At 65.4% G+C, this 84511-nt stretch carries 73 protein-coding genes, 1 tRNA gene and 1 pseudogene; 26 read left to right on the forward strand and 49 right to left on the reverse strand.

Annotation, left to right across the window (positions count from 1 at the left end):
* Positions 1–127: 127 nt before the first annotated feature.
* Positions 128–200 (forward strand) — tRNA-Asn (locus HYG95_RS17085).
* Positions 201–293: 93 nt separating this feature from the next.
* Here the strand turns inward: HYG95_RS17085 and HYG95_RS17090 are convergent.
* On the reverse strand, positions 294–1493 hold the full coding sequence (locus HYG95_RS17090) for a tyrosine-type recombinase/integrase (RefSeq protein ID WP_181698932.1): 1200 nt from the start codon (positions 1491–1493) through the stop codon (positions 294–296).
* Complete coding sequence (locus HYG95_RS17095) at positions 1486–2079, reverse strand: helix-turn-helix domain-containing protein (protein WP_181698933.1); 594 nt, start codon at positions 2077–2079, stop codon at positions 1486–1488. The genes HYG95_RS17090 and HYG95_RS17095 overlap by 8 nt, the downstream gene beginning before the upstream one ends.
* Before the next feature lie 101 nt (positions 2080–2180).
* On the opposite strand from HYG95_RS17095, the gene HYG95_RS17100 reads away from it, so the two are divergent.
* The 7 genes from HYG95_RS17100 to HYG95_RS17130 all read left to right on the forward strand — a co-directional run bounded on the left by HYG95_RS17100 (position 2181) and on the right by HYG95_RS17130 (position 7169).
* On the forward strand, positions 2181–2369 hold the full coding sequence (locus HYG95_RS17100; protein ID WP_181698934.1) for a helix-turn-helix domain-containing protein: 189 nt from the start codon (positions 2181–2183) through the stop codon (positions 2367–2369).
* Positions 2370–2464: 95 nt separating this feature from the next.
* Positions 2465–2881, forward strand: coding sequence for a hypothetical protein (locus tag HYG95_RS17105; protein WP_181698935.1), 417 nt, complete (start codon positions 2465–2467; stop codon positions 2879–2881).
* Positions 2878–3231, forward strand: a complete 354-nt coding sequence (locus tag HYG95_RS17110) for a hypothetical protein (RefSeq protein ID WP_181698936.1) — start codon at positions 2878–2880, stop codon at positions 3229–3231. The genes HYG95_RS17105 and HYG95_RS17110 overlap by 4 nt, the downstream gene beginning before the upstream one ends.
* Before the next feature lie 272 nt (positions 3232–3503).
* A complete protein-coding gene (locus HYG95_RS17115; RefSeq protein ID WP_181698937.1) occupies positions 3504–4496 on the forward strand; it encodes an AAA family ATPase in 993 nt (330 codons plus the stop codon).
* Complete coding sequence (locus tag HYG95_RS17120; RefSeq protein WP_181698938.1) at positions 4493–4783, forward strand: WhiB family transcriptional regulator; 291 nt, start codon at positions 4493–4495, stop codon at positions 4781–4783. The genes HYG95_RS17115 and HYG95_RS17120 overlap by 4 nt, the downstream gene beginning before the upstream one ends.
* A gap of 219 nt (positions 4784–5002) precedes the next feature.
* The gene (locus HYG95_RS17125; RefSeq protein ID WP_181698939.1) at positions 5003–5239 is read left to right on the forward strand and encodes a hypothetical protein; all 237 of its coding nucleotides are present in this window, start codon (positions 5003–5005) and stop codon (positions 5237–5239) included.
* 178 nt (positions 5240–5417) lie between these two features.
* Positions 5418–7169, forward strand: coding sequence for an HK97 family phage prohead protease (locus HYG95_RS17130; RefSeq protein ID WP_181698940.1), 1752 nt, complete (start codon positions 5418–5420; stop codon positions 7167–7169).
* A gap of 31 nt (positions 7170–7200) precedes the next feature.
* Here HYG95_RS17130 and HYG95_RS17135 read toward each other — a convergent pair whose 3' ends face one another.
* Both HYG95_RS17135 and HYG95_RS17140 read right to left on the reverse strand, forming a co-directional pair.
* Positions 7201–7344, reverse strand: a complete 144-nt coding sequence (locus tag HYG95_RS17135) for a hypothetical protein (RefSeq protein ID WP_181698941.1) — start codon at positions 7342–7344, stop codon at positions 7201–7203.
* A 23-nt stretch (positions 7345–7367) separates the two neighbouring features.
* Complete coding sequence (locus tag HYG95_RS17140) at positions 7368–7616, reverse strand: hypothetical protein (RefSeq protein WP_181698942.1); 249 nt, start codon at positions 7614–7616, stop codon at positions 7368–7370.
* A 67-nt stretch (positions 7617–7683) separates the two neighbouring features.
* Here HYG95_RS17140 and HYG95_RS17145 point away from each other — a divergent pair, with 67 nt between their 5' ends.
* Entirely contained in the window at positions 7684–9006 is a 1323-nt protein-coding gene (locus tag HYG95_RS17145) for a helix-turn-helix domain-containing protein (protein ID WP_181698943.1), read from the forward strand.
* Positions 9007–9288: 282 nt separating this feature from the next.
* Here the strand turns inward: HYG95_RS17145 and HYG95_RS17150 are convergent, their stop codons facing one another.
* The 3 genes from HYG95_RS17150 to HYG95_RS17160 form a co-directional block, all read right to left on the reverse strand.
* Positions 9289–10503: a site-specific integrase gene (locus HYG95_RS17150; RefSeq protein ID WP_181698944.1), complete on the reverse strand. Its 1215-nt coding sequence runs from the start codon at positions 10501–10503 to the stop codon at positions 9289–9291.
* A gap of 134 nt (positions 10504–10637) precedes the next feature.
* Entirely contained in the window at positions 10638–10853 is a 216-nt protein-coding gene (locus HYG95_RS17155; RefSeq protein ID WP_181698945.1) for a helix-turn-helix domain-containing protein, read from the reverse strand.
* A 465-nt stretch (positions 10854–11318) separates the two neighbouring features.
* Complete coding sequence (locus tag HYG95_RS17160) at positions 11319–11669, reverse strand: Lsr2 family protein (RefSeq protein WP_181698946.1); 351 nt, start codon at positions 11667–11669, stop codon at positions 11319–11321.
* 191 nt (positions 11670–11860) lie between these two features.
* Between HYG95_RS17160 and HYG95_RS17165 the strand changes: the two genes are divergently transcribed.
* A complete protein-coding gene (locus HYG95_RS17165; protein ID WP_181698947.1) occupies positions 11861–12436 on the forward strand; it encodes a TetR/AcrR family transcriptional regulator in 576 nt (191 codons plus the stop codon).
* A 28-nt stretch (positions 12437–12464) separates the two neighbouring features.
* Here HYG95_RS17165 and HYG95_RS17170 read toward each other — a convergent pair whose 3' ends face one another.
* The 3 genes from HYG95_RS17170 to HYG95_RS17180 are packed head-to-tail and all read right to left on the reverse strand — an operon-like array spanning position 12465 to position 15914.
* Positions 12465–14951, reverse strand: a complete 2487-nt coding sequence (locus tag HYG95_RS17170; protein WP_181698948.1) for an FtsX-like permease family protein — start codon at positions 14949–14951, stop codon at positions 12465–12467.
* Entirely contained in the window at positions 14948–15655 is a 708-nt protein-coding gene (locus HYG95_RS17175) for an ABC transporter ATP-binding protein (RefSeq protein ID WP_181698949.1), read from the reverse strand. The genes HYG95_RS17170 and HYG95_RS17175 overlap by 4 nt, the downstream gene beginning before the upstream one ends.
* A 34-nt stretch (positions 15656–15689) precedes the next feature.
* Positions 15690–15914 carry a hypothetical protein gene (locus tag HYG95_RS17180; protein WP_181698950.1) on the reverse strand — a complete coding sequence of 75 codons (225 nt, stop codon included), beginning with the start codon at positions 15912–15914 and terminating at the stop codon, positions 15690–15692.
* Positions 15915–16021: 107 nt separating this feature from the next.
* Between HYG95_RS17180 and HYG95_RS17185 the strand changes: the two genes are divergently transcribed.
* Positions 16022–16618, forward strand: a complete 597-nt coding sequence (locus HYG95_RS17185) for a TetR/AcrR family transcriptional regulator (protein WP_181698951.1) — start codon at positions 16022–16024, stop codon at positions 16616–16618.
* Here the strand turns inward: HYG95_RS17185 and HYG95_RS17190 are convergent.
* The gene (locus tag HYG95_RS17190; RefSeq protein ID WP_370465829.1) at positions 16593–17276 is read right to left on the reverse strand and encodes a DUF2218 domain-containing protein; all 684 of its coding nucleotides are present in this window, start codon (positions 17274–17276) and stop codon (positions 16593–16595) included. The two genes, HYG95_RS17185 and HYG95_RS17190, sit on opposite strands and share 26 nt — an antisense overlap.
* A gap of 1311 nt (positions 17277–18587) precedes the next feature.
* On the opposite strand from HYG95_RS17190, the gene HYG95_RS17195 reads away from it, so the two are divergent.
* Together HYG95_RS17195 and HYG95_RS17200 are read left to right on the forward strand one after the other, a co-directional pair.
* Complete coding sequence (locus tag HYG95_RS17195) at positions 18588–19559, forward strand: AraC family transcriptional regulator ligand-binding domain-containing protein (protein WP_181698953.1); 972 nt, start codon at positions 18588–18590, stop codon at positions 19557–19559.
* A gap of 100 nt (positions 19560–19659) precedes the next feature.
* Positions 19660–20286 carry a DUF305 domain-containing protein gene (locus tag HYG95_RS17200; protein WP_181698954.1) on the forward strand — a complete coding sequence of 209 codons (627 nt, stop codon included), beginning with the start codon at positions 19660–19662 and terminating at the stop codon, positions 20284–20286.
* Positions 20287–20571: 285 nt separating this feature from the next.
* Here HYG95_RS17200 and HYG95_RS17205 read toward each other — a convergent pair whose 3' ends face one another.
* The 4 genes from HYG95_RS17205 to HYG95_RS17220 all read right to left on the reverse strand — a co-directional run bounded on the left by HYG95_RS17205 (position 20572) and on the right by HYG95_RS17220 (position 25756).
* Positions 20572–22827, reverse strand: a complete 2256-nt coding sequence (locus tag HYG95_RS17205; RefSeq protein WP_181698955.1) for a cation-translocating P-type ATPase — start codon at positions 22825–22827, stop codon at positions 20572–20574.
* A gap of 221 nt (positions 22828–23048) precedes the next feature.
* Positions 23049–23996, reverse strand: coding sequence for a hypothetical protein (locus tag HYG95_RS17210; RefSeq protein ID WP_181698956.1), 948 nt, complete (start codon positions 23994–23996; stop codon positions 23049–23051).
* Between the two features lie 26 nt (positions 23997–24022).
* Positions 24023–25393, reverse strand: coding sequence for an MFS transporter (locus HYG95_RS17215; protein WP_220139531.1), 1371 nt, complete (start codon positions 25391–25393; stop codon positions 24023–24025).
* 141 nt (positions 25394–25534) lie between these two features.
* Positions 25535–25756 (reverse strand): heavy-metal-associated domain-containing protein, encoded by a 222-nt coding sequence (locus HYG95_RS17220; protein ID WP_181698957.1) that lies wholly within the window; start codon positions 25754–25756, stop codon positions 25535–25537.
* 132 nt (positions 25757–25888) lie between these two features.
* Here HYG95_RS17220 and HYG95_RS17225 point away from each other — a divergent pair, with 132 nt between their 5' ends.
* Complete coding sequence (locus tag HYG95_RS17225) at positions 25889–27070, forward strand: NAD(P)/FAD-dependent oxidoreductase (RefSeq protein ID WP_181698958.1); 1182 nt, start codon at positions 25889–25891, stop codon at positions 27068–27070.
* 68 nt (positions 27071–27138) lie between these two features.
* On the opposite strand, the gene HYG95_RS17230 is transcribed toward HYG95_RS17225, so the two are convergent.
* The 4 genes from HYG95_RS17230 to HYG95_RS17245 all read right to left on the reverse strand — a co-directional run bounded on the left by HYG95_RS17230 (position 27139) and on the right by HYG95_RS17245 (position 32532).
* Positions 27139–27795, reverse strand: coding sequence for a YcnI family protein (locus HYG95_RS17230; RefSeq protein ID WP_181698959.1), 657 nt, complete (start codon positions 27793–27795; stop codon positions 27139–27141).
* A gap of 110 nt (positions 27796–27905) precedes the next feature.
* Positions 27906–29183 carry an MFS transporter gene (locus HYG95_RS17235; RefSeq protein WP_181698960.1) on the reverse strand — a complete coding sequence of 426 codons (1278 nt, stop codon included), beginning with the start codon at positions 29181–29183 and terminating at the stop codon, positions 27906–27908.
* Positions 29180–30292 carry a PLP-dependent cysteine synthase family protein gene (locus HYG95_RS17240; protein ID WP_181699050.1) on the reverse strand — a complete coding sequence of 371 codons (1113 nt, stop codon included), beginning with the start codon at positions 30290–30292 and terminating at the stop codon, positions 29180–29182. The genes HYG95_RS17235 and HYG95_RS17240 overlap by 4 nt, the downstream gene beginning before the upstream one ends.
* Before the next feature lie 1430 nt (positions 30293–31722).
* Positions 31723–32532, reverse strand: coding sequence for a helix-turn-helix domain-containing protein (locus tag HYG95_RS17245; protein ID WP_370465830.1), 810 nt, complete (start codon positions 32530–32532; stop codon positions 31723–31725).
* A gap of 106 nt (positions 32533–32638) precedes the next feature.
* Here HYG95_RS17245 and HYG95_RS17250 point away from each other — a divergent pair, with 106 nt between their 5' ends.
* Entirely contained in the window at positions 32639–33259 is a 621-nt protein-coding gene (locus HYG95_RS17250) for a hypothetical protein (RefSeq protein ID WP_181698962.1), read from the forward strand.
* Positions 33260–33590: 331 nt separating this feature from the next.
* Here the strand turns inward: HYG95_RS17250 and HYG95_RS17255 are convergent, their stop codons facing one another.
* The 6 genes from HYG95_RS17255 to HYG95_RS17280 form a co-directional block, all read right to left on the reverse strand.
* Positions 33591–34001, reverse strand: a complete 411-nt coding sequence (locus HYG95_RS17255; RefSeq protein ID WP_181698963.1) for an arsenate reductase ArsC — start codon at positions 33999–34001, stop codon at positions 33591–33593.
* 15 nt (positions 34002–34016) lie between these two features.
* Entirely contained in the window at positions 34017–34685 is a 669-nt protein-coding gene (locus tag HYG95_RS17260; protein WP_181698964.1) for an arsenate reductase ArsC, read from the reverse strand.
* Positions 34682–35116: a low molecular weight phosphatase family protein gene (locus HYG95_RS17265; protein ID WP_181698965.1), complete on the reverse strand. Its 435-nt coding sequence runs from the start codon at positions 35114–35116 to the stop codon at positions 34682–34684. The genes HYG95_RS17260 and HYG95_RS17265 overlap by 4 nt, the downstream gene beginning before the upstream one ends.
* On the reverse strand, positions 35113–36219 hold the full coding sequence (gene arsB, locus HYG95_RS17270) for an ACR3 family arsenite efflux transporter (protein ID WP_181698966.1): 1107 nt from the start codon (positions 36217–36219) through the stop codon (positions 35113–35115). Before arsB ends, HYG95_RS17265 begins: the two co-directional genes overlap by 4 nt.
* Positions 36216–36593 (reverse strand): helix-turn-helix transcriptional regulator, encoded by a 378-nt coding sequence (locus HYG95_RS17275; RefSeq protein WP_086843861.1) that lies wholly within the window; start codon positions 36591–36593, stop codon positions 36216–36218. Before HYG95_RS17275 ends, arsB begins: the two co-directional genes overlap by 4 nt.
* A 67-nt stretch (positions 36594–36660) precedes the next feature.
* Positions 36661–37500, reverse strand: a complete 840-nt coding sequence (locus HYG95_RS17280) for a GNAT family N-acetyltransferase (protein ID WP_255495443.1) — start codon at positions 37498–37500, stop codon at positions 36661–36663.
* A 101-nt stretch (positions 37501–37601) separates the two neighbouring features.
* On the opposite strand from HYG95_RS17280, the gene HYG95_RS17285 reads away from it, so the two are divergent.
* From HYG95_RS17285 to HYG95_RS17295, 3 genes are read left to right on the forward strand one after another with little or no spacing between them, the layout of a single operon-like run.
* Positions 37602–38972, forward strand: coding sequence for an NAD(P)-binding domain-containing protein (locus HYG95_RS17285; protein WP_181698969.1), 1371 nt, complete (start codon positions 37602–37604; stop codon positions 38970–38972).
* Between the two features lie 9 nt (positions 38973–38981).
* Positions 38982–40205 carry an MFS transporter gene (locus HYG95_RS17290; RefSeq protein WP_181698971.1) on the forward strand — a complete coding sequence of 408 codons (1224 nt, stop codon included), beginning with the start codon at positions 38982–38984 and terminating at the stop codon, positions 40203–40205.
* A complete protein-coding gene (locus tag HYG95_RS17295; protein ID WP_181698973.1) occupies positions 40202–41269 on the forward strand; it encodes an NAD(P)/FAD-dependent oxidoreductase in 1068 nt (355 codons plus the stop codon). The genes HYG95_RS17290 and HYG95_RS17295 overlap by 4 nt, the downstream gene beginning before the upstream one ends.
* A 59-nt stretch (positions 41270–41328) precedes the next feature.
* Here HYG95_RS17295 and HYG95_RS17300 read toward each other — a convergent pair whose 3' ends face one another.
* From HYG95_RS17300 to HYG95_RS17355, 11 genes and pseudogenes are all read right to left on the reverse strand, one after another.
* Positions 41329–41850, reverse strand: coding sequence for a hypothetical protein (locus HYG95_RS17300; protein WP_220139532.1), 522 nt, complete (start codon positions 41848–41850; stop codon positions 41329–41331).
* 196 nt (positions 41851–42046) lie between these two features.
* Positions 42047–44653, reverse strand: coding sequence for a valine--tRNA ligase (locus HYG95_RS17305; protein WP_370465831.1), 2607 nt, complete (start codon positions 44651–44653; stop codon positions 42047–42049).
* A gap of 74 nt (positions 44654–44727) precedes the next feature.
* Complete coding sequence (locus tag HYG95_RS17310) at positions 44728–45651, reverse strand: glycosyltransferase family A protein (RefSeq protein ID WP_181698983.1); 924 nt, start codon at positions 45649–45651, stop codon at positions 44728–44730.
* The gene (locus tag HYG95_RS17315; RefSeq protein ID WP_181698985.1) at positions 45648–46337 is read right to left on the reverse strand and encodes a trans-aconitate 2-methyltransferase; all 690 of its coding nucleotides are present in this window, start codon (positions 46335–46337) and stop codon (positions 45648–45650) included. Before HYG95_RS17315 ends, HYG95_RS17310 begins: the two co-directional genes overlap by 4 nt.
* A gap of 9 nt (positions 46338–46346) precedes the next feature.
* On the reverse strand, positions 46347–47702 hold the full coding sequence (locus tag HYG95_RS17320; RefSeq protein WP_181698987.1) for a hypothetical protein: 1356 nt from the start codon (positions 47700–47702) through the stop codon (positions 46347–46349).
* A gap of 135 nt (positions 47703–47837) precedes the next feature.
* Entirely contained in the window at positions 47838–48632 is a 795-nt protein-coding gene (locus tag HYG95_RS17325) for an SAM-dependent methyltransferase (protein WP_220139534.1), read from the reverse strand.
* Positions 48629–49344 (reverse strand): annotated as a pseudogene (locus tag HYG95_RS25195) (DUF5753 domain-containing protein). Before HYG95_RS25195 ends, HYG95_RS17325 begins: the two are co-directional and overlap by 4 nt.
* A gap of 206 nt (positions 49345–49550) precedes the next feature.
* Positions 49551–50069, reverse strand: a complete 519-nt coding sequence (locus HYG95_RS17340; RefSeq protein ID WP_181698995.1) for a hypothetical protein — start codon at positions 50067–50069, stop codon at positions 49551–49553.
* A 173-nt stretch (positions 50070–50242) separates the two neighbouring features.
* Positions 50243–50386, reverse strand: a complete 144-nt coding sequence (locus HYG95_RS17345; protein ID WP_181698997.1) for a hypothetical protein — start codon at positions 50384–50386, stop codon at positions 50243–50245.
* 74 nt (positions 50387–50460) lie between these two features.
* On the reverse strand, positions 50461–50940 hold the full coding sequence (locus tag HYG95_RS17350) for a DNA-directed RNA polymerase subunit beta (protein WP_181698999.1): 480 nt from the start codon (positions 50938–50940) through the stop codon (positions 50461–50463).
* On the reverse strand, positions 50937–51185 hold the full coding sequence (locus tag HYG95_RS17355) for a hypothetical protein (RefSeq protein WP_181699001.1): 249 nt from the start codon (positions 51183–51185) through the stop codon (positions 50937–50939). Before HYG95_RS17355 ends, HYG95_RS17350 begins: the two co-directional genes overlap by 4 nt.
* A 422-nt stretch (positions 51186–51607) precedes the next feature.
* On the opposite strand from HYG95_RS17355, the gene HYG95_RS17360 reads away from it, so the two are divergent.
* From HYG95_RS17360 to HYG95_RS17370, 3 genes are all read left to right on the forward strand, one after another.
* Positions 51608–53020, forward strand: a complete 1413-nt coding sequence (locus HYG95_RS17360) for a hypothetical protein (RefSeq protein WP_181699002.1) — start codon at positions 51608–51610, stop codon at positions 53018–53020.
* Between the two features lie 8 nt (positions 53021–53028).
* Positions 53029–53499 (forward strand): hypothetical protein, encoded by a 471-nt coding sequence (locus HYG95_RS17365; protein ID WP_181699004.1) that lies wholly within the window; start codon positions 53029–53031, stop codon positions 53497–53499.
* Positions 53500–53561: 62 nt separating this feature from the next.
* Entirely contained in the window at positions 53562–54290 is a 729-nt protein-coding gene (locus HYG95_RS17370; protein WP_181699006.1) for an HAD family hydrolase, read from the forward strand.
* On the opposite strand, the gene HYG95_RS17375 is transcribed toward HYG95_RS17370, so the two are convergent.
* From HYG95_RS17375 to HYG95_RS17430, 12 genes are all read right to left on the reverse strand, one after another.
* Positions 54284–55552 (reverse strand): hypothetical protein, encoded by a 1269-nt coding sequence (locus HYG95_RS17375; RefSeq protein ID WP_181699009.1) that lies wholly within the window; start codon positions 55550–55552, stop codon positions 54284–54286. The two genes, HYG95_RS17370 and HYG95_RS17375, sit on opposite strands and share 7 nt — an antisense overlap.
* A gap of 355 nt (positions 55553–55907) precedes the next feature.
* Positions 55908–60668 carry an AAA family ATPase gene (locus tag HYG95_RS17380; RefSeq protein WP_181699011.1) on the reverse strand — a complete coding sequence of 1587 codons (4761 nt, stop codon included), beginning with the start codon at positions 60666–60668 and terminating at the stop codon, positions 55908–55910.
* A complete protein-coding gene (gene mobF / locus HYG95_RS17385) occupies positions 60640–61803 on the reverse strand; it encodes a MobF family relaxase (RefSeq protein ID WP_181699012.1) in 1164 nt (387 codons plus the stop codon). Before mobF ends, HYG95_RS17380 begins: the two co-directional genes overlap by 29 nt.
* 383 nt (positions 61804–62186) lie before the next feature.
* Positions 62187–62450: a hypothetical protein gene (locus tag HYG95_RS17390; protein ID WP_181699014.1), complete on the reverse strand. Its 264-nt coding sequence runs from the start codon at positions 62448–62450 to the stop codon at positions 62187–62189.
* A gap of 194 nt (positions 62451–62644) precedes the next feature.
* The gene (locus HYG95_RS17395) at positions 62645–64231 is read right to left on the reverse strand and encodes a hypothetical protein (RefSeq protein ID WP_181699016.1); all 1587 of its coding nucleotides are present in this window, start codon (positions 64229–64231) and stop codon (positions 62645–62647) included.
* Between the two features lie 370 nt (positions 64232–64601).
* Positions 64602–65177, reverse strand: a complete 576-nt coding sequence (locus HYG95_RS17400) for a single-stranded DNA-binding protein (protein WP_181699019.1) — start codon at positions 65175–65177, stop codon at positions 64602–64604.
* 157 nt (positions 65178–65334) lie between these two features.
* Entirely contained in the window at positions 65335–66435 is a 1101-nt protein-coding gene (locus HYG95_RS17405) for a DUF4192 domain-containing protein (protein ID WP_181699020.1), read from the reverse strand.
* A gap of 87 nt (positions 66436–66522) precedes the next feature.
* The gene (locus tag HYG95_RS17410; RefSeq protein WP_181699023.1) at positions 66523–68310 is read right to left on the reverse strand and encodes a ParB/RepB/Spo0J family partition protein; all 1788 of its coding nucleotides are present in this window, start codon (positions 68308–68310) and stop codon (positions 66523–66525) included.
* A gap of 99 nt (positions 68311–68409) precedes the next feature.
* Positions 68410–68625, reverse strand: a complete 216-nt coding sequence (locus HYG95_RS17415; protein ID WP_181699025.1) for a hypothetical protein — start codon at positions 68623–68625, stop codon at positions 68410–68412.
* 97 nt (positions 68626–68722) lie between these two features.
* Complete coding sequence (locus tag HYG95_RS17420) at positions 68723–69961, reverse strand: hypothetical protein (protein WP_181699027.1); 1239 nt, start codon at positions 69959–69961, stop codon at positions 68723–68725.
* A gap of 190 nt (positions 69962–70151) precedes the next feature.
* Entirely contained in the window at positions 70152–70394 is a 243-nt protein-coding gene (locus HYG95_RS17425; RefSeq protein WP_181699029.1) for a hypothetical protein, read from the reverse strand.
* A complete protein-coding gene (locus HYG95_RS17430) occupies positions 70391–71008 on the reverse strand; it encodes a hypothetical protein (RefSeq protein WP_181699032.1) in 618 nt (205 codons plus the stop codon). The genes HYG95_RS17425 and HYG95_RS17430 overlap by 4 nt, the downstream gene beginning before the upstream one ends.
* Before the next feature lie 652 nt (positions 71009–71660).
* Here HYG95_RS17430 and HYG95_RS17435 point away from each other — a divergent pair.
* From HYG95_RS17435 to HYG95_RS17450, 4 genes are all read left to right on the forward strand, one after another.
* The gene (locus HYG95_RS17435) at positions 71661–74840 is read left to right on the forward strand and encodes a helicase-related protein (RefSeq protein ID WP_370465832.1); all 3180 of its coding nucleotides are present in this window, start codon (positions 71661–71663) and stop codon (positions 74838–74840) included.
* Complete coding sequence (locus HYG95_RS17440) at positions 74837–77557, forward strand: DUF1156 domain-containing protein (RefSeq protein ID WP_181699037.1); 2721 nt, start codon at positions 74837–74839, stop codon at positions 77555–77557. The genes HYG95_RS17435 and HYG95_RS17440 overlap by 4 nt, the downstream gene beginning before the upstream one ends.
* Before the next feature lie 47 nt (positions 77558–77604).
* Positions 77605–80598 carry a DUF499 domain-containing protein gene (locus HYG95_RS17445; protein WP_181699039.1) on the forward strand — a complete coding sequence of 998 codons (2994 nt, stop codon included), beginning with the start codon at positions 77605–77607 and terminating at the stop codon, positions 80596–80598.
* A 1524-nt stretch (positions 80599–82122) separates the two neighbouring features.
* Complete coding sequence (locus HYG95_RS17450; RefSeq protein WP_181699041.1) at positions 82123–83028, forward strand: hypothetical protein; 906 nt, start codon at positions 82123–82125, stop codon at positions 83026–83028.
* 194 nt (positions 83029–83222) lie between these two features.
* On the opposite strand, the gene HYG95_RS17455 is transcribed toward HYG95_RS17450, so the two are convergent.
* Positions 83223–83405, reverse strand: coding sequence for a hypothetical protein (locus HYG95_RS17455; RefSeq protein ID WP_181699043.1), 183 nt, complete (start codon positions 83403–83405; stop codon positions 83223–83225).
* 673 nt (positions 83406–84078) lie between these two features.
* On the opposite strand from HYG95_RS17455, the gene HYG95_RS17460 reads away from it, so the two are divergent.
* On the forward strand, positions 84079–84336 hold the full coding sequence (locus HYG95_RS17460) for a hypothetical protein (protein ID WP_181699045.1): 258 nt from the start codon (positions 84079–84081) through the stop codon (positions 84334–84336).
* Positions 84337–84511: the final 175 nt, after the last annotated feature.

An 84511-nucleotide genomic window follows, 5' to 3' on the forward strand; every position in this document is an offset into this window, starting at 1 on the left:
GCCCCACCCCCCAACCGCCCCACATGTCCGCAGGTAGCAGCCCGATTTGGGAACCCACGACCCCATACGCTAAAGTTTCATCTCGTTCAGCCAGCCAAGCTGACCCGAGCCCAACAGCTCAGGATATTCCCCTATAGCTCAATTGGCAGAGCAGCCGACTGTTAATCGGCAGGTTTCTGGTTCGAGTCCAGATGGGGGAGCACGAAAACAACCCCCTACCAGCGCAAGCCGGTAGGGGGTTGACCTTTTCTAGGGTATGTGCGTGCCGATTTCCCCGGATTTTCCCCTGATTTTCAATCCCGTACTTTCCCGGATGCGAACCGGTCGAGCGCCGCGCGCACGTCCGGGCCAACCGTCCGGCGCTCGACGTAGTGCTGTTCGGTAGTCGACTGCCGAGCGTGCGAGAGCTGATGCTGTGCGGCGGCTAGACCGAGTTCGGCATCGACGACCGTGCCGACTGTTCGCCGGAATGCGTACGGCGTGACCCAGCTCAGTTCCTCGGGCAGTGCGGCCCGCAGCGCGCGCCGGAGATTCGCGAGACTCACCCATCCGCCGTCGCGGTTGGCGAACACCTGGCCGTACTCGCCCGCTTGGCCGACCATCTCGGTAAGGGCCGCGACAGCCTGCGCGGGCAGGATGAGCGTGTGGGGAGGCGCGCCGCCCTTGCGCTTGTCCTGGCGATGCACGGGCAGGGGATTGCCCTCGGCGTCCTCCTCCTGGCCGTGGTCGATGACCGTCCCGGTGAGCGTCAACGTCGGTGGGTCGCTGAGTAGGTCGACCTCGTGCCAGTAGACCGCGAGCAGTTCGTTCGGACGGCAACCGGTCGCGCCGAGCACATCGACGACGACGGGCAGCAACCGGCCGGGCTTCGGTCCGTTTCGCCGAGGGCGGCCGCAGTACTCCCGGACCGCCGCGCGAATCGCCTTGTACTCGGCGGGGGTTGCCGCGCGTGCCTCGGACTTCGTGACCTGTACGGTTGCCGTCTCCCGAATCGGGTTCACCTTCAGCACGTCGTAGCGCACCGCCAAGGCGAACATGCCGACGAGGATGGTTCGCAGCTGCTTTCCGGCCGACGCGCTGCGCTCGGTAATCTGCTTGAGGTGAGCCTCGGCGCGACTCGTTGGGAACTCCCGGACCCGTAGCGCGCCAATCTGCTTGTCGGCGTTGCGTTTCCAGCCACGTCGGTACTGCGTTGCCGACTGTCCCATGATCTTGGTCTTGGTGGTGAGCCAGACCTCGAACAGCTCAGACAAGGTTGTCTTATCGGTGACGAGCGCTGTAGCTGGCACCGGGGTAGGGCGAGATTGCAACTCTCGCAACACTTTTCGACGAGCATCCTCCCAACTCTTAGAGCTGGACTTCTCGACCTCGCGGCGCCGTCCGTCGAGGTCGCGCACGTAACAGTGCGCGATATGTAGCCCCTCCTGTCCCTTGCGCGGTTTCTTCGGTTTGATCTCGCCCCACTCGCCGGGCGCCATGCGCTGTCTAGGCATCGTCGACCACACCACCGGCCGCAAGTACCTTGTCGCGCGCCTGTGCAAGGTTCGCCTGTATGCGTGAAAGATCTTGCCGCAGAGCCTCTTCCGAGGTGTCGTCGTAGGGGTGCATCTCTGGATTGTCCAGTCGCGAATGAGCAGCGGCGAACGCCTGGAGGGCATTCGCGTACGTTCGGGTCGCCTGCGCCAGCTCGGGCACGGTTACCGGGATCGACTTCTTTCGAACGCCGACGCTCATCCGTTCCCCGGCGAACCACAGCATCGCATCTGAGCTCGGCACCTCAACGCCGGGCAGGATTTCGACCGGCCCCGTAGGCATTGCCGGAAAGATCAGCTCGACAGGGGGAACGCCGAGCGCTGCTGCAAGCACAACGAGCTCGGACACGTCCAACTTTCCTGAGCGACTTCCGTTCTCAATTTTGGTGATGGCCGTGCGATGGATCGGGTATCCGAGGTCTCTCGTGCGCTCGGCAAGTTTGGCCGCCGTGAGGTCGAGCCGCTCCCGAGCTTCTGCGACGGCTTTGCCGATTCGCTTCGCGGTGGCGATCTGCCAGTCCTTCGCAGGTTCGTCAATGTGTGGCATTGCGACATGATTGCACACGTCTCTGCACATCTGCTAGTGTCCGCAAGTGTCCGTGCGGTAATACCGCAACAAATGTCGCATCTCGGAACATTGGAGAAAGAATGTCCGCCCAGCAGAAGCGCATGTACCCGATTCCGGCCGCCGCCGAGCTGCTCGGGGTGAGTCGGGCGACGCTGTACGTCCTCATTCGGGATGGCGCGGTGAGGTCCGTCAAGGTCGGCGGGCGTCGCCTGATTTCTTCCGACGCCATCGCCGAGTTCGTCGAGCGCGTCGACCAGGGCGCCGCGTGATGTCGGCAACCGCCTGCCAGCACGAGAGCGGCCCGGGAGCGGGTGCAACCGCTCACCGGGCCAGTGAACCCCAACCCTTGCGAAAGAAGGAATTCATGTCCGAGTCTATCCGCCGCACAGCGAGCGGGCCCGCGCTCGTCTACGCCTTCCGCGCGCTGGGGTTGATCCTCGCCGCGGTGGTCGACGAGTCCGGCCGCACGCTCGACGAGATCGCGCAGATTCTCGGCGTCGACGCCGGGCGGTTGCGTGCCGGTATCGCGGACCCGTACCGGATGCCCGCCGCGTACTTGATGCTGCTCTCGCGCATGGCCGATGTCGACGTGTCGACGTGGTGGGCCGAAGCGCAGGACGGCGCACGGTTCATCGCCGCGCAGGTGCGCGACGGCGTTGCCTGCCATCGGTGCGGCCGTGCGTTCCGGGTCGGGTCGACCTCGAGGCCGGACGGCTTTGGCGTGCACGGGCAGCTGTTCCGCTGCTCTGGTGGATTCGGGTGCACGGAGTCGAACCGGTGACCGCGCAGCAGGCCGCCGCGGGCTCGGGGCGGTTCACCGCCCCGGCGCGGGCTCGGCGTCGAGCTCGCCGCCGCGCGAGTGCCGAGCTGGATTGGCGCCTGGCCGCCGAGTACGGCGAGGGGCGGGTGTACGCGCCCGGCGAGTATTACCCGGCCGCAGCGCCGCGGATGCTTGACGCGATCGACGCCGAACATGTTGCGCTGGAACGTATTCGGAACTTCGCGGCCGGTGTCGCGTGGGCGGTTGATCGGGGGGATTCGTTGGCCGAGGTGCGCGCCCGGATCGAGCGGGCCGCGGCCGTGGTTCTGGGGTGCGCGTTGGTCCCCATCGACAGAAGGGATACCGCGTGAAGCCGTTCCTATCGCCGACGGCGTTGGAGATTCGCCAGCAGTTGAACGGGAGCGCTCAGGACCACTCTCAGGACCAGCCGGGCGCCGGTGGTCCTGGTCCTGAGCCCCTAGGGGGTGAGGACCAGGGACCACGGACCCGGAAACGCCCGCGAGCTGCGAAAACAACGCCGAAACGTGGTCCTGGCACCCCAGAGCCCGAGGACGGTTCGCAGGACCGCGCCGAACAGTGGTCCGGGACCACTCAGGACCGTTCTCAGGACCACGCCGAACAGGTGGACTACGGCCGGTATTTCGACGTGGCCGCGCTGCTCGCCGGTGGCCTGCCGGAACCACCCGCCCCGACCTACGGGATTCGCGACGATCAACGCGCGCTGTTCTACGCCGGTGAGGTCAACCTCGTATTCGGTGACCCGGAATCGGGCAAGACGTGGCTTGCGCTCGTCGCCGCGCGGGAACTGCTCGGCGAACACGGCGACGGCCGGGTGTTGGTGATCGACCTCGACCACAACGGGCCCGCGCCCACGGTCGGCCGCCTGCTCGCACTCGGTGCCGACGTGGCCGCACTCAGCAACCCTGAGCGGTTTCTCTACGTCGAGCCCGAGGACCGGCTACACCTGGCCGCCATCGTCGCCGACATGCGAACCTGGGCGCCGGGCGTGGTCGTGCTCGACTCACTCGGCGAACTGCTACCGCTGTTCGGTTCGTCGTCGAACTCCGCCGACGAGTACACCAACGCGCACCGGTCGGTGCTCAAGCCACTTGCGAAGTCCGGCGCCGCGGTGCTGGTCATCGACCATCTCGCCAAGGGCACCGAGTCGCGCACGCTCGGGCCGGGCGGTACCGCGGCCAAGCGGCGAACCATCGGCGGTGTCTCGCTGCGCGTCACGATCAACGAACCGTTCGCCCCCGGCAAGGGCGGCTCGGCATGGCTCACGGTGAACAAGGACAGGCACGGCGGCCTACGCCAGCACTGCCCCGGCTCGGGCAAGGAACCGGCGGCCGGGCTGCTGCGCCTCGATCCACACGCCGCCGTCGACGGGCTGCTCGAGCCGGTCATCCGTGCGCCGACCAAGGACGACAAGGCGCCGACGAGCTGGGGAATCAGCGTCACGGACTCGGCGCGCGTGGCCGACGACGTGGCCGCGCTCGATGCTCTCGACCCGCCGCCGAAGTCCAAGCGTGACGTACAGGACCGGATGGGATGGGGCAGCGACCGGGCGAACTCGGCACTACGGACGTGGCGCGAGGAACGGGGCGAGTCGTGAGCTGGCCGAAGGTGCGCGAGCTCGCCGCCGACCTCGCCGACGAGCGGCTCGTCGGGGCCGCGTGCGCGGGCCGGGCACCGCTGTTCGATGCCGAGGTGTCCGGCGAGGACGACGACGACCGGCGATACCGACTCGACGCCGCGGCGCGGGTCTGCGAATCCTGTCCGGTGCTCGCCGAGTGCAACGGCGTCGCCCGTGAGCTGGGCCGCCTCGCCGCCGGCGTGTGGGCCGGGCGAGGCCGGCACCTGCCCGCACCCGTCGGCCGGCCACGGGACGGCGCAGCGTGACCGGGGTAGGGGGGTGCAAATCTCTGGCACCCGCACGACGGACACCGGGGGTGCAGCTCTCTTTTTCCGCGCTCAACAAATGGACCTAGGGGGGTACCTCGCGCCGGGAATTTCCTACCCATCCTGAGCAGGGAAAACGGCGGCTAACCGCCCGGTGTCCGGCCGTTCGGCGTTAGCGAATATCACCCCCTCGCCCCACCAAACAAGGAGGAACCCGGGATGAACCCAACCGATCAACGCCGCGCCGCCGCTCTGATGGTCGCCTGCTTCGACGGCGACGAGAACGGCATGAACCGCGTTCTCGACGAGGCCGCCGCGGCCCCCGGTGGTATTCAGGGCGTCATGGCCGCGTTGGCCGCGTGGCTCATGCAATGCCTGATCGTCACGACCGGCGGCGAAGCGCAGGCGCGGCGCGTGCTCGAGGGCACGCTTCTCGACGCCAGCCTCGCCGAATAGTCCCTACCGCCTGTTATCTTCGTTGGTGGAGCGTCGCCACTGACGCGGCCGGTCAGCCCAGCGGGCGACCCGCCAGCGTCACCGCGAACATTCCGCCGGAGTCCCGCTAGCGCAGCGCGCGGCCAGTGACCGCGGATTCTCTGTCTCCGATTCTGTCGACCCCGGGGAGGGGTAATTCATGCACCGAAAAACAGTGCCTCTCGCAGGCATCAAGACCGCTGGCCTCGCCGACGGCGAGTTCATCGGATACGCGAGCGTGTTCGGCAATGTCGACGCACACGGCGACATCGTGCAGCGCGGCGCGTTCTCCAAAGCGCTCAGCTCCGGCGCCACGGTTCCCCTGATCTGGGAGCACAAGGCCGACGACCCCCGCAACTTCGTCGGCGAGGTAGTCACCGCCGAGGAAACCGCCGAGGGATTGCAGATCAAGGGCCGGTTCGACCTCGAATCCGACTTCGGCGCCGCGGCCTACCGGCAAGTCAAGGGCCGCCGGGTCAACGGGTTGTCGATCGGCTACTACGTGCGCCGTGCCGAAAAGTCCGCGGCGGGCGCGAATCTGTTGCTCGACGTCGACCTCGTCGAGGTCTCCGTCGTTGCCCGCGGCGCGAACGACCGGGCGTTGATCGGCGCCGTCAAGACCGCCGCCGACCGCTCGACTACCGGGTTCCGGGCTGCGCTGGCTCGCGACGCCCTCACTCGCTACCACACCGAAACCAAAGGAAATGTCATGTACGGCAATCGAATTCAGACCTTGACCAAGGAACGCGACGCCCACCTCGCCACCGCGAAGAGCATCCTCGACGCCGCCGACAGCGACGGGCGCGAACTGACCGCCGACGAGGTTCAGCGGGTCGAGCATGCGACCGCGCAGGCGAAAGCGCTCGACGAGCCGATCCAGAACGCGCAGCGAGACGCCGAGGTGTACAACACCGCGAAGTCGCTCGCCGCCGAGATCGGCGAACCGCTCAACGGGCGCGACGAGCGTCCGGCCGACGGTACCGGCGCACACCTGGCGCTCACCGGTGCCGCGGCGAAGACCCTCGCGCGCCGCATCGCAACCCAGATGACACCGCAGGACGCGAAGGGGCGTAAGGCGCTGCTGCCCAGCGGTTCGACGGTGACCGATGTTCCGATGGTCGCCGAATCGCCGTTCGCGCTGGGCCGGGTCGCGCTGTCGGTGCTCGACGTGCTCACGGTCACGGCGCAGTCGCCGAAGTACAGCTACCTGCGGCAGACCCTGCGCACCAACAACGCCGCCCCGGTCGCCGACGGCGCGACCAAGCCGACTTCGGTGCTCGGTCTGATCGAGGTCGAGGCTGCGTTGCACGTCATCGCGCACATGTCCGAGCCGATCCCGAAGTACTGGCTCGCCGACGCCGCGGGGCTCGAGCGGTTCGTCGCCGACGAACTGCTCTACGGGCTGCGGCAGGCACTCGAGGCGCAGGTGCTCAACGGCGACGGCACCGGCGAGAACCTGACCGGCATCGCCAACGTCACCGGGATTCAGACGCAGGCGTTCGCGACCGATCTGCTTACCACCACCCGCGCCGCAATCACCAAGGTCGAGGTGCAGGGCCACACGCCGGGCACGTTCGTCCTGTCGCCCGCCGATTGGGAAAAGCTCGAGCTCGCCCGCACCGACACGGCCGGACAGCTCGAGCTCGGCGGACCGATCGACCGCGCCGCCCGCAAGCTGTGGGGCGTGCCGGTCACGCTCTCGCTCGGATTGCCTGCCAGCACTGGCCTACTGCTCGACCTGTCGGCCGCCGACATCTCGACCGATCACGCCGGGATCGAAACCATCTGGCAGGACAGCCACGCCGACGACTTCGCCAAGAACCAGCTTCGCGCCCGCGTCGAAGGCCGGTTCGAGGTCAACGTCACGAATCCGCTCGGCGTGGTGAAGATCGCCACCGTCGCCACCCCGTAGGCGCACGGTGCACGATGAGGGCGACGGGTATCTACTCGTCGCCCTCGTCGTCTGTCTGCACGGCCGCAAGCGCGGCCTCGACATCGGCGTGCAGTTCGGCCAGCTCGCGCGTCAATGGGTCGCCGACCACGCCGTCGGCGTACACCGGTCGCCACTGTCCCGCGCTATCCACCATCCACCCCACGCGATGCCACGCGCTCACATCGACCCGTTGGCCGGTCGCGGCACGATGCGCCCAGCGTCGACGAGTACGTTCCACGCCGCCGCCTTGCGCGGGCACTGCCAGCGCTCACACGCCCGGTGCGTCTGCAACACCGTGTGCGCCTGCTCGGGCGTCGGGAGTTCGGGCGGTGCGCTGTGATCGAGCACCGGCGACGGCCGCCCGTCCTGCTCCGCCTCGCTCGCCAACCGCGCGATGATGTCCCACACGGTCGGCTGTTCCGGCACAGATGATTTCGGCCCCCACATGGCGCGCCCTCTCTGTCGAGTTGAGGTGCCCCGCCGCCGGGGATTCATGGTCGACCCGGCGGCGCGGCCTACGCACAGATTCGCGCGGGCGTGGCGCCGGGAGTGCCAGTCGAGTAACAGAACTCAGGTGAGCGGGAGTGAGTCTGTACGCTCGGGCGTGAACCAACGTGAACTCCCCAGCTACGGAGGTCCCGCGGTGACTACGACCGGTGACCGTATCGCCAGCCTGCGCAAGCTCGCCGGGCTGAAACAGATTCAGCTCGCGCAGCGCGCCAAGTACAGCCTGTCCATGGTGCGCGCCGTCGAGCAGAACCGCGAACCGGCCTCGCCGGGATTCGTAGCCGCGGTCGCGTCGGCGCTCGGTGTCGAGCCCGAGCACCTGACCGGCGCGCCGTTCTATGAACTCATCGAGGAAGACGGGCCGCTCGACGGCATCGCCGAACTACGCGCTGTCATCGCCGAAGGGCCGTATGTGCGCGCCGTCGAGCCGCCGTCGCTCGCCGAGTTGGCCGCCGAAATGGCCGCGATCGACCTCGCGTACCGCAACGACAAGGGCCGCGTCGCGCTCGCCCGAATCCCGGTGCTGATTCGCCAGCTGTACGGCGCGCTGCACGCCGCCACCGACGCCGACCGCGGCAAGGTGTTCTCGCTGCTGTGCGCGGCCCATGTGACCGCCGAGCGACTGTGCCGCCGGTTCGGGTTCACCACCCTTGCGCCGTCCGTGCTCGATCGCCTCGAATGGGCCGCCACTGGCGCCGACGACCCGCTCTATGCCGCGCAAGCGAAGATCAAGCGCGCGCGAATCCTCATGTACCACAACGCAAATGACGTTGGCCTACAGCTCGTCGACCAAGGGCTCGACATGATCGAGGGCGACACCGAAGCGGCGAACGCCGTCCGCGGCTACGGGCACCTGTGCGGCGCGATCGTGGCAGCCCGCGGCATCCGCCCCGACACCGCGGCCGACCACATCGAGGCCGCCCGCGCCCTGGCGCCGAAGATGCCGCACGAGTCCGACCTGTACGGCACGCTGTTCGGGCCTGGCAACGTCGGCATTCACGCCGCGGCCGTCGCGCTCGAGGCGGGCGACCCGGACCGCGCCGCCCGGGAAGGCTCGGCGCTCGTGCTGCCGCCGGAGATCGCCCCGCCGCGCGCCGGGCATCACTGGCAGGACGTAGCGCGGGCGTGGGTGCTCGTCGGCCAACCTGACAAGGCGCTGCGGGCGCTCGGTGCCGCTCGAGCGGTCGCACCACAACAGACCCGCTTGCACCCGTCCGTGCGCGAAACGCTGTACGCCGTCGCGTCGGCCGAGCGGCGCCGGACGGATAGCCTGTCCAACTTCGCATCCTGGGTCGGCGTCTCGCTGTAGCGGGCCGCGACCGAATCGACTCCCGTACTTTCCCCGGATAAACACACCCGGATTCGCGTGGATTCGCATGGACACTCGCGACGAGGCGAATCACGAAAGTTGTTGTGGCACTGGACAACTTAGGACGAATGCGGACGATCGTCCGCGCGGGAAGTGTCCGAAAATTCACCGGCAGGTTTCTGGTTCGAGTCCAGATGGGGGAGCACCTACCAGGGCAAACGTCATCGTTTGACCCTGGTTTTCTGCTTTTCGGGGTCATCATGACACGGAAACGTCACACTTTCAGCGTTTCAGCTGCTCCAAAGTCTCCGTGAAGTCGGGTGCCTGAGTCGGTTGATCGATGTAGTGGCGGCGGGTCACCGCGTCGCCTGAGTGGCCGAGCTGGCGGGCCGCGTCCTCGGGGCTGTGTGCGGCTGCGATCATCGTGGCAACAGTCTTACGGAAGGTCTTGGCGGTGATCCAGGCGAACTTCTCGCCCCGGGCCTGCTTCCACAAGCGGTTGAAGTTGTGCGGGTCCCAGATGCCACCGTCGCGGTTGGGAAACACCAAGTCGAGATCGTTGGGAACTGCTTCGGATCGAACACGGCGCAGGGTGTCCACGACGAACGGCGGGATCAAGACGGTCCTATAGCCCGAGTCGGTTTTGGTACGCGGTTGGCGGATCAGACCCTTGCCTTTGAGACGAACGATAGTGCCGGCGAAAGTGATTCGCGGGGGCTGTGAGTCAAGGTCGACGTCGGACCAGCGGAGCGCCAGGGTCTCCCCTGGACGTGGACCGGTTCCGAGTTCGACGTCGATGACATCGAGGACTCTTTGATTGCGCTTGGGGCCGTACGTGTAGCCCGCTGATCCGTCGAGCGGAGCGCCATTGACCCAGTCGGTGAGTTGGGCCCGCAGTTGGGCGAGGGTCGCCATGTCGGCAGAACGGGGCTTGGTGTGTTTTCGCGGCAGGTCGGCGACTTCGCGGACGGGGTTGCGGTCGATCGCGGCGTGCCGGACTGCCATCCCCATCATTTCTGACAGGATGACTCGCTGCCGACGCGCCTTCTCGCGGTGGCCGTTGAGCGCGATGCGCTTGATATGGGCGTCCAGGCGCGAGGTCGAGGCTTCCCAGATACGCAGGCCACCGAGCGCTGATTTGATCTTGATGGCGTCGGGTTTGGCGCGTTTGTCGGTCGAGACATCGATTTCTCGACGGTAGAGATCCAGGGTCTGGGGCGTAACACCCTCTTGAAGTGCCTTCTCTGCGAGCCAGAGGTCGGCGAGTTCGCTGAGCTTCGTTTCGCGGGTGATCAGCGTGCCGCGCGCTCCGGTGCGTTCTGCCAGTGCGCGGCGAAGCGCATCCTCGGCGAGGCCTTTCGTTGGGCCGAAACGGTGCACAAGACGAGTTGCCCCGTCCTCGTCGCGGTAGCGGGTCGCTGACCGCCAGCTGCCATTGGATTGCCGCTTGGAGCTGATCTTGCCGTATGTGCCGATCGGCAGGGCGTGGCGAGGCATCGGTAACAAGACCTCCTTTCTGAGGCGTGGGACAAGGAGAGGGTTGACCGATCGCCCGTGGCAGCGACACCGACTGGGCATGCGTCACCCACGGACAGGCGCAACCGAGAGTGGTCGAACGGTGGTCCGTGCGGTCAGTGGCCGACGGCGGGCGGTGACTCGGGACGGTTAGCGTCGAGCTGCGCCTGCTCCCATCGCTGGACATCACGCAGTAGGTAGCGGCGGTACCGGCCGATCTTGGCGAATCGTGGTCCGCGGTGGGCGGATGCCCACGTAGCCAATGTCTTTGGCGGGATCTTCAGTCTCGCGGCGACTTCGTCGGTGGTCAGCCAGACCTCTTCGCCGGTCATTGGATCGCACCTCGCGCCTGTCCGATCGGAATGGCGCGGTGCAGCCGGGACCGCTTCGGGGTCTCAGGTGGGTAGCCCGCACAACACAGGCGGCGGGTGGAATCGAAAGAGTTTTTCTGTTGATCGTTGTGCATTATTTAGCCTTAAGTAGGCCCGATCAGCGACTCTTCCCCCTTCATGAAACCTCAAAAGACGAGCTTTCGCCACTAGAATGCCCTGGCGTAGACTCACGTATCGGCACGTCGGATCGAAAACTGTTAGCGTGCAACCACTTTCAGCAGCCGCGCTGAAACGGAATTATCCGCCATCCCTCACGGAACGGATGCATCCAGCCGCGCGAAGTCCGAGCCGCGCCGTGGATGACCTCCCGGACGGACCATGCTCAGCAAGTTTTGCTTTCAGCCTGGGCCGGGAAGACGGCGGAAGACGCCGCGTCAGACGCGCGTCGACCGACGATTGCCTGGCCTACTTGGACGCTGCGTCGTAGGCGGCGATGAGATCTGCGGAAACCCGGCCCCGGTCGGACACGGTGTGGCCGTTCTTGCGTGCCCAATCCCGGATCGCGGCCAGGTCGTTGCGACGACTGGAGGCGGCTGCGGTGCCGGGTGTCGAAGCCCGGCCGGCGGAGGTTTTGATGCGTCCAACGCGGCGGGCGTACGGCAGCCACTGGTCGAAGGTTTCCCGCAGCTTGGTTGCGTTGGTGCTCGACAGGTCGATTTCGTAAGCTGCGCCGTCGAGTTCGAAGTTGACGGTTTCCTCGGCGGAGGAGGTGCCGTCGAAGTCGTCGATGAGGGTGACGACCACTTTGCGCGCCATGGCTTTGCGTCCTGTTCGTTGTATTCGGAAACCTGTCAGCGATCGTAAGTGGCGCTGAAAGAGTGGGTGACAGCGGAGCCGCTGGATGGTGGTGAGGGGCCCTGCCGACAGAGGTACTTAACGCTGTACCACTTGGTGGGGGCATCAGGCGGTGGCACGGAGTGCGTCGGGGCCCGTGAAATACTGCGGTCGTGCCCAAGCTGTGGAATGACACCATCACCGCGCATCGTCAAGCTGTGCGGGACGCCTTGCTGGACACGACGGCCTCGCTGGTCGCGGAGAACGGTCTTGCCTCGGTCACCATGACTCAGATCGCGGAGCAGGCGGGTATCGGGCGGGCCACGCTGTACAAGTACTTCCCCGATGTGGAGTCGATCATGCGGGCCTGGCATGAGCGTCGTGTCGGTGGGCACCTGCAGCAGTTGGCCGAGATCGTCGAGCGGGGTGGCGGCGTCGAGCAGCGGCTGGAGAAGGTGCTCAGCACTTACGCGATGATCGATCACGAGCATCACGCCGGCGAATTGGTCGCGGTGCTGCATCACGGTGGCCACGCCGGTCATGCCCAAGCGCATCTGCATCAGCTGGTGCGGGAGTTGTTGGTGGAAGGTGTCGACGCGGGCGTGGTGCGCGGGGACGTTCCTGCCGACGAACTCGCGCGGTACTGCTTGTCAGCGTTATCGGCCGCGAGCAGTTTGCGGTCCAAGGCAGCGGTGCGCCGCCTGATCACGGTCACTATGTCCGGTCTACGAGCACAGACCGAGGGGTAGACGGGAAACTGACCAGGCGGCGGTCGGGCTACAGGTAGGCGAGTGCTTCGCGAACGGTGATCCGCGATGCCCTGCTGGCTGCTGCTTCAGTCGCCAAGGCTGCGCCGAGGACGGCGAGCACGATCCAGATGATCACCGCGGGCAGCGAGACCCGGAACGGTAGCGGCGCGGAGAAGAACAACGTGCCGAGGCCATTGCCGAGCAGCGCGGTGAGTGCCAGAGCCGGGAGTGCAGCGACCAGGCAGCTCGCCAGCGCCAGGAAGACGCCTTCAGCCACGACGATCCGGCGGACCGAGCTCGGCTGAGCGCCGATGGCATGCATGACTCCGAACTCGCGGGTGCGGTCGATGATGTTGGCACTCATCGTCGAAGCAAGACCGATCGCCCCGACGACACCCATGGCGATGGCGATCGCCATGATCACCGCCACCAGCGGACCCATATGACCCGCGCTGGAGGCATTGGCTCGGCTGACCGATTCCGACTTCTCGACGGTGACACCGCCGTCGGTCAAGGCCGCGCCTACGGCCATCGCGACCGCGCCGCGGGTGTCTTCGCTGTGATCGGTGGTAGCGATCCGTAGCGTGTTCACCAGCTGTGAGGTACCCATCGCTGCGGCAAATCCTTCGGCCGTGGCATAGACACCGCTGCCGTGCCCGGTTTCCTCGGCAATGCCGACGACCTGCCAGGTCGTGTACTTGCCGCCAACCGACAGTTGCACGGTGTCGCCCGCACGGACACCGGGCAGGGTGTTGTTGCGGGTGATCTGATTCAGCACGATCGAGCCGGTTTCGCCCGGCTCGAGCCAACGCCCATCGATGATCTTCTTCGGCAAGGTGAGCAGGGTGGCGTCGGCCGGAGCGGCGCGCACCGAGACGCTGCCGTGCCCCTGGTCGGGGTAGGTGCGGGTGAGGGGGACGCCGTCGGATCCCGCGACCCCCGTCTTCGCGTTCGCCATGCCTTCGAGGTGGGTGATGTCGGCTACCGGCCGCAGCAAATCGCGAACCCGGTCCATCGAGGTCGGTTGCGCGAGCTGGATCTCGACGTCCCAGATGCGTTCGGCTGAGGCCTGCTCGGTCACCGCGTTCACACCGGAACTCAATGACATCCCCGCGACGAACACCATGCCTGCAGCGGCGAGCAGGCCGACCGACAGCGCGAACCGCGCGGGTCGGCGGAACGTGTTGCGCAGCGCCATGATCAGGCCACGGTTCAAGCCGGGAATGCGGCCGAGTCCGGCCAGCAAGCCGGTCGCCCGGCTGGGTTGGTTGGTGCCGCCGTGGTGGTCGATGGCAGCACGCACCGTGATCCGGCTCGCCCGGAGCAAGGGGATCAGCGCGATCAGCAAGGGCAGGGCGAGGCCGACGAGGATGATCACCGCGTATGTCCAGGCGGGTGCGGCCAGACTGGCCGCCTCGATACCGAGCATCTCGAGCAGGTTGGTGACCAGCTTCTTGCCGATCAGAGCAGAGACAGGCAACGCTACCGCCGTCGCGGCCGCCGCGACGATGAGCACCATCACCAGATAGGCCCGACCGATGCGGGCAGAGCTCGCGCCGATGGCCTTCATGATGCCGATCTGCGGGATCTGCTGTGTGAAGAGGTTGTTCAGCATCGAGGCCACCAGAATGGTGCTCAGCAGCAGAGCGGCGCCCCCTCCCGCGAGCAGCGACAGCAGGAGCGAATCGGCTTGCCACTGGTGCGGGTGTGCGTACGGCGGTGGGACCTGGACCTCGCGGATGGTCACGCCGTAGTCACGTTGCAGCGCGATCGACAGTCTGCTCGCCACCGCGGTGATGGCGTCGCGGCTACGGCTCGGTTCGGTCTGACCTGGCTCGGTAACGACCACTTTCACTTGGTCGAATAGGACCGGACTCCCGGTCACCGCAGCAGCGGAGACGTAGCCGCGTCCGCGTTGTTCCTGCGGTGACGGTGAAAGGCTCGGGTCGTACACGGTGTCGGCGACGCGCAGCTTGACCGGCGTGCCGCCGGTGGGTTCGCCGCCGTCGGCGCGGTGCTCGCCGGATGGCCAGGTGACCGTCACGGTGTCGCCGATCGCGGCGCCCATCAGCTCTAGTGCGTCTTTGCCGAGGTAGATCTCGTCTGCTGCGGGCGGCCAGTTTCCTTGCTGTGGAAAGGATTTCGCCATCCGCATCGGGTCGTCGGGCGCGGCAACGAACACCTGGATCGGGATGTCGCGGTACTGGTCGTTGATCCGGAATTCGCTGTCGAACTGCGTGCGCCCGACCGCTTCGCTGATGCCCGGTTCGGTGCGGGCTCGGTCCACCAGCGCCGCCATGGCTTCGGAGCTCACGCCCTTGTCGAGCAGGATCGTCGCCGAAGCGGGCTCGGTACTCATATAGGCGGCGCTGGTTTCTCGACCGGTGGTGGCCCAACCGCACAGCACCCCGCCGAAGACCATGAGACTGACAGCGATCGCGACAACCATCAGGATCAGGCGAGACCAGTTCGCACGCAGATCACGGCGAACTTTGACCGCCATCAGGTTGCTCATGGGCGCACCGCCGCTACGGAGTCGGTGGACAGAATCCGACCGTCCTGCAGGGTGATCTGAGTTTTGGTGACCGCTTGGATGTCCCGTTCATGGGTGACCACCACGATGGTTCTGCCCTCGTTGTTCAGTTCGGTGAACAACGACAGCACGGCGTCGGCGGTGTGGGAATCGAGGTTGCCGGTCGGCTCGTCGGCCAGGATCAGCGGGGGATCGTTGGCCAGCGCACGGGCGATAGCCGCGCGCTGCTGCTGACCACCGGAGAGGGTCGACGGCAGCTTGTCGGCCTGGGCGCCGATGCCGACCCGGTCGAGCAGGCTGTGGGCCCGATCGAGACGGTCGGGCGCAGGGATCTTCTTGACGAAATCCATCGCAAGCAAAACGTTTTCGACCACCGTCAAGGTGGGCAGCAGCTGGAAGAACTGGAATACCAGCCCTACATTGTCCCCACGCCACGCCGCGAGCCCGGACTCGGACAGCGAACCCAGGTCGGCGCCCGCCGCGCGGATCGTTCCCGAGGTAGGGCGGTCGATTCCGGCGAGCATGTTGAGCAGGGTCGTCTTGCCGCTGCCAGAACGGCCGACGATCGCCACGAAGTCTCCTTCGGGGATATCGAGGCTCAGGTGATCGACGGCGACGAACTCGCCCGCCGCCACCGGGTAGGTCTTGACCACGTCGTCGACGTGGATAGCGCTTTTCATCGTCATGTCCTGTCTCCCAGGCTGATCGGTGGAATGGCGATCAGCCGTGTGCGCCCGAGGGCGGCACATGACCGGTCGATGGGGCATGGGTGACGCTCGTGTGCGGGTGGTCCGAACCGCCGTGCCGTCCGGGCCCGTGTTCCCCGCCGCTGACGAGCATCATCACCACCACCACGATCACGAGCACGGCGACGCCGATCGCCGACAGGACCACCCAGCGCGGGACGCGAGGACGGTTGGACGGTTCCGAAGTCTGGTAGGTCATTTCATCTCCCGGGTATGACGGCTCCGCTGTCGCTGACCAGTCTTTGCTAGACAAAGTGTCTCTGTCAATACGGTTCGTCATTGCCGAGTCGATACGTACACTTGGGTATGCCGAAACTCTGGAACGACACCATCGCCGAACATCGGCGCGGCGTCCGCGAGGCCATCCTCGATGCGACGTGGGAGCTGGTGAACGAGCGCGGTCCGACTGCGGCGAAGATGTCGGAGATCGCCGAGCGAGCCGGAATCGGCCGGGCGACGCTCTACAAGTACTTCCCGGATGTCGAGGCGATCCTCGCGGCTTGGCATCTGCGCCAGGTCACCAGGCATGTCGCGCTTCTCACCGAAATTCGCGACGGTACGGCGGGTTCGATGGCCCGCCTGCGAGCGGTATTCGCCGCATATACCCACCACCAGCGGCACCGGGCGCATCATCATCGCCACCAGCCTCATGGCAGCGAGCTGGCGATCCTGCTGCATCGGTCCGATGCGGAGGTGCAGGCGGCGCAACGGCGGCTGCACACGCTGGTTGCCGATCTGCTGGCCGACGCGATCCGAGACGGTGGGATCCGCTCCGATGTATCGGTTGGCGAGCTGGCGACGTACTGTCTGCACGCCCTGACGGCGGCCGACGAAATGGCCGACGATCAGGCGGTCGATCGGTTGGTCGAAGTCGTTCTCAGAGGTCTACGGCCCGCGGCCTGACGGAACGGCCGTGAGCCCGGAAACCTCTCTGTGCCGTTCTGCCGAGGAGCCCGTGATGTCGGCTGCGGGCGAGGGCGATCACGCCACGCCTGGCCAGCACGATAGTCGCCAGCTTCAGGCCTGCCAGCGTGAGAAAGAGTAGAACGGCGGCGCTGGTCAGACGCTGATCGGTGATCAGGCTCCCGCCGAGCATCAGGTGAGCGGTGACAGCGAGTGCCGCGATGACGGTGATCGCCGCAAGGCGGAGCTTCGGCCGCCGCCCGTCCTTGGTGGCAGTCGGCGACCCCGAATTCGGCAACACGTCGACTTCGGCCCACTCCACCGTCAAAGGGGTTCGGTGACTCATGCGTTCGAGGTTTCTGCCGATGACCGTCTGTATCTGCTCTAGGTAGCCGGTGTTGGGAGCCTCGACGTGCGCGATGAGCGCATCCGTGGTGGCGGTGAGATCGCAGCGCCCCCAGGGGGCAAAGGTGATCGTTCCCGCTGTACCCGACCACTCGGCGGTCACCGTGACATCGCGGCGCGGTGCTGTTTCGCTGTGGGCCGCGTTCGGCCCGGAACCGATCATCGAGGCGTGTCGGCACAACTGGGCGAGGAAACGCTCGGCGCGATCTGTGGGGATGCGAGCCTCCGACGTCGCCATACGCGCGCCCTCCATTGTAGTCGCCGACAGTAGGTCGGTCCTGCTTCGGTTCCAGGATTATCAGTACATTATGTCTCTGTCAAGGACGGTATGTATAGAACACGGAGTGGCGAACCGGGTCTCGCAGGGTCGCTCCAGGTGCTCATGAGTAGAGCCTGCTGTGTCGCGGATGTCGATCTGGGCCCAGCGCATGCGCTGGCCACGCACGCTCGGTGGCGTCGGGTCGGGCTGTGGGCGTAGGGCGGTCATCGTGATCACGTTCCGGGTCGCCTGAGGCCACTTTCATTTTACAATACATTATGTATTGTTTGCGTCGAAGTGTCTAGCTGTTCTAGGCCGTCCGGATGATGGCGAAGCAGGCGGGGTGCAGAGTTGTTGCTATGTTGATCTAGTGAGACTGATCGGTCGGGTATTGAGAGGGTGGAACCCGGCCGCATTCGTTGTCTTGCTTCTCGTTCTCACCTGCAGCGAGATCGAATCATCCACGGAGCACCAGCATTACGACCTTGCCGGATGGTCGCCACCCGGGGAGCAGCGGCTGCTACCTGAGCACCCGCACTACACCGTTGACCCGGCCGACTGGTCAGTATCGGTAGTTCATCGTGCGCACGACGAATGGTGGACGCAGGCAACCGGTCACTCGGCAATCTATCCGCCGTCGGACACCCAGGCACACAACGAGACTCCGAAGGGCGTGGCTTCGGTGCGCGGCCCACCCGGGTACGTTCGGTCCGGCTGCGGCCGTGACCTTCTTCTTCGCTGCTGTATAGATCGGCGCTGACCGAGATCACGCTCCGTGCGCGGTCAGGCATGAACTGCGGCGCCAGCCGCCGATTCGCTGCCGGTGCATGACCGGCACGCTGAGCTCGGCCGAGAGCGTGCGACCGTCGACGGCAAACGTCAGGCGCATCCGACACCCGGCCGGGAACCGCGTGGCGAGCCGAAACCGCAAGGGTGACAGGGTCCCTGGGCGAACGCTTGTCAGTATCGGCTCGGTGTCCACCGGCGTATCGCCGTGATGGACCGTCAGTTGCACTGGGCTGTGGAATGCCGCGACCGGCCTTCCGGCGCGAGCCACCGTGAACTCGAGGATCGAGTCCGTCCGCTCGCGCACTACGGCCAGGTCGACTGCGTAGTCGTCGACTTCTACCGAACAGCAGATCTCCATGTCAGCGCGTCCTCCGTGAATACCTTCGCCTCTGCTGGGTGCAGGTATTCACCGTAGAGATCCGCTGGCCGCGTCGGAGGGCGCAAAAAGTGTCAGATACAGGACAGATCACGACATGGCATCGGCCTCGAGCGCCTCGGAACACCGTGTCCACGTCGATGATTCGGCTGCTGCTCAGCGCGGCTCGGGACGCGGGATTGGGAAGCGGCGGCATTGTCACCCTGCCCGGTTTGACGGAGGAAGTCCTGGCCGATGATCGCAACCGCGTCAACACCTTGTGCGCCAACGCCCTGTGGGGCTATCTCGTCCAATCCGCCTGTACATCCCACGTCGGAACGGACCTCGCCGATCGTGCGACCCCTGGGTCCCTCGGCGTGTGGGATCACCTCTTCACAGCAGGCTCGACTGTATTGGAAGGGCTGCGAGACGCCACCACGTATCTCGGTACCGTTGCCGATACCGATCGGGAGCATCTCGACGTTCGATGCGACGGCGACCTGATCGTCCTACGCCATCGTTCGGTCGATCTGGAAGACGACGTGGCCGCTGCGGTGGGCGACTTCGTCGTCGCGACTCTGGTTCAGCGCATGTCGGAGGTAGCCCAACGTCGTGTCGTCCCGGTTCGAGTAGGCCTTGCGCACCGGGCGCCCCGAGGTTCAGCGCACCGTCTTCTCGCAGAACGCCTCGGAACTTCCCGTATCGACTACGGCCAGCGCGAGGACGCCATCGTCATCCTGGCTGAAGATGGTCTAACGCCGGCACCGCACCCTCGACCGGGCCTTACCGCGATCTTGCGTGACCACGCCGATCTGCTCTTGGACAGCGCACGCGTGGTCGGTGACTGGCGCACCATGCTGCATGCCTTGGTTGTCGAAATCATGCCGGAGGGGTCTCCTACCCTTCCGGTGGTCGCCGCCAAACTGGGGATGAGCCCTAGAACTCTGCAACGAAGACTCGACGAAGCCGGCACGAGCTGGCGCACCGAGGTCGACTCCGTTCGGGCTGAACAGGTGCGGCTTCTGGGAAGCGAATTGTCCCAGCGAGCAGTCGCTACTCGGCTCGGTTACCGGGATGAGCGAAGTCTGCGCCGGGCGAGGCAGAGGTGGGCCAACCCCGGCAATCGCCCATGATCGCCGAGCATATTCCCGGCGTTGGTTGATCGGGGCTAGCCTTGGGTGTTCGTCCGATGCGCTACGTGAGGTCATGTTTCCAACTCTGAGGAGTTCCATCATGTCTCTGCGTTCCACGATGCTTCGATGCCTTCTGCCCGTAGTCGCTGTGGTTGTGCTTGCGGCGGCGGGGTGTGGTGACGACGATGCCGGAAACGGCGATGCGCTCTCGTCGACCGCCACCGGGATTTCGGCGACTTCTGTGACCACTACTTCTCCGCCGTCCAGCAATTACAACGACGCCGATGTGACGTTTTTGCAAATGATGTACTCGCACCACGCGCAGGCGATCGAAATGTCGGACCTGGTGCCCTCTCGGTCGCAGGATACGGAAGTGATAGATCTTGCTGCGAAGATCAAGGCTGCTCAACAGCCTGAAATGACGCAAATGCAGTCATTGCTCGAGGGGTTCGGGAAGCCGGTGCCGTCGGGAGACGGCATGATGGGGCATGACATGCCGGGAATGATGTCTCCGGAGCAGATGTCCTCGTTGGAGGGTATGTCTGGTCCGGATTTCGACAGAATGTGGCTCGAGATGATGATCAGCCATCATGAGGGAGCGGTCGAAATGGCCCAGACCGAGATCGCCACGGGGGCCAATGACCAGGCCAAGCAACTTGCGCAGTCTGTGGTGTCGGCTCAGCAGGCTGAGATCGATCAGATGAAGGGAATGCTCGCCCAGCGGTAACTCGATTTCCGACACACGGAATGACTGGGACATCTAACGGTGCCACGCCGAAATATCGGGGGACTATCGGCTGCGTTGGTCCGGCTTGTGTCGCGTCTCCGTCGCGCCGGCCTCGAGAGCTACTCGGGCTGCCGCAGCGACACATCCGACCGCGCATCGCGCGATGGTCCTGACTGTGGGGTGCCTGGCGATTCGAACGATCGCCGTTGAAGAGGACATGAGTCGAGGGTCCTTTCCCTGTGTAGGAGTGGGCGGCAGTCTCCTGCCGCCCACTCCTACGATCGGTTACTGCGCGGTCGACTTGAATCGTCGCAGGCGCAGGCTGTTGCTCACCACGAAGACTGAGCTGAATGCCATCGCGGCACCGGCAAGCATCGGGTTGAGCAGGCCGGCCATGGCCAGCGGGATCGCGGCCACGTTGTAGGCGAAGGCCCAGAACAGGTTGCCCTTGATCGTGGCCAGGGTGCGCCGGGACAGCCGGATCGCGTCGGCGGCGGCGCGCAGGTCGCCGCGGACCAGGGTCAGGTCGCTGGCCTCGATGGCGACATCGGTGCCGGTGCCCATCGACAGCCCGAGATCGGCCTGGGCGAGGGCGGCCGCGTCGTTGACGCCGTCACCGACCATCGCGACGACCTTGCCCTCGGCCTGCAGCCGCTTGACGGTGTCGACCTTGTCCTGTGGCAGCACCTCCGCGATCACCTCGTCGATGCCCACCTCGTCGCCGATGGTGCGGGCCGCGCGCGCGTTGTCACCGGTCAGCAGGATCGGGGTCAGGCCGAGTTCGCGGAACTGCGCGATGGCCTGGGCCGAGGTCGGCTTCACCGCGTCGGCGACGACGAGGACGCCGCGCGCCTTACCGTCCCAGCCGACGGCGACGGCGGTCTTGCCCGCCGACTCCGCCTCCGTCATCGCGGTTTCCAGGTGCTCCGGCAGCGGCTGCGACCAGTCGGCCAGCAGACGCGCCCTGCCCACGATCACCGCGGACCCGTTCACCACGCCCTGCACGCCGAGACCCTCGACATTGGCGAAGCCCTCCACCGGCAGCAGCGTGCCGAACTCGTCCTGCGCGCCCTTGGCGATCGCCTGCGCGATCGGGTGCTCCGAGGAATCCTCCAGCGCCCCGGCCAGTTCCAGCACCCGGCCGCGCTCCTCGCCTTCGGCGGGGATCACGTCGAGCAGGGTCATCTTGCCGGTGGTGACGGTGCCGGTCTTGTCCAGCACGATGGTGTCGACCTTGCGGGTCGATTCCAGCACCTCGGGGCCCTTGATCAGGATGCCGAGCTGGGCGCCGCGCCCGGTGCCGACCATCAGCGCGGTCGGGGTGGCCAGGCCGAGGGCGCACGGGCAGGCGATGATCAGCACCGCGACACCGGCGGTGAAGGCCGACGCGATCGCGCCGCCGGTACCGAGCCAGAAGCCGAGCGTTGCCACGGCCAGCGCGATGACGATCGGCACGAAGATCCCGGAGATCTTGTCGGCCAGGCGCTGGGCTTGGGCCTTGCCGGTCTGCGCGTCCTCGACCAGCTGCGCCATCTGGGCGAGCTGAGTGTCGGAGCCGATCCTGTTGGCGCGCACCAGGAGTCGTCCACCGACGTTGACGGTCGCGCCGGTGACGGTGTCGCCCGCGCCGACCTCCACCGGCACCGACTCGCCGGTCAGCATCGACGCGTCGACCGCCGAGCTGCCCTCGCTCACCACGCCGTCGGTGGCGATCTTCTCGCCGGGCCGCACCACGAACTCGTCACCGACGGCCAACTGCTCCACCGGGATTCGCGTCTCGACACCGTCGCGCAGCACCGCGACGTCCTTGGCGCCCAGCTCCAGCAGCGCCTTGAGCGCCGCGCCCGCCCGGCGCTTGGACCTGGCCTCGAAGTAGCGCCCGGCCAGGATGAACGTGGTGACGCCCGCCGCAGCCTCCAGGTAGATGCTGCCGGTGCCGTCCATCCGCGCGATGGTGAACTCGAACGGGTGCTTCATCCCCGGCGTGCCCGCGGTGCCCCAGAACAGGGCGTACAGCGACCAGCCGAACGCGGCGAGCGTGCCCATCGACACCAGGGTGTCCATGGTGGCGGTGCCGTGCTTCAGGTTGGTCCAGGCAGCCTTGTGGAAGGGGAGCGCGCCCCACACCACGACCGGCGCGGCCAGCGTCAGCGAGAGCCACTGCCAGTTGGTGAACTGCAGAGCGGGGATCATCGCCATCGCGATCACCGGGACGGTGAGCACCAGCGAGACCAGCAACCGGGTCCGCAGCGAGGCGGTCGGATCGGGTTCGGCGGCGGCCTCCTCGGTGCGCTCCGGCTGCTTCGGGGCGGGGAGTGCCGCGGTATAGCCGGCCTGCTCGACGGTGGCGATCAGCTCCTCGGCGGAGATGTCACCGGAGAAGTCGACGCGCGCCTTCTCGGTCGCGTAGTTGACCGTGGCGGTGACCCCGTCGAGCTTGTTGAGCTTCTTCTCGATCCGGTTCGCGCAGGAAGCGCAGGTCATGCCACCGATCACCAGTTCTACCTGGCCGGTGCCCGGTGGGTGTGTCACGGCGGTCATGGGGTGCTCCATTCTCATTTCGGTGAGGTTCCGAGTGCGGTCTGGTTGTCAGATTCGGTGGCGCGGTCGAAGTGGTGGCGGGACCGGTCGCCGGAATTGCGTGGTGGACTGGGGGCCGTCATGTCGAGTCGTGGGGAGGGTCGAGTGGGTCGGTGGTAGGGAATGGGCCAGGCGCGCGTTGCCCGTGTTATTCCCTCGAAATTGGCTGTGGCACAGTTCTTTCAGTGGCCATGACCGGGGGCGCCGTGATCTGCGGGCGCAGGGGCCGGTGCCACGGTTGCCTTCGCTTCCTGACTTGTGCCCGTCACGCGCAGGGTGAACTCGGCGGTGCGGACCACGCCCTGGTGCTGGAAGTCGAGGAACAGGCGGTAGTCGCCCGCGCTCGGCGCGTTCACCACGAAGTCGATGCCGGGACCGGCCGGTGTCACGCCGTCGCCGGGTGTGCCTTCGGGGTGAACGTGCAGGTAGGCGAGGTCGGCGGCGCGCAGGGCGACCAGGTGGCCGTAGGCGCCGAGGTAGGGCTGCAGGTCGGTGACCGGGGTGCCGTTGCGGCTCACCGACAGCGTGACCTTCGAGGACTCGCCCGGCTTCACCGTGCCGTTCAGGGCGACGGTGTACTCGCCGACCTTCGCGGTGGTCGCCGGGGCGGGCAGCGCCTGCACGTCGTAGTTGCCTGCCACGCGCAGGTCGGCGCCGAGGGTCAGGTTCGACCCGCCCGCCGGGGTGAAGTCGGCGAACACCCGGTAGTCGCCCGCCCGGCTCAGGTTCAGCGGCACCGACCAGGTGCCCGCGGCGTCGAGCACCGGGTGGACGTGCTGGAAGGCGGCCATGTCGCGGCGGACCACGATCAGGTGCAGGTCTTTGTCGTGGCTGGTCTTGTACTCGGTGAGCGGTGCGCCGGTCGCGTCGAGGATGCGGAACGAGACGGGCATCTGCGCCGCGCTCTTCACCACCGTTGTGTCCAGGGCCAGTGTGTAGCCCTGGTCGGTGACCAACAGCCCGCCGGGCAGGTCGTCGGTCGACGGTGCCGCGGCCGAGTGCTCGCCGTGCCCGGCCGGTCCGGCGGTCTCGTCCGGTTCTGGACCGACCAGGGCGCCGACGCCGAGAGCGATCCCGAAGACCGCCGCGAGGCTGAGGGTGAATCCGGCGAACTTGGTTGTCGCGTTCATCGAGTTTCCTTTCTTTCTGTGTCCGACTAGGCGACGAGGGCCAACTGGCGCGTTGCGCGCGGCCACTGCCGGTGATCGGCGTCGATGACGTAGGGGTGGGTGTGCTGGTAGAGGCGCTCGCTGATGCGGATCGCGTCGGTCAGGCGGGCGGGGTCGATGGTGCCCACCTCGTGTAGGTGGGTGATCTGCTCGGGATCGTGACGCGGCCAGGACCGCACCGCGACCGTGGTACCGACGGCTGCGAGGACGGCCAACACGATCCAGGTGGTAGTGAATCCGGCCGCACTGGTGAGCCACCCGGCGATCGGGTAGGTGAGCAGCCAGGCCAGGTGTGACAGGGAGAACTGAGCGGCGAACAGCGCGGCGCGATCGGCGGGCTGCGAAGACTTACGCAGGATCTGTCCGGTGGGAGTGAGGATGGCGGCGGTGCCGGCGCCGATCACGGCCCATGTCGCCATCGCGGCGCTCCAACGCCATTGGCCCGCATCGGCAGTCGACAACGTGATGGCCGACCCGAGTCCGAAGATCAACGTCGCGGCGCCGACCAGCATCACGGGCCGAGCGCCGATCCTGTCGAGGACGCGTGGCAGGGCCAGCGCGACGATCATTGTTCCGAAGCCATTGGCGGCCAGCAGAATCGCGACTCCGGTTTGTGTTCCGCCGAGCGTGTCGCGGACGTAGTTGACAGTGTTGACCATGATCACCGACCCGGCTGCCGCCACGACGAGGTTCAGGCCGAGCAGGCCGCGCAGCCGTGGAGTGGCGGCGAAGATCCGCATTCCGACCGTGATTCGTTCACGGAAGCTGCCCGGGGTGGTGGCGCCCGCGTTGGGGATACGTGTCGAGATCACGAGGACGGCTGAGACCGCGAAGCCGATGGCGGTGCCGACGAACAGCCAGTGGAAGCTGATGAGGGTGAGCGCTGCTGCGGCCAGCATCGGGCTGAGCAGCGTCTCCATGGTGGCGGCGAGCTGGGCCGCCGACAGTGCGCGGGTGTAGTCGCGTTCGTCGGGCAGGATGTCGGGGATCACGGCCTGGTAGGTGGGGGTGAAGGCGGCCGAGGCGGTCTGTAGGACCGCGATCAACACGTAGATGTGCCAGATCTGGTCGATGAACGGTAGAGCGAGCACGACTCCCGCGCGAATCGCGTTGAGCGAGACGAGGAAGAGTCTGCGCGGGAACCGGTCGGCGTAGGCGGCGACGATCGGGGCGACCGTCACATAGACGAGCATCTTGATGGTCAGTGCGGTGCCGAGGACCGCGCCGGCGTCGGCGCCGGCGAGTTCGTAGGCGAGTAGGCCGAGCGCGACGGTGGTGAGGCCGGTCCCGAACAGGGCCGTCATCTGGGCGGTGAAAAGTCGCAGATAGTCGCGGTTGGCGAACAGCGAGGTAATCATCGGGGTTGTCCTTCTACTGCTGTATCGGTGCTGTGCACCTGATGAAGCTGAGCGCGGCCACCCGTACAGAGGCACTGACTTCCCCGACGCTCTGCCTCCATGTCACCGAGTCGAGGGCGGTGACATGGAGGCGACGGGGCATCAGTTCTGGACGAGCTCGTAGCCGAGGTTCTCGACGGTGTCCTGAATCAGCGCGTCGTCGACCGCGCCTGCGCCGATGACGGTCATCCGGCCGGTGGCGAGTTCGATGTCGACACCGTTGATGCCGTCGAGCTTGCCGATCTCGGCCTTGACCTTGCCGACGCAGCTGCCACACGACATACCCGAAACGACGTAGGTGCTGGTGCTGGTGTTGGCGCTCATGACCATTTTCTCCTTGTGCTTCTGGGGCTTTCCGAGAACGAACGATACGACGTAGCGGCTCGTTTGTAAACCCCTAGGGGGTATACGTATGAAACTTTACCGGTACCCCCAAGGGGTATGTATGGTGTCGGTATGACAAAGCTGAATCGGATAGTCGTGGTCGGAGCTTCTCTCGCGGGTCTACGCGCGATACAGGCACTGCGAGCGGAGAACTTCGCCGGTGACATCACCTTGATCGGCGCGGAGAACCACGCGCCTTACAACCGACCGCCCCTGTCGAAAAGCGTCCTCGACGGCGACGACGACATCACCCTGCCCGGCGCGGAACTGCTCGACAGTGACTGGCTGCGTGGCAGGCGGGCCACAGCACTGAGTACCGTCGATCGAGCAGTCGTACTCGACGATGGTTCGGACGTTCGGTTCGACGGGCTCGTCATTGCAACCGGTGCGCGACCTCGTGGTTTCACGACGCCACCGGGCGGCGTGCACAGCCTGCGCACGGTCGACGACGCGCTCGCGCTGCGTGCCGAGTTGGCCGCAGGCCCATCGCACCTGACCGTGATCGGTGGCGGCTTCGTCGGCAGCGAAGTGGCATCGACGGCCCGGCGGCAGGGTATCGCTGTCACCCTCATCGACGCCGGGATCCATCCGATGGCTGCGACGGTGGGGGAGCGGGCCGCGCGGTGGCTCGCTCGCCACCACGAGCGCCACGGCGTCGAGCTGGTATCCGGCGTCCGTGCGAGTGGTTTCGACGGTGAAAGCCGGGTCACCGCAGTGCGTTTGAACAACGGAAGCGCAATCCCGACGAGCCTGGTCGTCGCGGGTACCGGTGTGGAACCGAACACCGACTGGCTGCGCGAGAGCGGCCTGAAGCTCGACAACGGGGTCGTGTGCACCAGTTCGCTGTTCGCTGCAGGCGAATCGGCGATCGTCGCCGCGGGGGATGTGGCGAGGTGGTCGCACCCGCTCTACGGTGGTGCGCTGGTGCGCGTCGAGCACTGGGCCAACGCCAACGAACAGGGCGCCGTAGCGGCCCGCAACCTGCTCGCGGGCCCCGAGGCAGCGGAAGATTACTCCGCAGTTCCGTCCTTCGCGACCAACGTGCACGGTGCCCGCATCCAGATCGCCGGCCTCCCCGCACTCGGCGACGCCGAGCGTGTCCTGATCGACGACCCGGCTGAGGATCGACTGGTGGTCGCGTTCACCGCCCGCGATGTCATCGTCGGCGCCGTTGCGGTGAACGCACCCAAGGAACTGATCAGGCTCAAACGTGCGATCAGTGCACGGGCTGCGGCAGCAGAGATCGCGGCTTGACGGTAGTGAGCGGCGCCGGGCGGTGAATCATGCCCGGCGCCGCATCGACCTGTGCTCGGCTGCCTTGGTCAGCGGTGAGTTCGGGCCAGCGCGGCGAGTCCCGCCGCCGCGCCGACTCCACCGAGGATCAGACCGCCGATTCCGAACCAGAGCGCGGCATCGGTATCGGTCTCAGGATGACCCGCTTGGACGGATTCGTCCTCAGTGCCGTGCGAGTGACCGTCGCCGGGGTCGGCGGCCGCGAGGGTCAACACAGGCAGCGGAAATTCCGGTTCGTCCGCACCGGCAGGGGTTGGCTGATCCCAGGTGTCGACCCGACCGTCGCTATAGGTCTGCACGGCTTTGAACTCCACTGTGTCCTGCTTCGGCATAGGGCCGGCGTAGAGAACGAAACGTTGGAATCGGCCGGGACCGACACCGGTGCCGGGGGCTGCGGTCCAGGTCACCGAGGTCGCCAAGTTGTTCGAGTCGCGGTGCACGACCGCGTCCCAGCCGGGCATGGTCTCGGTCCGTGCGGTTTTCAGACCCGGGAGCTCGACTGTCAACACAGTGGTCGAGGCTTGGTCTGACTCGTTGGAGATGCGGAACGACAGGACCGAGGAGACCCCTTGTTTCGCTCCGGGGGCTTCGACGGCCAGATGTGCGGAAGCGACGCCGCCGGTCAACACAGTCGCGGTCGCGACGGCGCCGGTGATGACGGCGATGCGCCGCAGGATGGTGTTCATGTCATGTGTCCTTCTCATAGTCCGGAATGTCGGGGTGGCCGAGGGCTCCGCTGGGGGTCCTCGGCGTTCGACTCCGGTGGTGGTGTTCCTGACTCCGTAGCGGGCGCGGCTCAACGCCGGGCCGTCGGCGAACCGGTGGCAAGCCGGTGCTGTGCCGGTTCCGAGGGCGCGGGGTCGGTGCGTTCCAGCCGCACCAGGGCAAGGGCCGCGATAGCACCGATAGCGGTCAGCCCTGCCCACACCGCCCAATCGGCTCCCGCGTCGCGGGCAGCGCCGACGATGGCTCCGGTGGCGAGGTTGCCGATGAGGATGCCGACCCCGACGACGGTGTTGTAGAACCCGTAGTGCGTCGCGACGAGCCTGTCGCCCGACAAGGACACAACGGTGTCCATCTCGAAGGGGAAGACCGCGGCGGTGCCGATCGCCAGCAAGGTCGTCGTGACCAGGAGTGCCACGACGGCGGTGATCGTCCCGAACGGGCTCGGTCCCGACACCACGATCAACGGGACGAACGATGCAGCGAGGACTGTCATACCGGCGACAAGACTTCGGCCCGCACCCCATCTGGCGCGCAGCCATGCGGTGATGCGCAACTGGCCCGCGACCGCGACAACACCGGACACGACGAACAACGCCGAAACCAACGTTTGAGCCTGAGCCCCTGCGATGAACTCGGCTTGAAGCGGCAGCGCCAGGTAGACCTGGAAAGACAACACGTAGGAGCCGATCATGGCTACGGAGAACGCGAGGAACCGCCGATTGGACATCACGGTGCGCCAATCCTCGAGTACTGAGGTCTTCTCCGTCGAGGGCTTGCCTCTGCGGGCAGGCAGTGCGAACAGTTGCGCGACGGTCAGTGCGGCGAACACCGTCGCGGCAACGGCCGCGGTGGCTCGGAAATCGACCGCCATCAACGCCAATCCCACCAGAGGGCCTGCGAGGATGCCCGCTTGGTAGAACATGTTGAACACGGCGAAGGCCTCGACGCGACGTTCACCGGCATCGGCGGCGAGATACGCGCGGACAGCTGGGTTGAACAAGGCCCCGGCGAATCCGGTCGCCGCCGAGGCGATCAGGACGGTCGGTAGTGAGTTCGCCACGATCAACAGGGCGAATCCGCCGGTGCGCAACAGGCAGCCGGCGACGATGAGCGGTTTGTAGCCGAGCCGGTCGGCCAGTGTTCCGCCGATAAGGAACATGCCCTGCTGGGAGAAGTTGCGAACACCGAGGACGAGCCCGACCGCCCATGCCGCCAGCCCCAGTGGGCCGGCCAGGTAGCCGGCCAGATAGGGCATCAGCATGTAGAAGCCGAGGTTGATGCCGAACTGGTTGATCATCAGCAGTTGTGCGGGCCGGTCGAAACTGGCGAATTTGGTGAACACGCTCATGAGGTGAACTCCCTGGCCGGCCACGACAGCGGGGAACGGACTGAGGAGCACTTGGTCCAGCTCTGGACGACCCGATCCCCTGGATGTGCGATCGTGTCGGGTTCAACCGGCGGGGCCGCGTCCAACAGCCCGTGTTCGGCGCAATAGGCGTCGTTGTAGATCGTGTCGAAGTAGCGCAGCGGGCCGTCCGGAAAGACGGCCGCGATATTGGTATCCGGGTCGCTCACCCGGGCGAGCCAACCCGCGACCAAGGCAACCGCGCCGACACTCCAGCCGCCGGTCGCGTGATGGGTAGAGGCCAAGGTCCGCGCGGCCCACACCGCTTCGGCGGGGGCGATCCAGTGGACTTCGTCGAAGGCGTCGTAGTCCACGTTGGCGGGAAAGATGCTCGAGCCCAGGCCGCGCATAAGCCGCGGTCCGGCGGGCTGGCCGAAGATCGTCGAGGCGACAGTGTCGACCCCGACCAGTTTCATCGCCGGGTTGAACCGGCGCAGCACTCGCGCGACGCCTGCGGAGTGGCCGCCCGTTCCGACCGCGCAGACCAACGTGTCGACGGTGCCGAGCTGTTCGATCAGCTCGAGCGCAAGAGATTCGTACCCGTCGACGTTGTCGGGGTTGCTGTATTGGTCGGGGCACCAGGCGTCAGGGTCTCGGGCCAGTAGTTGGGCCACGCGCTCACGACGGGCCTGCTGCCAGCCGCCGCTGGGATGCGGCTCGGCCACCAGTTCGACCCTCGCCCCGTAGGCGGCCAGCATCTTGGCCACGATCGGTTCCAGGCCGGGATCGGTCACGACGGTTACTGGATGCTGGTAGACCATGCCCGCCAGAGCGAGGCCCAGACCCAGCGTGCCGCTCGTCGACTCGACGACGCGAGCGCCAGGGCGCAGATCTCCGCGCTCGCGGGCGCGGCGCACCATGTGGAGCGCTGGTCGGTCTTTCATCCCACCGGGATTGAAGCCTTCGAGCTTGGCCCAGAATCCACGTCCCGACTCTGCGAACGGTTCCCCGATCCACAACACAGGCGTGTTGCCGACCAATCCGCGCGGAGCGTGGGTGGCGTCAGGGGCGCCGAGCAGACGAGGGTAGTGGTCGAGCTTCTTGGTGAGCATGACCTTGTTCACGTATTTGTCTCTTCCTGCAATCGCGCTCGCGATGGGCGGCGCGTCACGACGACGGACAGCGGTCCCCGGCCGACATGTCGAGTCGGCCTGGCGCTGACCGGTCAGCGTCGGGCGATGCAGTGCAGAGACAGGATTGTGCGACCACAGGGGGATCGCGGCCGCCCAGGCGGGCCACGAATACCGACTCCACCCGCCGGTGGAAGCGGAGTCGCAGCGAATACCGCGGTGATCGCGGCGAGCATCAGCAAAGAGAAGACGAGCGTCACGATCCCCGGCGGGATCGCTTTGACTGTGCAGTGGAGAGCGTCGACGTCACAGTGTGCAGCTGTGGTGATCCCGTTCAGAAAGTCGTGAGCGTCGAGCATCGGGCTCGCGGCGGCGGGAGCGTGATGGCCGTCGAGGTGAGAGTGTTCGCGGACCAGCGAGCAGTCGACAGCGGGCACCACAAGCAGCGCTGCCAGGAACAGCGCTGTCGGCCATCCGGCCCGTCGTGATGGAACCAGAAGTCGCATTATGACCCAATGGTAACGAATGGGTAACATGGCCGGCAATCGGGACACGCTCACCGATCGGCCCCGATCGAATGGGCGGGGGCGAGTGTTGGACGCTTGCGCGAGAGGCGCGCCGAGGTGCGCAGGCGGTCCGAACGCGACGTGCACCTTCAGACCTCCATAGTCGAATTTCTCGGGTGTCGACAACTCGATGTATATCCGCGAAGAGGGGCCGACAAGTCGGCACCGCACGCCAAATTTACTGTCCCGCTGCGCGACTGTCGCGGTGGTGTGATCAGGGGCACCTAGCTCGGGGTTTGATTGCTGGGCGCGTTCGCGTATCGCGGTATCGCGATGAAGACCGCTAGAAGCCCACCCCTGGACTGCCTCCATCTTCATAGCCGCCGTGCTGCTTGTTGCCGGGGCGTTCACGGTGGTGTGAAAAATGGGACCCAGGCGCCGATACCTTGAGCGGACCGAGCGGCAACAATGGGAAAATGAGTACCAGTTGGCAGGACGGATGGATGGAGGTCCTGCTTCCGCAATCGCTGGACCAGGCAGCGCTCGACTCCGTCTTGCGTCTACATGTCGAGGTAGCCCTGTCGAAAAACGGGCAACGACTCATTGGCTTTGCACATGGACCTGGCCTGGCGCATTCGCCTGGCGTCACCTGCTGGCCGGTCACTTACACCAGCAGCGCCGATGAGAACGCGGCCTCCTAGCCCGTTCGGTCGACGGCTGTGGTCCGGCCGTCGAGATTGCTGGGCTGTGCCGTGGATGGTCTTATGTCTCAGCCGACGGCCGGTTGTCGCTTGGGCATGGACTGATCCAGTTCGCAATTCAGATGGCCGGGTGCTTGGTGCACGAGTTGTCGGATGAGTTTCGCCAGCGGGCGAGTGTCGCCCCGAGGTGCGTGACCGAGCGAAACTAGTCGCGCGTAGTCGCTGATGGGCAGGGGTCGACCAACCTGGGCAGTAGTGCTCGTGTCGCCTCGTCCGCGGGGAAGAAGGTCTCGATCGCGAGTTCGTCCATCGTGATGTCGCGGGGCGAGCCGAATACTGTCACCGCGTAGATCAGGGACAGTTCGCCGAGGTCGGTGGTCAAGCGCATCGGGATGACGAGGTCGTCGAGGGGATCGGGGTTCGTGTCCGCGGTGGCAGCGATCGGGTAGGACTCGATCTCGGTGATCAGGGTGGCGAGTTGGGGGTCGGCGGTGCGTTCGTACTGGCGGCGGGCCCGGCGAAGCGCGTTGTCGCGCCAGCGCGCTGGGTCGCGCAACTGCGGTGCCAGGCCTTCGGGGTGCAAGGTTGCGCGCAGCATGTTGAGTGGAGGACCGGTGAGCGTGGTCGGCACCGCCGACAGCATGGCCGACATAGCCCGGTTGGCGGCCAGGACCTCCCAGCGCGCGTTGACCGCGACAGCGGGGTTGGGATCGTGTCCGGCGAGTACTGCCTGGATAGCGTGGCGGGCCGTACCGAGATCATCCAGGGGATGTTCGGGATACTCCGGTGCCAGCCCGGCAGCGAGGAACAATGTGTTGCGATCCCGAAGCGGGACTTCGAGTTCATCGCACAGCCGGGTGATCATCGTCCGGCTCGGCACCGCCCGCCCGGTCTCGAGGAAGCTCAGATGCCGCGTGGAGATGTCGGCTGCAAGTGCCACATCGAGCTGGGAGCGTCGGCGTCGCGTGCGCCATTGCCGGAGCAGGGTGCCTGCCGGAGCGGATGCCGTGGTCACCCCTAGATTGTGCCGACCGGTCCGTGCATGCTCCATTACCCACGACGTAATCGACGGCGCGCGGTCGCGGCGTGATCCTGAACTGACCCGAGCGAAGGAGACAGACATGATCCTGATCGAGATAGCGAGTCCTGCCGGTCGTTTCGACGAGGCCGACCGGCAATCGATTGCCGAGCACATCTGGTCGGTGGTGCTCTCCAGCGATCACGCACCGGCTGAGACGATGTATCGGGCCCGCCAGATGGCCCATCTGGGTTTCCGCGACCTGAGCTATTGGCACACTGGTGACGGCCCTGCGAGCCCCGACGTCGCCCCGCCCGTAGTCGCATCGGTCACCGTGCCCAAGGAATGGCAGGACGAGACCGCGCGGCACATGATCGGCGTGATCAAGGCCGCGATCCGCCAGGTCGACAACGCGCACGGCCGACGGCGTGAGCCCGGCACCATGTGGGTCCTGGTGAACGGCGTCGCCGACGGCAGTATCGGCATGGACGGCAAGGCCTCCACCGCCGCCGACGTCCTGCATGCGCTGACCGCCGATTATCAGGCCGCGGTCAAGGCAGGCAGAGGTATGCCGGTCCCGGAAGGACGCCTCGTCGACCCGATCTGTGGGATGCTCGTGCGCCACGGAGCGGGAGCGATCACGGTCGAGGACAACGGAGAAATCATCGGTTTCTGCGCACCGGGATGCCGAGATGCCTACCTCGCCCAGCAAGCACCCGCGTGAGCTCGTCCGCAACACCATGTTCGGGGCGGGCTGGTTGCACGCACCGCGGTCACCGACATCGGCGTCTGCCGTGGGCCGCAAGGGATAAGGTGTCCGTCACCGGGTCTGGGTATTGCGCCGCAGATGACGGATCCCCCAAGGCCGCAACCGATCTCGTTGAGCGCTCCCACCCGCTTGCAGATTGCCGGCCCCTCGAGCGCACCGGACGTACACCAGTGGCGACATCCGGTGTGCGGCAGTGGTCAGCCACGTCAGGGCCGCGAACGCATCGAGCGTCGCACCAACTATGTCGTAGGCGTGACGCTCGCTGCGGTATGCGTGCCGGGCAGGTTCAGGCTCGGGTCGACAACAACTCTGTGACGAGGGCTTCAACTCGTGTCTTGATTTCATCGCGGATCGGGCGGACCGAGTCCACGCCCTTGCCTGCGGGGTCTTCCAGGACCCAGTCGCGGTAGCTGACACCGGGGAACGACGGGCAGGTGTCGCCGCAACCCATGGTGATGACGATGTCGGAGGTTTCCACGGCGTCGTAGGTGAGGATCTTCGGTTTCTGGTCGGAGATGTCGATGCCGAGTTCGGCCATCGCCGCGACTGCGGAGGGGTTGATCGTGTCGGCGGGTGCGCTTCCGGCGGAGCGGACCTCGATGGCGTCGCTGGCGAGGTGGGTGAGGAATCCGGCGGCCATCTGGGAGCGTCCGGCGTTGTGGACGCAGACGAACAGCACGCTGGGCTTGGTGGTCATGGGGGGCGGTGCCTTTCAGTTGGCGGGGAGGTCGAGTTCGGTGAGCAGGAGCCGGACGCGGGTTTCGATCTCGTCGCGGACGGGCCGGATGGCGGTGATGTCGAGGTCGGCGGGGTCGTCGAGGTCCCATTCCTCGTAGCGGCGTCCGGGGTAGAGAGGGCAGGCGTCGCCGCAGCCCATGGTGATGACGACGTCGGCGGCTTGGATGATTTCCTCGGTCCAGGGCTTGGGGAACTCGGTGGTGATGTCGATGCCGACCTCGGCCATCGCGGCGATGGCGGCGGGGTTGATCTCGTCGCCGGGTTCGCTGCCGCCGGACCAGGCCACCGCGCGGTCTCCGGCGAGGTGGGCGAAGAACCCGAGGGCCATTTGGGAGCGTCCGGCGTTGTGGGTGCACAGGAACAGCACTGTTGGGGTGCCGGTATGGGCTTTGCCTTCGACGCGGGCCAGGGCGTGCAGGCGTTGGCGGGCGAAGCGTTCGGCCAGTAGCGGCAGGTAGTTGATGACGGTCGCGCGTCCGGCGAACTGGTCGTAGGAGGAGTGCAGGAACCGTTCGATGGTCTCGATTCCGAAGGTTCCGTCGAACTCGCGTTGCAGGTGCGTGGCGGCGGTTTTGAGGGCGAGTTGCTGGTCGATGGTCAGGTCGTGGCGGGTGTGAGTGGGCGCGAGTGGGCTGTCGCTCATGGGTGTGTCCGTTGCTCGACGGGTGTGGTGAGTTCGGTGAGCAGGTTGTTGACGCGGGCGGCGATGTCGTCGCGAACCAAGCGCATGCGCTCGATGCCGTCGATGCCGCGTACGGAGGGTTCGTCGGTGTCCCAGTTGACGATCCGCACCCCGTCGACCGGGTCGATATGTGCTTCCCGCCCGAGCGTGACGACCACGTCGACCGAGCGCAGTAGGGCCGGGTCGATCGGTTTCGGGATCTCGGCGCTGATGTCGACATCGACTTCGCGCAGCGTTTCGGCGGAGAGAGCGTTGACGGTGGTGCCGGGTGCGGTTCCGGCGGAATGGACCTGCACGCGGTTACCGGCGACGGCTCGCATCAGCCCGGCCGCCATTTGCGATTTGCCACCGTTCTTCACACAGACGAACAGCACGGACGGGGTGGTGCTCACCGCGGTGTCACCTCATCGGTCGTCGCGACACCGGTGTGTGGGGTTGGCTGGAATCGTTTCCGCAGGGCGAGGGACACATAGACCAAGGCCACGAGCACGGGGACCTCGATGAGCGGGCCGACGACTCCGGCCAGGGCTTGACCGGAGGTGGCGCCGTAGGTGGCGATCGCGACGGCGATGGCGAGTTCGAAGTTGTTGCCCGCAGCGGTGAACGCGAGGGTGGTGGTGCGTTCGTAGCCCAGGCCCAGGGCCGCGCCCATCGCGTAGCCGCCGCCCCACATGATCGCGAAGTAGGCCAACAGAGGGATCGCGATGCGGACGACGTCGAGGGGGTGGGAGGTGATCTGCTCACCTTGCAGGGCGAACAGGATCACGATGGTGAACAGCAGCCCGTACAGCGCCCACGGCCCGATCTTGGGCAGGAAGCTGGATTCGTACCATTCGCGGCCCTTGGCGCGCTCGCCGAAGCGGCGGGTCAGGAATCCGGCCAACAGCGGAATGCCAAGGAAGATCAGCACCGATTTCGCGATCTGCCACGGTGAGGTGTCGATGGTGGTCTGTTCCAGGCCGAGCCAACCCGGCAGGACCGAGAGGTAGAACCAGCCCAGGACTGCGAACATGATCACCTGGAACACCGAGTTCAACGCGACCAGCACGGCAGCGGCCTCACGGTCACCGCAGGCGAGGTCGTTCCAGATGATGACCATCGCGATGCAACGGGCCAGACCGACGATGATCAGTCCCGTCCGGTACTCGGGCAGATCCGGCAGCAACAGCCACGCCAGGGCGAACATCAAGGCCGGGCCGAGGATCCAGTTCAGCACCAGGGAGCTGATCAGGAGTTTGCGGTCGCCGGTGACGGTGTCGAGTCGGTCGTAGCGGACCTTCGCCAGCACCGGGTACATCATGATGAGAAGGCCGATGGCGATCGGCAGCGAGATGCCGTCGATCTCCACGGCCGAGAGGGTGTCACCGAGACCGGGAATCATCCGGCCCAGCAACAGCCCGGCGATCATGGCGACGCCGATCCAGACCGGCAGAAACCGGTCGAGAGTCGACAGCTTGCCGACGACGGCGGGGTGCTCGGTGGTGGTCGTGCTCATGCGGTGACTCCGATCGCGGTGCCGCTCTCGACGAGCAGAACTTCCGACAGTCGTTGCAGGGCTTCGGGGACGACCCGGTAGTACACCCAGGAGGCGCGGCGTTCGCTGTCGAGCAGCCCGGCTTCGCGCAGCACCTTGAGGTGATGGGAGATCGTGGGCTGGGTCAACTCGATCCCGGCCGACAGGTCGCACACGCAGGCTTCCTGGCCCTCACGGGAGGCAATCGTGCTCAGCAGGCGCAGCCGGACCGGATCCGACAGTGCTTTGAACACGCTCGCCAGCTCGACGGCGTGAGGCTCGGACAGGGGCTCACGCACCAGTGGCGCGGCGGAGCACGCCTGCACAGGCGTCACCACCAACTTCGACTTCGACATACGCCAATATTGACCGATATCAATATGGCGAGGCAAGCAAACAGCCGGTGAACGCCAGGGGCTAGCCCTATCGCACAGGTGAGCGGCGTTCGAGCAGGACGGTGTCGTGCCAGACGCCGTCGCGTTGGGCGATGCGTTCGCGGACGCCTACGGTGCGGTATCCGGCGCTGTGGTGTAAGGCCAGCGAGGCGCGGTTGTCGGTGAAGATCGAGGTCTGCAACGTCCACAAGCCATCGTCGTCCGCGGCGAGGACCTGCTTGTGCAGCAGCGCCTTGCCGACGCCGCGTCCACGGTGGGAGTCGGCGACATAGACCGAGGTCTCGGCGACCCCGGCGTAGCAGTCGCGGCTCGATACCGGGCTGGCGGCGGTCCAGCCGACGACGCGGCCGTCGATCTCGGCGACCCATCGGTGGGCGGGCAGCCAATGCTTGTCGAGGTGGGCGCGGGTGGGGACCTCGGTCTCGAAGGTCGCGATCCCCGTGGCGATGCCCTCGGCGTAGATGCGGCGCACCTCGGCCCAGTCGCCGGGTTCGAGGGCGCGGATGGTGACGTCGGTGGGCAGGTCGGCGGGGCAGCACGGGCGCGGGGCGAGCAGGCCCATCACCGCGTCGGCGGCGTGCGGCAGTCCGGCGCAGCATGCCTCGTTGACGGTGACGATGGTCGCGGCACCTTCCTTGTGCAGGCGCACGAATCCCACGTCGGCGAGCTTGCGGACGTGATGGGAGGTCGTGGACTGACTGGTGCCCAGGATCTCGGTCAACGCGCCGACCGTGATGCCTTTCGGGGTCGTGGCCACCGCGTGCAGCAGCCGCACTCGCACTGGTTCGGCCAGGCAGGCGAACCACTCGGCGTAGGTGGTGGCTTCGCCGGTCGGCAGGACCTGGGCTTGGGGCAGAGCGATGGGCATGCGGCCAGTATATCGACGTAGATCGATGGTTGCTTTCATCGATGCCAGTCGATACTCTCGGCCGTAGTTAATCGATCTGCATCGATGAAAGAAGGTTCGTTATGAACTCCCTGCCTGTCGTAGTTATCGGAGCTGGGCCGGTCGGCCTGGCCGCCGCTGCCGAGCTGACCCGCCGTGAGCTGCCGTTCCTGCTGCTCGAACGCGGCGAGCACGCCGGTGCTGCCGTCGCGCAATGGCATCACGTGCGGGTGTTCTCGCGCTGGGCCGAGCTGATCGCCCCGGCCGCACGCCCGCTGCTCGACGCTGCGGGCTGGACCGAACCCGACCTCGAGGGCTACCCGACCGGCGCGGAGTGGGTCGAGCACTACCTGCGCCCGCTCGGCGCAGCACTCGGCGATTCGGCCCGGTTCAACACCGAGGTGACCGGTGTCGCGCGTCGAGGCCGCGACCGGGTCGTGGACGCCGGACGCGACAGCGAACCGTTGACCGTGCACGTGCGTAGCGCCCACGGGCGCGAGGAACGAATCATCGCCCGCGCGGTTATCGACACCTCCGGCACCTGGACGACACCGAACCCGCTCGGCGGAGACGGGCTGCCCGCCATCGGCGAAGCCGCTGCGGCGCAACGTATTTCCTACCGTGTGCCAGACCTCACCGACCCTGATATCGCGGCCCGCCACGCTGGCCGTCACGTGGTCGTCGCCGGAAGTGGGCACTCTGCGCTCACCGCGTTGATCGTGCTCGCCGAATTGGCCGGCGAGCACCCGGGCACTCGCATCACGTGGCTGCTGCGTCGGGGCACGATCGGATCGACCTTCGGTGGCGGGCAAGCCGACGAACTGCCCGCTCGTGGCGCCCTCGGGCTGCGCGCTCAGGCAGCGGTCGAGGCCGGACACATCAACGTGGTCACCGGATTCCGCACCGAGACCGTCGAACATACCGACCACGGCCAGCTCACGCTCATCCCCGCCGAAGGCGACCCTGTCACCGATGTCGATGAAGTGATCGTGCTGACCGGGTTCCGCCCGGACCTGTCCTGGCTCTCGGAAATCCGTCTCGACCTCGACGCCACCTTGCAGGCTCCGACGAAGCTGGCGCCGTTGATCGACCCGAACGCGCATTCCTGTGGCACGGTCTACCCGCACGGAGTCACCGAACTGTCCCACCCCGAACCCGGCGTGTTCCTGGCCGGGATGAAGAGCTACGGCCGCGCACCGACGTTCTTGGCGATGACCGGCTACGAGCAGGTCCGCTCCATCGTCGCCGCCCTCGCCGGAGACCACGAAGCCGCGCAACGAGTCGAACTCACCCTGCCCGACACCGGGGTCTGCGGCGGATCCGGCCTGTTCGACGCCCCCGCCGAAGAATCCACAGGCGGATGCTGCGGGGCCCCGACCGCCGTGCAGGAGCTGACCCTCAGCGTCCCGACCGCGATCCAGGAACTGCCCCTGACCTCCTCGCCCGCGCGCTGATCCACTGCGATGCAGGCTGTTTCGACACCGACGGCACCCGCCGCGACCGGGTTGCGGCGGGTGCTGGTGGTCTTGTGCGTCACCGAGATCACCAGCTGGGGAATCCTGTTCTACGCCTTCCCCGTCCTGCTCGGATCCATCGCCACCGACACCAGTTGGTCACCCACCGCGCTGACAGCGGTGTTCTCCGCCGGACAACTCCTCACCGCCCTCACCGGAATACTCGTCGGCCGTCGCCTGGACCGCCACGGACCACGAGTAGTGATGACCGCGGGCTCTGTGCTCGCGGTCGCCGCGCTGATCATCGTGGCCACCGCGCAGACCCTCATGGTGTTTCTGCTCGGCTGGGTATTGGTCGGGGTGGCGATGGGTGCGGTGCTGTATCCACCGGCGTTCGCCGCGCTGACCCGCTGGTACGGACCCGACCGGGTGAAAGCGCTGACCGTGCTGACCCTCTCAGGTGGACTTGCCTCCACCGTGTTCGCACCCCTGACCGCCGCACTGGTCTCCCGCATGGACTGGCGTGCAACCTATCTCGTGCTCGCGGTGATTCTTGCGATCGTGACCGTTCCCGGGCACTGGTTCGGGTTGCGACTGCCCTGGCCCGACCGCCCCGAACCCGAAGTCGAGCACATCCATCAAGCTGACCCCGGCACGATCGCCCGCAGCCGAGCCTTCCTCGCACTGGCGATCGCCCTGAGTGTCACCGGGTTCGCTTCGTTCGCGGTCGTGGTGACCCTCGTGCCGTTGATGACCGAACGCGGAATCTCCACCACGACCGCCGCGATCGCCCTGGGCCTCGGCGGGGTCGGGCAAGTCGCCAGCCGCATCGGCTACAGCGCCTTCGCCGACCGCACCACCGTACGAGCCCGCACCACAATCATCCTGGTCGCGATCGCGGCCACCACGATGCTGCTCGGAATCTTCACCACAGCAGCAGCATTGACTACCGCCGCCGTGCTCTCCGGGATGGCACGCGGCGTATTCACCCTCCTACAGGCCACCGCGATCACCGACCGGTGGGGCACCGCCCACTACGGGCAACTCACCGGCTGGCTGTCGGCACCCATGACCATCGCCCTGGCCTCGGCCCCCTTCGCCGCCACAGCCCTGGCCACCGGGCTGGGCGGCTACCCCACCACCTTCGTGATCCTCGGCATCGCCGCCGCAGCGGCTGCCGCGCTATCGCTATCCACCATTCCGAAACACTCACCGAAAGAACAACACTCATGATCGACGCACTCGTCATCGGCGCCGGACAATCCGGTCTCACCGCCGCCCGCGCCCTCACCGACAACCACCTGACCCCGGTCGTCCTCGAGGCCGGGCCCGAGGCCGTCGGGTCCTGGCCGCACTACTACGACAGCCTGACTTTGTTCTCACCCGCCCAGCACAGCACCATGCCCGGCCTGGAATTTCCCGCCGATCCCGACCACTACCCGCATCGCGACGAAGTCGTCGACTACCTGCGCCGTTACGCCAAAACCCTAGACGCCGACATCCGCACCAACACCACAGTCACCACCGTCGAGGCCCACCCCGATCTAGGATTCGTCGTCCACACCGCTGATGGACAACAGCTCCACACCGCCGGGATCGTCGCCGCCACCGGCTCTTTCGGCAACCCGTATCTGCCTGAACTTCCCGGGCAAGGCCAGTTCGGCGGGAACCTCCTGCATGTCGCCGACTACCGCCGCCCCCAGGACTACACCGGTCAGCGGGTGATCGTTGTCGGTGCGGGCAACTCCGCGGTGCAGGTCGCTTACGAACTCGCCGACCACGCCACGGTCACTTTGGCCACTCACAACCCGATCAACTTCTTGCCCCAACACCGCGACGGACACGACATCCACCACTGGCTCGTCTCCACCGGTTTCGACCAACTCCCACCCGAATGGCTCATCCGCTACGTCGGCGGCACCCTCGTCATGGACACCGGCGACTACCACCATGCCCTCACTACCGGACACCTGGACCGGCAACCGATGTTCACCAGCTTCGACACCGACGCCATCGTCTGGGCCGACGGCACCCGCGAAGCCGTCGATACCGTGCTCTTCGCCACCGGATACCGACCCAACCTCGGCTACCTCACCGAACTCGGCGCACTCACCGACGGATACCCACTCCACAGCGCCGGGGTATCGACCACCCATCCGGGGTTGGTCTACGTCGGGCTGGAGTTCCAGCGGTCGTTCTCCTCCAACACTCTGCGCGGGGTTCACCGCGACGCTGAACTCGTCATCACCGCGCTGGCCGCCCATATCAACCGGGCACCGGCCAAGGTCGGGCTGTAGGTCCTCACGGGCATTACCTTCGCGGTGGAAGTACGGTTCGCCTCTGAAAGGTTTCGGTGTCAGCTGGTGGCGGGAGTTTGAGCGCGCAGGCGGGTGAGGTAGCGCGTGGCTTGGCGGCGACTGGTCAGCGTGATCAGCTCGACCTGGTCGCCGTGTTCGGCAATCAGCTCGCGCACGCGGGGGCGCATCTGGGCGCGGTAGGTCCAGATGTAGCGCAGGAATCCCCATGTGATGCGGTCGTAGACGCCGTCGCGGTGTTGACCGCCCAGGTAGCGCCAGCGTCGTTGCAGCACGCCAGAGATGCAGGTGATGGCGGGTAGGTCGAGGAATACGACGGTGTCGGCCGCGGCGAGTCGAATCGGCAACGTGCCCGCGTAGTTGCCCTCGATCAGCCAGCGCGGTCCGGCGACAAGGCGCTGTTGGATGGCCTGGAATTCTTCGGCTGGGAGCGGGTTCCAGTCGTCGTAGTAGTAGATGGCATCGAGGTGGGTCAGCGGGAGTCCGAGTAGGCCGCCGAGCTGGTTGGCGAGATGAGTCTTGCCGCTGCCGCCGCAACCGACGATCACCATTCGCTGGTCCACGCCCGGCCACGATACCCGCCGCTGGTTGGCTGCCAATTCTTGTAGGCGTCGAGGAGAGACAACTGTGCGTTCCGTGGACCTCATAGTGCCGTCTGCTCGAATTGGCTCTGAAGAGATCCTTGCTCTTCTGGACCAATGTTGTATGACTCAGGCACCCGACAGCCCTCGGATGCGACGAAGGCTGTCGGGGCAAGGGCTATCCCAGCAGCGCGGCGAGTTGTTCGCGGATTCGTTGGGCCGCGGTCTCAGCGTTTTGGTGTCGGTTGCGGATTCCAGCGACGATGTCGTCGGGCGCCTTTGACAAGAAGGCGTCGTTGTTCAGCTTCTTCTCGGCGGCCTCGATCTCCTTGAGGGCGCCGGTGAGATCCTTCTCGAGGCGACGCTTCTCGGCCTCGACGTCGATTGCCTGCGACAAGTCGAGGCTGATGCGCGAATCGCCGACTGGCAGCGTGGCGGTCGGGTCGAAGTCGGTGGCCGGGGGATCGAGTCGCAGCAGTTGCCGGATGGCTGCCTCGTGGTCGGACAGTGCCGGGGTGAGGTCGAGTTCGGCGGGGACCCGTTGGCTTGAGCGCACACCTTGCTCGGATCGGAACCGGCGAACATCGGTTACGAGCTGCTGGAGCTGCGCCACCGTGGCCTCGGCGTCGGGGTCACGGAAGCCGGAGTCTTGCGGCCAGGAGGCGATGACGACCGATTCTTCGCCGGTGAGGGTTGTCCACAGTTTCTCGGTGACAAACGGCACGAGCGGGTGCAGCAACCGCAGCAGCGTGTCGAGCACGTGCCCGAGGGCCCGGCGCGATGCCTCTGCGGGTGAACCGCCTTGGGCGAAGACGGCTTTGGACAGTTCCAGGTACCAGTCGAAGGTTTCGTCCCAGGCGAAGTGGTACAGCAGGTCGGACAGTTTCGCGAATTGGTAGTCCTCGAAGTAGTTGTCGACTTCGGCGATCACGGTGTTCAGTCGCGAGAGAATCCACCGGTCGGTGACTGAGAGTTCCTCGGTCGGGGGCAGCGGCCCGGTGGTTGTGGCGCCGTTGAGGAGGGCGAATCGGCTCGCGTTCCACAGTTTGGTGGTGAAGTTGCGGCTGCCCGCGACGGTCTCTTCGGCGATGGGTGCGTCGGTGCCGGGGTTGGCGGCGCGGGCGAGAGCGAAGCGGAGCGCGTCGGTGCCGTAGGCGTCCATCCAGTCGATCGGGTCGACCACGTTACCGAAGCTCTTGGACATCTTCTTGCCGTGTTTGTCGCGCACCATGCCGTGCAAGGCGATCTCGGCGAACGGAGGTTGCCCGGTGGCGTAGAGCCCGAACATCATCATGCGGGCGATCCAGAAGAACAGCAGGTCATACCCGGTGAAAAGGACAGTGTTCGGGTAGAACTTGGCAAGGCTGTCGGTTTGGTCAGGCCAGCCCATGGTCGAGAACGGCCACAGGGCCGAGGAGAACCAGGTGTCGAGGACATCGGGGTCCTGGGTCCAGCCCTCGGGGGCGGTGTCGTCGGGTCCGACGCAGATGGTCTCGCCGGTGGGGCTGTACCAGATGGGGACGCGGTGCCCCCACCACAGCTGGCGGGAGATGTTCCAGTCGCGCAGGTTGTCGACCCAGTCGAAGTAGCGACCGGCCAGCTCGGGCGGGTGGATGGCGACGCGGCCGTCGCGGACGGCGTCACCGGCGGCTTTGGCCAGCGGTGCGACCTTGACCCACCACTGCATCGACAGGCGCGGTTCGATGACGGTGCCGCAGCGCGAGCAGTGCCCGACAGCGTGGGTGTAGGGCCGTTTCTCCGCGACGATGCGTCCCTCGGCGCGCAGGGCGGCGACGACGGCGCTGCGGGCTTCGAGCCGGTCGAGCCCTTGGAACGGGCCGGGGGCGGTGATGATCGCGTGCTCGTCCATCACCGTCAGCGAGGGAAGGTGGTGGCGTTGGCCGATCTCGAAGTCGTTCGGGTCGTGGGCGGGGGTGACTTTGACCGCGCCGGTGCCGAATTCGGGATCGACGTGCTCGTCGGCGACGACGGGGATGCGGCGACCGGTCAAGGGGAGTTCGATCTCGCGGCCGACAAGGTCGCGGTAGCGGGGTTCGTCGGGGTGCACGGCTACAGCGGTGTCGCCGAGCATCGTTTCCGCGCGGGTGGTCGCGACGACGATCTCGTCGGCACCGTCGCCGTAGCGGATCGAGACGAGTTCGCCGTCGAGGTCTTTATGGTCGACTTCGATGTCGGAGATCGCGGTGGCGCAGCGCGGGCACCAGTTGATGATGCGTTCGGCCCGGTAGATGAGCCCGTCGTCGTAGAGGCGTTTGAAGATCGTCTGGACCGCGCGGGAGAGGCCCTCGTCCATCGTGAACCGTTCACGGTCCCAGTCGACGCCGTCGCCGAGGCGACGCATCTGGTCGGAGATCGCGCCACCGGATTCGGCTTTCCACTGCCAGACCCGTGCCTCGAACGCTTCGCGGCCGAGGTCGTGGCGGGACAGGCCCTCTTTGGCGAGTTCGCGTTCGACAACGTTCTGGGTAGCGATTCCGGCGTGGTCCATGCCGGGCTGCCACAGCGTTTCGTAGCCCTGCATGCGTTTGCGGCGGGTGATGGCGTCGATCTGGGTGTGTTCGTAGGCGTGGCCCATGTGCAGGCGGCCGGTGACGTTCGGCGGCGGGATAACGACGGCGTAGGCGGGTTTGTCGCTGGTCGCGTCGGCTGTGAAGTAGCCGTTGTCTACCCACCGTACGTACAGCTCGCCCTCTAGCTCTACCGGTACGAAAGTCGTCGGCAGGGTCGTGGGGTCGATGCTGTCTGTGTGGTGGGTTTCGGTCACAGTCGCCCAGCTTATTGCCTGCTCGTCTCGGGTCTGTCGACCGCCGGTCGAAGGTGGTGTTGGGCTCGGCTCGTTCATGGAACCCCCAGGACGTCGGTGGGGCAGGACATGGTGGCGACGCGCCCTCGGGCCACCGCCAGGGCTTGGTCGAGGTTGACGGCCGCCATATGCAGCAGGTCGGTGAGCCGGTCGGGTTTGCTCGCGCAGACGAACGCCGCCACCTCGGCGGCCGGACGATTCTCGCCGAGGACCGCATGGAAATAGGCGAGGTTCTTCTCGACCACCAGGTGCACCGATTCCAGTTCATCGACCTGGGCGGCGGAGAGGCGGGCGAAGCGGCTGTGGACGCGGTACTCGTGAAACGGGCCCGGTATGCAGCCGATGGTGTTGGGTTTGCCGCGCCGGTGCCGGGTGGCGAGCAGGTCGATGGCGAACGCCCAGTCCTGCCACTTGCGGACGCGCGGGTCGTAACCACCCGCGGCGAGGGCGTCGGCGCGGCCGTAGACGATCGACATCGGCGCGTGATGCTTGCGGACAAGCAGTTCCTCGCGGCAGGGGTAGGCCGAGATCGTCAGTCCGTGGAACGCGCCGAACATCTGGGAGTAAGTGTGGACGAACGCCAGGTTCGGTGAGGAGGCCAGGAGCTGGACCGCTCGTTCGGGGTAGCTCCCGGCGGCGAGCAGGTCGGGGTCGGTGGCCAGCCGGTCATCGGAGTCCAACGGGAGGACGTAGGGGTATCGGGCGTAATGGAGCGCGGCGGTTCGGGCCCCTTGTGCGCCACAGTTGTCGCTTCGCCGAATCGCGCGGACGTTCGGCAACTCCTCGCAGGCGACGATGCTGGCCAGCGTGTCGGGGTCGTCGCTGCCGTCATCGACTACGAGAACTTCGTGGGGAAATGACATCGGCTGGCGAACAGCGGATTCGACGGCCTCCAGAACGAAGTTCCCGCTGTTGTAGCAGGGCACGATCACCGTGAGCCCGAGTTTTCGGTCGATCATCGGTGGGTCTCGACGTCGATGGTGCGGTAGGCACGCAGGGTGATCCTGTTGGCTTCGAAGTAGTTGTGCGCCGAGTCGGTATTGCGTTCGCAGTGGGGGGTCAGACTCATGTGGCGGTCCCATCCGGTGTAAAGGCGTTCGATCGTGGTGCGGAAGGTGTCGGCGGCGTAGGCGGCTTCGTCCTCAATCAACACCCGACGCCCTCGCCGGTCGGTGCGGGTGATATCGGTGAACACCTCGAGGAAATGCCCTGTGCCAGCCGGGGCGCGCTGGATGCAGCGGGTCAGGATCTCGCGGACCTGATCTTGGCGAAGATAGTGCAGGACATCCTTTGCGACGACGAGGCCGAATCGCCTTGTGATCGAGAAGTTTTCGATTCGCTGTTGAACGGCCTCGATCCGCCCGGCCCAGTCAGGGAGCCCCATCAGGCGTGCCTGCAGGATGTGGGTCGGGACCTGGTCGACGGCGACGACCTGGAAACCGGCGCGGGCCAATGCCAGCGTGTAGGTTCCTCTGCCGTATCCGAGGTCGAGGGCAGTTCGAGGAGCTCGTCGGTCAACAGCGTTCACAAACGAGGCGAACCTGTCCGAGACCGGTGCGCTCAGTCGTTCCGCTGTCGGCTCACCACTGGCCAAGGCGGTGAGGTAGAAGGCGGTGACGTCTTGTTGAGATCGAACAACGCACATGGGACCCTCCTAGAATCCGTCGACTTCCACGATTTGGCCGGGGATGCGCAGCGACAGGGCGAGGGCCTCGGTCACCCGCATCGGCAGGTAGTGGTCTTGCAGACGGCTGCGGATTTCGGTACCGCGCAACCAGTTCTGCATCAGGGCACGGTTGCTGTCACTGTGGAAGAGTCCGTCGAAAGTCTCGCGGGTGACGTAGGCGTCGTCGGTGAGCAGCGAGGCATTGGCCCGGGTGAGGATCTCAGCGACCGCGCCGATCTTGTCGGCGTCGGGTCCGCGAGGCACGTCGTAGCAGTGCACGTGCACCGAGTACAGCGTCGACAACTGCGCTTCCAGATCGACGCTGCTGGTCCGGCCGTTCTTGTTGTACACCCCGTCCGGGAAGGTCGACCAGCTCCGAATTGATGGTGTCGTCTGCTCGAAAGACAGTGTGCCCAGGGTGATGGTGGCCTCTGTGTCGGCGTCGATCAGCCGGAATGTGGCGGTGATGTCCGTCTCGCCAAAGCGGCGCGGTTCACGCCGCAGCACAGCGCATTTCGCGTGACCACCGAGCAACTTCGTCGCCCGCGAGGACATCCGGTGGCCTTGGTCAGCGGGAAACGCCCCGAACGAGCACACCTGCAACCTCAACCGCCGGCCCGTGAACAGCAGCTTGTTGAGCGCGAGGACTTGCACCGCGAGGTCGATGTAGTGGTAGCTGCCGTGCATCAGCATCCCGTACCCGTACCGGTAGGGGTGATCGTCGCGGGTGACGAACTCGTGCTCGAGATTCCACACACCACCGGCGGCCCGCAGATGAAACGAGGTCACCGGCGCCCGCCACGTGAGCATCCGCTCCCGCAGGGGTGCGATGAGCCGGTCGTTGTAGATGCTGTGATAGCGGCTCAACGTCATCACCGAGTGTCGCGATCTCTTGGCCGAGGCGCTAGCGATCAGTTCGGACATGGTCGCCGAGATCTGTGTGGGATCGAACGCGCCCGCGCTCATCGGAGCCAGGACCGGCTTCTCCACCAGCGAGGCGATGCCCTCTTCGACACAGCGGCGCAGGTAGGGCTCGTGCGAACCGACCTCGGTGGCGATATAAGCCAACATCGGCAGGCCAGGCAACCGCAGGAAACGCAGCGCGGTGAGCGCGGTGTCCATCGCCAGCGCGCGATCGCCTCGGTCGGCCTGGACGAAGAACTTCGCCCGTGGTTGCGGGTCCGCGCCGACGAGGCGGGCCTCGATGACCTCGCGCTCGGATTCGAGATCTATCAACGACCAGGAATCGAGGTGCCCCTCGTCGATCGCGTCACGGATGACGGGCATGTACTTGTTGCGGACGATCTCGTCATAGCCGATAACGACCAGCTGGTGGATGCTCATGGGGTCCTCCGTTGTCACGTGCCGGATCGCGGTGTCTGTCGCGTCCGCGCCGTTGAGATGCCGACCCCGTGAAACCACGCGGGCGCCAGCGAAAAATGTTGTGCTGCACCAAAGACGGTGTGTTCAAAGCCGCTATCAGGACAGTTGTCCGACGGCGGCGTAGGCACTCAGATCCCAGTTCTCGGGATGCTGAGGCCACAGGGCGCTGTGTTCGGTCTCGAAAGGCCGCCACCGGTGCGGTGCGACCAACCCGGGTTCGGCAAGCCGGTACGGGGCCAGCATCGTGGTGATCGTGTCGAGGTCGCGAGGATGAAACGCGATGCCCACCCCGTCCAAAGCCCGGACGGCGGAACCGATGTCGTCGTCGGCGAGCTCGCCCGTGATGTGGCTGAACACGATCCAGGTCCCAGGTGGGAGCTGGCGGGCTAGCGCGCCGAGCACGTCCGGTGCATCGCTGAGGAACTCAGCGGTGCCCGACAGGCAGATCGTCAACGGCACGGTCGAGTCCATGACCGCAGTGATATGTGCGAGGACAGCGGTGATGTCAGTGAGGTCGACTTCGCCAACGAAACCGTTCGGGTCTTTCAATAGGGCGTGGGCGTGGGTTGCGACGAGCAGGTCGTTGTCGATGTAGAGGGTGCGGGCGTTGCTGTTCGCCCGGGCAGCGACATCTCCGATATCCGGTGCCAGCGGGAGACCGCAACCGAGCTCGACCACCTGGGTCACCCCGTGCGCAATGCTCAGGTACTCGACTGCGCGGCGGGCGAATCGGCGCGCTTCCGCCATCGCGATCGCAAGCTGGCCGGCGAGCAGGGGCTCAGCGACCACGCGATCGACATCGTAGTGATCCTTTCCGCCCATTAGCGCGTTGCACACTCGTGCGGGATTGGGATTGCGGGCGTCGAGCACCGGAATGTCGGAGGTTTTCACGTCCTCACCTCTTCGAGGTTGCCGCGAGGACCCGGACGTCTACTGACCACCGCGACGAGGGATGCGGGGGTGAGGGTGTCCGGGCCTCGCGGCCGGTCGGATGGATCAGATGCCGGACTCGCCGTGGGCGGCCAGCGCCCGGGCCAGGATGGAGTGGGCTTCTCGCCATAGACGGCTGTGGCGGCGAGCAACTCGAAGGTTCGTTCGACCAACTCGACCTCGCGGGAATCGGTGTACTCGGCCGGCCCCGCGATGCCCTCACTGTCGACACTGGTGGTGTTGCTGATGACGAAATTGATTGCCGGGGCGACGAAGTCGGCGTTGAGCGGGATGATGCCGATTCGGACGTGGTCACGGGCGGTCAGGATGTCGATCAGGTGCCGGATCTGGGTGACCATCACCTCGGGGCTGCGACCGTCAGGCGCAGCGCACGCTCGTCGATGAGCATGTGGAATTCGTGGCCGGGCTGGTCGAGCATGCTCTTGCGTTCCAGGCGGGCGAGCGCGGTTGCTTCGCTGTCGTCGGCCAGTCCGAGTACGGCCGAGCACTTGGTGAGGATCGCGCGGGCGTAGTCGTGGGTCTGCACCAGTCCAGGAAGGATGGTGGGGCTGTAGCTGCGCTGGCTCTTGGTGTCGGCCTCGCGGGGAATCAGGCTGCGCTGCAACGTTTTCAGTCCGCCATCGGTGACGTTGTACCAGGTCGTATTCGCCATCTTCTAACCCTTCTACGATATTTCAATGGACATGATTGGTGGAAAGGGATCCACCGGTGTAGTCAGGTGAAGTCGGGGTAGGCGCCCCCGGAGGTCGGGGCTGTGGACGGCCTCCGGGAGCGTTTCCCCACCCTCGGGCACGGCCGGGCTCGGGGGTCGCCGGGTGTTGGTCCGAGGTATTCAGGTGGTCGGTGTGGTTGGCCGGTTCAGGCCAGGGTGATCTCGCTGATCAAGGTGGCCCCGTCGACGCTGCGGGTGGTCACGGATTGGCGGGCAATCCAGGGTTCGATGGTGGGCCGGTATTCGGTGACGGTCACCGCCCACCGGTCCGAGCCACCGGTCAACGGGGAGATGCTCACGCAGTGGCGGACGTCGGCGGGTACGGCATTGATCCCGGCCTGCAACTGGTCACCGGTGGCCAGCACCGAGTCGACTGTCAGGAACCGGCGCGCCGCCTCGGCGGATCGGTCCACGTAGTAGGCGTGATTGAAGCCCAGGATCGCGGCCGGGCCGCTGCTGGCATCACCGGCACCGGACCCAGTGACGGTGTCGGCGAAAGTGGCTTCCTCGCACTCGGATTCGGTGGGACGCGCGCTGCCGTTCGGGGCCGTCGCGACCGCTGCCGCTGCCAGTGCGGCGAGCGCGGCGAGAACGGCCGCCGCGATCCATCGGTGGCGGTGTGGGCGGCGGTTCGGGGATTTCGGGGTGTCGAACTGCGCATACATCGTGTTGCGTCCTTCGGCGAGAGTTCACGGGTTCGGGGTGGCCCCGGAGTCGCCGGGAAGCGACCCGGGGCCGCCTTCGCACGGGGCCGGGTCCGGGCGAGGTGTCGTGTGGGTCTCGCCGGGTCGTCGTGCCAAGGCCATTCGGGTAGTCGAAAAGGGTTGTGTTGTAGGGGTCAGGGTTGGAGGAACAGCCGCTCGTTGGGTAGGCGGGGTAATCCGGTGCAGCGACCGGGGTAGACGGCGACGGTTCCGGGGCGGTAGGCGGCGACGTCGCAGACGAAGACCAGGGCGGCGGTCAAGCAGGCGGCGAAATCCATTCGGACACTGGATATTCGGACCGTGAGACGAACATCTGGTTCGTCTGGGCGTGGTGACTGCCTGCCGCTGTGGTTCATCGCGGGACCGGGCCTGATAGGCATGCTCGGGCGCATTCGAGCACGACCGCACCGGAGGGGCGGAACACACCGGTGGCCGGAGACACCCAGATGCGTGTCATCAGCGGGTCCGGGGTCGGAGACGGCAACGCGATGTCGCCCTCGCGGATGACGACCACCCGCGCCCGCCACAGTTCCGCGATCACGGCGGGGTCACCGATGGGCCGCGTATCGGCTCGGACCAGGAAGGTCCACATGTCCGCGCGAGGGTGGCCGATGACCGTCAGTGGTGCGACACCGCGCATGTCGAGGCTGGTTTTCACGCGCTGGGCGAGTGGGGTCGGCATCATGATGGCGCCGATCAGCCCGGCCCGCATCGTGATCCGGCCGGTCGTCGGGTCGACCACGGTCGGCAGCGAACAGATGTGCCGGTAGAACTCGCACCGCGAGCGGGGTGTCTCGGTGAACGGATGAGCGGGTGTGCTGGTCTGTGTCATTGGAGTCCCCCGGATGGTCCGGTCTCGATGCTGGCGCCGGTCGTGTTCGGCGTGGAGCCCGCAGGTGTACCGGTCGGCCACCCGGCGGCTGTCATCGCGTCGAGTTGTCTCATGAGCGTGGACAGCGATCGGTCGAAGGTGTGGGGGACCTCGGCATCGGGGAAGTGGTCGGTCGAAGTGCCGCCGCCGGTCTGGTGGTGCCTCGCCGCGGGCGGGTGCGAGTTCAGCTCGTTGAGATCTCTCATGTGCGGGCCTCCCTGATGACGCTTCCTGGCAACGTGGGGCACCCGTTGAGCGTTTTCGCCTCGGATTCCCTGGAACGGGTTCCGATTTCAATCGTGGCCGCCGACCGCATCTGCGGGAACCGCGTAGTGGTGGCGTACCGGTCGCGTACTGGTGGCGTTTTCCGAGCGGATCCTGGAAAGTGGGGGGCGGCGTGACACGAGGGGTGCGTGTATTCGCCTGAAATGGGTCTGGCCAGCATTGGATCACCCGCCTACGGTTGGATCGCTGGAAGTTTGATTCCGCCCAGTACCGGGCGCACAACCAACCTTGCTGCCCGACAATTCATCTCGGAAGTCCATGCAGGTACACGCGGTATATGCGGTGGTACACGCTCGGTACACGCTGGTACACAACCTCTTTCCCGAGGGACCAGGAGTCGACTATGAAGAAATGGACAGGAGCGGACGCGGCGGACTTGCGCGAAGCACTGGACCTGTCACACGAACGCTTCGCGGTCCGCGCGAGCATCCACATCAACACGATCAAGAAGTGGTGCAAGCGCCAGGAAACGATCACGCTCCGCGCCGAGCACGCCGACCGGATGCAGGCCGTGCTCGCCGCGGCAACCCCAGGGCAGCGAACGAAGTTCGACCAACTCCAAACCCGGCGGGCCCTCGCGCCCGGCACCCTCGAGGTCGACCCTGATCCGGCGATCTGGAAGGCGTCGTGCGAGGACGTCGCCGACGACCTCGCACGGAAGGACCTTCTCGTGGATCGCCGCGAAGCCGGGACAACCCTCATCGGGGTCGTCGTCGGCGCGTATCTGCTCGAACCGCTCGAACGGTGGCTGCGCCAACCGCGCGGCACCACCCGCCCGGCCCCGGTCATCACCGGCAGCGGCACTCAGGAGCTCGACGAACTCGAACACGCCGCCCAGCTGTTTCGCGCATGGGATGACAAGTTCGGCGGCGGATTGCGGCGCAAAGCCGTCGTCGGCCAGCTGTCGGAGGTGAACGACATGGTGGCCGCCGAAACCAACCCCGGTCGACGCCAACGCCTCGGCCACATCCGCGCTCTACTCGCTGAAACAGCCGCCACCATGTCCTGGGACAGCGGCGAACAGCACACCGCGCAGGGCTACTACATGCTCTCGGCACGCTCGGCACGTGAAGCCGACGACCCGGGGCTGTTCGCCAACGCACTCGCCGGCCTCGCGCGCCAGATGCTGACCCTGCAACCGCAGAGCGAGGGTCTCGACCGGATCGTCTACTCCCGCGACCGCGCCAACGATGCCCTCGAACTCGTGCGCCTCGCTCACGATGTCGTCGGACGGTCGATCACCCCGACCACCCGTGCTCTTCTGCACACCCGCGAAGCGTGGGCATACGCCAAACTCGGGCGGCCCGCTGCCTTCCACCGGGCCGCCGACAAAGCCCAGTCCGCCTTCGCTGACGCCTGCCCGGCCGACGATCCTTACTGGTTGCACTACTTCGACGCGGCGGAATTGTCCGGCACACTCGGTGGCCGCCTGCTCGAACTCGCCCGCACCGAGCCCGGGTTCGCCGACGCCGCCGCCGAGGCGATCACCTCGGCCATCGCGTTGCGTCGGCCCGAACGCTGGCGATCCAGCGCGCTGGATCGGCTCGGAATCGCCGAGGCCAGACTCATCCAGGGCGAATACGACGAAGCTCTCCGCCTCGGCGAAGCCGCCATCGAGGACGTCAGCAAGACCAACTCCCATCGTGTCCAAGCGAAAGCCCTCGAGGTGTACCAGCGCACCGGCGAATGCGGCACCAGCCGACCGGTCATCGAGCTGCGGGACATGCTGCACCCACTGGTTCGCTCCCCGGCATGATGGGCGGCATGAGGATCAGCGTCACCGGACACATGAACATCACCGCCGCGACAGCCGACCTGGTGCGCAAAGCGATCATCGAACTGCTCGCCGGTACCCCGGACCTGGTGGGGATCTCCTGTATCGCCCGGGGTGCTGACAGTGTGTTCGCCGAAGCCGTCCTCGATATCGGGGGCCAGCTGGAGGTGGTGCTGCCCTCAACCAACTACCGTGAGGCGAAGGTGAAGCCGGACCATCTCGCCCAGTTCGACGCGTTGGTCGCCCGCGCCACGACGGTGCGGGTCATGGACTTCGACAATGCGGGCCGCGAAGCCTACGAAGCCGCGAACGAGGCCCTCGTCCGGGGCGTGGATCGGATGATCGCGGTCTGGGACGGCCAGGACGGGCAACGCGCGGGCACCGGGACCGTGGTCGAACTGGCGCGCCAACGCGGTATCCCGGTCGACATCGTATGGCCCCAAGGCGCAGCGAGAGACTGACAACGTCAACGGCCAGTGCACCTCCACAGGCCGTACACCGCCCATTGAAAGAAGTGGTGAACATGGTTGAGACACAGGCGGGACTGATCGTCTGGGATGTTGACGGCACGCTGATCCCTGCGGACTTGCGTTGGCTACGACGGGCCGTGGCGCGCACTTACAACATCGAGGAGTCTGCTGTCGTCTTCCCCGAATCGCGTGTGCACGGCTACACAGACGAATCGATCGTCGTAGACACCGCCATAGCCTCCGGGGTCACCAGCGAAGCAGCTGAGGAAGGCTTCAGCAGGTACTCCGAAGTATTGATGGAGGTCATGTCCAGCGGTGCGGCGGAACTTGCTCGCGACCAGGCTGCCTACCCAGGAGCTGCTCGTACGATTACCGCCTTGGCTGAACAGGGTTATGTCCAGACGGCCCTCACGGGCAACTTGCGGGTTTCGGCTGAGTTCAAGCTCGCGGTTGCGGGCCTCGACTCACACCTGGACTTGGATATCGGTGCTTTCGGCTCCGATGCGCGGGAGCGGTTCGATCTGCCCGCGTTCGTTGCGGACCGGTTTCTAGCAAAGTACGGGCACCCGATCGATCGTGCGCGAACTGTCATCATCGGCGACGCGCCGAACGATATCGCGACTGCTCGCCACGCCGGGTTCGGTGTTGTTGCCGTAGCTCACAGATTGACTCGCGAAGAGTTGTCGGAGCATTCGCCGGATGCGATCGTCAACGAGTTGAACCCGGAGGCGATGTTGCACGCGATCCGCTCAGCGCAAGCGACCGTTGGGATAGATCAGTAGCCGGAAATGCTGTCTATCCGCTCGACCAACGCGAGAACCGGCCTTTCGTCTTGCCAGGGAGCCATTCTTTCGATGGCTCGTTGTGCACGCTCGATGCCTCGATGGTTGCCCATAGTCGCCAGCGCGGCGTAGGTTTCGCCGAGGACTCTGCAACCTTCTTCGAGCTCGCCGGACAGAGCGTACGCGCTGGCTAGGTCCACGTGGGCGGCGAGGGCAACGTTGGGGCTGTCCATCCCCGGCGTCGCCAAGGCTTCGTTGAGCGCGGCGATCGCTCGTTTCGGTCGACCCAGGAGAAGTTGGCACGTGCCGACATAGACTTGGATACGGGTGGTGTTCCAGTCGCTGAATAGTCCGGCGCGGTCATTGTCACCGATCTCGTCGGCCGCGCGCTGTGCTCTGGTGAGTGCTTGCTCGCATTCGTCGCGCAGTTCCAGCACTGCGTACGCTTGCGCTTGCTCGGCTCCGATTCGTGCTCGCGCGGCAGGTGGCAGGTGATCGGAGAAGTCGGCAGCCTCCCTGAGTGTTCGGAGGCCGATCACGACATCGCCATCCTTGCCGATCAACGTCGCAGCGTCGGATCGAAGGTTGCTCTCGAATATCCGCGCGATGCCGCTCATCGTCTTGTCTTGGAGTTCGTCCGCAAGTTTCCGGGCGAATGCGCAATGGGTGTGTGCCATCGGTCGTTCACCGATCGCACTCCACACCCGGCTCGCCACAACGGATGCCTCGCCCAGTAACGCTCCAGCGTGCTGCCTTACACGCTCGTCGGTTGCAGTGCGAAACAACGCGGCGATGGCGTCTCGGTGAGCTTCGATCGGTCCAATCAGCGCGTCGGGTGCGATGCTTTGTCGCTGACCAGCCAACAGGCTCGTGATGGCGGCGAAACTACCCAGGGATCGTTCAGAAGCTGCTCGCGACCGTATCGTCGGCGAAGTCGAATTGAAATCGACCGCTGGGACGGCATCCTGGTCACTCTTCACCGGCGAGCAGTCCGTGATCTGAGAGGTGGCATGATCCTCCATTGCACGTGTGGTCTCCCCGCGTGAGCCAGGGTGTCGGCTCTTCCACGCGGCTTCACCTTCTGCCACGATCTGATCGAAGCGTGCTCTGTCCGCTGGCGTCGCATGTTGTGCGTAGGTTGTATCCAGGATCTCTTGCGTCCCTGAGCGTGGTGTGACCATGCTCAGGCCCGAGCGCCAATTGTTGATCGTCGTCGTCTCGACTCCCAGCAGGGCCGCGAACTCCCGGTTCGACTTGCGCATCGACTCTTGTAGCGCGACCGCTTCGAAGCCGGTCCATCCCCGCCCTCGTATCATCGCCGCCCCTACTTTCCAGCCTCTGACCTGGGAAATTCAAACGATATGGTCACGGTACCCGACCGCTGTGCGGTCCACGCCGATGTTGCTGAACGGCCGGCGGACCTATGGCGTCAGCGTCAGTACCGCGGCGGGTATCAGCAACGTGACGAAGATGAGAATCCAGGCCAGACCCGCAAGCTGGCTGCGCGCGCCGTCACCTCTTTCATTCGGTCGCTGAACTTCGCTCGGAAAGGAGTCGGAGTGAGGATCAGATGGAGTGCGTACGTATGTAACCGAAATTTCTGACTCTACTTTGGGGTTACAGGCCGTGGCCCGTTCGGGGACTCGGCGCCTGCTCGTGCATATAGGAGTTCCCGATTGGGCTGAAATCCTCTGCTTTTGAGTTGAGTTCGGCTCGGGCGCGTTCCTCGCGTCGTCGTTGCGGGTGTGACAGCCCGTGACGTCGCTGTTGTTCTGCACGGTGGTCGGCGAGTTCGGAGCCCAGGCCGGTGTGTAGTGCCGCGGTTGCTTGTTCGCGTTCGTTGGCCGCGCTGTCGGCTGCGCGTGTTTGTTCTGCGAGCCGGCGGCTTTCGTCTTCGGTGGCGGTGCGTTCGGCGCGGGCGAGTAGTTCGTTGGCGTGACGGTTTGCTGCTCGCGCGGCGTTTCGGATCTGCTCGTGCGTTTCGCTGCGCTCGCGGTATTCGCGGACCAAGGTGTTGATGTGCTCCTGTAGGGTCTTGCGCTGGCGACGGCGCGTCACTGGCAGGGCGTCGAGTTCTTCTCGTGCGGTGTCGAGTGCGTCTGCGGTGGCGTGGAGTTCTTGGATAGCGGTGTCGAGTTCATGGGCGTGCTGGCGTGCGACGAGTTGTGCGTTCTCCGCTGTTCGCCGGTGCTCGGCCACGGTCGGGTCAGGCATGGTGGCGAAGTCGTCATGCCGGATAGGGCTGAAGAATTCGGCTTCGGTGGCGATGTTGCTGAGCCGCTGGGTAAGTCCGTCGATCGCCTCGGCGAGCTCGCGATCGGAGAGACGTTGAAGCGGGGCGAGGGCCGGAAGTGGTTGTTGGGTGAGCGGGTTGTCGGTCAGCCATTGCTCGATGAGTCTGCGTCCGAACTGATCGAGTGTGCGCCAGTCGCGGCGCAGGATCGCTAATGCCGCAGGTGCAGGGTGGGTTTCGGCGATGTGGGCGCATCGTGCGGTGAGATGTTCTGCGGGGTTGTGTTCGGGGATGCCTGGCCGTTCGTTGTCGCGGCAGTCGTGGCACAGGCCGTCGTCGGAGATTCTTGGGGGCACGGGGGAGCTGGCATTGGTGGGGCGTTCGATGCTGCAATCCACACATGGCAGGCCAACGATGGCGGGTATCGCGGCCAGGTCGTAGTCGATCGGGAATCCACCCGCTGCTGACCGGGGGCCGCTCATCGGCGCCAGATTGGGGCTGTCGACAGTGTCGGCATCGTCGAGGTAGGTGTCGAGCATGTCGTTGCCTGCGGCCTGGATCGGGTCGAAAGCCGCTGGTGTGATCGTAGGGTCGAAGCGTTCGCGGTGGTCGTAGACGGGCCGTGGTCGGTCGTGGTCGGGTTCGGTCTCACGGCGGAAGGTGTGCGGATCTGTCGTGGGTGTGCATGCCTGGATCAGTGCTTGGTTTTGTGGGAACTGTTGTGCGGCCCAGCGGAGTCGGGCTTGCGCGACGGGGAAGCTGTACTGGTAGAGGGTTTCCGAGACAGCGGTGAGAACTGCCTGTTCGTCGTCGGATAGTCCGGTGTTGAAGGTTCGGAACGCAGCGACAGCGTCGGCGACTCGGCCGGTCGCGAACAGTGTGGCGATGCGGTCGATGCCGGTGGGGAGGTCGTCCTCGGCGGGTTCAATGATAGCGGCGGCGACAGGAGCGTCCTCGGCTTGGTACTTGGTCGGCTCGGCTTTAGCGGCGGTGGCTGTGGGTTCGCTGTCGACGTCCGGTGTGCTCGGCTCAGGCGCTGCCTGTTCAGCGTGTTGGGCAGGTGGTGTCGGTGTGTGGTGGTGCAGTGTGTCGATGCGCCAGGCCAGTGCTGCGGCGAGTTGGTCGGGCCGCAATGGTGCGGCGTCGTCGGGTTGGGCGCCTTGGAGCAGTTCGTAGGCGGTGAAGAGCAGATCGCGAGGAGACCAGGTCTTGGTAGCGCGTTCGACGGCGGCGACGACCCGAGGCCAGGCCGGTTCGGTGGTGAGCTGCTCGGCCGTGTCGGCGCCGAGGACGGCTTCGAGGTCGGGTAGCCAGGCAGGGCGCAGAGGGTCGGTGCCGGAGGTGTCGAGGGCGGATGGTTCCAGTTCAAGGCGTGCCCACAGTGCCGCGGCGGGCATCTCGTCGGGTAGTGGTCGTTGGGCCGCGGCGTCGGTGAGCAGGGGAGTGATGTCGAGTCCGGCGCGGTCGGCCAGATCGATCTTGTCGGCCACGACCGGCCACAAGGTGTCTGTGCTGATTCGAGCATCGATCTCGTCGACAATGTCGGCCCACCGATTGCGTGGCGGAGTCGGGTCACCGTAGGCATCGATGACGCGTTGTTGCAGATGCTTCTGGTGCAGGCGTTCGAGGTCGGTGTAGCGGTCCGGCCCGGTGGGGCGGGTGTCGGTGTCGGGCATACCGAGCCCTGCCCGCCACACCGCGAGTTCGCCGAGCAACGCGGGATCGGTCCCGAGAAGTGGGCGCGCCCACGCGGGTGCGGTGGCTGGTGTCCACCGTCGCGAGGTGTCCCGGATTTGTTCGGCGAGGGCGGTCACGATCCGTTCGCGGGCCCGAACAGGTTCGGTGAGAGAGTCATCGGTGACACCGTGGGGTAGTCCAGGTGTCCAGGCCAATGGCCCGGTGCCGGCGGAATGGGCGCCGGTCGGGTCGAGTCGCCAGTCCAGCACCGCCGCGGGATCATCGGCGGTATCGAGCTCCCGTTTACCTGCGGCGGTTCGGAGTGCGGCGACGGGGTCGGCGCCGGTGAGCGCGATCAGGGCCAGGTGTTGACGCAGGACCGGGTAAGCGGGGCTCTCGGTCAGGTCGGGATGAATGGCGTCGGCGGCGCGGTCGAGTTCGGTGAGACGGTCGCTGCCGAGGGCCTGTTCGGCGGCCAGGCCGAGGGTGTCGAGGTAGATATCGACCGCCCGTCCGACGCGCAAGGCAGGGTCGAGGGCGTCACGAAGTTCGGTGTGTGCGGATTTCTGTGCCCCGTCGCGAGCCAAGACGCGCTGTAGAACTTCCACCGCGGTGCGGGGGTAGACGGCGGGTTCGGTGTAGATCGAGCCTTCGGCGCCGTCGAGTGCGGTCACGAGGTAGGCGTGGTTGGCGTGGATCCCGCGGGTCATCGCGACGTAGAACTGTTGGCGGGATTCGCGCCCGGACAACGCGACATGGCAGGTGTCGGCGGTGATTCCCTGCGCGGAATCGATCGTCGCGGCGTACCCGAGCTGCACATGGTCGCGCACGTACTCGGCCGGAAGCCGGACGGTTGTGTCGCTGTCGGTGCCGCCGCGTCGATGCGACACCGTCACTGAACCGTCCTCGTGGACGGCGTTGATGGTCCAGGAGTAGCCGTTGCGGACCCAATCGGTGTCGCCGAAACGCAGCTTCGGGTTGTTGCGTCGGGTGCGCACGGTGTCACCGACAGAGCCGCAAAGTCCGTCCGCGAGGACCACTTCCGCCTCTGGTTTCGTGTCGGTTCGGGTGAGTCTGTCGGCGCGGGCGCGTGCGTTGAGCGCGGTCACGACCTCGTGTGTGGGTGCCAGCATGACCGCGTCGCGACCGGCGTTGTGGTCGGTGGCCCAGGCGGTGTAGGTGTCGTCGTAGACCGATCCGGTGTGCCCGGCGTGGATGCGGTTGTTGTCCAGATACCAGGCCAGCGCGGCTGGGTCGCCCTCGCGCAGCCCGATCGACGCGGTTGCTTCGCCGGTGGAGGCGAACCGGACGACGTGTGACAGCGTCAGGGTTTGTTCGGGGGAGGCGGCGTTCATGTCGGCGTCGGCGCCACCGGCGTCGATCGCGGGCAGTTGCTTGTCGTCGCCGATGCAGCGCACGGTGGCGCCGCGTCGGGAGAGGAACTGCAGCAGTTTCAGGCGTTTGGTGTTGCCGAGTTTGACGTGCTCGTCGACGATCACCAGCGTCGTGTTGTCGATATCGAGGACCCACTGCGGCAACGACGGCGGATGATCCTGCACGATCGTCGGTGAATCCGCACCAACGGTATGGCGATTGATGACGTCGAGGAGCTTGTCGACGGTCTCGGCGCGGGTGCCGATCGACTCCCCGAGAACCGCGGCCGCCGCAGCGGTGGGGGCCATGCCGAGGACGGTGCCGCCGCTGGAATGCCATGCGTTGGTGAGGACTTGCATGGCGGTGGTCTTGCCGGTGCCGGCCGGAGCGTTCGCAGTATGCACGCGCAACCCGGACGTGGCGAAGGACGAGATCACACCGACCTGGCCGGCATTGAGCGGCCGATCAAAATGCGTGGTGTTGTAGTACGCGACCGCTTTGGCCACCAACTCGGCGTCGAGGACCCGGGCGCCGGGCTCGATAGACAGCTCAATCAACGCTGCTTCGACATCCAGGGTGGATTCGGTGGCGTAGACCTGCGAGTTCGCGCGCGTGTGGACCGACGTGGTGTCGCTGCGGCGCAACCATCCGGGTACGGCCCGCAATACCGGTTGTTCGGTGAGGTCGGGGTCACCACGCGCAACAGTCGACGGCGGTGACAGTGCCTCGGCGACGACCCTTTCCGGAATCCAATTCCAATCGGCGGAGGCAATCTGGCCGCGGAGTTGGCGTTCGACCTCGGCGCGCAGATTGAATACCCCCCAGGTCGAACGCCTGGCTGACACCCCGGCCAGTGCACGTTCCGCAGCCGAGGAGATGAACGCGGCATCGGGATCCGGGCGCGGTGTCGGCTGCACCGACACCGCTTGAGCCACGATGTCTTCGACACCGTCACGGCCTCCGAATAGTTGCCTGGCCTGTGCCGCCCAGGTGTCGCGTTGCTCGGCGAGTGAGGTCGAGAGGTGTTTGGTCGGGCGGGTTTCCAGCGTCGCGCGATCGGAGAGGTCATAGATCTCCTTTCGGTGATGGTTCACGCCCGAAGGTCGTCTGGAATGCCGCGGTGAGCTGGTCTAGGCGGGCGACGATGGCGGCGCCCCGCTGTGACCAGGCTTCGATCAGTTCCAGGGGAATGCCGACGATTTCACGGATCTGGACTTGGTCGGGGGTGCGTCCGGGCCGGGCTTCGAACTGCAGATTGAGGTCGGTTTCGAGGTGGTGCTCGATGCGAGAGTCGAAGATTTCCGAAGCGGTGACGACGGCTTCGTGCAAAGTTCTGGAGTCGATGGTGCGCCATTTGCCGTCGAGGGTGCGGACACGGTTGGCGATCAGGACATGGGTGTGCAGATCGGGATCCCCAGCGCGGCTTTCTCGGTGAGTGAACCCCGCAGCGACAACCCCTTCGACGTCGACCTGCCGGATCCCGTTGCGGCCCAGGCGAGTGAATACCGCGTTGTGCTCCAACCAGGACAACGCGTCCTCGATCGCGCGTCGATGTGCGGCCTCGATCCGCTGCGAAACTTCAGGTGACGCGAGAGCCCATAGGACTGAGACGCTCTTGACAGGGCTGAAGGTGATGTCGAAACCAGCGACGGCTGCGTGTTTCGGGCGCGAGTTCTTCGCCACCCATCCCGACAACTCGCGGGCATTCAATGGTGCCCGTTCGTACTCGGTAGTGAACATTTCTGTCGCGACTTGCGTACGGATCTGTGCGCGCTCGTCATCGGGGATTGCGGTAGCGGGTGGGAGGCTTTGTTGGGAATTGTGTGCGCGAAAGGCATCTGAGCACTGTTGCCGGTACTGCGAGTGGGCTTCGTAGACGGCGAACTTGTTCCCCAGTTTCGATGCCTTCTCCGCTGCCCGAGTGGCTTCGCGGTCGTTGGCGCCGAGGGTGATCTGGTACGCGTAGACCTGCTCTTCGATCTGTTCTGCGTTCGGGTGGATGCCCAGTCCGAACAGTGACTTCATCTGCGACTCTGTCACTTCCGCGCCCGGAAGGATGTCGAGCGCGGCGAGTCCGCTGCCCTGCCAGCGCCCGGGTGCTTCGCCGTGTGCTGAGTAGTAGTCGGCCAGCGAGGAGCGTCCACGTGCGGTGGTGTCGTTGGCGGCGATATTGCGCAAGTAGTAGAGGTATCCGTTGCCTGCAGTGACTCGATGAATTGTTGCGACCATGTCCTCATTTGTCGCCGACGAAATCGCTTGTGGCAAGGAGCGAATTTCGCTGTGGTAAGTGATGGGAAATATTGAGAAGCATTGGGGGGGCAACGTAATCGAATCGTAATTCCGTGATGCCAGACGTCTGCAGGTGAAAAGGTGCGGAGAAGAGAAGTGTGGGAGTGATGGGGAAGGTGGGGGTCGGGGCGTCAGTGTGCGGAGCGTGGAGCGCGAGGTGCAGGTGCGTTGGAGAGATGACGTGAGCAAGGAGTAGCAGCGGGGACGCGGAAGCAGAGAAGTGAAGACGAGCGACCCGCCAAACACCGGGGGACGCGCCAGCCGCCGTCGGGGCGGGGGCCGGCCCAAAGCCGGGCACGGCCCGGTCGTCATAACGCGTTCGATCAGTCGGCTGGGAGCGCATCCCATGACCAGGGTGTGCAGGCGTAGCGGGGGTGGTCGACGGTGACGATGTCGCCGACCGACAGGGATCGGTGGCAGTGTTGGTACCAGCGGCGGGTGTGCTCGACGTCGGCGGGGTGGGGGTGGTCGTTGAGTGCCGCGAGGACCCGGTCGAGGACCGCGAAGTCGTCGACATCGCCGCGACGGTCGAGCAGGAACCGATCGGCCAACAGGTAGGGGTCACCAGGTCGGTGACCGTGGAGCATCGAGCGAGGATCGGCCGCCAGATGGACGGTGATCATCACCTGCGTGAGGCGGCGCCGGCGTTGACGGAGGAACCGGCGGCGAGCGCGGGTGTGACGGGCGCGGTGAAACACAGGGCCTCCTCGGGGTGAAGCGCAGTGGCTGGGGCACCGCGGATCTGGCGGTGCCCCAGCCGACTACGTGCTGTGGGAGTGGGTCAGGCGGCGACGAGTTGACGCTCGCGTGGTGTGGGGATGTGTAGGCCGAGGTGGACCCGGCACTGTGTGCAGAACCCGTCGTCGTGGACGGGGGTGTAGCGGGTGCAGCCCTCGCACCGGCCGGGCCGCTGTCCGGGCGGCACCACCGGCCCGCGGCGGCGCGTGGACATCGTGGGCATCGGTACGGATTCAGCATCGGCGTCGACCGGTGCCGGGGTGCCGGGCAGGTCGGGGTGGGCAGCAAGGAACCCGTCGATCGCGGTGATCAACCATTCGGGTGCGCGACGGCGGACCTCGGTGATGAGTCCGTAGGCGGCGTCGCGGTAGTGCTCGACGAAATACGTGCAGTAGGTGGCGGCGAGGTCGGCGAGGGTGAGCCCGGTGGGCAACGCGGGCAGCCCGGCGCGGTTCTCGCACCGGCAGTAGTCACACAGTCCGTCGTCGCTGCGCAACGCCCCGTCGCGGAGGTGGACGGGTCGTTGGTCGGTGGTGGGGCGTTCGATGAAGCAGGACACGCACCGCCATCCGGCGACTGGGGTCATCGCGGTGGCGAAGTCGTCGAGCCCGTTGCCCTGGAACACGAACCCCTCTCGTCGGTCGGCGCGCGAGCGCAGCCCGGTCCGTTCAGCGGCCCAGGCGTGGGAGTGTTCGGGGGACTTGGTCGATTCACCGGCCAGGGCGCGGTCGTGGTCGCGTTGGTCGGCGACATGCACGCAGTACTGGTGATCCCACATCGCCTCAGCAAGGTCAGCGGGCAGCGGCGCCCGTTCACCGGGTCGGCGCGGTGTCCACCCCCGGGGCGCCCCGGTGGTGAGGGTGACTCCGCGCGCGATCAGCTCGGCCCATCGTTGGCGCAGGCGGGCTTGGTCGACGACTTCGGTATCGACGAACAAGCTTTCGCGCACATACGCGGTGACCTCGACAGGTTCCGGCTCGGCGGGGCGCCGCTTGCCCCGTGCGAGGACACGGGCACGGATCTGCTCGGGGTCCAGGCGGGCGGCATCGATGCGGCGGGAGGCGGGCATGGTCAGCCGTGGCAGCGGGTTGCGCCAGGTGCGGATCGATTGGCGGGGCATCTCGGCGGCGGCGAGCTGGACCTGGAAGGCCGCGAACTCTTCGGCCACGCTGGTGCCGTTCGTTCTGGCTCGGGTCTCGATGAGCTGGGCAAGGGCGTGGTTGTCGTGGGAGTGCAGGCCGGGGTCGGTGTCGGGCACCAACCGCACCAACCGTTTCCGCTCCAATTCGTCACCGGCGGCCCAGCGGGCCCGCAGACGCAGCAGCGCCGACTCACGCGGGTAGAGGGTGAAGCACTCGACCATGAAATCCAGGACGTCCCAGTCGGCATCGGTCGCCAAGTCCAGCGCCGGACGGAACATCGCGATCGCGGCTTTGCGATCGATGGTGAAAGCGAGCTCGATCGCCGAGATCGCATCCAGGAACGACCGCGTATCCGGCTCGCCGGATGGCGGCTCGGCGCCGACGATATCGGCGGCAGACAGAGTGAGATCGTGCCGGTCGAACCCGGGCTCGACACTGTATGTGGTGAGGGTGGTCGTGGGGGAGACGGTGGGTGCGTGAACGGACACAGCTGTTCTCCTGACTGTGGATGGCGAGAAGGGGTCGGCACCTGGGCGCGCTGGAACTGCCACGCTTTTCGCGAAATAGGGGTGCCGGGCTGGGGTGGGCCCAGCCGAGGGCTGTTCACCAGGACAGCGGGCGACACGACGGCGGGAACGCGCCATCTGCGTGCGGGGGCGAATTCCCCGCGCGCACAACCCGACCGCCGGCTGGGGCTGGGTCGGGCGCGGGGGATTCGTTTCCGCCGGGCGCGGGCCCGACGGCGTGGCGCACGATGGCCTGGTAGCCCTCGAGCGGCTGGGCCCACCTCAGCACGGTGCCCCGACCCACCGCCTGACCTCTCACCCGATCAGGCGGACCACAAGCAACCGATCCTGGTCAGAAGCCGGGATCGTCTCCGGATGAGACAGCAGCTGCACCCGCGAATACCGATGTCGCCCACGGTTCGTCGGCTTCGTCCTTGTCCAGGTGTGCCGGTGATTGGCTCGGTGTGCCCCACGGATCGTCGCGCCCATTTCCGTCGGTAGCGGCGGCCTGGCTGGCGCGAGTGGGTGAATGACCGAATTCGGCGCCAGTGTTGTTGTGGCGGACGGTGGTTCGAACGAGCGTTGCGCGGGCGAACCGCAGGCTGGGGCCGATTTCGTCGACATCGAGTTCGATGACGGTGCGTTGTTCGCCGTCGCGGGTAGTGAAGCTGCGCTGTTTGAGCTTGCCCACGACGATGACGCGTGCACCTTTCGGCAGCGTCTCGGCCGCGTTCTCGGCGGGTTCGCGCCACAGGCTGCAGCGCAGGAACAACGCTTCCTTGTCGCGCCATTCGCCGGTTCGGGAGTCGCGGTAACGCGGTGTGGAGGCAACAGTGAAGTTCGCGACCGGAACACCGGCCGGGGTGTGGGTCAACTCGATGTCGGAGCAGATGTTCCCGATGAGGTGTAAGGGCGTATCACCAACCATGACAAAGCCTTTCAGAGAGGTATACGAGCCGTGAGGACGGATGTGGGCATGGCGCACTCAGGCCGTTTGCCGGTATGAGCGCATCGAGGGGGTGTGGGGACGGTCCTGGCCACCGGCAGGAGACGGCTGTGTCGTCGTCGCTCAGGGGAGGAGCGAGTCAGTCGGCAGGGTTGATGGTGATGCCGAGGTCCGCGGCGACCTCGCGGCCGGCTTCGGCGATTCGGCGGACCTGGTCCGGTCGAACACCGTCTCGTAGTGCGACGTCGAGTAAGACGGCCATCGTGTGGTGGGGATCTGCGCGCAGGGCCTCGGTGACGGCGATCCCGGCAACTACGGTGTTTGCGTTGCTGTAGGCGCTGTAGGCGAAGAGGGTGGAGGCCTCAGCGCGGTCGGAGCCGCTGGTCACGGTTGCGACCGTCTGCCACACTGCCTGTGCGGCAAGGTGATCTTCGGTGTCGGCGAGCGCGAACATGACGTCGCGAATAGTTCTGTCGCGCAGGGCAACGACGATGGTGGCGAGGTCGTGGGCGGTGACCGGTGTGTGTTCTGCGGTTCGGATCCGCGCGACCAGTGTTCTGGCGGTTTCGTGCCGGACGGTATTGCCGTTGTCCGTTGCGGTGGAGAGGTTGTGGCGGTAGCGCAGTGCTGCGGGCCCGATGTGGGGGCGGACTCGCGCGGCGAGGTCCGGGTTTGGGGCGAGCAGGTCGACGAGTTCGTGGCGGGAGTTGCGGATCTGGTTGCCTTCGAGCACGTGTGCGAGGGCAACAGTGGAGGTGCGTGGGTCGTCGATGGTGCCCTCGCGACCGGTTAGCAGGTCCTGGTACCGGGCTCCGGTGGTGATCGTGGGCACCAACCAGGCTGCGACCGTGTCGGTGTCGGCTTGTGCAAGGTTGCGCAGGAGCGCGTGGGCGGTGGTCAGTGCCGTGGGGCGGTTGTCGACGACGATGACCATTATCGAGGTCATGTCTTCTCGGCGGCGAACTGAGTTGATCGAAGTTGTCAGGTGCCGTGCCCCGATAGGGTCGGTGACGGAGCCGATGTCGGTCCGTATCAGGGCTCGGATCGTTCGGCGGGCGCCCGACGCGCGGTCGGTGCTGAGCATGGCGATGACGATCGATTGGGTGGGAACGAACCCGAGCATCGCGGGCACGGCGGCGATCAGCGCGCCGACATCGTCGACATGCAGAAGCGCCCGGTGCGTCGGATCGTCGGCTGGTTCATCGGCTGTCGCGGGATCGGTTTCGTCACTGGCTTCCACAGCAGCACGTACCTTTCAGATTCGGGAGGCAGACCGCACCGCACCGAGGCCCGAAGGGAGACGGGTCTCGGCGCGGATCGCCGGGGGTCAGGCGGCGGCTGTCTCGGGCTCGCGGGCCGGGGTGTCGATGTCGATGTCGATGTGCTCGTAGTCGAGTTCTGCGATGGCGGCGAGTTCGACGGGGACGAGTTCGTGGCCGATGTGTCGGAGGAACCGTAGGTAGCGGTTGACGCCGGCGTCGCTGTAGCGCCAGCAGTCCTTGCCGGTGCGCTTCTCGATCGCGCCGAGAACGAGTCCGAGGACGATGACGTGACAGCGTGCGGGCTTGGCGGCCTCCACCAGTTGCTGCAGGTCGTGGCGGCGACTACCGGAACCGGCGAGGAGCTCGGCGGCGGTCTGTGCGGCGTTGTATTCACCGAGCAGGTTCGGTTCGGCGATCAACGCGTCGGCGACGAACTTCGCCGACTCCGGTGGCGGAGTCTTGCGGGCGAGGAGGTCGGTGACGAACTGTCGGCGCACATCCATCGCGGCCAGGCCCTGCTTGTTGAGCTCACGGACCCGCCGCATCGCCAACCGTTCCTGCTCGCGTCGCGCGGTGGTCTCAGCTTCGGCACGAGTACGCCGCTGGGCCGACTCCTGTTCGGCCACAACGTCATCGACGGATGATTCATCGCTGTCCGGGTTGTCGATGTGTGCAGGCTGCGGTTCGGGCAGATTGCTACGCAGCTGCAGACCCTGAGTATCAAGCAGGTGGGCGGGCAGGAAGTAGTCTGCCTGCCACTGCTCGCGCTGAAAAACGTCGCGGGCATGACGCAAACCTTGCGCGGGCTCGCGGTCGGGTTCTCGCTCGGTCTCCCAGTCCACGGTGGTGGGGTCGACGATGTTCCCGGAGTCGCGGTCGACGGTCGTTAGGGTGTTGGATCGTTCGATCCACACCAGCCACCCGCCCTCGGCTGAGAGGTTCCCGGAATCGAGGGCGTTGCCGTCGGCATCAGCTAGGTCGTCGACGTGAACCAGCTCCGGCCCTGGTGCGTGGTCGCCGGGATATTCGAGCAGCACACCGAAACCTGCCTCGGCCCACGGCAAGGCGGCGGCGAAGTAGGCGCGGCGTTCGGCACGGTCGTTGGCGACAAGGCGCGCTTCGTAGGAGAAGTGGGTCCGGTGCGCGGCGAGGAGTTGGCGAACAGCGTCGGTGTCGCCGATGGTTTCGTACTCGGCCAGGATCGCGGCCTGTTCCAGATCGAGCTGCCCGTCGTCGACAGCTGTGCGAGCGGTAAGGGAGGCGCCGATCTTGCCTGCCTGTTTGATGTCGTCGCGTGTGGACTGCAACGCTTTGCCGACGCGGGTGACCGAGGCCCCGAGGTCGAGGACGAGCGCGATACCCGCGGCACGGTCACCGTCGGTGAGCGCGACTCGGCGGTCGTTGACGGTGATCTGCTCGAGAACCCGGGAGATCTCGGCTTCCTTGCCGTCCACGGCGGGGTCGGGGGCGATCAACCACACCGGGACCTGATCGAGTCCGACGGCGATCGCGGTCAACGTGCGCAGCTGCCCGTCACGCACCATCGCACCCGGTGAGTCGGGGTGACCGTAGGCGATGATCGGTGTCAGCACTCCGTGTTCGGCGATCGAGTCGACCAGCTCGGGGTGGTCCTCGAGACGAAACGTTTCACGCACGTTGTTGTCGATGATGAGACTGTTCGGATTCCGTGTCACGGCAACGGCATTCGCCAGAACACCAGTGGTTCCCGCGGCGCCGTTCTGCTCGACGCTCGCGTTCTCGGCCACCGTGTGGTCGATGGGGTCATGGCTCGGAGCAGCGTGGTCGTCGCCAGTTGCGGCGTCGGCGCTGTGGTCGTCGGTGTCGGCAGTCATCGAAATGGTTCTCCTGTCGCGAAATCAGGCAGGCACCCGACGATTCGTGCCGCCGGGTGCCTGCCTGGAAAAAAGGGAGTGGGGGAATCGAGCGGGTGGTCAGCTTTGGACGTTGGTGCGGTTGGTGAGGTTGACCGGGTGGAGGCGGCGAGCGCCGAGGTCATCGGGTTCGGTGTAAGCCCAGTGCTTGCCTTTCCAGCCCGGGTCGGCCTCCCGCCATCGCTCGACGGTGGCCGGAGCCAGAGCGGTCGCCACGCCGGCGACCCCGAGGTGCGCTGCCAGTTCGAATTCCGGGCGAGTCATCGTGTCGGCCATCGGAAACCTCCTGAGTTGGGCTCCGGGCCGCGGCAATCCGCGCGGACGTCCGGAGCAGGTTGGGGGGAAGTGTCGTTGATGCTGGGGGACTGGTCGGTCAGACGAGGGTCATGGCCTGTAGGGCGAGGTCGTCGAGGGCGTCGGCGCGGTCGGCATCGGGAATGGTCTGGGAGTAGCTGGTGACTGCGTTCGCGATCCCGGCGGCGGTGAGCTGACCGGCGGCGATGAAATGCGACAACACCCCGGCACGTTCGTCCTCGCTGAACCCCAACTTCTTCCCCAGTACCTCGATGGTCGTGTCCGGCCGGTTCACCGGCGTGCCGGCATGGCGCTCGAGCTCTCCGACTCGCGCGGCCAAGAATTCCGGTGACAACCATTCGGCGACCTTGTCGCGGGTTTCGGCGGTGATCACCGCGAGCCGTTTGCGGTAGGTGTCCTGCGACCAGGCGCCCACGGTGCCGACATCGAGTTTGTCGCCGAGATGACGCTTGGTGAACGCGAACAACGGCACCGTGAGCCCGTTACCGCACACCTGCACGACCAGCTCCGGCTTCAACGTCACCGCATGGTGACCGATTTCGGAATTGGAGAACCGAAGCCCGGCGAACACCACCGGCTCACTCCCCGCCCGGAAACCCTGACCATGGCGGGCGGCGACACCGCGCCACCGATCCAGATCCCCCGCGACACGTCGGCGCTCGGCCTCGATCTCCACATTGGCGAACGGATTACGGTAGTTGCGCAGAAACGTCGGCGCCATCGCCGACACCGACGGTGAATACACCTTGCAGTGCATCGAAGATTCCGTCAGATCACACGATCGCACCTCGACATCGGCATCGGCGGCCGTGATGCCGTCGAGCACCGCGGTGAGCACATCGAGGTTGTCGATGATCCCGTACCGGTCCGACAGAAACGCCCGCAACACCCCAGGCTCGCCCGGCCCACCGGAGGTGAACAACCGCAACAGAAACGACCGATCCTCGCACTGGTCGGGCAGACGCGGGTCCTCAGGACCGTGGAGCAAACCATTGACGTTGCCGTCGTAGAGGTCGGTGCGTTCCTGCTCACGTAACCACCGCAGGTACCCGACCGGGATCTTCAGCTTTGTGCCCAGCTGCGAATCCGCTGCGGCTGTCGGCCGATAGGCGCCGTCGACGAGGGTCACACCACGCTCGTCGACGACCGGACCGACGTCCGACAACTCGATGAAACCGTCGCGGGCACGCAGCGCTGAGGCCGGCGCGACCACATCGACCTTGGCGGCCTGCTGATGACTCAACAACCTCACCAAGTCACTCAACTCGGCATGACGAACAGAAGAAACGAACGACATCACTGACTCCTTCGGATCGGGGGAATGGTGGGGACACCGCCGGTAACCGCGCGAATGGATCTGCGCGCTATGGCTATGGGGTGTCATGCGGAATACGCGCGGGCGCGGGCGTGCGGCGAGTCGCGCAATCGACCTCGGGCAGCAGACCGCGGCCCTCGACGGTCGTCGCAGATTGCGGTTCAGGCGCTGGTCAATCGCCGGGCGTCGTGGTCAGCCACTGAGCGAGCGTGCGCAACTGCTGGAAGATGTGGTTGGGCTGCTCGCCCTCGCCGGCCTCGTACTCGGTGTTCCACAGATGACTGACCACGATCTGCGCGGCACTCTCGACATCGTCATCAGCGGCGACAGGAGCCTCCGAACGAGGTTGGTGTTCAGTGGTTTCCGGGTGCTGCTGGGTAGGTGGTCCGGTGCCGGCGGGGTCAACGACGTTCATCGGTGAGACCAGCCCCCACCGCGTGGCTTCAGGTGACGCCGATTCGCCCGTTGCCAAGCCGCAGCGTTCGGATCCCCGGCATATCGAGCACCATCGGGATAGACAGTGACGGCCAGCTGATGCGCGCGGACCAGAGCCTTGCTCGCGCTGTTGAGACCATCGCGATCCAGGATATGGAAGGTAACCGGGCTGATCGACAACGCAACGTAGCTGATCGAACGCCGCATCCCCTCGTGATACATCCGTTCCACCGAGGCCGCGCCGGACGGTGTATGGGTCCATGTAATCGCAGCGAGGACCGCGACCTCCGAAATCGGAGCCTCCACCACTGGCATCGGTACCCGCTGGTCCACCCCGACCATCGCCTGACGAGCCAATCCGAACAGGCCGACCATGCGCTGGACCTGTTCAGCCGAGGTGAACGTCATCACCACCCGCCCCCACCGCACAACGATCCTCGCATCACCGCTATGCGCCCCGACGACGTCGACGAAGATCTGTTGCTCCCCGGCCAACATCGCCGTGACGGCTGTGACCAACCCTGCTCGACGATCCAGTGGCGGTTTGCGGACTTGGTCGACCAATTGACGTGCAGAAACCTGAGAAGTTGCCATAGGGAAGTCCAATCTGACTGTTACAGAAGGGTTAGATCGCAAGCGCGAGGACACGGGAGGTGGGACATGTCGAAGCGGTTCGGGCAGAGAATGTGTCCGCAAGGAGCAAGCCCGCGCGGCATAATGAGAGGTGGGAGACTGGCGGGGCATGGAGGTTGCAACGCCTAGCAGAAGAAGCGGCGCGCGGCGAAGGCGCCAAGGACTCAGTTCGTGCCCCACGTCGAACGTGCCGGGATCGGCGCCGCCGCGCCGATCAGAGGATCCGTGACCGCCACGTCAGCGCGGCGGTGATGGAGTCGCCTTGGTGTGTCGGCTGCGGCGACAGTATGTGAGAGATGCCGGGACTCCCGGATTGCCGAGCTACAGCAGTAGATTCAGCGCACTCGCGCCGCCGCCCCCATTTTGGGTGATTTTGTTGCGGCATGCCCAACGATGACGTTGGATCATTCTGTGCGGCAGGGGATCTCGACAGACGCGATCTTGCCCCACTAAGCGTCCGATCGACTGTTGTTCGTCTCATGTGACAGTGGTGCTGGCGGTATCTTCAGATGGAAGTGGTTGTTGTTAGAGCTATTTGGTGTGGTCGAGCATCTACTGAGGTACCACCAGGCTAGGCGAGGTTTCTGTGTTCGAACGCGGTCAACGTGTCCGGGTGAGCGTTGCAGGTGTTCCTGACTTCGCGACTGTCCGGCGCGCAGTACCCGACGATGAAACCGGCGGCCTCGATCTGTTCCTGGCTGACGATGATGGAGTCCGACATGAGGTGAATCTTGTTGCGGGCGACACTCACTCGGTCCGTGTCCTCACAAGCGACGGCCAAGCTGATTCCGCTCGTGTACTGGCTGGCATGTGGACGCGTTGGATGCACGCAGCGGCGACCAACGCAGAAACCAGTGCGATGGCTTCGACTCCGCTCAAGCCGTACGCGCACCAGACGACGGCGGTCTACGGTGCGATGCTTCCGCAGCCGCAGCTGCGGTTTCTGCTGGCAGATGAGCCTGGCACCGGCAAGACGATCATGGCTGGTCTCTATATCCGGGAGATGCTGCGGTTGGGACTTGTCCACCGGGCGATCATTGTGTGCCCTGCGAACTTGGCCACCAAGTGGGTTGACGACTTCGGCCGCTTGCTCGGCGGTGGTCTCAAGCACCTCACAGCTGAAACAATCCGTCAGGAGGCGTTGAAAACTGGAGACCTGTGGGTTGTGAGCCTGGAGCTCGCTGCGGTCAACCCTGCGGTTCAGGAAGCAATTCGCCCCGACAAGGCCGGCTGGGACCTCGTGGTGTTCGATGAGGCGCATCGGTTGACCCCTACCGCAGCTGGTTTCCATCAAGTCGGTCGCCTGCTGGCGAAGAACACTCCGCGCGCGTTGTTGATGACAGCGACCCCACACCGGGGTAAAGAGTGGCTGTTCCGGCATTTACTGCATTTGGTCGACCCGGACATCTATCCGGACCCTGGCCCTGACCAGAGCGCACACCTCGATGCGTTGAAGCCCGGGCCGATCCACTTCCTGCGCCGCATGAAGGAAGACTTGGTCGACTACGACGGCAAAACCCGGCTGTTCAAGGGCCGCAGCGCCGCCAACCACAGTGTTCCGCTTTCGAAGGCCGAATACGGCTTCTACATCGAAGCGATCGATATGGTCGGCAACTACTTTCCGCGCACCGCGCAACCTCTGGCCCGGATGGTATACGGCAAGCGTGCCGCGTCGAACCTGTACTCGCTGGCCGAAACGTTGCGCCGCCGATACCGGCATATGGGTGAGCTGAGCGAGGCCGAGGCAGCGTTCAACGCTGATCGTAATGATGTCGGTGATGAAGCCGAGGTCGACGAGGCGAAAGTGGTCAACGCGCCATCCACGGCATCGCGGGCGGAACGATCAGCGATCAAGTCGTTCCTTGAACGGCTCGACGCCACGATCGAGGCGGAAAGCTGGCAACCGTCGAAATGGCTCCGGTTGGTCGATGGCTGCCTCACGGTTCACGGGATCAACGCCGGTACTAGGCAGCAGGCCGTCATCTTCACCGAGTTCGCTGACACGGCGTATTGGATCGCCAACCGTCTTCGCCAGGACGGCTACACCGCGAAAATGTACTCGGGCCGCCAGTCCAAGCACGAGCGTGACGAGGTCCGCCGTGAGTTCATGCGCGGAGAGTTCCAGGTCATCGTCACCACCGACGCCGGCAACGAAGGGATCGACCTACAGGCTGCGCATGTCCTGGTCAACTATGACATCCCCTGGTCGCTGGTTCGGCTTGAGCAGCGCATGGGCCGCATTCACCGGGTCGGTCAGACCCGGGATGTGTTCTTGTACAACTTGGTCGCGACCGACACCCGCGAGGGTGAGACATTGATGCGGTTGCTCGACAACTTCGTCACCGCGGCGAACGAGCTTCGGGGTCAGATGTTCGACAGCCTGTCTGCAGTCGCGGAGATCACCGGTGTCGACTACGAAAAGTGGCTGACCGCCCTGTACGGCAACGACGAGGTAAAGAAGCACGCCGCGGTGGAGGCTGCGCAGGCGATCCAGACGCAAGAACTGGTCCGCAAGGCCCGCGAGGTTCGCGATACTGAACGCAAACTGGCTAGCCAGGTAGACGCAGTCGCCGCACTGACGCTGCTGCAGCGCGACCTGTTCGCCCGTATCAACCCGGCGATAGTCGAAGCCTATTTGGACCGGTTGGACGCGGCGGGGTTGATCACAGTGGCCCGTACGACCGCTGGTGAGGGATTCCGGCAGATCACCATCGCTGCAGGCACTTTGCCAGCCAGTCTCGGTGGATCCACGAGTGCTCTGCTAGCCACCAGCGGTGAAGCCTTACGGGCCGCCGCCAGCCATATCGACGTAGCCGACACGATCACGCTCGGCCCAGGCGAACCCGGATTCACTGACTTGATCAGCCTCGCTGACACCGAGATGGCCGAGGCGATGTTCCAGTCTGGTGCGGCGCAGGATCCCAGCAGCCTGACTTCCTACGACCTATACGCGTTCGAAGCCGTGATGACCGAGAGCGGCGGGCAATCCCGAAGTATTTGGGCCACTCTTATCAAGGTCGATGACGCTGGAAACGCGCGCGCAGTCCGGTGGGAAGCTCTGGCAAACCTCATACCTACTTCATTGCCCGGCACGGCGGAACATCCTGCCCGTCTGGACCACGCCAACCAGGCTGCTCACCTAGTCGCCGAGGAATCGGTTCTTGCGCGACAGAAGGTCCGGGCCGACTGGTTCGCCCAGGCTCGTAAAGACCTGCAGAACCTCCCGATCACGCTCACCGAAGGCATCCTCGATCGGAATGACCGAGTGGCCATGCGCAAGCACCTGAAGGCACAAACCGACTTACGCCTCGATGACCTCAAACGGCTAACCCATGTCCAGCTTTCGGATCCAAGACTTGTCGGACGGATTCGCGTTCACGCGGCAGCTGACCCCAGCACACAATCCGAGATCGACTCGGAGCTCGTATCGATGAAGCTTGTCGCGAAGTTCCTCACCGGCGACGGCTGGCACGTCGATGATGTCCACACCGAGAACCGTGGCTACGACCTCGATGCCCGCCGCAACAGCCAGATCCGGCACATCGAGGTCAAGGGAGTCGCCGGTAGCGCTGCTTCTGACGGAGTCCGTATGACTGGCAACGAGGTACTCATCGCCACCCAGCACCGTAAGCAGTATTGGCTCTATGTCGTCGACAACTGTGCGGACGGCACCGGCCGGCTGTTCGGTGCCTACGAAGACCCCGCCACCCTGTTCGCCACAGACATGATCGGAGACGCAATCTTCCGTGTCCCCGGCAGCAGCCTAAAGAAAGCGCATGGCAGTCAGCTATGACACGCATGATCGAACGATGGTTCCCCAGCGCAGAAGTGTCGGCGAACAGTAGCAAAGGCTGGGGGTCGGGCAACTCGGAGATCTCGCTGTTTATGTGGTTTGCCAAGAGGCCTACAGCGCAGGCAAAGGCTGCAGTGGCGTGTTCGCTGCTTCCCTGGCCAGATGATTTGGCAGAGCAGGTTCGCCTTCAGGAGATCGTCCGCACAGCAATGACTGGCCGGTATGGAGCGTGGACGGAGCTGGCTGCGGAGATCGTCAAGGCGAACCCTCAGGGGGCCGTCACTCTCGACCCGTTCAGCGGTCGTGGGATGATTCCTCTGGAGTCGGCCCGGCTCGAGATCGAGGCCCACGCAATCGATTACAGTCCGGTGGCTGTGCTGGCGAGTTCGTTGCTGACCAGCGCGCCGTTCATTGATTGGACGAAAGAACCGGATCTTCCATTCGGGGACGGCGGTCGGCGATTACTGACCGCTCCCAGCGATCGGCTCCTTCAAGACTTGGAGAGCCTGTTTGCTGAGGTTGGCCTGCGGCACACGCGGGCTATGGCAGAGGTCTATCCGATGTCAGGTGGCAGCTATCCGTGGGGGTACCTGTGGGCGGCGACCATTGAGTGTCAGGAGTGTGCGAACAGGTTCCCGCTGATCGGTTCATACACGCTGATCCTTGCCAGGGGCAAGAACGGGGCGGTGTCGTTCTATATCGATGCCGACCGTCAGTCCGGGAAGTGGAGAGCCGTAGTGCATCACGGCTCCCCGCAAAAAGACCCTACGCTCGCCAATGCGGTTGTCGGCGGCCGAAAAATCCCAGGTAAAAGCGCGATATGCCCGTTTTGCGCGCATGTGCATTCGCTCGATGTCCACCGTCGCCTTCTTCAGAACGGCCGAGGCGAGGACGCATTGATCCTTGCCGCGGACATCGACGGGCGAAGCAGGAAGACGTTTCGGGAGCCGACCGCCGATGAGCGGTCCGCAGTCAGCAAGGCTTCCGTGTTGCTGGCAGCGGAAGCGTCTTTCGGGCCGTTCATGTCCGCAGTGCCGGACGAACGGATCGCGCCCGGCAACAACAACATCATCGGTCCGAGCATCTATGGTGCTCGAACATACGGCGACTTCATGGTCGACCGTCAAACCCTGTCCTACGTCAGGCTCGCGAAAGTGATCGGCACAGTGGCCGATGAATTACGTGCTGGCGGCATGTCCGAACATTACGTGCGAGTGCTCGCCGGGTATGCGACCGCAGTGGTTGCGAAGAAGCTGCGCCGGTCGACTCGAGGCGCGAGGTTCCAGAGCACGGGTGGGGCGCGCGTCGGCGACCTGTTCGTGAACGAGGGTTCCATCACGTTCTCCCACGACTTCTTCGAAGCTGGTTTGGGTGACGGCCCCGGAACGTGGAAGTCCATCTCGAGCAATGTAATTGCGACGTGCCGGAATCTTTTCACCGACATTCGTGGCACAGCCACCTATGTCCAACGCGGCTCAGCCACAATGCTGCCGTTCCCGGCTGACAAGTTCTCCGCCGTCGTCACTGACCCCCCGTACGACCAGATGATCGCTTACGCCGACGCGTCGGACCTGTTCTATGTCTGGATCAAACGGTGTCTGCATAACACCTGGCCTGAGTTGGCGATGACCGCCGACCCGTACGGCGCTCAGGACAAAGCGCAGGAAATCATCGTCAAACGAGTGCGTGGTGAGGCACCACAAGAGCACCGCACCCGTGAACATTACGACCGGTCGATCACTCTGGCGTTCAGCGAGATGCAGCGAGTCGTCCAACCAGATGGCGTGGTCACTATTGTTTTCGGGCACGGCGAACCCGAGGTATGGCAGCGTTTACTCACTTCGATCGAGCAAGCTCAACTGGTCATGACCGCTTCTTGGCCGGCCAACACCGAGTCCGGAGGGCAGCAGGGCAAAGCTAACATCGAGACCACATTGACGATGGCCTGCCGGCCGGCGCCTTCGGGCCGCACACCAGGCCGTAAGGGCGCGGTGGAGTCCGCTATCAGGGCAGAGGTGCGCCGCCGCTACCCCGATTGGGAGCGTTGGGGTCTCGCACCAGCGGACATGCTGATGGCAGCTGCCGGACCGGCGATGGAAGTTGTCGGTCGATACAGTCAGGTTCTCGACGCGACAGGCGAGCCTGTCGACATCTACACCTTTTTGCCACTAGCCCGCTCAGCTGTGCAGGCCGCGATGGCCGTCGAAGTGGATCATCATCCGCTCGAAGTATTCGATGCCCGTACGAGGTTCGCACTCTGGTGGGTGCGGCTGTACGGTCGGCAAACCCAGGCAAAATCGGAGCTTCGCTGGCAGGCTCTCGCGTCATCCCTGGAGATCGACAACGTCCGCGATCTGGTTCCAGACTCCGACGGTGGTGTGCGATTCGTGACCGCGGCGGCCTTCGCCGCACGCGTCACCGATGAGTCAGCGGTCATCGACGTTGCGTTGGCGCTTGCTGCGGCCTCGGAGGAAGGTATTTCGAGCATGGGGGAAGTACTGGCTCGCTCCGGGGTCAGCGCCGAGGACGCCTACTTGTGGGCCGCGGTGAAATTTCTCGCCGACCGGCTCCCTGCCAGTGATTCTGATGCTGTCGCGTTCACACGGGTGCTGCGGACTCGCGATGGTATCGCCAACGCCGCGGACGCAGTGGTCTTCGAGGTCGAGTCGAAGGCACGTAAGCAGAAGATTGACGACGACCAGTTGAGGTTGCTTTGACCGGCACGAAACGTACACCAGCACAGCGGGTATCGAGGGGGACGAAGATGGCAACGAGTGTGACGCCATGGTGGAAGGCGCTGCAGATCCGCAAGGAGATCCTCGGCGCGTCAGGGCAAATCGACGACGTGCAGATGTCGTTGTTCCAGGCTGTCTATGGCCGTGGGGTCGCAAGCGCCCCATACGCGGATGCCACGTACTACGGGTCGATTACCCACCCCACCGGACGACTCATCGATCTACTCGCTGAGATCGCTATCCGGATCGGCAGCGGTGGGGACTACGTGAAGGCGCGCGCTGTTACCCGACTCGACCAGGGGATGGGCGGCGGTAAATCCCACGCCTGCATCGGTGCTTTCCACTTGGCGGCGAACCCGACCGCGCTGATGCAGACCGAACTCGGTCAGTCTGTGGCGGCGGAGAGCGCCGCCAGGATCGGCAGGCCGCTCCCGAGCGACCTCGGCAACCCACTTGTGGTGGTCCTACCATGCGACAACATGACGCCGTTCGCGCCGGTCAAAGAACTGGACGGTCCAGCCATCACCCTCTACGAGAGGTTCCTGTGGCGGCTGTTCAGTGCGGACTACACGCTCTTCGAGAGATACCAGCCGTATTGGAGCGATAAGAACAAGATTTCCGAGGCGATCCGTGCGGTCAATCGTCCGGTTCTGGTGATCGTCGACGAGATCCTTGACTACATCGGGCACGGGCTCGATGGGGCCAAAAATCCTGAGCTTGGTGCACAGGATGTCGCGTTCCTACGAGCGCTGCTCGACGTGATTAACGACGTACCCAACGTCGCGATGCTCGTGGTGATGATCGCTTCGGACAAGGACAGCATCGCCCTGTCGGCGGCCGCGCAAGCCCGCCGTGCCGATCTGAACGGACTCCTTGACCGAAACGGATCACCGACGACCGTGACAGAAGTCGAGGACTTCGCCGACATCCTGCGAAGGCGTCTGTTTGAGGCGGAACCAGCCAAGGAAGTTCTGGCCGCCACTGCGGCGCTTTATGAGAGTGCGCTCTCGGACAAGGTATGGTCCAAGAGTGTATGGGATGCCACATCAGCGGACTGGCGCCGCGATTGGGCCAGCCAAGTCGCTAATTGCTACCCGTTTCATCCGATGCTCATAAGCATCGCCAAGAACGAGTGGAGCGCGGTCACAGGCTTTCAGAGGGTCCGTTCGACTATCCGGATCTTCGCCGCGACCGTCTATGCGCAGCAGCAGCGCGGTCTGGCAGGTGAGTGGGTACCTGCATTGATCGGACCTGGAGACCTTCCGCTATCGGACAACTCGGTGCGTGAAGCGCTGCTCGGTTCAGGTCTGGTCGAGGATGAGAAAACGATCGCGAATTATCGGAGTATCGCTGAGAACGAGGTGGTCAACTCATCTCGCAACGGCGGCGTCGCACGCAAGCATGACATCGAGCGTGATCCGCATATGTGGGCCCAACGGAACCCTTACGCGTCCGAACGGGCCGCTACGTTCATCTTCCTCGCCAGCATCATCGGCACCTTGCGTCCTGGACGCGGCCGTGGGGCCAGCGCACCGGAGGTCAAGGCCGCTACCAGTATCCCTGATGCGCTCTACACCGTCACTGACGCCGACCAGGTGGTGGAGGAACTGGTTAACGCCGTAGGCGGGATGAACGCTGTCGAGGTGATTCCCGGGCAGGGGAACAACAAGCCGGCCCGATACTTCCTGTCGACCAGGTTGACGCACCGGATGCTTGTCAGCAACATCAAGCGGACAATCACCGAAGCCGAACGGGACGATATCATCGCGAAAGTCGCCGACCGCCTTTCCAGCTCCGGGCCGTTCCGCGACATGAAGTTCGTGGCCGCGGACAGATCGCGCTCCGCTGCGGATGTCCTGACTACCGCGGGCCTCGACACCGCTCACGTGAACCGTTTGGTGGTGTTGGATCCAGCACAGTTCAGTCTCCGCAACGGTATGGAGCGGGCGACGATGGAGGCGCTGACCGCGGCAATGGGCCTGGACCGTGGTACCTCCCAAATCCCGGTTCAGTGGGCGAGCAGTGCGGTCTATGCCGTGGTCAACACCCAGCGCCGTGCTCTCGCACGCGGACATGCAGTGGAATACCTGGCCCGCCAGAAGGCACTGGCGGCGCCAGAGGTTCAGGGAGATGCCGAGCTCAAAGCAACTGGTACCAAGGAGTTGGCTAATGCGAAGGAACAACTGGAGAAGGCGGTCCGGCGCGCCTACCAGCATGCGGTGTTCCTGGCCCAGCCCGACTCGGATCGCACGATCGAGGACATTACCTTCGACTCCGACAACCTGACCTCGCTCAACGGCACGATGGTTTGGAAGGCACTGGCAGAGCGGGACAAAGCTTTCGAGGATGGTCAGTTTTCAGCGAAAGCCCTGGTGCATAACCTCCGCGACCAGGACTATGGGCGGAGCCTGTCGGAGATCCGCAGTGCGTTCTACAACGCCCCGCGACTGCCGCTGCTATTCAACGGAGACAGCGATCTTCAGCACGCAATCTTCAACGCGGTATGTGATGGGCTGATCCGAATCGTCGACGGCAGCGGCACTACTGTCGCGGTGCCCGGTGCCGGGCAGGTTAACCTCGCCAGCACCACACTACGGCTGGTCAGACCAGTTGCGACCTGCAGCGTGTGCGGTGTAGCCGAGGACAGTCATCATTGCGCGCCGACATCCGAATCGGTGGAGGATAGTGTCTCGCCAGCCTCTGGGCAATCGCCGAAGCCGAACACCGTCAAGACCACGCCACTAGCCGCTGGCGCGCGCATCACGGACCCCGGTCTGCTCGATCGAGAACCTGAGGCCAGGGAGCAGCAATTGAAGTTCTCCTTCACTAGAAACCTCCTGAACCAGGATGAAGCCGCCGACAAGTTCGTCGCGCTGTTTCGTAGCCTGTACATCGCATGCGATGAGCGACAAGCCAGTTATCTCAGTGGAACAGTGCATCTAGTCGTCAGTGGGACCGCTGCCGCGTCAATCGAGGCAGCGGCAAGCGAACTTGGGCTTAACGTCACGATTCAAGACGTGTGACGATGGGGCAGTTGCCGGTGCCCAGAGGTGGTCGAGAGGCGGCGGGACAGTCCTGAGGTGATGGAATCTCCACGCACGATCGGGGACCAAGCGCGTCCGTTATCCGCAGACGTTCACCCTTTGGCGCTCAGTCCCACGTGGCAGCTGGTCTTGTGGTAGTGAGGGACTACTGACTGGTTATCGCTGTAGCGCGCCGCCCGAACGGGCAATGCTGCTGGGGCTATGGGACCACAGGGCGGTCGCGTCCTTGCGGCATGGGTGGAGTTCGGATGGCCCGGGCGAAGGCCAACTCGCGGACCAGGCCACCTCCAGACACCCGCGGCACACAAACGACACGGATTCAATGAGAATCGTTGGGTACCGACCAAGCGTGACGAGTGCCACTGTGTTGATGAAAGTGCAGGTAGAGGGCTGTTTTGGGAAGAGATGGGAAGCGTTGGGAAGGGCCTGTCCCATCACGGCAGGTTTCTGGTTCGAGTCCAGATGGGGGAGCACGAAAAAGCCCTCTACCAGCGCAAGCAGGTGGAGGGCTTTTTGTTTGTCCGGGAGAATCCGCGCAGATCGACTACTTTCCGACTACAACGATGGACTTATGCGACGATCCCGGGTGGAGACCTACCGGGCGCGGGAACTGAGCAAGCCAAGTCCTCGATCGTGGACTACAGCCTGAGGCGTGTCCGGCCCGCAGGGAGCGAGTTGTTCGAAACGCTTCTTGTCGCTGATCTGCTCACCAAAGATCAGGATCTCCGACCAGCTAAATACCGTCCGCGGGGCGATGCAGCGAGTGGCAATGGTCCTCAGCGACAAAAGCACGACAGGACGCCCCAGCGAGGTCGGCGGCGTAAGCGAGCAATTGGACGAACTCAGAGGAGCGGCTAATCCCGCGCTTGGCGAGATCTATGAGTACGCCACCCAGCGCCTTCCCCAATAAGGCTGGGGCATGCCACCCCGGCGCTCGGTACGCAGTGAGTACGCAGCGCTTCCCAAGGGTGCCCATTTCGGCCAACGATGCAGCGCGAAGTTCCCAGATCAGACCCACGGAGCCGATTCCACCCAACCAGCACAAACGCCAGGAACAGTCTTCATCATCGACACGTTGGATGGTGCGTCGCTGCGGGTGTCGGGGCCGAAGCCGTCTGGAGTGAGCGCTACCCCCACATGTCGAGGATGGCAGGCCTTCCCGGTCGCGACCGGTGAACCAGCAGCGGTCCTAACAGTCACGCCGGTTCGAGGTGGCTGGGTCCGGCAGTTTCCGCAGTCGTGGAGGTCGAGGCGGGGAGCCAGCCCACCTCATGCGCAACCCGAGCCCGGCCCAGGCCGATCCTGGTTGCGACTAGTGGGAAATTGCGGGACTGCACCGGGACCACACGCTACGAACGATGTGAACAGGTTAGACGTGTCGGAGGCCAAGCGGGTCCGCGGCATTGACGCGATTTTTTCCAAGGTGTGTCGCATAGGTGTGATAGCAATGCGGCCATCAGTTGAGGATCCAGGATCATCCTCACCTACCAGCCAGGAGAGCATATGAGTGCGCCGCCGACCGCGAACCAGCGCAGAGTCGCTGAGAAGCTGATACTAGGGTCGGTTATCGACCGGATCGACGCTCGGTTCGAGCGAGCCGCTGAACTTCATCGCTGGGGTACGAACCCTCACAAGCCGGAGGCAGGCTCGGTAATGGCTGCCGACGAGGCCGGGTTTCTCACGGCATTCTCCAGCAACCCGGTCATGTGGATGGCCTCCTACCCGATCTCGATGGCGACTGAGAGCATGGGTGCAGCCGGCTACATGTTCAGCCAACGGCATGAGACTGGAAAGACTCGACTGGGTCCGGTGCTTGCAGAGTGTCGTGCAGCACTTGAAGCCGCCTCGAGGGCTGTGTGGTTGCTGAGCCCGGTGGACCGCCAGGAACGACGCGACCGCATCACGCGAGCCATGCGTGAGGATGCGCGTCAAGAAGCATATTTCCTCGAGAACTTGGTCGCCGTCGATCCAGGTGATCGCCAAGCAGCAACTCGACAGGCAAAGCAGGCAACGCACCTCGCTGGCCTCCGAGCTGAAGCTGCGGTACTTCCCAAGATGATCGGCTTTCTCGGCGCGACCACCGAGGCAGGGGAGTGGTTGGTCGCGAACCCACCGCCTCACGCACGCGACCTCGTGCGCGGCAATCTCCATGATCTTGCAACGATGCTGTACTCGCTGACATCGGGGTTCACCCACGGACTCCCGTGGACAGTCGACTACGGCCGCGACGGTGGTGTGTTCTCGATGGTCTCCGACGCTATCGCGTGCGCAGTGCTCGTAACTGAGAGTGCGATCGCGCTCTATGAATCCCAAGCGCAGCAGGCTGGCCGGGAGCGCCTTGACACCGATCACTTCCCTGAGCGACTCCGACCTTCGATCGATGCGTGGAGCAAGCTCTACACAGTGTGAGCCCGCCTCCAGGCCGTCCACAGGCCGTCGGATGTCAGAAGGCGGCCAGAACGGGCGAGAACTGTTGAGATGCATTTCGCCAGCTCAGTAGAGGTTTTTGCTGAGTTGGTCGAGGTTGGTCGGAACAGGCTGAGAGATCACCCAGATCTACGAGGGCAAACAGGAATCCGCCGTATGCAGTCAGTTTCTGACTGTCAGTTGCGGTCGATGCCGTCAGGCCGCCTGAGCATATGGTCCATCAGCAGCCTCGATCGTTCTTCCAGCCGCTTGGCCTCCTCCGGGTCTGACTCAGGCTGGTTGACGGCCACGATCACGACGACCTTGCCGTCCTCACGCTTCTCTGGGTCCGACTGGTAGGTGATGATCTTGACGCCCATTGCTCGACCTGCACGTCATCCAGCCGATCGCGCCTCCGCTATCCCAGCCACATCTGCGGGATCGAAATGCTTGACCCATTGCCGATCGATTTCCAGGGAACGCATGATTCTCAACGTCAACTCATCAGTCGGCCCGCCCATGGAGCCGGATCCTACGCTTTCGCCGTCTGGGACGGCAATGGGCAATCATACCAAAGTGCCGCAGCGACAGGCCTTTTCCTCGGATCCCCGCGGGACCGGAACGACCACACGATACGAACGATGCCGAACGACCCCCATGTCGACGCCGTTAGTGCGCGAGCCAGCCACTGGCCCCGGTTCGGGGCGGGGCGCCACTCGCGGGGTAAGGTCGCTCGGCCTCCGACCCGTGTACTACTTTCCGACTACAAACGCCCGGTGATTCGGGCATACGACGTCAGACGGCGACGTAGTTGTAGTCACGGAACGTGCTGGTAGCAGCAGGTTTCGAGGAACAATGGCGGACAGCGACAGACGGCCGAGAGAACCGGCAGGTTTCTGGTTTCGAGTCCAGAGGGGGAGCAGTAAAGCCCTCTACCGCAGTGGTAGGGGGCTTTTGTTGTGTCGACAAGAAGAGTGACCCTCGGGTCAGGGCGTGGAATTTCGGGGCGGAACGGGAATGTCATGAGGCGGCGCCAGAGTCGAGGACTTCGGGGTGTTGCAGGGCGCATCTGATGTCCTCGGCGGAATCGTCGGTTTCTGGGATTTGAAAGTGGCCGACGAGGAGTATGCGGGTTCCGATGGCTCGGAGGTGGAGGGGGACGGTTCGGGTGGGGATGTCGCGGGCGATGCCGGACTCGCCGGTGACGCCCTCCAGCACGACCTTGGTGAAGCCACCGTTCAGGTGCATGGCTACCCGGGCGGGTTGGCGAAAAGGTCGTCCGTCCTTCATGAGTCGGCCTTCCGCGCTTGAGTTCTATCGCTGCCCGTGAGTTCGGTCATTGCTTGGTGAAGGCGATGTGCATCCAGGGGTGCCAGGTGGTGCCGTCTTCGGAGCGTTCCCACAGGGCGGTCATCGAGGTGCCGTCGGGGGCGACGGTGAGGGTGGAGCGGACGGCGGTGGTTTCGGTGTTTGTGGGGGCGGCGGG

Origin of the sequence: Nocardia sp. GTS18, from assembly GCF_013839555.1 — a bacterium.
GTDB lineage: Bacteria > Actinomycetota > Actinomycetes > Mycobacteriales > Mycobacteriaceae > Nocardia > Nocardia rosealba.

Coding starts and splice junctions, on each gene's coding strand:
- HYG95_RS17090 (WP_181698932.1), bottom strand. CDS start 1,493: ATGCCTAGACAGCGCATGGCGCCCGGCGAGTGGGGCGAGATCAAACCG.
- HYG95_RS17095 (WP_181698933.1), bottom strand. CDS start 2,079: ATGCCACACATTGACGAACCTGCGAAGGACTGGCAGATCGCCACCGCG.
- HYG95_RS17100 (WP_181698934.1), top strand. CDS start 2,181: ATGTCCGCCCAGCAGAAGCGCATGTACCCGATTCCGGCCGCCGCCGAG.
- HYG95_RS17105 (WP_181698935.1), top strand. CDS start 2,465: ATGTCCGAGTCTATCCGCCGCACAGCGAGCGGGCCCGCGCTCGTCTAC.
- HYG95_RS17125 (WP_181698939.1), top strand. CDS start 5,003: ATGAACCCAACCGATCAACGCCGCGCCGCCGCTCTGATGGTCGCCTGC.
- HYG95_RS17130 (WP_181698940.1), top strand. CDS start 5,418: ATGCACCGAAAAACAGTGCCTCTCGCAGGCATCAAGACCGCTGGCCTC.
- HYG95_RS17135 (WP_181698941.1), bottom strand. CDS start 7,344: ATGGTGGATAGCGCGGGACAGTGGCGACCGGTGTACGCCGACGGCGTG.
- HYG95_RS17145 (WP_181698943.1), top strand. CDS start 7,684: ATGGTCGACCCGGCGGCGCGGCCTACGCACAGATTCGCGCGGGCGTGG.
- HYG95_RS17150 (WP_181698944.1), bottom strand. CDS start 10,503: ATGCCTCGCCACGCCCTGCCGATCGGCACATACGGCAAGATCAGCTCC.
- HYG95_RS17155 (WP_181698945.1), bottom strand. CDS start 10,853: ATGACCGGCGAAGAGGTCTGGCTGACCACCGACGAAGTCGCCGCGAGA.
- HYG95_RS17160 (WP_181698946.1), bottom strand. CDS start 11,669: ATGGCGCGCAAAGTGGTCGTCACCCTCATCGACGACTTCGACGGCACC.
- HYG95_RS17170 (WP_181698948.1), bottom strand. CDS start 14,951: ATGAGCAACCTGATGGCGGTCAAAGTTCGCCGTGATCTGCGTGCGAAC.
- HYG95_RS17175 (WP_181698949.1), bottom strand. CDS start 15,655: ATGACGATGAAAAGCGCTATCCACGTCGACGACGTGGTCAAGACCTAC.
- HYG95_RS17180 (WP_181698950.1), bottom strand. CDS start 15,914: ATGACCTACCAGACTTCGGAACCGTCCAACCGTCCTCGCGTCCCGCGC.
- HYG95_RS17185 (WP_181698951.1), top strand. CDS start 16,022: ATGCCGAAACTCTGGAACGACACCATCGCCGAACATCGGCGCGGCGTC.
- HYG95_RS17190 (WP_370465829.1), bottom strand. CDS start 17,276: ATGGAGGGCGCGCGTATGGCGACGTCGGAGGCTCGCATCCCCACAGAT.
- HYG95_RS17195 (WP_181698953.1), top strand. CDS start 18,588: ATGATTCGGCTGCTGCTCAGCGCGGCTCGGGACGCGGGATTGGGAAGC.
- HYG95_RS17200 (WP_181698954.1), top strand. CDS start 19,660: ATGTCTCTGCGTTCCACGATGCTTCGATGCCTTCTGCCCGTAGTCGCT.
- HYG95_RS17205 (WP_181698955.1), bottom strand. CDS start 22,827: ATGACCGCCGTGACACACCCACCGGGCACCGGCCAGGTAGAACTGGTG.
- HYG95_RS17210 (WP_181698956.1), bottom strand. CDS start 23,996: ATGAACGCGACAACCAAGTTCGCCGGATTCACCCTCAGCCTCGCGGCG.
- HYG95_RS17215 (WP_220139531.1), bottom strand. CDS start 25,393: ATGATTACCTCGCTGTTCGCCAACCGCGACTATCTGCGACTTTTCACC.
- HYG95_RS17220 (WP_181698957.1), bottom strand. CDS start 25,756: ATGAGCGCCAACACCAGCACCAGCACCTACGTCGTTTCGGGTATGTCG.
- HYG95_RS17225 (WP_181698958.1), top strand. CDS start 25,889: ATGACAAAGCTGAATCGGATAGTCGTGGTCGGAGCTTCTCTCGCGGGT.
- HYG95_RS17230 (WP_181698959.1), bottom strand. CDS start 27,795: ATGAACACCATCCTGCGGCGCATCGCCGTCATCACCGGCGCCGTCGCG.
- HYG95_RS17235 (WP_181698960.1), bottom strand. CDS start 29,183: ATGAGCGTGTTCACCAAATTCGCCAGTTTCGACCGGCCCGCACAACTG.
- HYG95_RS17240 (WP_181699050.1), bottom strand. CDS start 30,292: ATGCTCACCAAGAAGCTCGACCACTACCCTCGTCTGCTCGGCGCCCCT.
- HYG95_RS17250 (WP_181698962.1), top strand. CDS start 32,639: ATGATCCTGATCGAGATAGCGAGTCCTGCCGGTCGTTTCGACGAGGCC.
- HYG95_RS17255 (WP_181698963.1), bottom strand. CDS start 34,001: ATGACCACCAAGCCCAGCGTGCTGTTCGTCTGCGTCCACAACGCCGGA.
- HYG95_RS17260 (WP_181698964.1), bottom strand. CDS start 34,685: ATGAGCGACAGCCCACTCGCGCCCACTCACACCCGCCACGACCTGACC.
- arsB (WP_181698966.1), bottom strand. CDS start 36,219: ATGAGCACGACCACCACCGAGCACCCCGCCGTCGTCGGCAAGCTGTCG.
- HYG95_RS17275 (WP_086843861.1), bottom strand. CDS start 36,593: ATGTCGAAGTCGAAGTTGGTGGTGACGCCTGTGCAGGCGTGCTCCGCC.
- HYG95_RS17280 (WP_255495443.1), bottom strand. CDS start 37,500: ATGCCCATCGCTCTGCCCCAAGCCCAGGTCCTGCCGACCGGCGAAGCC.
- HYG95_RS17285 (WP_181698969.1), top strand. CDS start 37,602: ATGAACTCCCTGCCTGTCGTAGTTATCGGAGCTGGGCCGGTCGGCCTG.
- HYG95_RS17290 (WP_181698971.1), top strand. CDS start 38,982: ATGCAGGCTGTTTCGACACCGACGGCACCCGCCGCGACCGGGTTGCGG.
- HYG95_RS17295 (WP_181698973.1), top strand. CDS start 40,202: ATGATCGACGCACTCGTCATCGGCGCCGGACAATCCGGTCTCACCGCC.
- HYG95_RS17310 (WP_181698983.1), bottom strand. CDS start 45,651: ATGATCGACCGAAAACTCGGGCTCACGGTGATCGTGCCCTGCTACAAC.
- HYG95_RS17315 (WP_181698985.1), bottom strand. CDS start 46,337: ATGTGCGTTGTTCGATCTCAACAAGACGTCACCGCCTTCTACCTCACC.
- HYG95_RS17320 (WP_181698987.1), bottom strand. CDS start 47,702: ATGAGCATCCACCAGCTGGTCGTTATCGGCTATGACGAGATCGTCCGC.
- HYG95_RS17340 (WP_181698995.1), bottom strand. CDS start 50,069: ATGTATGCGCAGTTCGACACCCCGAAATCCCCGAACCGCCGCCCACAC.
- HYG95_RS17345 (WP_181698997.1), bottom strand. CDS start 50,386: ATGGATTTCGCCGCCTGCTTGACCGCCGCCCTGGTCTTCGTCTGCGAC.
- HYG95_RS17350 (WP_181698999.1), bottom strand. CDS start 50,940: ATGACACAGACCAGCACACCCGCTCATCCGTTCACCGAGACACCCCGC.
- HYG95_RS17355 (WP_181699001.1), bottom strand. CDS start 51,185: ATGAGAGATCTCAACGAGCTGAACTCGCACCCGCCCGCGGCGAGGCAC.
- HYG95_RS17360 (WP_181699002.1), top strand. CDS start 51,608: ATGAAGAAATGGACAGGAGCGGACGCGGCGGACTTGCGCGAAGCACTG.
- HYG95_RS17365 (WP_181699004.1), top strand. CDS start 53,029: ATGAGGATCAGCGTCACCGGACACATGAACATCACCGCCGCGACAGCC.
- HYG95_RS17370 (WP_181699006.1), top strand. CDS start 53,562: ATGGTTGAGACACAGGCGGGACTGATCGTCTGGGATGTTGACGGCACG.
- HYG95_RS17375 (WP_181699009.1), bottom strand. CDS start 55,552: ATGCGCAAGTCGAACCGGGAGTTCGCGGCCCTGCTGGGAGTCGAGACG.
- mobF (WP_181699012.1), bottom strand. CDS start 61,803: ATGGTCGCAACAATTCATCGAGTCACTGCAGGCAACGGATACCTCTAC.
- HYG95_RS17390 (WP_181699014.1), bottom strand. CDS start 62,450: ATGCTCCACGGTCACCGACCTGGTGACCCCTACCTGTTGGCCGATCGG.
- HYG95_RS17400 (WP_181699019.1), bottom strand. CDS start 65,177: ATGGTTGGTGATACGCCCTTACACCTCATCGGGAACATCTGCTCCGAC.
- HYG95_RS17410 (WP_181699023.1), bottom strand. CDS start 68,310: ATGACTGCCGACACCGACGACCACAGCGCCGACGCCGCAACTGGCGAC.
- HYG95_RS17415 (WP_181699025.1), bottom strand. CDS start 68,625: ATGGCCGACACGATGACTCGCCCGGAATTCGAACTGGCAGCGCACCTC.
- HYG95_RS17420 (WP_181699027.1), bottom strand. CDS start 69,961: ATGTCGTTCGTTTCTTCTGTTCGTCATGCCGAGTTGAGTGACTTGGTG.
- HYG95_RS17425 (WP_181699029.1), bottom strand. CDS start 70,394: ATGAACGTCGTTGACCCCGCCGGCACCGGACCACCTACCCAGCAGCAC.
- HYG95_RS17430 (WP_181699032.1), bottom strand. CDS start 71,008: ATGGCAACTTCTCAGGTTTCTGCACGTCAATTGGTCGACCAAGTCCGC.
- HYG95_RS17440 (WP_181699037.1), top strand. CDS start 74,837: ATGACACGCATGATCGAACGATGGTTCCCCAGCGCAGAAGTGTCGGCG.
- HYG95_RS17445 (WP_181699039.1), top strand. CDS start 77,605: ATGGCAACGAGTGTGACGCCATGGTGGAAGGCGCTGCAGATCCGCAAG.
- HYG95_RS17450 (WP_181699041.1), top strand. CDS start 82,123: ATGAGTGCGCCGCCGACCGCGAACCAGCGCAGAGTCGCTGAGAAGCTG.
- HYG95_RS17455 (WP_181699043.1), bottom strand. CDS start 83,405: ATGGGCGTCAAGATCATCACCTACCAGTCGGACCCAGAGAAGCGTGAG.